Source organism: Candidatus Binatia bacterium, from assembly GCA_029248525.1.
In the GTDB taxonomy this organism is placed as follows: Bacteria; Desulfobacterota; Binatia; order UBA12015; family UBA12015; genus UBA12015.
In genome coordinates this window covers 288,358-403,700 of the sequence record JAQWJE010000008.1, presented here as the reverse complement: position 1 = coordinate 403,700, position 115,343 = coordinate 288,358, and the positions used below count along the sequence as shown (strand labels likewise).

The following is a 115,343-nucleotide window of genomic DNA, read 5'->3' as shown; positions in this document are numbered from 1 at the left end:
TTGATGCGATCATCCCATGCCGAAAAATTCGACTGGGCTTCGGCAACGTAGGTTGTCCCCTCGGTCGGAGCCGCGACATATTGATCACTCTCGGCGAGGAGTATGGCGATCACGGGCAAGTCGGTGCCATCAAGATCTTGTCTGGTTGAAAAACCGCCCGAACGCCAGGACCCTTTCACGGTGAAACTCAATTCCTCCAGAAGCCCGACCGGCCCGACGTCCCAATTCGCGGAGCCCCAAACACCGTAGTCTTCACCGGAATAGATCTGGTTCACATCCGCTGTGCTGACGCGTGGCGTTAGCTCGGCACAGGCCGCCGGCAGGTCCGGGATCAAACTCGGGCCAAAGGCTGGCTCGGCGCCTGGTTGCATGATGCAGCGAGAAGCCTGTCCTCGTTGATGGCTGTTGCCATAATTACCCATCAGATCAATCGTGATATCATCGGTGGGCAGAATCTGGACGCTACCGAGGAACCCGATGCTGTTGGTATTGAAGAGTTTTTCTTTCAGATAGGTATTGCTGACCCAGCCATCGGAGTTCTTGCTCACAAAGGTGGCTCTGGTTCTCAGCCAATCGGTTATGGGAACGTTGATCGAGGCTCGGGTATCGATAGACCCGAAGTTCGCAAACCGTATACTCGCGAACCCCTCGAGTTCCGGGGACGGCTTCACCGAAGTGATATTCAAGGCACCGCCGACGGTGTTCTTGCCGAATAATGTGCCCTGCGGGCCGCGTAAAACTTCGATCTGCGCGACATCCACCAGGTCAACGATCGAGCTAAGGTTCCGTGTCATGTACATGCCGTCGACGTAGACCCCCACGCCCGGATCAAAACTGGTTCCCACACCAGCGGTTCCGATACCGCGAAGACGAATATTCGAAGACAGCGGCGTCGAGACAGCGCTTGCCGCAAATTGCATATTGGGGACAAGGTCTCTGATATTGCGCAAATCCGTAATCCCGGCCTCCGCAAGAGCGTTGGCATCGAGCGCGGTCACGGAGACCGGAGTTTCCTCAAGTAGTTCGTTGCGCTTGCGAGCGCTGACCACAATTTCTTCGATCTGCCTCGCTCTGGGTTCGGAGAGATTCGTTTCCTCTCCCACGGCGATGGCCTCAGCCTGGGCTGGAGCGGCATCGACCTCGGTGTCCACACCGCCCACAGCAGCCTCCTCATTCAGGAGCGCGTCCAGTGATTCCGGCTGAGCGGATGCCGGCGTGAAAAACCCCATGGTCAGAAACAAAATCAGAATCGCTTTCGATACAGCTCGCATGGTCTGGATGGCTCCCCTGTCCTCAAATCACCAAGGTTTTGTCACTAAGTGTGACGGCTGTCGCGAAGCCTGCCAGATATGGTGCTGAAAGCCAAACCGAAAGGCTGAACGCTACGAGCCACTCCCGGAAATCGGCTCTGCCTGCCGATCCGTGCCGGGAACCATGAAAACGAACCAAGCGAAAGCCATACCCAGAATCCCGCCGTACAAGAGGGCGACCTTCTGGTTTTGGTAGGCCAGAGCCACTAGGCTCAGCAACGCGAGGGCCAGCGCCACACCCGGGACCAGAGGATACCAAGGTGCAAGATAGGGCCTTTCCAACTCGGGCTCTTTTCGACGCAAGGCGAAGAGCGCCAGCATCGAGACCACATAGAGAGTCAAGGCGCCGAAAACCGCCATGGTGATGATATCTCCCGTGCGCCCACTGAGCAGAGCGCCGAAGCCCACCAACATATTCAACACCAGAGCCGCCGCTGGCGTCTTGCGCGTGGGGTGAGTCCGGCCAAGAAACTTGGGCGCATACCCCACCCGGCCGAACTCGAACGTCGCACGCCCCGCAACCAGAATGATGCCGTGGAATGAGGCGATAAGCCCCAATAATCCTACGTTGATCAGCAGGGCAAAGAGAAAGGAATCCCGCCCGACCAGATGCCCCATCGCGAGGGGCAGAGGCGAGTCCGACAGCTCGCTGGACCCCGGCTCGAAGACCACTGTCTCCCAACCGTTCACGCCTACCGAGCAGAAGAAGGTCAAGAAGGCCAACATCACCAGAGTCCCCATCGCCGAGCCGAAGCCGATGCTGATATTGCGCTGCGGGTTGTGAGTTTCTTCGGCCACATTGGCCAGCCCTTCGATCGCAAGATAGAACCAGATGGCGAAGGGGATCGCGGCAAACGCCCCGCCCCAACCGTTGGGCAGAGGGTTCCTGCTGAAGGCTTCAAAGCTGAAATGCGGGCCGGTCACTCCGGCGAAAATCAGAAGCTCGATCACGGCCAGCACCGTCACGATCAATTCGAAAATCGCCGAGAGCTTCACGCCCCAGATATTCAGCCCCGTGAAAAGAACATAAGCACCCACAGCGAATATCCAGACATCCACCTCGGGGAACTTGATATTCAGATAGGCGCCGATTGCCGCTGCGATCGCCGGCGGCGCGAATACGAACTCGACAATCTGCGCCACGCCTCCCAGAAATCCCAGGTTTCGACCCAAGGCCCGGTCCGCATATACAAATACGCCACCAGCCTTGGGGATCGCACAGGCCAGCTCGGAGTAACTCAAGGTGAAGGTCACGTACATAATTGTGACCATCACCGTGGCGAGCAACATTCCATAGGGACCGGCCTCCGGCAGGCCGAGGTTCCACCCAAAGTACATCCCCGAAATAACGTATCCGACGCCCAGACCCCAGAGCATCACGGGACCCAGCTCTCGTTTCAGCTCCGTGTTGGTTGCCATGGGAGAGAGGTATATCTGCGCGCGGCGACAAACTGAAGGGTTTTGGGGTCCGCTCAAATAGACCGCATGGGAAACACCCCATTGACGTCCCGCAAAACCTGCGCGACAGTGCGCGCATCGACCCCAATTCCACATCCAAAGCGACACTCAGGACTGCCCCGACAGGCCATCTCAGATGCCTGGACGGACTCCGGGGCACCGCGGCGATGCTCGTCGTGATCACCCATTGCTGTGGTGGGCTCGTACGCACGCCCGAGATGGAATGGCTGCTCTATCAAACACCCCTGCGACTGATCATCGCCCCGTCCGGGGCAGTCCAGATTTTCTTTGTGCTGAGTGGCTGGGTTCTGGCCGCTTCGCTTTCGCGGACCTCGCTGGGAACGGGGACCCTCCCCTATCTGGTTCGTCGGATTCTCCGCATTCAACCGCCCTATATCTTCGGCCTTCTTCTCGCCTGGGGCCTGAGTTTCTTCTATCTGTCGCCCCAGGCCGCCACGGGCTTGAACGGGTGGCTCCGAAGCTTTCTTCCCGTGCACCTGGAGCCGTTCGTTCTCCTTCGAGAACTGCTGATCCCAGGGAGTGCCGACAACCAACTGCCCGTGGGTTGGTCGCTATATGTCGAGATCGTCTTCTCGTTCCTGATGCCCTTGATGTGGCTGATCACGAAAAGACTGCATTGGGTCCTGCTGCTTCCGCTGCTTGGCTATGCCTACAGTGGTGCTGCGGACTTTCGCGTCCTGCAATGGTCTTTTGATTTCGTGTTCGGCCTCGTCCTGTTCGCCGAACGCGAACGTCTTGCGAGATGGATCGAGATCCTTCCCGGCGTTCTACAGATTGGCCTGGTCCTGCTCGGACTCGCGCTCTTTGCTGCGCCGACCAGTTTGATCAAAACGCCGCCCGAGATTCTACGTGTCGCCACGGGCTGTGCCCTCTGCCTGCTGGCCGCACTCTACATCCCGTCGGTGCGACGAATCTTTGAAACGCGCCCCTTGACCAAACTCGGGCAAGTCTCTTATTCGCTCTACCTCGTCCACTTCCCGATTCTCCTTCTGATGGCACCGCATATCACCAGTGCCGCAACACCTTGGAGAAATTTACTCGCCGTGTTGATCACGGTCGTGCCGCTGAGCCTGCTCGCAAGCGAGCTGGGATATCGCCTGATCGAGAGGCCCTCGATCCAATTCGGTCGATGGTGCAGCAAACGGCTCAGCCCCGGATCATTCCAGTCGCCGCAGTAGGCAAGTAGCGATCTCTCGGGTATGAATGCCTGCAGATGGGTCCAAAGCTAGCCACAGAGCACGGCGGGTGCGCCCTCTGCGGATCGATGGAGGGAACGCTCCTCGCGCAGGGGTACGACTTCGAATACCTGACCACGCGCGAGGAGTTCTCCTTCTGGCGCTGCTCCTGTGGCGGAACCTTCCTGCATCCGCGGCCAGCACCCACGGCGCTCCCGACGATCTATCCGGAAAATTACTACAGCTATAATTTCCAGGACAAGCTCGGCCCGTTAGTCATGCGCTTCAAATCCCTCACCGAGCGGGCCAAGGTCGCTGCCTATACCCCCTACCTGCGACCGCAGGCCCGCGTCCTCGATATCGGCTGCGGGGACGGACACGTATTGCGCCAACTCGATGACAACTACTCGCCACCGCTGGATCTCGAGGGTGTCGAATTTTCCGAACATGGCGTCGCGGCAACACAATCACTTGGCTATCGCGTGCACGTTGGGCCGATCGAAGAAGTCGAACTTCCCGAGGCCGCCTTCGATCTCGTGATCATGAACCAGCTGATCGAGCACGTCCGCGACCCGAAAGCGGTGCTGCGGAAAATCGCCAGGGCACTCGCGCCCGGCGGCCATCTTTTCATCGAAACACCGAATATCGATTCTCTCGACGCGCGTCTGTTCCGGAAGCGCTACTGGGGGGGGTACCACCTCCCCAGGCACTTCCATCTTTTTGATACTGTTTCCCTCGGCCGCATCGTGGAAGAATCCGGCTTGCGGACGATCTCGCAAAAACCCCTCGTCTGCCCGCAATTCTGGATCATTTCCGTACAAAACTGGCTCAAGGACCGCGGCGCTACGAAACTCGCGGAATGGATCAGTCCCTTCAATCCCCTCTTGCTGGCACCCGCCACCGTGATCGAACTCATTCACCAGCGGGTCTCATGGACTTCCAACCAACAAGTGGTGGCTCAGGCCGCTTCCTCAGCGCAAGGTAAATCATGAAGACTTCGACCGGCCATATTGGCGTCGGCATGGGTGTCGGGCTCGTGCTGGCGAACATGATCGGTGCAGGCGTGCTTCTGAGCGCGGGATTCATGGCAGAAAGCATGGGCCCCGGTGAGATTCTTCTTTCCTGGGTGTTCGGGCTGGTCGTCGCGCTGTGCGGAACCAGGGCGTACGGATTCGTCGCTGCCGTCAGTCAGAAATCCGGTGGCGAGTACCGCTATCTGACGGACTACCTTCACCCGTTCGCGGGATTTCTGGCAGGTGCCTCCTCCCTCGTTCTCGGGTTTGCCGCCCCGATCGCCGTCGATGCCATCGCCATTGGTTCCTATGCCTCGATCCTTGGGGCACCGATGCCACCGCGATTCATCGGCGCGGTCGTCGTCGTCACCTTGGCGCTGGTACACACTTGGGGATTTCGGACCTCCGATCGGATTCAGAATCTGTTGGTCATAGGGAAGCTGCTGGCGCTATTGGCTTTTGTCGCCGTGGGCTTCGCATACGGCTCCTCCGCATGGCCCACCTGGACACCGGCCGAAACTCGAAACAGCTTTCCGGTCGAAGCGTTTTTCGCCAATCAATACTGGATCGTATTTGCTTTCGCCGGCTGGAATGCCGCAATCTACGCAGCCGCTGAATTTCGTGATCCCCTTCGAGACGTACCTCGCGCCATGTTTCTCGGCTGCGCGCTGGTTGGCTTGCTCTACCTCCTGGTGAACTGGATCTTCGTAGCCAATATGACAGCGGAAATGGGCCGAGTTGTCTACGACTACGAAACGACCCGCATCACCCTCGGTCATGCCATCATGGAGCGACTTCTGGGAACACAGGGGGCGGTATTCGCGTCGGTCCTCGTTATTCTGGCCTTTCTTGCCGCTATAAGCGCCATGACGTTTGTGGGCCCTCGCGTTTATGCCGAAATGGGCCGAGACGGGGTTCTGCCGGAGTTCTTCGCCGGCACGAGCGAAAAGCCGCCCTGGGCCGCAACAGCCTTGCAAACCGCAATCGCCCTGATTTTCCTCCTCCGCTCGGACGTCCTCAGTGCGGTAGGCGTCGTCGGAGCTCTGCTGATGCTCTCGAGTGCGGCCACGTGTCTCTGTGTATTCGCGATTCATCGCCGCGCCGATCTCCCCAACGCCTCGCGACTCGACCGCCTTGCCGCAGGAGCCTATATCTTCGCCATGAGCTGGTGTATCTGGCTGGGATGGAGCACTTTCGGCGGGGACGTCCTGTCCGTTGGCGGAGTGATTCTCGCCGCGGCTCTGCTTTTTTCGTGGAGACGAAGACGCCCGACGGTAGAGCCGAGATAACGAATCAACGCTCGTCAGGCTCGCGGATCCAACTCTGGATCGAACCCGGACTGAGCGTCTGAAAATTACGGCGTTCCTGTTTTGCCTCCTCCAAGCGTTGTCTCAGAGAAGAAAATTGCGGTGAGCGATCCCTGAAATCGATCAGGGCAACCTCGGACAAGCGCGCGCCCCGTTCCTCCGCCGCTGTGCGCAGAGCCACCTCAGCATCAAAGTTCAAGGGCCTCGGCATCCTCGAGATCAGCGCACAAAAACGCCCTGGCACGTTCTCGGGCCAGTCCACAAGAATTTCAAGTGTATAGCCACCCTTGGCGATAGCCTCGGGGGGCAAGGACATCTGAACGATATCTGGCGAGCCAGACCGCAACCGCAACTCGGCCGAACCCGGAAACAATGCGATCGCAGGCTCCCGGGGCCGAAAGAGCGGCGTCTTCGATAAATCTTCCCCCTTTGAGCCCTCGGCCGGGAAGGCAGCGATCGCATTGATCGCCACCACACCAGACGCCGCACCGACGGAGCGACTCCGGAGGCGAAGACCTCTAACCTCAGCGGCCACGTTCGCCAGCGTAATCATATAAGGGCCTGCTTCAGAAAGCTCCAGACAGCCATGATTGCTCGGGATCTCGACATTACCGCCAATCGCCTGGCCTGAAATCTCCGGAGCCTGCCATGGGTTCGCCTGCAAGGCCGCCAACTGAGACGCCTCCCATGAGGCCGAATCAGCCTCGGCCGCCGCTTTGCCGAGAGCTTCTGCCGCGAGGAAGACGCGCGCATCCATTGCCTGCAAGCGTGATAGCCCCGGCAGCATGTAGAGATTTGCAAATTGATCGCCCGACGTATGCAGGGCATCCGAACGCAAAGCTTGCGGAACGACCGCACCGAACCCCATTCCCAGATTGAAAAACCGAAAATCCATTTCCTGCAGGTTGGACAGGAAATCGGCGGGATCGGTACCCACCGCGCGCAAGGAAGAAGGTGTGTACTCCATCACCATCACCATCTTGGGATTCGCGGCAATGGTCTGGGTCATCCCCTCCAGAATGATGCCTTCTGCCCCCTGCGTATCCACTTTGATGAAGTCGACTTTTTTACCCTGGATCGGCGCATAGTCGTCGAGACGGAGAGCCTCGACGTCGAGGAAGGGCCTCGCCGCGCCCTCCTCGTCGAAAATTCGGTGGTCGCCCTTGTTCTCGTGAGCGAGAAACAGGCGCAGGCTTCCCGGTTCATTGGAAAGCGCCTTCTGCTCGAGGGTCACATTGGTCAAACCGTTGCGCTCCACGTTCGCCTTGAGGATCGCAAAGCTCGTCGGATCCGGCTCGAACGCATAAACATGGCCTTCTTCGCCCACGATTTTCGCAGCAACCACAGTGTAGTAGCCAATATTCGCTCCAACATCGACAAAGATATCCCCACGTCGAATCGTGTGGAGGATCCATCGTGTCTCCAGGTCTTCCCACACATGGTCCTGCTCAAGGACCGCCCGGATCGTGGAATCATCGGGGTTCGTATAGAGCTGCGTCGGTGGAAGTCCCGGGACTCGTAGATCTACACTGGGATAGGGATCACCGTGCGCCAAAGGAGCCGCACTTAATCCCAAAAAGAGAGCAACCGTGCGACAAATGGTCCGTAGAGCGATGTGGCGATCCATCGCATGTTGAGTATTACAGTGCGAACCGCAAGTCTAGGTCGAACCTTCAGACACGGGCTCGCCGATCCGAGATCGCTCGCATCGATGCTGGACTTTTCCCGAGGGCCGAACTAGTTTTAAACCATCGTGCCGCGTCCGCTCTCGACTGCCGCGGAGACCCGCAAGCCTCCCACTGAGGACCTGCTTTCTTCCGGCTCGTTCTTCCCGCTCCTGTTGGCGGTGTCTCTGGTGCCCTATCTCTGGATTCCCCTGTCGTGGGATTGGTTCCCGGAAGCACAAGGACGGCCGATGGCCACCATCATTCTCCTCTTCATCGCGTCGCAGGCTCATGTCGGCGCCAGTTTCTATTTCTATACCGATGGCGACATGCGGAGCTTCATGCTGCGCCAACGGCCGAAGCGATTTCTCGCAGGGGTGCTGGGGATCATCGTTGCTTACCCGGCAGCATCGCTGCTCGTCAGCCGAATCCCGGAGGGCGAACTGCAACTCTCTCTCGCCTTTCTATTGATATCTTTTTATTCGGCTTGGCAGGTTCACCACTATTCGCGGCAAAGCCGAGGAATCTTGAGCTTTCTGGGCAAGGCGGAAAGCGCACCCCTGTCACCCACAGAATCCCGCGCCCTGTCCTTGACGGCGCTGGCCGGGATCGTCGGGGTTCTCGGCTTCTCCTACCCAGCCGCCCGGCACTTACAGACGGTTGTCGGATTTCTGCCTACTGTGTCACTTGGCCTGATGGCCGCTGGTTGGCTGGTATGGTTCGCAAGCCTGATTCGAGAACGCCCGCAACATTCATGGCGGCGACACCTGGCCATGGCCCTCACCCTCGCGTTTTTCTTCCCGCTCTATTTCTTCGACGACATCTTTCCCGCATTTTTCAGCTTCGCGACAGCTCATGGACTGCAATATTTCGTTTTCATGGGAATGGTCTCGCGGCCTCGTTCGCGCGCGGCTACGAGCCTCGGACATTCGGAGGCTCCCCAGCCGGGCACACGGCTGCAAAAGTGGAGACCCGCCATCACCATGGTCGCCTGCGGGATCCTGATCGGGGCTCTGATTCTGACGGTGCCGCTGGCCGTCGGACTCGGGATCGTGATGGCCCATTTCGTACTCGACGCGGGCGTGTGGAAGCTCAGTGAACCTTTCCAGCGCAACTACATGGCCGAACGCTTTCCGTTCCTGCGCTAGCCCTCTGCGGATCCGGGAGAAGCAGCCTCAGCAGAACTGTCCGCTTCCCGGAGCGGCACAAGCTTGTCGCTCATAGGAAGGGGAATCGTCTTTGCTTGCCTTCTCGACCACCGGCATGGGGGGGGCCGCTTTGGGGGCTCCGTCTCGGCGCGGGCCACCCAGATAAGCGCCCGCCATCCCCGACGGAAGACAGGTGAAAGTGACGGCCTGCCCGGTCGCCTTCGCCAGATTCAGAATCGCGGCTTTTGTCAGGGGTGCGCCGGCAGCGGCATCTGTTGGGGTGAACTTGTCATCAGATGCGAAGATCCAAGCCTGTGAACCGGCGCCCACCCGGGCAGTCGCAACGAGGTCACACTCTCGGGCCGCGGCATTCTCGGGATTCGGGTAGAGCGCTCGCGAGCGCTGAATCATCAAGTCAAGCCGTGCCAGTTGATCAGCTTGGGCAGCTGCATCGATCGTTACCTGTTGGCCCACGATCGGAGCCATATTGGTTTCGAATGCGAGCATATAGGCAGCCAGGCTCTTTCGACTCGTCAACCTCTGCGCGTCCGTCTTGGCCTGCGGATACGTGAAGAGAATGTAGTGCGTGAAACGCCAAAGGGAATCGACCGCACCCGCGTGGTCATACCCGAAACCGCGTATCTGATCGCCTTGATGGCTGGTATCGCCCTCAATGAAAAGCAGAGTCTCCCCGCTCAGAGGGGCTTCGGTCATCCCGTACATACCGATGCGTTCGTAGAGGTTTCGCATGTGGGGGGTTTTGAAAGGTTCCAGGACTCCCTGCGTCGTGATCTTGTCTTGACCGAAGAAGCCACGAGCAGGATCGACCACATGGCAGCCTACGCAGCTGCCGTGTTCAGGAATCTCACCGAACTGAACGAGCGAGCGGAACAAATCGCTTCCGACGGCCGCCTCTCCTACTAATTGATTATCGAGAGGGCGGTTCGGGTTCGGCGGGTAGGTCACCTGCAGGACAAAATCTGCGAAGGCGTTGATCTGATCGTCGGACAAGGCACCTTCCTGCCGTCCGAGGAGCCCTTCGAACGCTGGCTGGAAGGTGAGAAATGCTCCACGCTCATCGAGTGGCCCGGTCGGGTCCGACAACATCGCACCGGATCGATCCCCGCGAAAATGCATCGGTCCTGCGTGAGCCATGCCACGAAGGCTCTGGGTCAGCATCGGCCCCTTCATCGGATGAAAATCAGGCGCCTCCGCTCCCGGAAGCGAGCGCAATGGATTCGGATTCGGAATCACATCGGCATCCGGGTTCCCGAGGTCCCAAGCCAAACCATCGAAATTTCCGGAAACGTGGCACGAGGCACAAGGCGATTCGCCGTTACTTGTTGTCAATCGAGCGTCATAAAGAACGGGGCGACCGCGGACCACGCTGGCAGGCTCCGGGTTCCACATCGAGACCCGAGACGAAACCTCCCCCGACGCCAGGTCCACCGTCACCAGAGAATTATCGAATCGGGTGAGAACGTACATCTGGTTCCGGGCCGGATCCAGAATCATTCCGGTCGGCCCTCCCCCCACTTCGATATGCGTTCCCGCGTCAGGAACGAAAGTGTCGGCCGTCAGGGCCGCGGTGTCGAGCGCAGCAATCCGCGAGGAACCGAAGGCCGCCAGATAGAGCGTCTGTCCATCCGGCGAAACGGCCATCCCCATAGGAATCGCGAGGCTTTTATCTTTGACGCCCGGAGCAACCGACGCGGCTGAATAATCAATATGCTTGTTCAGGTGGCGGGGATAGACAACGCCATCTCGGAGGACCGAGACCCTCGATTGATGGAGGTTGCCACGAACGGTTGAATGATTGCTCCCGGGGCCCTCAAAACGAACCTGATTATTCGCCTCGGTATTGCTGACATAGACATCCCCGCTCACGGGGTTGACCGCCATATTGAACAATACGGTGCCGACGCCTGCATACGAGCCGGTCTCTGATGGGACGGTTCCGTTCGCATCGATGCGGAAGACGTCCAGATCGGGCAAATTGAAGCGGACGGCTGCATTCCAGTTGCGGCCCAGTTCATCTTCCCAGGCCTGATCCTGAGGGTCGTATTTCACGATCAGGCCCACCTCCGGAGCAGGTACGCCAGCGTGGTTGGCGTTCGGCGCGGGGAGCCCACCGGGCAACATCCGTCCGTCAACCTCGCAGGGGGCCGCATCAGCGCCGCCATCGCATACCGTCAACTCGTGGACCGAGGTGGTCTGATTGCCGGACCGGAACACGGCAGCGTAGACGGTACTCCCGTCCGCAGACACCGCGAGAGCGCGGGGCGCGTCGCCGAAAAGTTCGAGAGTCGTCATCGGATTGCCAGCCAGGCCCGTACCCGGGTTCTCGGCGTCGAATACCATCACCAGCGCGCGAGGCGTCGAGGGCGTATCTGGCTTCTGCGGCACTGGACAATTCTGCCCGCGACGAGCCATCGAAATAAATGCGCGACCGCGGCCCGGCCCGGCAAAAACGATATCGGAGGGTTCGTCACAGAGGGCAATCGTCTGTTTCACCGCCGGAGGGTCGACGGTCAAGTCGACGATACTGACATTGTCCGAAACCTGGTTCACAACCCAAGCTTCAGCGGAACCGTGCAAGGCTACCGCGACGGGGTCGATCCCGACCGAGACGCTGGCTCGAAGAATGGGAGAGCCCGCCCCCAAACTGAAAACCTCGAGGCGTCCGGCAGGACTGTTCAAGGCGTAGAGACTGGTGCCGTCCGGGCTGATCGCAAGCGGACGGGACTGTGGACTCTCAAACACCCGGTAAGGGGAAGCCCCCGCCGCAGCGTGATTTGCCGTTCCGCAAACAGCAGCCGCCATGCAGAGGGCGAGCAGGAATCGAAAGCTCGAGAGCATGAGGAGATCATAGTCGATTTCCAAGCTCCGCGAAAGGACGAGAAATCACCGATCGCCCGGGATCATTCGATTCAGCCTCCCTCGGGAACACCTTGGCGCACAAGCCCCCGCCAGACGGTCAGATACGAGGTGCGGGCCTCGTCTATCTCCTCAGCCAGCGGCGTCCCCATCAGGAAATCCTCCAAATCGTCATAGCGCGTGTAGGAGACCGTTGGATCCCAATGGTGGAGGAGGTGGCGCCAGAATCCAGCACTCCCGAACGCTCGCGCTCCGACAGTGCGAGCAAACATTCGATTGATGGCGCCATGGGGCTTGCGTGCGAAATCCTCGCGGGAACCGGCGTCAAGAGATCGGTGCTCCAACTGCTGACGGAGGGCCGACAGGTAGGGAAAAACAACCCCGACCGCCAGAACCCACGCCACTGCCGACGACCAGAAACCCGAGACAATCAGAAAACCAAGAATCATGGCGTGGAAGGAGAGACCTCGCACAAGGGCGAAACGATCTCGGACCTGGCCCTCCTCCGAGGTATTCCCGACACCCCGGGCGCGGTGATTCTGAAACACTCGCCACGCGTGAACACCACAGAGTGTCTCGAGGGCAAACCGCAAATCCGGGGCATAATGGTACGACACTTCCGAATCATCGACCTCGCCCAGTTTGAGGTGATGCTTCCAATGCAACGCCCGGTAGTGGCGGATATCGTCGCCGATCAGAAGGCATACCAAACCGTTGGCGAGTCGATCGTTCCGGGCCTTGTCGCTTGCCAAATTATAATGTGCTGCCTCGTGCATGAACAGGACGATCGTCGCGAACCAAAAGCCCATGCCGACCGCCCACACCGGTGCCAGTAGAAGACCCACACCATTGCCCCACCCCGCAGCGATTCCGCAGGAAATCGCCAAAAGGCTGAACATGCAAAGATACCGGCCCGCAATATCCATCCAGATCCTCGAATAACGAGCGTCCAGAGTGCGACGAACATCACGCCACAGTCGGCCATCCGTGCTCGCGAGTGCGCTCAGATCCGGGGAGCCGGGGAACATGCGGGAGGCTCGCGTGGCTCGAGCATCTGTCGGGGCCTCGTTCTGCGAGGCTTGGGGGAGAGTTTGTTCCATGGATTTCACGGACGAACCATCAACCTTCGCCCGTCCCTATTTTACCATCAGGACCGGAGTCTGGTCAATAAACTCCTCACGCAAGCCGCAAAGCGCGGTACCGACCGATCTCTCACCCGCGCACTGCGTCCAATGACTCGTAAACGCCTCCGAGCAGGGCTCTGGGGCGCGGATCGACGAGCCAAGAACCTGTGTGCATCAGATTCATCGTATAGCCAAAGCCCATTCGATACTCCGGATCCGCCTGTCCGTAAGAACCACCCATCCCCGCGTGGCCAAAAGCCTGCAGATTTGGGCCAGTCGGTTCCTCGGCCGGCGGTAGCGCGAACCCCACCCCGAATCGAGAAACCAGAGGCAGGATGGCATCGAGACCATAACTCTCCTCGGTGCGCGCGCGAGCAATCGTTTCCGGCGAGAGCACGTGCACCCCGTCCGCCTCTCCGCCGGTCGCCAGTATCCCGTAGATCCGCGCCAGAGCTGCGGCTGTGCCATGGCCGTTTGCTGCGGGTATCTCGGCTGCGCGCCAATCCCGGTCAGCGATGGCCGTCGGATCGATTGGGGGGTTCAGAAAGGCCTTTGCCAGCATGCCTTCAGGATCAGCAAAAATCGCTTCCATCAGATTGGGGCCCTCGGATTCATGCACGGGGCCCTCGACGAGAGGAACCACCCGATGGTCCTCGGATTCCGGGAGACCGATATGGAAGTCCAACCCCAACGGCCCGGCCAATTCCTCGCGAAAATAAGTACCCACGCTGCGTCCCGTCACCCGTCGGACCAATTCGCCGACGAGGAACCCGAAACTGATCGCATGATAACCATGCTTGGTCCCCGGCACCCACCAGGGCTCCTGCGCTGCGAGAGCTCCCACCATCGCTTCCCAATCATAGAGGGACTCCGGTTCCATCAGGGGACCGATCGCCGGCAGACCGGCCTGGTGGTTCATCAGCAACCGCACTGGCAACTCTTGTTTGCCCGCAGCAGCGAACTCCGGCCAATACCGCGCCACTGGCTGCTCGAGATCCAGCAGCCCGTCTTCGACCAGGCGCAATGCACATAGCGCCGTCATCCCCTTGGTCGTCGAAAAAACGTTGACGAGAGAATCCCGCATCCACGGCCGGGTGCGCTCTTCGTCGGCAAAACCGGCCCAGAGATCAACCACGGGAGCCCCTTCCCATGTGACATTGACCGAGGCGCCCAAATCGTCGCCCGAGGCGAAAGATTGCGCAAAGATGTCAGCAACCCGCTGAAAACGGGGGTCGCAGGTTCCATGAATTTCGACGAGTTCGCTCATCCTGTCGGGATACTTGTTCGGGGCAGACGGCGCCAATCCGGACTTCAAGAAAACGTTTTCCGGAAAAGGTCGCGATCGGCTACAACCGAGAAATCAAAATGACAGCTCCAGCCAAAATCGCCTCGTGCGTTCGCCATTTGCGCGAGATGGTCGCGATCCCATCCGTAAACCCGATGAATCGCAGCGACTTGCCCGGGGATATCGTCGGCGAACACAATCTTGCCGAATACGTCGCCGAAACGCTCCGCTCGATGGGACTCGACAGCTCTCTGATCGGGCGCGACGGGCGCACAAGCGTCGTGGCCGAAGCGCACGCCCACGCGAAGGCCGAGACCGTTTTGATCGCGAGCCATCTCGATACCGTGCCCGTCGACGGAATGGAGATTCCCCCCTTCGACCCTGCCATTGAAAACGATCGCCTCTTTGGCCGCGGCTCCTGCGACACAAAAGCTGGCATGGCCGCGCTTCTCGCCGCTTTGCCATCCGTGCTCCAAGCCGGTCGCCTCAAACGCAACGTGATCATCGTAGGAGAGGCTGACGAAGAGTTGGGGAGCATCGGCGTAGCCGACGTGCTGTCGCATCTGGGCCCCCGCAAACCGGATTGGGTTTTGGCCACCGAACCCACCGACCTCCGGCTCATTCACGCTCACAAGGGAGTCGTGCACTCCCGACTGTGTGCTCGCGGGCGTGCCTGTCATAGCTCCGAGCCAGAACTCGGCAAAAACGCTATCGTCATCCTCGCACGGGCAATTCTGGCGATCGAGGAGAGCGCGAAAATCTTCACCCAGGCCCCCCACCCCCAACTCGGTGCGGCGACTCTTTCGATCGGCGTCGTGCAGGGCGGACAGGCGCCGAATATCGTGCCTGACGAGGCGCGGTTTTGGGTGGACCGGCGCACGCTCCCCCACGAGACTGTCGACTCTGTGCGCACCGAACTCGAAGCGGCCCTCCGTTCAGCCGGTCTCGCCCTCGAAGTTGTGGTGGAGTCCTGCCAGGAAGAAAAGCCGCCACTCGATGCTCCTGCCACGAGCCCGGCAATCGGAGGAACCACGGCAGTCTTGCGAGCGCTCGCTCTCGATGCGGAGCCTGCCGAAGTGGCCTTCGGGACAGACGCTGGCGTGTTCGCTCGCGCCGGTATCCCGGGGGTCGTGATGGGACCAGGTTCTATTCAGATGGCCCATACATCCCGAGAATCAGTCCCCATCTCGCAAGTCGAAACGATGGTTAGGATCTTCGAAAAACTGGTCACGAGCGAACCCGAAGGCTTTCCGGTGCACCTTTCGGGAAAAGGCAGTTCCAGCTCGAACTAGCCGTGACTGCCGTGCCCGCCCGCTCTGGCTTTCGCCGCTCGCTCTCCGTAAGCGCCTCGCCCCTTGCTCCGATGCTGCTTGGGTCGACCACTGTGCTCCGCTTCGGCATTCCCCTTGCGTCGTCGAATGCGGACGCTGGGATCTCGATCATCCGGCCGACGACATATTTTCTCGAAGGCATCCGCCCCCGCGGTGGCTATCTCGAACGTGCTGGACGATGGGCCAATGCGAATCGCGCCGACCTCAGCGCTGCTCAGATTCCCTCGCCGACAGAGGTGGGACAAAATACGACTGGCGGTGGCTCCCTTTTGCTTCCCCCAATTGATCTCGAACCCCTGGAACGACCCCGGGGCCGATCGTCGACGACGTCCGGCGCCACCGGCGCTTGAGCCCTCGGCGACTTCTTCCACGGAGTATCCCTTGAGCGCGGGCTGCGGCTCGGCCATCTGCAATAGAGCGGCGATGATCTCGGCGGGCTCGCGCTGTTCGAGCAACACGCTGGCGTAAGCCACTTGCTTCTCGGACACCAGCGAAGAATCCGCCAGAATCGCGTGTAAATCTCGGCGAAATTTTTTGGTATACCTTTTCTCGATCTGGGCCGGGCTCGGAACTGGTTGCCATTGGGCCTCCACGCCCGCGGAGGAAAGAATTCGCCGCACCCGGTTCTGCGCCTGAACCGGTACCATCAAGACACTGCGTCCCTTGTGGCCCGCACGTCCCGTCCGGCCACTGCGATGCGTATAGTTCTCCACGTCGGTCGGCACATCGGCGTGAATCACCATACCGATCTCGGGGACATCGATCCCGCGCGCCGCGACATCCGTAGCGATCAGGATATCCTGCTCGCCGTTTTTGAAGGCATTCAAGGTACGAGTCCGCTGTGTCTGGTTCAGGTCGCCACTGAAGGGTGCCGCCGCCAAGCCGTTGGCGGAAAGTCGCTCGGATAATTCTGTGGCATCGACCCGACGTCGAACAAACACCAGCACCCTTTCACCACGTGCATGCAGGAGAACATTGACCAGGGCCCGCTCCAACTCATGGGTACGAATGCGGTGCGCGACATGTTGAATATCTGCATTCGCCTCGCCTAGACGGGTACCTTCGACATGCAGTGGATCTTGCTGAAAACGATCGGCCAGCCGCTTCACAGCAGCCGGGAAAGTGGCCGAAACCAGATGGCTGCATCGATCCTCGGGCAATCCCTCAAGGATGGCCTCGAGTTCCTCGCGAAAACCCATGTCGAGCATTTGGTCCGCCTCGTCGAGCACGACCTGTCGAATCGAACCGCAGTTGAGGGTTCGCGTCCGCATATGATCCAGAAGTCGACCGGGGGTGCCCACCAGAACGCATGGCGCCTTGCGCAACGCTCGACGCTCGCGGCCGATATCGGAACCACCCGTGACCACTTCGACAGCTACCCCACGCACCTGTGCAAAGAGCCATTTCAGTTCCCCGGCGACCTGAACCGCCAGCTCACGAGTCGGCGTGATCAACAGGACGCGCGGGCCGGAGGCCGCTCCTGACTGCTCCTCGAGCAAGTCGTCGGCCAGACGCAGACCGAGAGCCAACGTCTTGCCCGAACCGGTCTGCGACGAGATTCGGAGATTCCTGCCGGCCGAGGATGCTGAAAGAACAGCCTCCTGCACCGAAGTCAGCTTTTCAAAGCCGCGAGCGAGCATTGCCGCGCGCAGAGGGGCCGGTACACCGGCGAAAGGGTCAATCGTGTCCATATGCGTCTCTCAAAAGTCCGTGGATGCGGTTCAATTCCCATCGAACTCTGTTTGAGCGACGAGGCATGCTGGAGCCGATGCCGACGCTCGTTGTCAGGAACCAGAGGGGATCTTAGCCTTTGAAAACCCATTTGTCGCGCCCGGGCCCAAACAAAGCCAAAAACCCGGCAGATGGCCTCACGGAGCCCGGGCACCGCAAGCGTCCTCGTCCGGAATCAGCGGGCTGAAAACTTGGTAAAAATGCCCGCCGCCAGAGGATTTCGGCCACCCGAGAATTCAGCCTCATCCGCAAGCTCCGCCATCCGTCGAACCAACGATACACCGAGCCAACGCAGTGGCTCGGGCTCCCAATTCGGAAACTCCTTGTGCAGAAAGGGGAATGTTTCCAATTCATTGGGTACACCGAGCAAACGGTCGGCCAACCCATGTGCGAGCAGATGAGACCCCGCGACGCCCTCGCCGACGTACCCCCCGAGGAAGGAAATACCGGTTCGCTGATCGATGCCGTAGGCCGGCCGCCAGTCACGGGGAACTCCCAAAGGCCCGCCCCAGCGATGAGCGATCGGTGTCTCCGCCAGTTGCGGCAGGAGGGAGAGCATCGCCCGATGCACTTCCGGGAACGCCGCATCATTTGCCGGGAAACGGCTTCGGGCCCTGGAGCCAAAAAAATAGAGGCCCCGTCCACCGAATGCGATTCGATCGTCCGCAGTTCGTTGACCGTAGACTGTCACCCGACGTTTGTCGGCGAAGGTTTCTCGACCTTGCAGCCCGATCTCCGCCCAGATTTCCGGCGCGATTCGGTCGGTCGCGATCATCATCGAATGAATGGGAACCAGACGCCGCTTATGGGCTGGAACCAGGGGCGTGTAGCCCTCCGTCGCGAGCACAACCTTTTCCGCACGGATCGAGCCACCCGCGGTCCTCACCTCCTGCGACGTCAGCCCCGTTGCACGTGAGTCCTCGTAGATCCGCACGCCCATTCGCTCAACCGCGCGCGCCAGGCCTCGAACCAGCTTGCCCGGGTCCAGCACCGCACTATGGGTGGAGAGAAGCGCGCCAAGAAAATCGCGACTCCGAATTCTGGTCGCGCAAGCCTCGGGACCGAGGAGCTGAAAATCGGCCTCGCTGAATCCGGCCTGATGAAACGAGTGCGCGGAATGTTTCAGTACTTCGAGATGCTCGGGCAAGCTCGCCAAACCCAGCGAACCACCCGGGACAAAATCGCAATCGATTTTCTCCCGCTCGATGGTGACACCAATCGCATCGACGGTCTCGAACAGCCGATGCTGCAGCCGAATCGCGGCGGGTCCAACTTCCGGGTCCAGCAGCAGGCCCGGCAAGCCGGACAACGCTCCCATGCACCAGCCTCCGTTGCGGCCGGAAGCCCCGGCCCCCACGATATCGGATTCACAGATGGCAACATCCAAAGCAGCATTGCGTTGCTTGAGAGCGTAGGCCGTCCAGAGTCCGCTGAAACCGGCGCCGACAATCACGACATCCGCGCGCAGCGATCCTTGCAGAGGCGGTCTCGGGGAGAGATCCATGTCCCCGCTCGCAAACCAGAAGCTTTCGTTCCGATAGTCTCGCACCCGGTCCTCATAGAGAATTCGATCCCCGGAGGAAAGATCAATGCCCAGCCTCAAGCGGACATTCAGTCAGTCCGGGGACACCCTCCCGATAGCCCCCAAGTTGCGCTATGATTACCGATGGGGGCGGTCCATGGCAGCGAACGAACGTGAATTCGACATCATTCTCTTTGGCGCAACCGGTTTTACCGGGAAACTGGTCGCCGAGTACCTGCTCCGGCAATACGGAATCAACGAAGGATTGCGCTGGGCGATTGCCGGTCGAAACCCCGGAAAGTTGAAGGAAATTGCGACCAGCCTGGGCACCGGCGGGTGCGAAGTGCCGCGACTGGAAGCGGATTCCAATTCAGCCAAGGATATGAACCGGCTTGCCGCGCAGGCCAAAGTGGTGTGCACCACGGTCGGCCCGTACGCGAAATACGGTTCGCTGCTGCTGAGCGCCTGTGTCGAGAGAGGCACGCACTATTGCGATCTGACGGCCGAGATTCCGTGGATGGTGCGGATGATGAACGAACACCAGGCTCAGGCCCTGACCACCGGTGCTCGAATCGTACATGCCTGTGGGTTCGACTCGATCCCTTCGGACCTCGGCGCATTTTTCATGCACTCCGAGATGAGCCGCCAGCACGGCGTGCCCTGCAGTCGCATTCAACTTCGAGTCGAGGACTTCTCAGGCGGGTTTAGCGGGGGAACTGTGGCAAGCTTGCTCCATATGATGGAGGAAGCCGAGACGGACGATCGACTCCGAGAGCTGCTCCAGGCTCCATACGCACTCGACCCGGAGGGATCCCCCAAGGGCGCCGACGAACCGGAATCACTAGTCCCCCGGTACGACGAGAGCTTCTCGCAGTGGTTGGCGCCGTTCCCCATGGCCGCGGTGAACACCAAGGTTGTGAGACGGAGCAACGCACTTCTGGAGCAAGCCTACGGCCCCGACTTTCGGTACGATGAAGCAATGTTGGCGGGAGGGGGCCCGACGGGTCTCCTGCGGGCGGCCGGAACCAGCGTCGGTTCCGGCTTGAGCATGGGCCTGTTGTCGATTCCCCCGCTTCGCAAGCTTCTCGCCAAAAGACTTCCCGCGCCTGGCGAAGGCCCCGGCATCGAAGAACGAGAATCCGGCTATTGGAAGGTCCGCCTTCTCGGCGTCCACCCGATCGACCCTGCCAAGAATCTGGAAGTCCGACTCACCGGAGATCGTGACCCCGGCTATGGCTCCACGAGCAAGATGCTCGGGGAAACAGCAGTATGTCTCGCAATCGACAGCCTCCCCGACCGAGCCGGATTCCTCACCACCGCCGTTGCCATGGGCGACCCCCTGATCGATCGTCTGCAGAAAAACGCAGGCATCAAATTCGAAATTTTGCACCGGTGAAGCCCATGGACTCAGAGGCGTTGCACGAGACGAGCGTCAACTTCAAAGGGGAGTCGCAAAAAAAATCTCCCGCAACGCAAACGAGCAAACAGGCGCAAGCAATCGCTGTCTATCGTGATGGTGCTACCGTCTATGACAGGCTTAATCTGCTGATGAGTGCGGGGAGCGGCAATTGGTACCGCAAGCGAGCGCTGCAGACTCTCGATCTTGCCCCTCAGGCGCGCGTCATCGACCTCGCGTGTGGCACCGGCTCTCTGGCGATCGCAGCGCAGCAGGCCTTCCCCGACTCGCCATCCATCCTCGCGATCGACCCCACCCCCGAAATGCGAACTCTGGCCTCGAGAGCCGGCGTTCGCGACGTTCGAAGCGGTTCATTTGGAGCGATACCTGCAGGCAACTCCTCCTACGATGCGGTCGTCTGTGCCTACGCGTTGCGATACGCCGAACCGCGCCATTCCGCTTTCGTCGACATCCTGCGTGTCCTCAAGCCCGGAGGGAAACTCCTTCTTCTGGAAATGATCGTGCCGGCACGAGGACCGCGCCGCATCCTCGCACGAACGCTGCTGACCACCATCGGCCCACCCTTTTGCAGCCTTCTCTGCCGAAACCCGGCCGCGGGGCGCCTGTTGGACCACCTCTGGCAGAGCATATCGACACTCGCAGGCCCCCAGACAATTGTTGCGGACCTCGAAAAGGCGGGTTTCGTATCCGTTCACTATCACCATGTCGGCGGCCTTCTCGGGGAGTTTCGTGCAAGCGCACCCGAGGCTCCGCGCGCATAAGCAGACCCGGCCGTCAGGCAAGTAATCCCAGGATCTCGGCGCGGCTCACGGCCGCTCCCTGGAGCCCACCACCCGCGAGGGCCGCGTCGGCCAGTCCGCGCTTTTGTTCCTGCAAAGCCAGAACTCTCTCCTCGACCGTGTCCTTGCTGACCAGACGGTAGACCATCACCGGACGATCCTGTCCGATGCGATGGGCCCGGTCGGCCGCCTGCCGCTCGACGGCCGGGTTCCACCATGGATCCATGAGGAAAACGTGATCCGCCGCAGTCAGATTAAGTCCCGACCCACCCGCCTGCAGGGATATCAGAAATACGGAAGTATCAGGATCGTTCTGAAATTGATCGACGACCGCCGCACGGTCACGCGTGCTGCCGTCGAGGCGGACCGAAGATAGCCCTGCACCTGCCACACTGGACTCGATTCGGTCCAGAAATTGGGTCCACTGCGAAAATACCAATGCCTTATGACCACCAGAAACCACATCCCCCAATGCCCCGACCAACGCCTCGACCTTTGAAGAGCGCTGCGATTCGGAGCCCGGAAGAAGACCCGTATGACAAGCCGCCTGCCGCAGGCGCAAGAGCACCTCGAATGCACTCAGGACATTTCCGCCGGCAGCCAGTTTTTGCGTCACCTCTCCCCGCGCAACGCTGCGGAGAGCTTCATAGAGGGCGCGCTCGTCGGCATCGAGTTCGCAAAATAAAGTTGTTTCCGTCCTTGGCGGGAGGTCAGCTGCAACGTCTTTTTTGAGTCGACGCAAAAGAAAAGGTTCGAGACGATCTCGGAGTCGCTCGATCGCGGCCCCATCCCCGGCCATAATCGGTTTTTCGTAACGGTCCGCGAAACTGCTCCGGCCACCCAGAAAACCGGGGTTGGTGAAATGCATCTGGCTCCAAAGCTCGTCGAGTCGATTCTCGACCGGTGTTCCCGAGAGGGAAAGCCGAAATTTCCCCTGCAGAGCATACGCGGCGCGAGCGGACTGGCTATCCGGGTTCTTGATGGCCTGCGCTTCGTCGAGCACAATCGAATCCCAAAAAACCTCGCCCAGAACCGCCTCGTCCCGCCGCAAGGTGGCGTAGGTGGTCAGGGTCAGATCGGCCGCGACCAGATCTCGCTGGGGACCATGGTAGAGGCAGACTGTTTTTCCCGGCACGAAAGTTTCCGCTTCGCGCACCCAATTATGAATCACACTGCGGGGACAGATCACCAGCGTCCGTCCGCGAACCGCGCACAACGCCTGCACCGTCTTGCCGAGGCCCATATCATCCGCAAGAACAGCGCCGAGTCCGGCCTCTCTCAAGCGCTCCAGCCATGCGACCCCCTCGCTCTGGTAGGTGCGCAATATGCCTCGGAATCCAGATGGCAGATCCGGACCCTCTCGCGCCGACGGCCCTGCCAGGTCGGAATCCCGTCGTAAGTAGAAGGGAGGAGGCGTGTCCAGAACTTCGCAAAGCCCACGCATCAAGGTAATCGCAGACCGGGGTGCCGCGCCGTCGTTCGCCGCCTTCGCGGCGAGAAAGTCCTCGAGCAGCAGGCCCTGCTCTCGCAGCCAGCCTGAAGGCAGCTTCCCAAAACCACCCTGCGGGAGAGGGACCACTTCCAAACCCTGCCGCCAGGCGGACAGAACAACCTCTGCATCCACCGCGTTCTCCGGGGCGCTGGTTCTGCCGGCCGACTCCTGAAAAACGACAGCGAACTCGTCGGGATCCGAGCCTTCGCCCGCCAGCACACGCGGCACCAAATCGATGGCCGGGACGGCTGCCCCACCCGCCGCGGCGCCGTTGCTCGTGCTGTCGAAGGATTGAATTTCCGACAGAAAGCGTGCCCCGTCGGCCGCAGAAAAATGCGCCCAACGCCCGTCCACGAGGTTCAGTTCGGACCGCAAGCGCAAGATGAGGCTCTTCTCGGCGGCAGCGCGCCGGGCCGGAGCAACCTTGCCGAACAATCGAAGTTTTCCGTCCTCGAGCCTCGCCACCGGAGGACGTCCGTAAACCAGCCGCGGCAAGACATCGAGGCCCTGATCCGTGTTCTCCAAAGTAAATTGAATCCAGGGCTCGAGGTGATTGTCACGAGCGGGCAGATTCTTTGCTGCGAGATGAAGATCAGACTCCTTCTCGAGTGCCGGCAGAATACGCTCGACCAGATCCCCTATTTTATCAGGACCAAATCGCCTCCGATACGGCAGCGCCTCCCAACTCTGGCCGAAACGAAGGCCCTCGGCCATTGGCCGCAAGGTGTCTCCCACACAAACTAATCCCGGTGCCAGTCGATCGGAAACCTCCGGGCTGACCTCGATCCGCAACTCCACGCTATCGCCACCGCGATCGGTGACCGTCGCACTGGGCCGAACCGGCGTCGTCGAAGCACGGACCTTCCGACCCTCGACAAAAACCTCCTCCACCCCGACGAGCGACCTCAGAATCTTTCCCAGCCGATCTCGGGGAACCCATCCGCCATCACCGCCCAGAAGAAGATCGATGCGAATATCGGACTCGCTTGGCTCAAAATCCGGATTCGCATCCGGACCGCTCAGCAGTTCTTCGAGAGAAGCCTCGATCTCGCGGGACTGCTCGCCAGCCATGAGACGGCGATCAAGACGCAAGCCCCGCTTGTCCTTGCGAAATTCGTATCGAATCGACCGCATGCGGGCGGTATCCGAAAAAAGTTCCTCGGCCGAGATCGGATCCCCGGCCATGATCGCACATGCTGCGACGTGCTCGCACGGGTCGGTGGGGCCGTCACAGTCGCAATCCCATTCCTGATCCTCGGGATAAAGAATGACCCGGGGTGCGATTGTGTCATTCGGCAAGCGAACGCGGAAAGACCACTCCGCCCCGCCTCGAGACTCCCCAGCCACAGCCTTTCGCCGCGCCAAAGAGACCCCGCGAGACCATACCGCCGGCAGGCATTCGCCCTGCACGGCGGCCACCATCTCCTTCAGGTCCGAGGCGGCCAAGGTGCTACCTCGCCACCTGGGTCAATCCTGTCCGGAAGAAGTCTGTGAAGCTCGGCTCAGATAGGCGTTCTTCGGATCGTATGCGGCGACCTCCTCCTGCGTCCAACGGGAAAGTTCCGACCGGCCAACCACGAACCAATGAACCTCATCCGGACCGTCTGCGAGGCGAAGGGTGCGCTGAGCGCCATACATCTCGGCGAGAGGCGTCCACTGGGAGACACCGGCACCACCATGGATCTGGATTGCCTCATCAATAATCTTGCAGACCCGTTCAGGCACCATCGCCTTCACCGCGCTGACCCAAACGCGGGCCTCGGAATTGCCGAGCACGTCCATGGCCTTCGCCGCCTTGAGCACCATCATCCGCATTGCTTCAATCTCGATCCGAGACTGAGCCAGAACTTCGGTGTTGCGTCCGAGATGAGCCAATTTCTTGCCAAATGCCTCGCGCGAAAGTCCTCGCTTGGCCATCATCTCGATCGCCCGCTCGGCCGCGCCGATCGACCGCATGCAATGGTGAATACGTCCCGGGCCGAGTCTCACCTGCGAGATCTCGAATCCTCGCCCCTCCCCGAGCAGAACATTCTCTCGGGGGACACGACAATCCGTAAATCGAATATGCATATGCCCGTGAGGCGCGTCATCCTTTCCGAAAACGTGCATCGGACCGAGGACTTCAAAGCCTGGAGCGTCCGTGGGAACAAGAATCTGGGATTGACGCAGATGAGGGGGCCCGTCGTCATTGGTCTGCACCATACAGATCATGATCTTGCAGCGAGGGTCTCCCGCACCCGAGATATAGAACTTCTCGCCGTTCAAAACCCAATCATCACCATCGAGTTCCGCGCGGCAAGCAATATTTTTTGCGTCTGAGGACGCGACATCCGGTTCGGTCATGGCGTACGCCGAGCGAATCTCTCCGTTCAGCAGAGGCTCGAGCCATTGCTTCTTCTGAGCCGGCGTCCCGACCCGCTCCAGCACTTCCATATTCCCCGTATCCGGAGCCGAGCAGTTCAGGCACTCGGACGCCAGAGGCGTGCGACCGAGCTCGGCTGCAATATATGCGTAATCAAGGTTGCTCAGACCCTGACCGGTCTCATCGTCCGGCAAAAAGAAGTTCCACAAGCCCGCCTTCTTCGCCTTGGCCTTCACACTATCGAGGAGCTCAAGCTGGCCCGGCGCCCAAGCCCAACGCTCGGTGCGATCGGCGCCCATCGCGAAGAATTCATCAGTGACCGGAACAACTTCGTCCTGAATGAAATTTTTCACCTTCTCAAAAAGCGGCTTGACCTCTTCCGACATTCTGAGATCGAACATTTCATCCGTATTTTTAAGTCCAGCCACATCATGCTCCTTTTCCGAATCCGGGTTTTCCAGTGCAAAAAATTGGTAATCTCACGAAAAACCGTAGCATCTAAAAAAACAATTTGCTCAGTTCGACAACGCCAGATCCGCCAACGCGAGTTCCCGCAATTGACGTTTCAGGATCTTCCCGGATGCCGTTCGCGGGAGCGGCGCAGCCACGAATCGGAGATAACGGGGTATCGCGAAACGAGAAAGTCGCGAGGAGAGGAAATCGCGGATCTCGTCCTCGGTCAGGCCGCCAGTGGCATAAATCGTCGCGCCGACCTCCTCGCCCAGGCGCGCGTCCGGTACACCGTAAACACTCGCCTCCACCACATCCGGATGCTCCAACAAGGCAGACTCGACACCGCCGCACCCAATATTCTCGCCGCCTCGAATGACCAGATCCTTGATCCGGTCGACGATCACCAGATAGCCGTCCGGATCGAGATAGGCGACATCCCCCGTGCGCATCCATTCACCATCGAACGTCTCGGCATTGGCATCGTCGCGGTTCCAATATCCGCGAAAGACCGACGCGCCCCGAACTTGCAGTTCACCGCGCTCTTCCGGGCTTGCCTCTGCACCCGAATCCAAAACGATTCGCAGGTCGAGCAAGGCTGACACCCGCCCCGAACTCTCGGGATGCTCGAGGTAGTCGCGGCCGGCAATTCCGGTCCCGATTGCATTCGTTTCGGTCATCCCCCAGCCAGTATTGGGCTTGGCACGCTTGAAAGCCTTGTCGATCCCTCGGACCTGTTCGGGCGCGCGAGGAGCGCCGCCACCACCGACCAAATCGAGAGAACTCAGATCGTGCCCCGTGGTCATGGCAGTAGCCACCAAATCACCCGTCATGGCGGCTGGCGCCACGAGGGTTGAGATTCGCTCACGCTCGATCAGGGCCGCAGCCTCTTCCACGTCCCATTTATGCATACCGACCATGCGACGTTGGGAACGATAGCTGGAGAGAAAGACCGCATGAGAGCCCGTGACATGAAACAAGGGCACCCCCAGAAGCGTCGCCGCCTGCCTGTCGGGGGGCGATATCGTCCGGCCCGCCAGATGGGCCGCCACATGAGCATCAAGTTCCCAGGACATCAGGGCGTTCACGATATTCCGATGCGACGAGACCACCCCTTTCGGCGCCCCTGTCGAACCCGAGGTATAGAAAATTGTCGCGGGGTCATTCGGCTGCATCGCAGTCTCGGGCATTTGGTCCAGCGACCCCGACATCAATACGTCCTCCAGACGAACCGTCGCCCAATCAAGCGCGGACGCGGCGCGGACACAGACAATTCGCAACTCGTCGAATTTCTCGGACTGCTTGCCCAGCCGGGCCAGTCTCTCCTCGTCGCAAAACAGAACCTTCGACCCGGAATCTCGCAATCCGTAGGCCATCTCCTCGGGCTGCCAAAGTGCGTTCATCGCAACCGCGATCGCACCAACCGAAGTTGCCGCCATAAAGGTGGTGACCCACTCCGGGTAATTCCGCATGGAAATGGCGACCCGATCACCCGGAACAATCCCGCAATCATTCACCAGATAATGCGCCAACTTGCAGGACTCCTGCCATACTTCCTCGAAGCTCGAACGCTCTTCGCCGTAGACCAGAAAGGGGAGGTCACTGCGGGCCGCCTCGTAAAGGTCTCGCAACTGCGGGGGCGCAGCCCTGAAGACTCGAATCGAGCGGCCCCAAGCCTGGGCAGGAACCAGCTCATACGCCTTGCCCTCTGCCGTCAGTTCCCGAATAGCCTGTAATCGATCCATAGGCCGGATGCCTATCGCGATGGCCCCAAGCGATTCAAGTCCACGTGCACAAGCGGACACGGAATATGCTAAGATTGCATCTGGAGGCCCCATGAAAAAAACAATCGCAGCAATCTGCAGCAGTCTGACTCTGGCCGCATGCTCATTGGTCGGCGTTCGAACCTCGCCCGAACCGCCTCATGAGGTGCTCAAAAGCGACGGCAGAATCGAGCTCCGGCAATACCAGCCGCAACTGATCGCCGAGACTTTCGTCGAAAAAGATTATGATCAGGCTGGCAGCGCAGGCTTTCGCCGGCTCGCGGGCTACATTTTCGGTGCCAACCGCGAAAAAGAACAGATCGCGATGACGGCCCCGGTCCTCCAGGAAGAGCGTTCCCGCAGCATCGCGATGACAGCGCCGGTCCTTCAGGAAGAGACCGAGAAAGGTTGGTGGATGGCCTTTATCCTGCCCGAAGAGATTACTCTCGCCAATGCGCCCGAACCAACCAACCCCGACGTCACCCTGCGCGAACTACCCGCCAAACGGCAGGTCAGTCTGCAGTATAGCGGCCTGAACTCACCAGAGCAGATGGAACGGCACGCAAAAGAGCTCTCCACGTGGATCGACAAGGAGGGCCTGCGCCCCCTCACCAAAGCGAAGATGGCCAGCTACGATCCGCCATGGACCCTCTGGTTCCTGCGCCGCAACGAGGTTCAGGTCGAAGTCGAATAGCAGGCATCAACTCCTCCTCAGCCAGAGCTTCGGCTTATGGGTCCAATACCATCGACCCGGCTGGACGCGTGGATGGACGCGAGTCCCGTCAGGAACTTGCCGGAGAGGCCTGCTGCGTTGCCGGCACCACCAGGGTTTCCGCAGCCGGCAGACGGGCGGTTTCCAATTCCAGCCGCATCCAGAGCAGGAGCCCGCGTGCGACGTGCGGGAACCCACCGAGCCCCGGTCCGAAAGAGCGGGAGATCAGATCACGGCGGCGCAAATTGTTCTTGCCGTAGGTTCCGGCCTGTAGACGCTTCCGCGCGATGCGCTCCAAACGGCGATTGTAGAAGGTCATGAACTTGGCCACGCCCGCGCCTATTTTTCCGGCGTAAGGCATATTCGCAAATTCCTCGTCCGGGAGTCGGTAGACGAGTTGGACGGGTCCGATAAAATAACAACCGATGTCCAGCAAGAAGGCCGCACGCATCAGGTCGGCATCTCCCATATATTGATATTTATTCTCGTAGACCGCATGAAACCAGCGGTCATAGGACTCCTGAAACTGCTGGTTGTGGCGGCAGAGATCCCCACTCTCCAGGTTGCCATCAAGCGCCTGGCTGAGGAGTTTATGCGTTGCGAAAACTCCGTGTGCGCAATAGTCGAGACCCTGCGAATACAGAGGATCCATGAAGCCAGCCGCATCACCTACGGATGCCCACCCCTCGCCGCAGACCTCGGTGGTGCGGTAAGCGAGATTCTTCAGGCTCCTCGCGTCCCCCTCCACAGGCACTGCGTCCTCGAACATCAGACGCCCGATCGGGTGACCAAGCAAAGTCTTCCGGACCCGTTCGGCAACGTCGGAGGCTTCCGGCGGCTCGAACAATCTCTCATCCCAGGTCACACCGGCCGAGACATCTCCATTGGCGAGCGGAATCACCCAACTCCACCAGCCATGACCCATAAGATGGTTCGTGGCGCTGCCCCGCCCGACCAGAGCCTTCTCGCGAAGAAACGGCGCCGCTCGAAAGACTTCCTCGGAATCGAGACTTCGGACATTCTGAAAGCGCACCCACATCGAATGCACGGGGTGCTCGGTTGTCGGCTCGAGAGTTCCGCGTTGTCGAGCAACCAGAGACACTCTGCCGGAACAGTCGGCAATCCACCCCGCACGCACCGTGATCACTTCGCCATCCTTGCGGTAGCACACAGTGTTCCCGGCAGATCCGCCAAGGTCAAAGTCCAGTACCTTGGATTCGCGAACAACCTCGCAACCTTCGGTCGCGGCCAGGTCGAGCAGATGCTGGTCCAATTGGCTTCGGTCGAGTTGGTAGGTGGGCAGCCGCGTTTGACTCAGAGGTCCCAGCTCGGAGCAGGAGGCAGGGTCTTGATTGTCAGCCTCGTTGAACCAAAGTCGGAGGCCGTGTTTCTGAAAATGCTCTCGGCCAAGATAATTCGAAAGGCCGAGTATCCGCGTCAGAAAGCATCCTGCGACTTCCGACGTGGATTCGCCTACCCGGCGGGCAAACTCGGCCGACTTCTCGAGGACGAGAATTCGTGCGTTCGGGTGGCTTCGCCGCAGCAGCAACGCAAGTGTGCTGCCCGAAAACGAACCTCCCAGAACGACGATATCGTAATCCTGATCTCGGCCCGTTCCAGTATCGAAATCATCCATTACCTGCAGAATGTAAGCGATTTATCCGCCTACGCAAGCCGAGAGCGGAAGACAGCCGCGAAGAGTCCGACGATCAGGATGACCGCCGGACTCCCGGAGATCAAAAAACGAGCTTGGGAACCGTGGCCGCTTCCGGCCAATCTGCCATCGATTCTCTAATCTTCGTACCAATTTCCTCGGCACTCCAGGGATCACCAGCGCGATCGGCGATCTTGAATCCTGCAGGATACAAAAGGGTTACCCGATTCCCGCTGATCACGAATTGCCGTCCGGTGATATCGGCCGCGTCCTCGGAGCACAGCCATGCGATCGCCGGCGAAACCTTCTCGGGCGCAAAATGCTCCTCGGAACCCTCGGGGAAGAGGTCCGCAGTCATCCGCGAGTAGGCGTTGGGTGCCAGAACGTTCACCGTGATCCCTGCCTTGGCTCCCTCGATCGCCAGACAACGCATGAAACCGGCGATTCCAGCCTTGGCTGCGCCGTAGTTGGTCTGGCCGAAGTTGCCGATCAGACCCGAGGTCGAGCTGGTCATGATGATCCGCCCCTTGGTGCCCGACTCGAGCATATGCTGGTAGGCCGCTCGCGTCGGTTGGTAGGTTCCCTTGAGATGAACCGCCACAACCGGATCCCAGAGCTCTTCCGTCATCTTCTTGAAGGATTTATCCCTCAGGATGCCGGCGTTATTGATGAGAATATCCAGTCGCCCAAAGCTCTGCACTGCAGTCGCGACCATCGAGTCGGCATCCTCTGCCAGCGTCACATTGCCATGATTCGCCACGGCCTTGCCGCCGGCAGCCTCGATTTCGGCGACGACCTGATCGGCCATCGTGCCGCCCGCACCCGTCCCGTCGACAGAGCCACCAAGATCGTTGACCACAATCGACGCGCCCTCTTTCGCCAGCGCCAGCGCGTGTGCGCGGCCCAGGCCGCCACCGGCACCGGTGATAATTGCTACTTTGCCGTCAAGAATTCCCATATTTCATTTACTCCGATCGCGGCGTCATTGCCGCACAGGACCGTGCTATGTGGACCTCAACCCGTCAAGTCGGGGCTGACCGTTCCCGGCGGCCCCAAAACACCCGCCCATGAAAGTGGCCAAACAGCCAAAACGCTCCCGGTCGCAGGCGGAATCACCTGTGGAGCGAGCCCGGCCCGGGCGGCCAGAGAGTGCAAAATTTTGCCGGCAATTTTGACACCCCGCGGTTGCAGCGCTTGCAACTGGAGGCAAACTAACCGTATACGGCCCCGAAAGCGGTCCTGTAAGAAACCGCGACCGGAAGGAATATGCCCAAACGACTCGTCATTGTAGAATCACCCACGAAAGCCAAGACTATCGAGAAGTATCTCGGTAAGGACTACGTGGTACTTGCCAGCGTCGGCCACATCCGAGATTTGCCCAGCAAGGCGAGTCAGGTGCCCGCCGACAAGAAAAAGCAACAGATCGTGACGGGAATCGAGGAGGGATTTCAGGCCATTTACGTTCTCGATGAGGGGAAAAAGGCCACCATGCGAGAAATTGCCCGCGAGTTGAAAAACGCCGACGAGCTTTATCTCGCCACTGACGCCGACCGTGAGGGGGAGGCAATTTCCTGGCATCTGCTCGAGGTTCTGAAGCCGAAAAAAAGCGTACCCGTGAAGCGACTACGGCTGGGACAGATCACCAAAAGCGCACTGCTGAAAGCAATCGAGGCCCCCGAGGAACTCGATACGCAGTTGGTCGAGGCGCAGGAAACGCGCCGGCTGGTGGACCGCCTCTACGGCTATCCGGTCTCCAATCTGTTATGGCGCAAAGTCGCACAAGGTCTCTCGGCCGGTCGCGTGCAGACGGTGGCTATCCGTCTTCTGGTCGACCGCGAAAAGGAACGTCTGATCTTCGTCAGCGCCTCCTTTTGGGATCTGGATGCAATTTTCCGGACACCGCAGGGGGAAACCTTCGAGTCGAAACTCCTTCGCCTCGGAGGTCAGGCAATCGCACAAAGCAAGGATTTCGGCGACGACGGCAAGCTGAGGTCCGATGCCGGCAACCTTCGCGTTCTCGACGTCGATGCCACTACCGAGCTCGAGAAACGACTTTCGGCGGCGAGCTTTCAGGTGTCTTCGCTCGAAGAGAAACCGTACTCACGAAAGCCGCCCGTTCCATTCATCACCAGTGGACTGCAGCAGGAGGCCAGTAATCGGCTGGGTTTCTCGCCCGCACGCACCATGCGCTCGGCCAATGCTCTCTTCCAAAAGGGGTTCATCACGTACGTACGAACCGACAACTACCTCCTCGCGCCAGAAGCCATGCAGGCAATCGGGAACGTCATCGCAGAAAAATTCGGCAAGGAAGAGCACGCTCCGCGAAACTTCGGGTCGATGTCAGGTGATGCCGGCGGCGAACATGAGCCGATCCGACCTGCCGATTTCACAGCCCCCGAGGTGGTAGGGCGTCAGGTCGGCGAGGATGAGAGCCGCCTCTACGATCTGATCTGGAAACGCACGATCGCTACCCAAATGAAGCCGGCCACCGGGAGAACAGTTATTCTGGAGGTGCAGGAAGACCATGCCAGCCCCGCGCTCTATCAAGCTCGTGGCACGGTCATCGACAAGCCGGGATTCCTGCGTGTCGATCCGGCCGGCACCAAGGAGACGATCCTGCCCGGCGTCGCGGTCGGAGACACGGTCACCACAGAGGAACTGAAGCCCGAGGAACACAATACCCAGCCGACTGGCCGATACACCGAAGCCGGCCTGATCAAGGAACTCGAAAAACGAGGGATCGGACGGCCCAGTACCTACGCGTCGATCATCGATAGAATCCAGCAAGCCGCCTATTCCTTCCGCCGCAACAAGGCGCTGGTACCGACTTGGACAGCATTCGCCGTCGTCCGACTGATGGAAGACCATTTCGCGAGCATGGTGGAATACAGCTTCACCAAAAAAATGGAGGACGACCTCGACGAGATCGCGCGAGGCAATCAGAATCCCCAAAAGTATCTGCAGAACTTCTGGTCAGAACAAGGAGGCAAGGGACTATCGGGCCTGATCGAAGCCGGCATGGAGAATATCGACCCGGCACAGATCTGTCGATTCCCCCTCCCCTTCGCGGGCGACACGCAATGGACCTATCGTGATGAACCGATCGCCCTGAGAGTCGGCCGTTACGGACCTTACCTCGAGGCCGGAGAGATTCGCGGAAATATTCCCACCGAGTTGCCACCCGACGAGCTTTCCGAACAGGTCGCAACCGAAATTCTTGATGCCGGGGCACGCAAGGACGAGCCTCTGGGTTATTGCGACAAGACCGGCCAGCCTCTTTTCCTGAAGAGCGGACGGTTCGGCCCTTACGTCCAGCGCGGCAGCACCGATTCGGAGGAAAAACCGGAATTCGCATCCCTTCTGAAGGAGATGAAGCCGGAAGACGTGAACGCTGAAGTCGCGCTCCAGCTTCTGACGCTGAAAGCAGGACGTCCCTGCGGCAATAGTCTCGAGGGCGAGGAGATCCTCCTCTACAACGGGAAATTCGGACTCTACCTGCGAGCCGGCAAGGAAAGCCGCAGCCTTGAACCAGGCGATGACCCCTTCCTCGTCGATGAGGCCAGAGCACGCTTCCTGCTCGCGCAGCCGCGAAAAAAGGGCCGGGGTGTCGCGAAGCCGCCGATCCAGACTTTCGAGAATGTGTTTGAACTCGAGGGAGCGACCATCCAGATCAAGGACGGTCGGTTCGGCCCCTATGCGACTGATGGCGAAACCAATGCCACACTCGCAAAGGATATGGACCCCGCCAAGATCAGTTCTTCCGAGGCAGCCCAGCGGATTCTGGACAAACGCGAGCGAGACGCGAACAATCCGAAAAAGAAAAAGGGGCGCAAGACGGCCGCCAGGAAAAAGACGGCGAAGAAAAAATCTGCCAGCAAGAAGGTCAGCGAAAAAAAGAGCACCACGAAGAAGAGCGCAGCCAAGAAAAAAGCAGCCAGCAAAAAAGCGGTCGCCAAGAAGAAGGACGTCGACTCGGAAACTCCACCTTTCTGACGGGACGACTACTTCGCGGCCGGGTCGCCCCAGAGTTCAGCGAGCCGCTGGTCTCGGCCGCAATTGAACCGGTAGTATTTATAACGCAAGGGGTTCTTCAGGTAGTAGTCTTGATGGTACTCCTCCGCCGGGTAAAACTTGGTCGCCATTTCGATCTCGGTAAAAACGGGTTTACGAAGGGTGCTGGCGGCCTTTGCCTTTCCACTCTCTGCGAGTTTCTTCTCGGTGCTGTCCGACACGAAAATTGCGGAGCGATATTGTGAACCCCGATCGCAAAACTGCCGATTCTTGACGGTCGGATCAATCGATCGCCAAAAAACTTCAAGCAATTTCTCATACGAGACACGACTGGGGTCGTAGACCACCTCGATCGCCTCGGTATGCCCCGTCGCGCCCCGGGAAACTTGCTCGTAGGTTGGATCGAGTTCAGGGCCACCCGTGTAGCCCGACCGCACATCGATCACGCCTTCGACCTTTTCAAAGTCCGCCTCGGAGCACCAAAAACACCCCCCCGCGAACACGGCTCGCGATTCCGCCGACGGAACCTCCACCTCTTTCTTGGGAGGAGCCAGCGCTTCCGGAGCCACGGCCTCTCGCACTCCGACGGGTTGCGTCTCGGCTACGGTCCCCCAGCCCGTGAGGAGCAATCCGGACAAAAGCAAAAGCCCCGCGGAACCCCACCGTTTTGCGCTTCGCCGCGAGGATCTTGGTGATTGTTTCTTCACGTGCATCGAGCACCCTGCTTTCTTCCGCCTGTGACATGAGACGAACCCTGTTGCATCCTATTCAAAGCCTCTCGCGGCGCAAGCATGCAACCTTTGGGATTCCTGAGCGATTTCGGTAAGGATCCTGGGTGTCCGCCGAAGCGAATCCATATCCGCCCTCGCCCTCGTGGATCCCGACGCAACCGCGGGACCGCAGCAGGACAAGCCCGCGGCGATCGGTAAATTGTGCAGTGCCCCCCAATCAGGAACGTGGCTGTGCCCGGAGGCGATGAGGATCACGATGGCACCAGAAACTCAAAACATTCAGGCCGCGATCTGCCGCGAATTCGGCAAACCGCTCTCGCTGGAAACAGTCTCCCTGGCACCACCGGGAGCGGACGATATTCTTGTACGCATAGAAGCCTGCGCGATCTGCCATAGCGACATTTCTTTCATCGACGGGGAATGGGGTGGCACCCTCCCCTCGATCTGGGGGCACGAGGCCGCGGGAACCATCGAGTCTGTGGGGAGCAACGTGCCGCACCTGCAATGCGGGGATCGCGTCGTGGTTACGCTTGTGCGTTCCTGTGGCAATTGTCATTACTGCGATCGCGAGGCACACGTTGCGTGTGAGAGCGAGTTCGCGCTCGACCAATCGTCGCCACTTACCGATGCTGCGGGCCAAGTTCTGGGGCATGGTCTGCGCACCGGGGCTTTTGCGGAAAAGGTGGTCGTGCATGCCTCGCAAGTGGTCCCGATCCCGGCAGATCTCCCCGCCGCTGCGGCAAGCTTGCTGGCTTGTGGCGTTCTCACGGGATGGGGTGCTGTCACCCAGACCGCAAAGATGCCGTCGGGTGCCAGCGCTTTGGTCATCGGCCTCGGTGGTGTCGGACTCAATACCTTGCAGGCGATCCGGCACGTCGGGGGTTCGCCCGCGATGGTCATCGACCCCAGCCCCGCCAAGCGCTCGACCGCCATGAAGTTCGGGGCCACCGCCGCCTCCGACATCGACCAGGCTGCTGCTCGGGCAATGGTGCAAGCCGCAACCGCCGGACGTGGTGCCGAATACGTCTTTGTCACCGCAGGCGCTCCCGGCGCCTTCCAGCAGGGTCTTTCCCTGCTGGCCCCGACCGGAACGCTGGTCATTGTCGGCATGCCGGCCAACGGCGTTGAGGCTTCGATCAGTCCGGGGAATATCGCGGCCGCCGGTCAAAAGATCCTGGGCTCCAAGATGGGCTCGACCGTAATTGCGAGAGACGTCCCACCGCTCGTCGAGGCTTATCGAGAGGGCAGACTCAAACTGGACGAACTCGTTTCCGGGCGATACCCCCTCGCCCAGATCAATGCCGCCATTGAGGACGTCAAAAGCGGCAATGCGATACGCAACGTCATCATCTTTGAACCAACGGCCACAGCCTCAAACGACCAGGGAGAAATCGACCCGTGAAGATTGTCGAACTGAAGACATGGGTGGTCGGAAACCCTCCGCCACATTTTGGCGGTCGCTATTTCATCTTCCTCCAAATCACCACGGACACCGGCCTACAGGGTCTCGGCGAGGTCTACGCTGCAACTTTCGGACCTGAGACCATCGTGCGAATGATCGAGGACGTCTTTGCTCGGCGCGTCCTTGATCGGGACCCCTTCCAGATCGAGAAGCTATGGCGAGATATCTACAGTTCCGGATACAGCCAGCGACCGGACCCCTCCCTGATAGGCGTCCTCAGCGGAATCGAGATGGCCTGCTGGGATATCGTGGGTAAAGAATTGGGCCGGCCGGTCTATGATCTACTCGGTGGCCGCGTTCGGGAGCGGCTGCGCAGCTATACCTACATCTATCCGGATGCGGGCGAAGGTGCCGAATTCTATCAGGACCCCGACCGCTCGGCCGTCAAAGCTCTGGAGTATGTCGATGCGGGATTCACCGCGCTCAAGTTCGACCCGGCGGGCCCCTACACCATATGGGATGGACGTCAGCCTGAGCTGGACGCGATCGATCGCTCGGTGGAATTCCTGCGCAAGATTCGCGAGAAGGTGGGGACTCGTGCGGATCTTCTCTTCGGCACTCACGGACAGTTCACCCCGTCCGGAGCTATCCGGCTCGCACGCCAGCTCGAGCCCTGGGATCCACTCTGGTTCGAGGAACCCACGCCACCCGAAAATCCCGACGGCATGGCCCAGGTTGCACGTCAGACCTCCATCCCCATCGCCACCGGCGAAAGACTGACAACGAAATATGAGTTCGCTCGAGTCTTGCAGGCGGGCGCTGCTTCGATTCTCCAAATGGCTCTCGGGCGGGTTGGCGGTATTCTTGAGGGCAAGAAGATCGCTTCAATGGCCGAGACCTATCACGCACAGATAGCGCCCCACCTCTATTGTGGACCGGTCGCCGGGGCCGCCGGAATTCAGCTCGCGACCTGCACACCCAACTTTCTGGTGCTCGAAGGCATCGAGCGCTGGGATGGCTTTCACGCCGAAATCCTGAAGACACCAATCCAGTGGGAGGAAGGATATGTGATCCCACCCACCGCACCGGGCCTTGGCATCGAGATCGACGAAGATGTAGCTGCCGCCCACCCGTACACCGGCGACGCCCTGCACCTCGAGATGGCTGATTAGAAACAACGGAACCCGGAACGGAACTCGGAGAGAATCAACATGGACATCGGATTTATCGGCCTCGGCAATGTCGGCGCCAAACTGGCGGGCAGTCTGCTTCGGAACGGATTTGGACTGACCGTCCGCGACCTCGACCGCGACCAAGCCCAGCCTTTGCTCGACGCTGGAGCGGATTGGGCCGAAAGCGCGCGAGAACTCGCCGCCAAGGTCGACGTGATCATTACCTGCCTACCCTCTCCCCAGGTCTCTGCGGCCGTCATGGAGGAACCCGACGGTGTGCTGGCCGGCATGCAGCCAGGAAGTATCTGGCTCGAAATGAGTACGACAGACGAAGCCGAGGTGCGGCGCCTTGCCGAAGCCGTTCGCGCCCGTGGGGCGACCCCGATGGACTGCCCGGTCTCCGGAGGCTGCCATCGCGCGGCCACCGGCAATATCGCTATTTTTGCCGGAGGCGAACGCAGCGCCTTTGAGAGAGTCCTCCCAGCCCTCACCGCAATGGGGCGGCGTATCTTGCACACGGGAGAACTGGGTTCGGCGTCGATTTTAAAAGTCGTCACAAACTATCTCGCTTCCGTGAACCTCGTATCACTCGGGGAAGCACTGACCGTCGCGCGAAAATCCGGCATGGATATGGCGACCACCTACGAAGCGATTCGGATCTCCTCCGGAAACTCTTTTGTCCACGAGACGGAGAGTCAGGTCATCTTGAACGGCAGCTATAATATCAACTTCACCATGGACCTCGTTCTGAAGGATCTGTCGCTTTTTGAGAACGTCGCCTCCCGCGCTGAAGTACCGCTGGAGATTTCGCCTCGGGTTATGGAAATATTCCGCGACGGCCAAGCTCGCTTTGGCGCACGCGCCTGGTCGTCCATGATCGTCAGGCGCCTCGAAGAAGCTTGCAAAACAGACCTGAGAGCGCCCGGATTCCCGGAGGAAATGACGGACGACGAACCCGAGGAACCGGGCTACGAAGTAAAACTCAAAGGAAGTCAGAGACAGCCATGAACACAGATAAATTCTATATCGACGGCACGTGGGTCACGCCGCATAGTCAATCGGAACTCGACGTCATCAACCCGGCCACCGAGGGTGTCATCACTCGAATCACACTCGGAGACGACGAGGATATCGACAAGGCGGTGCGCGCTGCTCGACGAGCTTTCGACAGCTTCAGCGCGACCAGCAAAGAAGACCGTATCGCACTGCTGGGACGAATCATCGAGACTTACAAGACCCGCATGGAGGATTTCTCGGATGCCATCGTGAAAGAGATGGGCGCACCGCAAGCTCTCGCCACCGAGTCGCAGACCCCTTCGGGTCTCGGACACTTCGAGGAAACTCTTCGGGTGCTGCAAGACTACAACTTCGAAGAGACGATTGGCAGCGCACAGATCTACCGCGAACCTGCAGGCGTTTGTGCCTTGATCACGCCATGGAATTGGCCGTTGAATCAGATTGCGTGCAAGGTGGCGCCGGCGCTGGCTGCGGGGTGTACCATGGTACTCAAGCCATCCGAAGTCGCCCCGTTGGACGCGCTGATCTTCGCCGAAGTCCTGCACGATGCGGGTGTACCCCCGGGGGTTTTCAATCTGGTCAACGGAAACGGACCAATCGCCGGTGCGGCGATGGCCCGGCATCCCGAAGTCGATATGGTCTCGTTTACCGGGTCCACGCGCGCCGGGGTCGACGTCGCTATCAACGCGGCGCCCACCGTCAAGCGTGTCGCACAGGAACTCGGAGGAAAATCGGCGAATATCATCCTTTCCGATGCCAACTTCGAAGAAGCCATCACCAGAGATATGGTCGGCATGTGTTCCAACTCGGGTCAGTCCTGCAACGCGCCTACGCGTATGCTCGTACCGAACGACAGGATGGTCGAGGCCGCTCGAATCGCGAAAACCGCCGCCGAATCGGTGGTCGTCGGCGACCCCCTTGCGCCCGGCACCCAGATCGGTCCTGTGGTCTCGGATGTCCAATGGGGACGGATCCAGAACCTGATCGAAGCCGGCATTGCCGAAGGCGCTACGCTCGAGACCGGAGGGCCGGGGCGCCCCGCCGGTTTGCCCACCGGGTACTATGTGCGCCCCACCGTGTTCTCTCATGTCTCAAACGATATGCGGATCGCCCGTGAGGAAGTCTTCGGGCCCGTACTCGTCCTGATCGGCTACGAAGACGACGAGGAAGCAGTAGCCATTGCCAACGACACTCCCTACGGCCTCTCCGGTTATATCTCCGGAGGAGACTCCCAGCGGGCGCTGCGGCTCGCAAAGCGCATTCGTAGCGGCAATGTCCACGTAAATGGGGCCAGCTTGGGCTACGATGCTCCGTTTGGGGGTTACGGACAGTCCGGCAACGGGCGCGAGGCCGGTCGATTCGGCCTCGAGGAATTCCTCGAGACCAAGGCTATTGTTGGCGCCTGAAGATCTTGGCTTTCCACCGCGCCACGAAACCGCTAGAAAACCAAAAGGTCCTTAAACCATAACGAGGTCATTACGATGCCTGTCTTTGAGAAAGCATTTCCCACAAGTCGACGACGTACGCTGCAACTTCTGGCCCTTCTCGGGCTGGGCGGCGGAGAACTGGCCCGCTCGACCGGCGCACTTGCGGAATCAGCAGCAAAGGCCGAGGATCTATGGCCCAAAATGACCTACCGAAAACTGGGTAAAACCGACTTCGAGGGGAGCCGATTGGTATTCGGTTGCGGGGCGGCGCTGATGTTCTTCGACAAGGAAGACCTTCTCCAATCCGCGTACGATCATGGCGTCAACGTCTTCGATGTCGGTACGAGTGCGTATTACCGGAATGCGGAGAGCAATCTGGCCTCCTTCGCCAAGCGCCATCGCGAGAAGATTTTTCTGATCTCCAAGGGGCTCGTAGGCATCGATGTCCAGCCAGGCGATGCCCTGACCCCGGCCCAGTGTCAGACGGCCGCAAAGAACTGGACGAAGGCCATGAACCAGAGCCTTGCCGACCTCGGCACCGAGCATGTCAATGCATACTACATCATGGCCGGAAACAATGTTTCGCTCATTCGAAGTGACGAAATGCGGCAGGCCTTCGAGACCGCCAAGAGCGCCGGCAAAGTCGATCATTGGGGCGTAAGCACCCATCAGAATGCAAAAGCTGTTCTCGAGGCTGCGGCGGAAACCGGCGCGTATTCCCTGGCGCAAATCGCCGTAACGCCAGCTGGCTGGTACGATTGGAGCACCAAGGCTGTCCTGCCCGGATCGCCACCGATGGATGCGCTGCAACCGACCTTCGACAAGGCACGCGCTGCCGGAATCGGTCTGATCGGGATGAAGGCTGCTCGCCATATGGCTGGCAAGTGGATGGGCTTTGGCCCCGACAAACCTGCGGCCTTCGATAATTACTATGGCAAGAAACTGATGGCAGCACCCTTCTCCGGCTTCCAGCGCAGTTACGCCTATGTGCTCGCACACGGCCTCGATGCCGTAAATGCAGATAGCCAGTCCATGGAGCATCTACGCGAGAACTTCGTCGCCGCAGCTACATCCGAGAATTACTTCACCTGAGCGCTGCGCACGGCCTCCGGAAACTTTCGCATTGGAATCCACGCCAACGCCTTTTCGAACGGGCTCTCTCGAGGAGCGCCTCACTGAGAGCTGGGATCTTCTTCAGGTCGCTGTCGACGATCCGGGCCATGAACTGCATCTACCTTCGATAGCGACCATTGACGCCGACGGGCATCCACGGAGCCGCACGGTTGTCCTCCGGGGCTTCGACCGGGAACGTTTGGCCCTGCGCATCCACACGGACCTTCGCAGTCCCAAGTGCCGTGACATCGAAAGCTCACCCGTCGCCAGTTGGCATTTCTATGATCGAAGCTGCAAGTTGCAGCTTCGGCTTAGGACCACTGCAACCATCCACACCGACAGTCCCGCAGCGAATGACGCTTGGGCCAGTGCGACCGCGACAAGCCGACGCGCCTATCTCGCGCCTCACCAACCGTCGTCACCTCTGGAACAATGGCACCCCAATATCCCCGACGAGTACCAGCGCACGGTCCCCCCTATTGCCGCCACGGAGGCTGGCCGCCCGAACTTCGCTCTGATCATCTGCGAGATTCAGGAACTCGACAGACTGGACCTCGGCTACGATGGGCACCGCCGAAGCCGGTGGCGTTGGAGGGAAGGCGAGTTCCACTCCAGTGAATGGCTGGCCGCCTGATCCCGAAAGGATCCACGATGAGCCCCGACAAGAATAAGGATCTGGTGCTGCTTTTCTGGCACACCGTCTATGAGACGCGTGAGTACGACCGCGTCGGAGAATTCTTCCATGACGAGGGGCGATACGAGGATGTGCCGATACCCGACGGCACCGGCATCGGTCCGGACGGGATCACCTACAAACTGCGCCTCGGCCACGAACCTGTCGAGGCATTCGATCACGAAATCCACCGGATCGTCGCCGAGGGAGATACCGTGATGACCGAACACACCGAGACGTGGAAGTTTCATACCGGAGAAATCATCCCGCTACCCTTTGTCTCGATTCACGTCGTGCGAGACACCCGATTCATACTCTGGCGAGACTATTCCAATATGGCGACAGTACTCGAAAACGCTCCGCAATGGTGGCTGGAGCACATCACGAAGGCCGACACTACAAAATTTCAGCCCAACAACTGAACCCCGTGTTCCTCGGTCCAGCCTTCCTCCTCGGTCCAAATTTTCTTATGGGTCCGCGTCTTCGGAAAGCACCAGAGGTAATTCGACAGAGAACTGCGAGCCGGTCCCCAACTCGGAGGTGACCGTAACCTCACCGTTGAGAGACTGTACCAGCCTGCGCACGATATAGAGCCCGAGGCCCAGCCCTCCGGGGTCGCCCCGCTCTCCTTGCCGGAACGCCCGAAAAAGTTCGGGCAGCACGTCGGGTGCAATGCCCCGGCCGGTGTCGCGAACCCGAAAAGTGATCGTGTCCGCCAATATTTCAACCTGTAAGGAGATGGCGCCCTCGTGGGTGAACTTCCTCGCATTGTCGAGCAAATTGCCCAAAATGATCCGCAACTTTACCGCATCCGTTCGAATTCTGGGCAATTCCGCAGGAAAACCTCCGACAATACGCACATTCTTCCCACGAGCCTGCAGGTTGGCCTCCTCGAGACTCTGCTCGAGAAGCGCACGCAGGTCGACATCATCGCGACGAATGACCACCGCGCCCGATTCGTCCTGGCGACTCAACTCGAGGGCTTCGTTCACCAGGCGCAGTTGGTTGCTCGCGTTCCACTTGACCTTTTCCTGAAGCTCGCGCGCTTCCACCTCCGAGACGGGGAGGTCCTGATCCAGCAGCATTTCCATATAGCCAAGTATAATGTTGAGCGGCGTGCGCAGTTCGTGGCTGAGACTCGCGAGGAAGTTTTGTTGCCAAACTTGCGTTGCCTCCAATTCTCCAAGCAACCTTCGCTGCTCCAGAGACGCGGACAGCAGGGGAGCCATTCCTTGTGCGATCGTCCGTTCCCGCTCGCCAAACGGACCCGCAGAGGCATCCCGCCACGCCGTAAGGACGACCCCGGCATCATCGGAGTTTCGCAGACGAATCAATAAGACAGAGAGTTCAGCATCATCTTCGCCTCCCCGACCCAGCCGGTTCCGGGGCACACGAATCTCGGCCACCTCGCCCCGGTATCGAGGCTCAATCAGTCCATCGAGGGATCGGTCCATCGGTACGCCTTGCAAACTTGCCCAATCTCTATCGGGAAGCCCGAATTGCGCCACCGGCAACGCAATACGACCATTGTCCTCCACGCGAGTCTCGATGGCGAGGACCCAGCGACAACCCAATTGGCGCGACAGAGTTTCGCAGAAAAAAGTCATCAAATCGCCCTGACCAAGCCCCCCGACAACAGAAGAGCTACCGGATAAGAGAATATCCGTGATCTCTCGCTGCTCGCGCTCGCGACGACGAGCGACTCGCTCGCTATCTTCAACCTGCGCGCGACGACGATTGAGGAGGTCGGCCATCAGCACCGAACAAGCCGCCCCGCTCCACACCGCCAGAAGCCCCAACGAGGGTCTCGGCTCCATCAATATTTGCTGGGCTGAAATCGCGCCAACCGCGACCAGCGCGACAATCAGCTGCGAACCTCGTGGCCACGGCACAATGCCCGCCGACGCGAACAGGATCGCGATCGCGAGAATCTGTGTCGTCTCGGTCTCCTGCGAAATATAGCCGGAGAGCGCGGTCATCGCGAGAACCGTCGAGACCAGGAGCATGCCGAGGAAATTCATCTCCGGCATTCGGGCCCCATTGCGGAGTCGGTAGCGAACCCAGAAAATCTCTAAAATCTGGACCAGCTTGCAGGCCCAGATCGCCAGCAGGTTCGAGGAGACAAGCAACAGATCTGCCCCAGCAAAGATAAGGTTCGAAAACAGGATGACTGTCGAACCGATCAGCAAACGGGAGCGAAAATTCTCGGCACGCGAAAGTGGAGAATGTGGCAGCGATTCTTCTGCCGGCGCGGAACTCATGGCCGAATCTTAACGAGACTTTGCGCGGTAAGCGACAGGCCGCGCCGCAGTCCTCCCGAATTCCGAAGAATCAGCCACCATTCGCTACTATTTGGCTCGGCCGCGACGGCTGACCGCGCAGGGAGTTCGCTGGAAAGCTCGCGGGTGGGACATCAATTTTGCGAATCCAGGGCAAAACAATACGCGAGGCATGTCGGCGTGTCCGAGCGATCTCGTTAAAGACCAAACCGCCTGTCTCCGGAGTGTCGAAAGCCCAGCGCGTTCGGTCGCCGCCCGGCGCGGAGATGCTGATCCGAATCCGAGAGCCTGCACGAACGACATGGGCAAAGGGCAACGTAGCCACGCGTACGAGATCAAATTCGCCCGAGGGGAGCGGCTCTGCGTCCGATTCGAGATGGGTCGGTGCCGGATCCAGCGATGTGCGACGCCTTCGATCCGAGAAACGATGGCTTGCACGCAAGAAACCGCTTTGGATGTAGACCTCCATGCCGTCGGAACGAATCTCACTCAAGGTCACCTGGAGGTCGGTATCCGGAGCACTCGAGCGCAGCCAAAGATCGACACTCGCGGTGCCGGCCAGGACCATCGATTCGGAAAGCACCTCCGAGCGATAGGCAACGGCCGCGTCTACGGGGAGCGGCGTCCAGTTATAATTCGGCTGGATCCGCCAGGATGCCGATTGCCCCTGTCCGGGAATTGTCTGGGCAGGACGCAAGCTCGGATCCGGCCAATAACCATCAATCCCTCCGCCGGCACGCGTTGGTCGTCGGCGCTCGAGGCGACCTCCTTCTCCAAAATACAACCGCAACCGGCGAAGCTCGCGTGGCGGCCAGAAGGAGAAACCCGCCGAGAAGGTCGTGGCCGGCAACCCCGGCAAGGAGGTTCCGGCTCCGTTCTCGAACAGAACCTGAACACGCGGCAGCCGTTCGAACTCGCGCCTCGCAACCTCCCGGTCCGTGATCCCACCCCAGACATTCGCAGGCACTGGTGGCGTCGGAGCCCCACCCCCCATGAGTTGCGCTGCAAGGACGGGAATAAAAGGCGCGAAACGATCGGGGTCCGGGACGCGGTTCCCGACATAAAGGTCCAGGAAGGCTATCCAGGGCCACAACACTTCAGGCTCGAGCGCGGAGGAATGAACGCCGTTGAGGAGGAAGAACTTCACGTCCGGACGCCGGGGAAAATCGTCCAGCATGGAAGCGAAGCCGCTCCCCGTCTGCTCGTCGTACCAGGCACCTGCGAGAAAGACCGGGACATCGATCCCGGAAACCCAATTTCTCGGCGAGCGCGCATCCATCAGGGTCGGATCATAAAAAGGGTTCTCCTCGATCACCTGAATCGGGTCCTGAGTCTGCAAACGAAGTTTCTGGTTATTCAGACAATCGGTATCACCGTCTCGAACGCGCTTGCGCGCCCAGCCCTGCCCCCCACCGGGCGCCGGCTGTGCATCTCGCCCGCGATCTCGCAGCCAACTATTTGCAAACCCACGATTGAAGATGCCGCCCGGCAACCCCGGATGCCTGTATATATCGGACATCACGGAAAGCGGGAGGATCGCGCTGAGATGAGGCGGCTTCGCACCCGCAACAGAGAGTTGGCTGATCCCGGAAAACGAGATCCCGACCATGCCGACCCCCCCACCAGAAACCCAACTTTGTCGTCCAACGATTTCCACGATGTCGAAACCGTCGGCTGTCGTCGGCAGATCGAAAAGGTCGAAAACGCCGCCGGAGCAGCCAGAACCACGCATATTCACACCAACCGTGGCGTACCCCAACGCCGAGGCGAGGAGTGAGGTCGCCTCCAACTCATCGGGGTTCGCGGGGTCATAACCCGAATACTCGATAACCGTCGGAAAAGGACCATCGGCAAAAGAACGCCCCAGCGGGGGCCGCACCATGACCGAAAGCAACGTCCCGTCGCGCATTCGGACGTATTGGTATCCGTCGACGAGAGGTTGTTCGGCATAAAAGGAATTCGGAGGGACCTCATCGAACGCCCTCACCCGCACAGAGACTCCGTCACCGGCACTCTCCGACAAGCGCACCCGATACAAACGTCCTTGCACCAGCCCTCGAAAAACGAAGCTTCCTAATGCATCTACCGTTCCGGATTGGAGCGATATGCCATTTTCGTCTTCGAGAACAGCGGCTTCGCCCGTGACCGCATCCGCGATAGCGACAAATCCAATCCCTCCCTGCACCGAGTACGCGTGCGCTGACAGAGCAGGAAGGATCGGGTACGCCGCGAGCAGGAGGAGACAAAACCTTGCTGCGCTAAAAGCCTGCCGGCATCGCAACCGCATCGGTTCAGCCCGCCACATCACACGGATAGGGTGCGACTCCAGGCACAGCCTCAACGAAGTCCCCCTCGATCACCCGAGTCTGCAAATTGTCCGGATCGAAAATGGCCCGCTCAAACCAGTCACGCATGAGTACGCCGTCCACCGGTGCATTCCAGAGCTCCGGACGGATGGTGACCACGTGGATGCTCTCGGTGGACACGCCGGTGAGATACCAATGGATTCCGTTCAACTCGTAGGTATCGCAGACCGTCCGACGCATTGTATTCACCCAGAACGGTTCGCTCTCAAAAAACGCGTCGTTCTGTTGGGTCAAATCCCGCTCGTTGCTCACCATCAGAAGCTGCTGCTGCGGGGCCTTTTTCAAGCGCGGCGCCAAAGCCTCGGCAATCACCTCGCCCAAAGCGCATGCGCCCTCGAAGCAATATGACGGCAGGTAGGGAAGCGTCCCCCAGGCAGGAATTTTGACAATCCCGAAACCCTTGACTCCGAGAATCGGTTCTCCATTATCCAGCGCCAGTCCAGCATCAGCGAATCCGGTGGTGCGCTCCCAGAGAAGTTCGTCGGGCAAATACCAGTAGTTGTAGACGGTCCCGTAGCTACCCGCCGAGAAGCCGCCAAATAGAACAAGAACTTCGTCCGATCGATAACCGGCGCCTCCCTGACCATCCATCATCCCCCAGAGCACGTTTCGCACGCCTGCAAGAGATTCTCGCAGATTAATGCCCCCGTAACGCGGTAGAGAAAAATCACCCAGCCTCTCGACCACGCCGCCCCCGGCAAAGACGTCCTGATTGCAATATGGGAGATAGACATGCGTCCAATTGGCAAAGGCACTTTCATCGGGATCAATCGAAGCGATGCCGCTGCTGATCGGTGCATCATCCATGGCGGTAAAGAGGCCCGGGTTCTGCTCGAACCTGGCTTCGCAATCACCACCAATTCCGAGACAGACACCTCCACCCTGCAACCCGATCAGAAGACGATCCAGCGGGTATCCCTCGGGAGCCATTCGAACCCAGAAGGCATAGGGCGAACCATCCCCGCAAAGGGTTCCGGTTGTCTCAGGGTCGAGGACCACCTGAACATATTCACCGCGCGGCGCGGTGAAGTTCGCCGCGTCCGGGCCGCAGGATAGCCCGAGGCCTTCGGTCGAGGGCTGAGCTGAAGCCGTCACGCAGTCGGCCTGCGCTGCTGCTCGACTCATATAGACTTGCGGGTCAACAGCCACCAGAGAAGCAAGGTCCGGACATGCCGCGCTGGCTTCCGCGACAGCCTCGACCAGAAGCATGCCACGCTCCTCGTCCACCGCAGCTGTCGCGCAATCCTCGGCAGCCAGACATCCGTTCATCAAGTCCAGGGAAGCGCCGACCATTTCGACAGCCGTGCGATGTGCGGTGGAAAGACAGAGCCGATCCTCATCCGAAACCTTGGGCCAAACGGCACCCTGGGGTCCGCCATATGTGCGCCAGGCAATCGACGAAGCCTCAGACCTGCAGGTATTTTCCAGACGCGCGGCGAGAGCTTCCTGAGACAGGTTGAGGAATTCGCCATCGGTGCAGCTCTGCGCAACGGTTTCAGCCAGTGCCGCAAGCGGATCAGACAACCCCGCCGCGTCGTCCGCGCAAGGCAGCCCCGAGGACTCGTAGCAGGTCGCCACAGCCTCGCTGAACTCCGTGATACATGAACGTACGGCCGGGGCCACGGCGGCGGTGCAGTTCAAGGGAGCGGGATCGCTGCTGCCGGAACAGGATGCGAGTGCGAGACAGCCAAGCCCAAAGCTGAAACTGCGGAGAATCGGGAAAATTTTTGCCATTGGTAGAGACTACCACATAGAAAACCCGAGAGCGCGCGGGAAATACGCCAATTGCCCGATTCGGGACCGGAAAGGCTCACCTGATGCCCCAGAGGTTTCAAAAGCTGGTGATCACCTTCCCCCTCCAAAGTTCTCCAGCTAAAGATCAGCCATACCGAGGGCACCAAAGCCCACTAGTTGACGCATCGGGTCGCGAGGGTGGGCAACACCCCAACTTGCCAGCCGACCGTCGGCGCCGAGACAAATGCCAGGCAAAGTCTCATATAATTTCCCGTCAAACGGTAAACAGGGGTAGGAAACCATATGCGATATCTTCTGAAGTTTTTGACGGGTCTTCTCCCCGTGATCTTCTTTCCTCTTCTCATCGGAACGATTGCCGGCGCCGCAGAAACGGAGTCGCCGGCCGAACCTGCCGATTCCGCTCAGTCCGCCGCGCCGTCCGAGGAGATTCGGAAAAATTTCAAAAAAGCGGATGCCGACCAGGACGGGAACTTGTCCGCTCTGGAAGCCAAGGGCACGGGCTTTTTCCGCGGAGAATCCTTCGACGAGACAGACCAGGATGAAAACGGATACGTCACTCTGTTCGAGTTGGCCCAAGCCCTGACCCAGTCCACACAAAAGTGGATGAACGAACACGATGAACATGACGAAAACGATGACGGCCATGTGGACCGGCAGGAAGCCGAATTCGGGACACGTATCTACACTGTCTTCGATCGAGCCGACAAGGACAAGGACAACCGATTGAATTCGCAGGAGATGAAGGACTGGGCTGCCAGTTCCTACTACAGCGAATCGGCGTCGTATCCCCTCGTACCCAATATCGTCGACAAGAAGTTCTAAAAAACGGATTCGAGGCCTGATCTGCGCAGTTGCAGTCGGGCAACTGATCCAACTAGGATTCAAGCATGGCAGAACAACCTTCAGACCTCCGCCTGCACGGCCACCACGGGAACCCACTTCATGCCGACTGCTTCGGCCCTCCTGATGGCGCGCCGATCGTCTTTGTCCATGGCGGTGGCCAGACTCGACACTCCTGGCATGCCACTGCTCGAACACTCGCAGATCTGGGCTGGTTCTCGATTGCCCTTGACCAACGAGGCCATGGTGACAGCGCATGGGATACAGAAGGTCGCTACCACTACACGGACTTTGCCGGCGACCTCGAGGCTGTGGTCCAATCCCTCGATCAGAAACCTGTTTTGGTCGGAGCCTCTCTCGGCGGCATCGCGTGCCTGTTGGCCGAGGGCGGCCGGCCCCAACCTTTTGCCCGAGCCCTGATTCTGGTTGACATCGCGGCGCGAATGGATCCTGCCGGCGCTCAACGAATCATGGACTTCATGCTTGCGAACCCCGAGGGTTTCCCCGACCTCGATGCGGCGGCCGACGCTGTAGCTGCCTACAACCCGCACCGCCCGCGTCCGGCCAGCAATGAAGGCCTCGCCAAGAACCTTCGCCTTGGCGACGACGGCCGATGGCGCTGGCATTGGGACCCCCGTTTCATGAGCATCAAGGGCAGACCGCAGGATTCCGAGACGGTTCTCGATGATGCGGCCCGCGCGCTCACCCTACCGACCCTCCTGATTCGCGGTCAGAAGAGCGACCTTCTCACGATGGAGCAAGTCGAGCATTTTCTGGGCCTGGCGCCCCATGCCCAGTTCACCGACGTCGGCGGTGCCGGACATATGGTTGCCGGCGACCGAAATGACGTCTTCAGCGAGGCAGTCCTCCAGTTTCTGGACTCATTGTCGACGGAAGATTCATGAACGAGAGTGCGACAGAGAGCGCAGCGATACCGTGTGCCGAGGCGACCCTGCACCATCGCGTTCAATTCTTCGAAACCGATGCGATGGGCATCGTGCATCACGCGAACTACGTCCGCTATCTCGAGATGGCGCGGATCGAATGGATGGACATTCATGACCGCCCCTACAGCGAGTACGTTGCCATGGATCGACATTTCTCGACCACCCGCGTGGAGATTGACTACAAACGGGCTGCCCGATTCGACGACCGATTGGTGACTCGCGTCCGGCTTGCCTGGGTGCGCGGAGCTTCTCTTGGCATGTCCTACGAAATTCAATTGGACGGCGAGAACGTAGCGATCGCCGAAACCCGACACGCGATGGTCAATGGCGATGGTCGTCCCGTCCGCATCCCCAAGGAACGAAGGGACAGCCTTCAAGGCCTTCTCGCCGGCCCGCCCAAGGCCGGCGCGGGAGAAAAGCCTTCCTGACCAACCCGCCCGGTTTCGATTTCCCCTGGTCCGCGGCCAGACTGGACCCTGAGCCTTTCCCGCCCTACAACAACAATCATGAGCAATGGAGCGACAGACGTAATTTACCGGGACTGCACCTTATGCGAGGCGCATTGCGGGGTCCAAATCACCGTCGATCGGGGTGTCGGCAAGGTCGTGGACATCCGTGGAGACACCGAAGATCCCTTCAGCCGCGGGTATATCTGTCCGAAATCGACGGGACTTGTGGGCTTGTCCACCGATCCGGACCGCGTCCGTCATCCGTTGCAGAGGAAGGGAAAGGATTTTCAGGAAATTTCCTGGGAAGACGCTCTGGAAACGGTGGCCGAAAGATTGGGCGAGATTCGCACCGATCACGGGGCCAACGCGATCGCAACCTACCTCGGCAACCCGAATGCGCATGATTTTGGCTCCAACCTCTCCGTTCCCGCTCTCGTAAAGGCGATCGGAACCAAATGGCGCTTCTCGGCCACCAGTGTGGACCAATTACCCAAGATGTTTGCCAATCAGTTGTTGTTTGGCTCGCCGGGCAGTTTTGCCGTTCCCGATCTCGACCGCACCGACTTTTTCCTGATCCTTGGCGCCAACCCCCTGGTGTCCAATGGCAGCATCATGACCGCTCCGGATATGCGTGGTCGGCTGCGCGCTCTCCGCGAACGCGGGGGAACTCTCGTCGTCGTCGACCCCCGCCTGACAGAAAGCGCAGCCATCGCCGATCTTCACGTGCCGATCCAACCAGGCACGGATGCGCTCTTTCTATTCGCTCTGATTCACACGATCTTCGATGATCAACTAGCCGATACGGGCCCCTTGCAGCGGTCCGTTACCGGGCACGAATCGCTTCGGGAACTTGCCAGACCTTTCAGCCCCGAGAGCGTCGCCGAAGCAACCGGGATCGCCCCCGAAACGACCCGCAAACTCGCACACCAGTTCGCGAAGGCCCGCACGGCGGCCTGCTATGGGCGGCTGGGAATTTGCACTCAGGAATTCGGGACACTGGCCAGTTGGCTGATCGATGTTCTCAATATTCTGACCGGCAATCTCGACCGAGCCGGCGGTGTGATGTTCCCGCACCCGGCACACGCTCATGCGGGCCCGGCGCGGCGTTCCTCACGGATGCCCTATGACCGCTGGCGCAGCCGAGTTCGGGGCCTGCCCGAATTTGCCGGCGAGCTTCCGGTGGCGACTCTCGCCGAAGAAATCGACACCCCCGGGGAGGGGCGCGTGCGCGCTCTGGTGACAGTCGCGGGAAACCCCGTATCCTCGACGCCAAACGCACAACGACTCGACCGAGCGCTGGCCCAACTCGACTTCATGGTCTCGGTTGATCTCTACCTCAACGAGACCACCCGCCATGCTGATATCATCCTGCCGACCAGCGCTCCGCTCGAGCGAACAAATTATCCCCTCGCCTTCCACAATTTATCGATTCGCAATTTCGCCAAATGGGCGCCCGCCGTACTGGACGCACCGCCGGGAGTGAAGCATTTATACGAGATCGTCTGCGAAATCGGCGGGCGACTCAATGGGTCTGACGGACCCGCCATGGACGAAATGCTTCGCGCCGGAACCCTGGCGAGGATTGCAGGCCCCGGCTCCGCCAACCCCGAGATTTCGCAGGAGGAAGCACGACGCCAGCTTGGCGACCAGCCCGGACCCGAGTGGATCCTCGACGGGATGCTCCGCGCCGGGTCTCGAGGGAACCAGTTCGCTGGCGAGGGAATGACACTCGACAGACTTCGCGCGGCGAGCCATGGACTCGATCTCGGCCCCATGGAGCCGCGACTGGAAAGCCAGTTGGCGACAGCAGACGGACGGGTCCAGCTCGACCAACCGCTCATGCGTGAAGACGCCCGACGGCTGGAAGACCTGCTGCAACGAGAGCACCCCGAGCTTGTTCTGATCGGACGCCGCCACCTGCGCTCGAACAATTCCTGGATGCATAATTTGAAAAATCTGGCCAAAGGCCCCAACCGCTGTACCCTCCTTATACACCCCAGAGATGCCGAGGCCCGAGGTCTCGTCTCGGGACAATTCGCCGAGATCAGCTCCGCCGCAGGCTCCGTCCGAGCCGAGGTCGAAATCTCCGACGAACTTCGCGTCGGGGTTGTGAGCCTCCCGCACGGGTACGGGACACCTGCAACGCGACCCCATATGTCGGTCGCCGGACACCTGCAGCCCGGGGCCAACTCCAACGACCTGACGGACGAAAACGCCGTCGATAAAACCTCGGGAAATGCGATTCTCAACGGCATTCCAGTAGGTATTCAGGCAGTCGCCGATTCGCGACCCAACCTTTAGAAAGAATGTAATATGGCAATTTTCGAACCGATGGAATCGACCGGCGAGAGCCGAAAATACAACGTCAAAAGTCCCGTCACGATGGAGTCTATCGGGGAGTTCACTGCAGGCACAGATGAGGAAGTTCACGAAGCCGTTGCTCGCGCGCGGGCAGCGCAACCGGCCTGGGCCGCGCTCAGCTTTGACCAACGTGCCGAGTTTCTGTGGAAATTGGTGGATGTGACCGTCCGGCGGATGGACGAGCTGATCGATATCGTCATTCAGGAGACCGGCAAGACGCGCAACGAAGCGGTGATGATGGAGGCGTTCGCCGCCTGCATGCAAATCTCCCACTACGCAAAGCGAGCCGGGAAATACCTGCGCACGGCCGAGCGTCGAGCCTCCGGCCTTCAGAGGTTCTCGAAAAAAATCACCTTGGTCTATCAACCCCTCGGGGTCGTCGGTCTGATCACGCCATGGAACGGCCCTGTCGCCCTGACAGCCAACCCCTTTGCGCAGGCCGTGATGGCCGGGAATACCGTGGTCCACAAGCCGAGCGAGGTTACGCCTTTCTCGGCAAAATTATTCGAAGAATTTACCCGGGAAGCGGGCTTCCCGGAAGGCGTCTATCAGGTCGTTCAGGGCGACGGTGCGACCGGTGCCGCGCTGCTCGACGCCGGCCTCGACAAGGTCTCGTTCACGGGCAGCGTCGCTACAGGCAGAAAAGTCGGCGAAACATGTGGTCGAAACCTGATCCCCTGCACTCTCGAACTCGGCGGCAAGGATGCGATGATCGTCTGCCGTGACGCGGATCTGGATCGTGCCGCTGACGGGGCACTGCGTGGCTCCTTTTTCAATACCGGTCATTATTGCTGCGGCACCGAGCGCGTTTACGTGCCCGAAGCGATCTATGACGATTTTGTGGCCAAGGTCGTCGACCAGGCCAGCAAACTGAAACAAAGCGCCACCGAAGAAGGCGACGTGGGAGCGGTATTCTGGGACCGGCAAATGGATATCATCGAGGCTCATATGCGCGATGCCCGGGCCAAGGGAGCGAAAGTGCTGCTCGGTGGGGACCGACGCGACGATTTGCCCGGCTATTTTTTCCCGCCAACAGTCGTTACCGAAGTCGAAAACTCCATGGATCTGATGACCAAAGAGACCTTCGGCCCCATCATCGCCATCCAGAAAGTGGCCGACGAAGAGGAGGCGATCGAGAAGGCCAACGACTCCGATTATGGGCTCTCCGGCACCGTATGGACCACAGACCTCGCCAAGGGGCTCGCGATGGGGAAACGCATCCTGACCGGAAGTGTCATTGTGAACGATATCTCGGTGACCTACGGCATCCCCGAAGCTCCTTTCGGGGGTCTGAAATCAAGCGGCGTCGGGCAGGTCAACGGCGAAACCGGCATCCGTGGATATTGCCACCCGCACCCCATCATCGTGGACAAGGCGAAGAAATCGCAGGGCGGCTATCCCTACACCGCCGAAAGCGCAGCCCAAATGGAGAAATTCGCAAAATTCCTTTACGGAAACCGCTTTCTTCGCCGGTTGATGTCCTGAGTCCTGGCGCGAAAATTTCGAGAGGCGAGAAAATGGAACGCACAGTGTTGACTTTGGTACGCCATGGCCAGACCGCCGCCAATACAGGTGGGATCTGGCATGGTTCGACGGACACCCCGCTATCGGATCACGGTCGGGAACAAGCAGCCCGCGTCGCCGAAGGGATCCGCAAGCGATTCCGGCCTGACGCCATCTACGCGAGCGATCTGCAGAGAGCGCACGATACGGCCCGCGCGATATCAGCCGCTGTCGATGTCGAAATTCAGCTCGAACCGGGCCTGCGCGAGTACGACCTGGGTTCCTGGGAGGGACGTCCCTACCGCGAGTTATGGGACAAGGAAGATCTCTGGGGCAATATGAAGAAAGATCCCGACTTTGCCCCTCATGGTGGCGAGTCGCCGCGTCAGGTCACGGACCGCCTCGTCGGGACATTGAAAGCGATCGCCGGCAAACACCCCGGCCAGCGAGTCGTTTGCGTCGCCCACGGCGGCGCAATGAGCATGGCGATGGGCCATATTCTCGACGGCGACTACTCCCAATGGAAACGAATCCTCGACAATTGCTCAGTCGCCGAAATTGCCTTCACGGAAGAGCCGGAGCTCCTTTGCTTCAATGAGGCCTGGGACTGAGCCATTGCCTCTCCCCTAGTTCCAGGCCACTTGCATCTCCACGCCCCACGTCCGTGGTGGGGGCAAGGCTCCGAAGGTGAAGAGGCCGGCGGCCGCAACCGTCTGGCCGAGAACCGACGGGTTGTTGATATTACGCCCGAATGCCTCGACCCGCAGGGTCCAATCCTCTGCCCCCGGCATGGGCAGGGTGTAGCCGACCAGCAGATTCAGTTTGGAGTTGGCTGGTACCTCGCCGATCGCGATATTCGGGAACGACGTCTGATACTGATCGATCCAACGCCAATCGAGATGCAGGTTCACGAGTCCCGGACCGAGCTCACGGATATAATCAACGAAAATCGAGTACTGGAATTTGGGAGCGCGACGCATCTGCTGGCTGGCGAAAGGCTCCTTGAACTCGCCCCCGTCGACAATATAGGTGAACTCACCATCGATATACGAGGCATCCAGATAGCCGAAGCTCTGGCGCACGGTCAGATCCGGCAAGAGGACCGCGATCAGTTCCAACTCGAAACCGCGCGTTCGTGCCTTGGCCACATTCTCGACGAACGTCTGCTGCCCGACAGGTGATTCCGGATAATAACTCAGGATCTCTTCCTGCTTGTCGTCATAGATGTTCCAGAACAGGGATGCGTTCGCGCGCAGTCGATCGTCGAACCAATCACTCTTGAGGCCGACCTCCATGCTGTCGACATATTCCGGATCGTAGGGACCCAACGACTCGATACTGCCGGCGCGGACGTTGTAGCCGCCACTTTTGAAACCACGCGAATAGAGGAAATACGTCATCGCCTCGTCGGTAATCTGCGCGTCGAGACCGGCCATCGGCGTGGGCGCATTCCAATGCGCCGTCTGACCCGCATCACCCACGATGGGGATGACCGCCTCGCCGATATGCACCGACTGATCGAATCGAGTCAAGCGCTTCTGCTCCCAGGTAAAGCGCAACCCGGCGGTCGCACTCAGCCAATCGGTAATCGCGTAATCCGCCTGAAAAAACGGCGCGATACTGAAAGTCTCCTGCCCAGTCTTCAACACCAGATCTGTGTCTATCGGCAACCCGGGATCCAACCTGCTGGTAAGGAAATAGCTGGTCTGGTCCAGAGTGAACTGGGCCCACCAGAGATAGAGGCCCGCTACGAACTGAAAACCTGCGAACTCTTCGGTTGCCAGTCGGACCTCTTCGCTTACCTGATCATAAGTCTGCTCCCGGAGGACCGAGAAATAGTCGATCGCGGAAGCATCCATGTCGGCGTTTACCGACTCGGTATGACCACGCCAACCGGTGATCGAAGTCAGCGTTCCAATATCCTCAAGTAACAGATCGGCCTGTACCGTCACCGCATCCAGATCCATATGAGAGCGATCCGAGAAGTTCTGCGTCGTGACTCGGTCGAGATTGTCCACGGAACATTCACCGTATTCGCGGCATTGCAGATCACCGCCCGGCAAATAGATCGATTCACCCGGGAACTGGCTGAGGTTGATCAAGGGGAGAGTCGGCGTGTCGTCGCGAATATGCTCGTAGGTCCCCAAAATAGTCAGGTTGTCAGTCGGAGTCGCTTCCAGTGTCAAACCGGCGGTCCAGTAGTTTTGCCCACCGACCCAACGCTTCTTGGTCTCATTATACATCGAGCCATCATCGTTCTCGCTGTAGAACCACGCCTTTGCGGCCAACTTGTCCTCGATGACCGGAGCATTGATCAGGACCCGGTAGTCATTGCGGCCGTAGGAGCCACCCGTCACACTCGATTTCAGCCCCCACTCCCCGGTGGGGCGGGTTCGGGTCACCCGGATCGCACCACCGATTGTGTTCTTGCCGAAAAGCGTTCCCTGAGGTCCTCGCAGGACTTCGATTGAACCGACGTCAAAATTGCTCACAAGAGATCCGGCCGAAACACCCAGGAACACATCGTCGATCAGAACGCCGACACCGGGGTCAAAACTTTTTTCGATATCCTGAAAACTGATCCCGCGAATTGAAATTGCCGTACCACTCGGCCCCACCCGCACGGGGTTGATGATCACGTTGGGTGCGTAGCCGGTGATGTCGGATATGTCGCGAGTAAAAGCACTTTGCAGTTGCTTCTCCCCGAGCACCGTCATCGCCACCGGAACTTGCTGCTCGAGTTCTTCTCGCCGCCGCGCGCTCACCACGATCTCTTCCACGGCAAACTCGCGCGCGAGACTGCCCGCATCCTCCCCTTGCTCGGCATCGTCGACTACGGTCGACCCGTCGGTCGCCGCTGGTTCGGCTGCCGCTGGTTCCGGCGCGCTCTCGACCAACCCGGCGACGGTATCGTCGGGCTCGAGAGCCGCGGAAGATCCAGCAACGAGGAGAAAACTCGTGATCCAAATAACTCCAAAAAGTGCTCGCATGGCGCTGATCCATATCGGCTCAAGCCCCCAAGAGTCTAACCCTCGCCCCGAGCAAGATACGGCACTCAAAGTGTCGTTAGTCGGAAAAGACCGCGGAGTACCCGAAAAAACAGCCATTTCACATCCGGAAAAGAGTAAGCGAAGACTCCGCAGAGGATCCGCCAAGGTGCTGAGTACTGTCCTCAATACTCGCAATAGCGCCTATTCGCAGGACAATTTCCGTCCGATCGACGAGGGCATCGCCCTGGACAATCCGTCCCTCGAGGGAACGATCCCCAACGCACAGGGGACCTGCATGCGGGAGGGGCCGAATCTCCGACGCGAGCCACTGATCTCACCGATGAGTTCCCGCGGGTTGTCCCCGGTCGGGTCCCCCATGCAAGATCACAAGCATCCGAGAACCGCGCTTTGACATTCCCCGTCCCAATCGCCAACATTCAGTGGTTGAACCTACAAAGAAAGTGGTGCCCCCAATGCCCGCAGCAAAAAAAACTTCCGCCAAAAAGAAAGTCCCCGCTCAGCCGAAAAAGCGCCGCCCGGGACGACCCCGCTCCTTCAGTGATCGCTCCAGTCGGGTAAATGTCCGCCTCGAGCCCGAGGAAGCCGATGCGCTCCGGGAATTCGCGGAGGAGCATTATTGGACAATCTCCACCGCCCTGCGACTGCTGGTGCGGGAGCGGCTTCTGAACGCCAAGCTCCCGACCTGAGCCGAAGGCCTCACTTCGCCGCGGAGATTGCCCGAACCTCGGCCAGAGTGGGAATCGACGGCGCAGCGCCCGACCGACTCACGCAAATCGCCGCGGCATCGATCGCAAACGATAAACTCGTCTTGACGGGTTCGCCGTCCGCAATGCGAGCGGCCATCGCTCCGACGAAGGTGTCGCCGGCCGCTGTGGTATCACAGACTTCCACCTTCCGAGCGGGATGGGTGGAGATGTGCCCGGAAAGCGAGGCGACCAGGCCCTTTCCCCCGAGCGTCGCCACGATATCTGCGCCATGGCGACGGGCCAGTTGTCCCACGAGTTCCACGACTCGATCTTCAGGCAACGCCAATTCGGTAGTTTCGCCGGCGTAAAAGCTCAATTCCGTTTCATTGACCACCAGCAGGTCCACTCGATCAAGAATTTCCGGGCGACAAACCCGGGCTGGTGCCGGGTTCAGCACCGTAAAAGCGCCACGGCTCTGCGCCTCGGTAAACGCAGGCTCGATGGCCGCATCCGGAACCTCGAATGGAGCGACCAGAACATCGCCTTTGCCCGGGCCCTTGTCGCTCCTCCGATGCGTCACGTGCTCGTTCGCCCCGGGCACAACGACAATGCAATTTTCACCATCCTGGTCGACCAGAATCATCGCAGTTCCCGTCGCTGTCCCGGAAATGGAGCGGACGCCCTCGACGGCAATCGCTTCCCGATCAAGGAACTCGCGCAGGGCTGCGCCGTTGGGGTCTTCGCCGACAGCGCCGTGCATCGAGACCCCAGCGCCCGATCGACGAGCCGCGACCGCCTGATTCAGCCCCTTCCCTCCTGGCAGGAGTTGGAAGTCGCTCCCCATCAACGTCTCGCCGGGGCGCGGAAATCTCGCCACACGCGCCACAAGGTCCATGTTGATGGAACCGAGAACATGCACCTTACCCATAGGGTCGAGGTTGCCAGATCCTGACGCGCGCGCCAAACGGCTCGCGCGGAGGTCCGCTCGCTTGCATCATACCCTGCTTCTCTGAGCATTTCGGTCTCGTGAAAAAGAGAATTCTCTGGATCTTCCTCTTGTTGGTGACCACGCTCGGCGGCCTTGGCTATTTGCTCGGGCATGGAGCCTTTGGCGAACATGAAGGTCCCGGCGAGGTCACGCCCATCGCCCGAGACCCCCATGAAATGGAGATGATTCTGGCCGAGCGCCGAGAGACCGAATCGCGTCTGAGCCCGGCGGGCACGCAAATCCTCTTTGGTGACCTCCATGTACATACGACATTCTCCTCCGACGCCTTTGTGATGAGCTTGCCTCTGGTTTCCGGAGAAGGCGCCCACCCACCTGCCGATGCCTGCGATTTTGCGCGGCATTGCGCCGCCCTCGACTTCTGGTCCATCAACGACCACGCAGAGTCGCTGACGCCGGCGCATTGGCGGGAAACCGTTGAAAGTATTCGCGCGTGCAACGCGGTGGCCGACCCGGAAAATCCGGACGTGATTGCCTTCCTGGGTTGGGAATGGACCCAAGATGGCACCAGCCCGGAGAATCACTGGGGGCACAAGAATATCATTCTCCGCGACATCGAAGAGGAGAATATTCCCACCAGACCGATCGCCGCCAGACAGCCGATGGGCGATATTGTGACAATACCTCCAGCGATTCGTGCCGGGCTCGTGCTCCTGCTCCGCGACCGCAGGACTCTGGACTTCACGACCTTCCTCGAGGAAAGTGCGTCGGTTCCCCCCTGCCCCGAGGGCGTCCCGGTGCGCCAGTTGCCCATTGACTGTCGCGAGTCGACACTTACCCCAGCCGAACTTTTCGCCAAACTCGATGACTGGAATCTGCCTGCAATGGTGATTCCGCATGGCACGACCTGGGGCAATACCGCGCCCCCGGGATCCGTATGGGACCCGCAGGTGACAGGACCAAACGCGGACCCGGAGCGACAGTTCCTGATGGAGGTCTACTCCGGGCATGGAAATTCGGAAGAATACCGGGATTGGGGAAGGAAACCCGCAATGCCGGGCTCGGCCCCCATCTGTCCGCCCCCCACTCCCGGCCCCAATGGCTTCCTCCCGAATTGCTGGCGCGCCGGAGAGATCATCGAAGAGCGCTGCCTCGCGGGCGGTGAGCCGGCCGCGGAATGCCGGCGGCGTGCTGCCGAAGCGCGCCGCAATCACGCCGCTGTCGGTCGCGCCGGCTTTCGGACGGTACCAGGTGCCACGGTGCTCGACTGGCAGGACGCTGGTCAATGCCGGGACTGCTTTCTACCTGCCTTCGATTACCGTCCGGGGATGTCGGCGCAATATATGCTCGCACGCCAATCGCCGCAGGGAGGTCCCTCTCGAGCGCGGTACGGGCTGATCGCCTCGAGCGACAACCACACCGCCCGCCCCGGAACCGGTTACAAGGAACGTGATCGGAGTGAGATGTCGGAGAGCAAGGGGCCAGCCGAGGGCGCGCCCGACCTCATCGGCACACAACAGGAACCGAAGCCTGAATCCGTGCCTCTTAATCTGGAAGATACCATCGCTTTTGGCGAGCGCGACGTCGAGCGAATGTCTTCGTTCTTCACCACGGGTGGATTGGTCGCCGTCCATGCCGCCAAACGCGATCGGGCGAGTATCTGGAATGCGCTCCAGAGCCGCCAGGTATATGGCACCAGTGGCCCGCGAATCCTGCTGCACTTCGATCTGCTGAATGGTCCTGGCGAACGGCGGGAGCAACCGATGGGCAGCGAGGCGATCCTGCAGGAAAATCCGCGTTTTCGGGTCAGCGCCGCTGGTGGTCGCACGCAAAAACCCGGCTGCTCCGACACGGCAAAGATTGCTCTCGGAACAAAACGTCTGAACGACCTTTGTCGCAATGAATGCTACCACCCCACCGATCAGCGGCATACAATCAGCCGGATCGAGGTCGTCCGAATACGTCCCCAAATCGATCCGAACGAACCGATCGGCAACCTGATCGAGGACCCGTGGAAGGTCCTCCCCTGCCCGGAGTCAACCGATGGCTGCCAGGTGGAATTCACGGACGCCGGATATCACGCCTCAAAACGCGATGCGGTCTACTACGTTCGCGCGATTCAGGAACCTACCCTCGCGGTCAACGGTGACAATCTGCGCTGCAAGCGGGACGAGTCCGGTCGCTGCCTTGAACTCCAACCGTGCTACGGAAACGACGCCCAGACGCCCTATCAGGAAGACTGTCTCGCCGAGATCGAAGAACGAGCATGGTCCTCACCTATCTGGATCGATCAGGAACCTCTGGTTGGCAGCGAGCCAGCGGGCCTGTAGGGAAAAGATATGCGAGTTTGGATCGATACCGATGTCGGCAGTGATGTCGACGACGCCCTTACAATCGCCTATGTTCTACGGCACCCGGATCTGGAATTGGCCGGGATTTCGACTGTGTTTGGCGATGTCGAACTTCGAACCGCCATCGCGGAGGCGTTGCTCGCCCTGGCGCCGGGGCAAGCCCCGCCGATCCTGAGCGGACGCGGTTTACCTCTGACCCCCGAGCGCATCGGTTTGATGTTTGGCCACGAAGGCCAAACCATCCTGCCGAATCCCGAGCCCCGCATGCGTACCGAGATCGAGCCCGAGGGTCCGGCGCGCATCGACAAGATCGCCGAAGCGCTGCATCAGACTTCCCCCGACGTTCTGGTGGCCATTGGTCCGCTTACCAACCTTGGTGCCTTGGTCCAGCATGGAGTCAAACTCCCCCAGCTTGCCATCATGGGAGGCAAGATCGAGGATGTTCTGCTCGAAGGGATGGTGCCCGAAATTCCCGAATGGAACTGGTACTGCGATCCTCTCGCCGTGCAAACCGTGCTGCAGGCACCGCATACCGAGCTCCCGACGATTGTGCCCGCGGAGGTCACCTTCCGGACCCATCTGCTCCCCAAGGATATCGAGGAGCTGCAAGGCGGAGATCCTCTGGCACAGCAGATCGGCAAGCTCTCGGAAACCTGGTTGGAGTTTCTCCGCTCCCGTTTCGGACGGCCTGACCCACGAGTCGCGCTCCATGACCCCTTGACAGCCGCCACGCTCGTGAAGCCTGAACTATGTCCGTTTGCCGATGTCTCGATCGAGGTCGACGAGCGCGCCGCTTCTCATCGGCAGAATTCGCCGGCAAATATTCGCGTGGCTACCGATGTCGATAACGATGCATTGCGAGAGCACCTGATGGAAACGTGGCTGGCATGAGCGCAGCACTCCTGAGCCCGGCGCAGGTCGAGGCCTTCCGAAAAGACGGATACCTCGTCGTGGAAAATGTCCTTCCCGACGCCGAACGAATCGCCTTCGGCGAGGCTGTCGATAACGCAGTCGCGGGGCGCTCTGCTGGCGACGATCGGCCGGTCGAGGAAAAGACAATTTACGAGCAGAGCTTCATCCAATGCATGAACCTCTGGGAAGATTCGCCCGAGGTTCGCAAGCTCACCTTCGACCAGCGCGTGGGCGGGATGGCCGCCGAACTGCTTCAGGCGGATGCTGTGCGCATCTGGCATGATCAGGCGCTCTACAAGGAACCCGGAGGGCGCGAGACGGACGCTCATCAGGACCGGCCCTTTTGGCCAATCGAACCTGCACGGCAAATCACTGCCTGGATTCCTTTCGACGGCTCCCGACGTGGCCAGGGCGCAATGGCCTACGTCCCGGGGTCGCACCGCGTCGGCCTCGAGAAATTCGTCGATATCAGTCATATTTTTCAGGAACCCTATGACGTGGTGAACGACCCGCTGGTCGCCGATACTCCGCCGGTATGGGTTGAAGCCCCCCCTGGATCGATCGTATTTCATCATTCGCTCACAGTTCATCTGGCTGACGCCAACCAGGGCGACCAAACGCGCCGCGTCTACTGCATCATTTATTTCGCCGATGGCTGCGTGCGGCGAAACCCGATTCCTCATGTCACCGTCGACCGTCAGAAAATCGCGGTCGGCGAAAAGATCGTCGGGGATGTTTCACCGATCGCCTGGCCGCGGCCCGATGGAGATTTACCTCCGCGACCCGCGGGACGACCTCCGCGGATCGGCTACGCCAATACGGCCTGAGTTTAGCTAAGCGCTTTGGTGCGCTAGACCATTCGGATGGGAGCATTGGATGGTATTCGCGTAGTGGACCTCAGCACCATGATTTCGGGCCCGATGTCCACCCGCATTCTGGGGGACCAAGGCGCGGATGTGATCAAGGTCGAGCCACCGGAAATTGGCGATCTTGTGCGCCATATGGGCGCGACGCAAAACGGTGTCTCCGCCACTTTCGCCACCGCGAACCGCAACAAGCGATCCGTTCTTGCCGACCTCAAAACCCCGGACGGGCAAGAGTTCGTTCGGCGTCTGGTCGGAACAGCTGATATTTTCGTGCAGAACTTTCGTCCCGGAGCGATTGAACGCCTACAGTTGGGTTATACCGAGGTCCGGAAGCTGAAGCCCGATATTATCTACACCTCGATCAGCGGCTTCGGAACCCGAGGACCCTTCAAGGACCAGCGAGTTTACGACCCGGTCATTCAAGCGCTCTCCGGGCTTGCCGCCATTCAAGCCGACCGCGAGACCGGGCGCCCCAGGATGATGCGGCTCGTCGTTCCCGACAAGCTCACAGCCGTCACGGCCGCACAGGCAATGACCGCAGCGCTATTCGCCCGCGAGCGCACCGGTAAAGGCCAACTGCTCGAACTTTCCATGCTGGACGCCACAATCGCTTTCCATTGGAGCGAAGGAATGGCAGGCCACACCTGGAAGGGCGAGCGCGTCCAACGACGTCACTCTCGACTGGCGCAGGATCTGGTCTTCCAGACGGCCGACGGCTTCATTACGGCCGGCGCCGTCTCCAATGCCGAGTGGGAAGGCCTATGTCGCGCCGTCGAGCGAAAGGATTGGCTCGAAGATGAGCGTTTCGCCACACCCGGCGGCCGGATCGCGCACGCGGGAGAGCGCCTCACCATGCTTGCCGAGGTCTTGCAGCATCGATCGAATATCGAGTGGCTGGTGCGCCTCGGCGCCCAGGACGTGCCGTGCGCGCCTGTTCTCGACCGCGAAACCCTTCTGACCCACCCGCAAATCGTCGAGAATGAAATCCTGGCCGAAAGTACCCATCCGGTGGGCGGGGAAATGCGGCAGCCACGGCCCGCCGAGAAATTCAGCGAAACCCCAAGCGAAATCCGTCTCCCCTCGCCGGGTTTGGGAGAGCATACCGAGGAGCTCCTTCGCGAAGTAGGACTCTGAGGCCCCGAGGATTATCGGTTCGAATCGTGGCGGATCCGCCGACAGAAGCGCTTGGGCAAAGCCCAACCGCTAGTGAAAAAGCCTCGCTCACTGTTAAGGTAAGAGCGGTTCGCGGATTGGCCCGGGGATCGGAATGCGAGACCAATGGCTCGCACAATCGCGGCAGGTGCCGAGGCGGAAAGACGAAATCATGTTGGATCTTTTGAAAATTGCGAGGACCGAGGCGGATGGCGGAGATCTTCTGGAGCTATTGGGAGGCCTCTACCAGCCCAGCGAAGTTCGGCCCGAAGGGCACCCGGAAGCGGTCATCTGGCAGGGTGGAAACTTCGATGGAGACATCAAACCCGTCGCCCATTCGCTGACGGACGCATATGCACTGCTCGGCACCATCATGGCGACCGACGTTCTCGGCTTGCCGTTTTACGGCGTTCCGATGTGGTCACAATATCGCCATGATCTCGACCTCGCCCCACTCGGATGGTTCGGGAATATGCCCTGCACGTCGATCAAATGGTCGACTGCCGGGGATGCCTATGTCAACGACGGCAGCGGCGGCCGAGTCGTCGTCAAAGGGAAGTCCGGCAACGCACCGCTGCGCACGCAGGCCGGGGTTTACTGCAACGTGCGCCCCTATGGAACGATTACCGTCGTCCGTTGCATGCCATGCCTGCCCTATTCCCAAGACCGCGCCGCTTTCGATGTCCACCCCGAAACCGGCATCATCCACTCCGAAATGAATACGCCGGGCATCCAGATGGCCTACGCCGCTCGTCGCTTCCTCCAGATGGTCAACGACACCGGCAAGCTGGGGCGTGTCGCCTTCAAGCCCACACAAGCCATGGAAGACGGTATCAACTCCGGAATTCTCTCGTGGCTGCTGGAAGGAACGAAGTTCAACGTAGGGCGCAAATATGCGGTGGATGGCTACGTCGAGCACCGAGAGCGTGTCGATCGCATCATCAAACTCCTGCCGGCAGACTTCAAGGCAGGGATGGAGAACTGGACGGGACAGGTTGAGCAACATATCGCCGACACGAACTACGGCCTGCTGCTCTGGGATCTGATCGACGCACAGGACGTGGTGGTTCTGGCCACCGACCTCGACGGCGATCGTTTGACCGACCTGCTCGCCGACGTTTCGGACCCGCTCCGTCACTTCGGTCAGAAGGTCCTCGATCGAGTCGGAGCCTCGGGCCAATCGATGAAGGAGCTCTGGTCCGAGATGGGTTATACCACCGGCAACGGTCGCGATATGACATCGGTGATGTACCGCATGTCCGGCCCCCCCATCCATGAACAGACTCTTGGTTCGGCAGATGCCATGCTGCTGCGGCTGCTTGACGGCGACGAGTCCATGGGCGGCAAGAAACAACCCTATGACCCTCGGATTCATTTTGTTCTGATCCGGGATGCCTATCTCGATGCCAATCCGGGCAATGCGGCCCTCGCGGGCTGGCTCGACGACGCACTCGCCACTTTTGATAAAGTATATGGCGAGAAACGACCGGGCTTTCTCGAGGGATATGCGCAGCTCAAAGACGCCATCAAGCCCTGGGGCGCCTGAGGGCCGGGACTCTCCGGGAAGGCGATCCGTCAGGCAACTCGCAGCGCGCGTGCTTTACAGTCAATCGGCTTGACGATAGTGAAAGATTCGCAGACGAGGAGAAACGCATGAATACAGATCCGTGGAGCTATCAGGGGAAAAAAGTTGTCATCACTGGATGTTTTTCCGGCATGGGAGAAGCCGCCGCTCGAGAGCTCGTGCGGCTGGGCGCCGAGGTGCATGGCGTCGACATCAAGGAGTCGCCGGTCAAGATGGCCTCTTTCCAGCAGGTCGACCTCCGGGACACCCTGCAGATCGATAAAGCCCTCGAAGCGATTGGGGGCGATATCGATGCTTCCTTTTACTGCGCCGGGCTGCCGGGAACCTTTCCGCCGCTGGAGGTGATGCAGGTCAACTTCGTGAACATGCGCCATTGGACCTACGAGGTCGCCAAACGCATGCCGAAGGGAGGCGCCCTGGCGGTCATCGCCTCAACGGCTGGCCACGGATGGGACGAACGACGGGATGCGATTCAGGAGCTGATGGACACGCCTGATGCAGCCTCCGGCTTTGCCTGGTGCGAAGCGCACCTTGACGTGGTTGCTGACGGATATCTCTTCTCGAAGATGTGCACCCAGTATTTTACCATGCGAACCGCCGCCGAACTGATTCGTCGAGGAATTCGCATCAACTGCGTGAACCCCGCACCCACCGAGTCGCCCATGATGAAAGACTTCGAGGCGACCGCCCCTCCAGCTCTGATCAACGCATGGGCGGAACCCATCGGCAGACGAGCGCAACCGGTCGAGATGGCGCTTCCTCTGATCTTCCTCAACAGCGATGCCGCCGGTTTCATCAGCGGTCATAACCTGCATGTCGATGGAGGTTGGGCCGGCAGTATCGACTCAGGTTCTCTCGACCTGAATGAACTCATCGGCAAAGCTCTGGAAGGCTGACGAACTCGGAGGGGCTTGCACCATCAGGGCCTGACCTCGACTAGCCCCTACCAAAAGCACGGGCTGGTCGCGTCGCTGGGCTTCTCCAGCAAGGGATCCGCCACCTGTGCGACCGTTGGGCCACACCTCGTCGCGACGGCCTTCAAGGCCTCGTAATCAAAGCCGAAAAGCTTGGCCGCATTCTGCCCAAGAATCTTGCGAGTTTCCCCCGGATCGATATCGCTGAAGGCAAGACGAAGAGATTCAAGCGTGTAGGGGTAGGTGCCTTCAAAGTGGGGATAGTCGGCGCCCCAGAGGACATGGTCGACACCCACCAGATGTCGCCCAGCCAGATCTGCCGGGCGAGGAAAGCTCGCACCGTACCAACAATTCGTCTTTGCGTAGTGACTGGGTGGTTCCCGGGTCACACCCCGGCCCTGAAAATCGACTTCGCCCGTGCTCCCGGAACCTGCAATTTGGAAGTAAAGCTTGTCCATATGCTCAATTGCGCCCTTCACCCAGGCGCAACCGGATTCGCTGATCAGGTAACGCAGTTTCGGATGGCGTTCGAACACACCCGAGAGGATCAGGTGCGCCATCCCTCGGGTGGCGAACCATGACATTTCGTACACCCAGATCATACTCGAGGCCGGGTGGTCGCCGTACTCGGGACAACCGCCGCCGGAGTGCTGGTGAATGATGAGATCGTTGGCTTCGCAGGCAGCCCAGATAGGATCGTACCGCGGGGAATAGAGCGGTTCGAGGTCCGTATCATCGGCCACCTGAGAAATCAGAACGCCCCCCTTGAGTTCGTGTTTGGCGATCCACTCGATGTCCCGGAGAGCCTCTTCCACGTCATTCAGCAGAATCACGCCGACACCCGCCCGTCGATCCGGAAAATCCTGACACCAATCGGCCAACCAGCGATTGTGCGCGCGAACACCCGCCAGACGAAGCTCATATTCCTCCGCAGTCGGCGGCCGCGCCACCACGATTCCGGCGGGTGGGAAAAAGGGCGGGACATTATTCGGAAAGAGCACCTCCGCGACAACCCCCTGAGACTCGAGATCGTCTACCCGCTCCTGCCCGCCCCACGTCAGATCTTTTTTCTTGCCCAAATGCTTCCGCGACGGGTTCCGATATTGATCCCGCCACGCGTCGAAACGTTCTCGATATTCGGGATCCAGATAATCGCGATAGCCATCGATGCGAGCTCCGGCATGGCAATCAGCGGAGATCAGCACATAGGGATCGTTCGAAATGATTTGAGACATCCAGTGGCCCTCCCGCGCATCACGGCGCAGCAAAGAAACGGTTCCGGGCGATTATCGTTCAAGCATTCGCTCCAATGCAACCCGAACGGTATAGAATAATGAAGGTTGGTCGATTCCCATGACGCTAAACACTATTTGCTGGTCCTTTCTTTTCGTCGGGGCCTTCGCCTCGATCGCACCCGCGCAAACAGCCCCCTCCTTCCAACTGGGTCAAAACGAACTTCGCGCCCGCCTCGCCGTCGAACCCGACAAAAGCGAAGCCCGGAATCTGATTCTGATGATTGGTGATGGCAACGGCGTCAACTCGGTCACTGCCACGCGAATCTTTGCCGGGCAGGAGCAAGGGCTGCCGGGCGAGGAATTTCAACTCTCCTACGATAAAATGCCGCACCTGGCTCTGCTCAAGACCTACAACACAGATGCGCAGGTCCCGGATTCTGCAGGCACCATTACCGCCATGCTCACCGGGCAGAAGACTCGGGCCGGGGTCATCGGCGTCGGTGCCGGCCTGGAGCGCGGGAATTGCGCTGCGGTAGCGGAACATCGTCTCCCCAGCCTCTTCGATCAGGCACGCGATCAAGGATGGGCGCGCGGGGTGGTCACCACCACACGAGTGACGCATGCCACGCCGGCCGGCGCGTTCGCCGCCAGCGCCGATCGTGACTACGAGAGCGACGCCCGGATGCCGGCAGAATGCACCGAGCAAAAAGATATTGCGGCCCAACTTCCCGAGGCGAGAATGGACTTCGTAGCCGGAGGCGGGTTCACTCAGTTCCTCACCGGCTCCGACACCATCGCCCCGAACGTTCGTGGCGAACGAAAAGACGGCCGCAACCTTCTCGACGAAGCCCGCCAGTCCGGGACTCAGGTCGCTGTCTCCGCCGCCGAATTCAGCCGATTACCGCTCGACGGCAAAAAGCCCGTGCTCGGACTGCTCGCCTCCGGGCACCTGGCCTTCGAGGCTGACCGCAAGGATGAGCCGTCGCTGGCCGAGATGACCACAGCAGCGATCCGTCACCTCGAGGCCACCGGCAAACGCTGGATCCTGCTGGTCGAAGCCGGTCGCATCGACCATGGTCACCATGCCACCAATCCACGTCGCGCGCTCAAAGACGGCGTCGCCTTTGCCGATGCCGTTGCCGCGGCCGAACACGCGGCCGGAAACGACACGCTGATCATCGTCACAGCCGATCACTCTCATACCCTGACCATTCAGGGATACCCCCGGCGGGGAAGCCCTATCACGGGACTCTGCGAGAAAATGGGTGGCATCGATGGCGAACCTTGCCTTGATGCCAAAGGCACGGCTTACCCCACCCTCTCCTATGCAAACGGACACCGAACGCCCTCCTCAGGGAAGCGAACAGCCCCTGATCCCCTCATGGCTGCTTCCAAGGATTTCCTCATAGAGACGTTGATTCCCCAGCCCTTTGAGACGCATGGGGGTGCGGATGTGGCAGCGTATGCGCGGGGGCCGGGCGCCTGGCTGGTGTCGGGAACGATGGAACAGAACACTCTCTACCATGTCATGGCCCACGCGACCGGGCTGGTTCGTTTCGGCCCCGAAACCATCGCAAGCGGATCCGATCCGGCGGTAAAACCATGAGCCAACTCTTCCCAGCCGACGCGGCAGGGGTGCATTTTCCGCTTGCTTATGGCAGCATCGTGGCGTTCGCATGACAGTCCAATGTCCCCATTGCAGCACCCAGTATCGGGTGCCCCAGGCCCAGCTCTCAGGGTCCAACCCGGTCTTCAAATGCACCAAATGCGAGCAGATTTTCGAGCCCGGAGAGCGCCGGCGAAGCATCCGCTCCCGCCAGAAGAAGAACGAAGACCCGCCAAACCTCTCCTTTGATTTCGACGACGAGGAAGACGATTCGACCGAACAACCGGCTTTTGTCGGAGGCCTGATCGATTCGGAGGAGGAAGAAGAAAACGACGATATCGGCGAAGACGAATTTGCCGATGACGAACTCTCTGCCGAAGATTCCGAGGAAGAACTGCCCGGCGAGGACGACGAAGCCTGGGCCGAGGAACCATTCGAGGAGGAAGAAGACGAGGAGGAAGACGAGGAGTGGGAAGACGAACCCCTGCCTCCACGACCGACAATCCGTCGAAACCCCGTCCGCGCTCGACGCGGACGCGCCGACCCTCCACAGAACCCGGGACGCTCACCGCTGCGACCGGTCGGATGGAGCGTAGCCGTAATTCTTCTGGCCTATTTGCTGGTCGCTGTCACGTTCGACAGGCGCCCCGAGATCGCACTCGACACGCTCAGCCGCATCCCCGTTCTGGGCAAACTGCTCGGTCAGGATCACCTACTTGCCTACCGCGTCAAACTCGACGGGATCACCGGCGGTCTCGACCATATCAAGGGTAACCGACTCGCTTATGTCGTCACTGGCAGAGCCATCAACGAGACGAACGAGAACCTGCGATTGATCGAGATCGAAGGCGAATTGATCGCGGGTGGCAAAGCTCGTGCTGTCCGCAAGGTCTATGCTGCCAACCAGGCGAAAGGAACCATCCGAAATCTCTCGATGAGCGAGGTCGATATGCTTCTACGCCTCGAACCCAACCGTCGCTTCGTCATTCCGCCCGGCAAATCTGCAAGCTTCCTGCTCGTCTTTCCCGATCCACCGGCGGATACCAGCGACGTCGTGTGCCGGGTGACCGAGGCGCGGACCTCCTGAGCCCGTGCCTCAGACCTTGGTGCCATCTCCGGGATCGTCCGGATCATCACGATCATCCGCTTCAGGGGTGATATCGATCGAATCCGGCTTTTGCATCGATTTCCGGAAATTCCGCATCGCATCGCCCACGCCCGACCCCAGTCCCGGAAGACGCGAAGGCCCGAATATCAGCAACACGACCGCTAAAATGATGAGAAGCTCTGTAACACCCAGTCCCATGTTGCGGAGTGTAGGCTCATGCCCGATTCGCCGCAAGGAGGCTCGATGACCGACCTCCTGAGCCCGCCCCCGCAGTCTCCGAGGGGCATTCTCCCCCTCGCCATCCTCCTGTCGATTCTGGTGCATATTCTCCTGCTGGTCGGCCTTGGCCGAGAGACCCTCTCCACCCCCGGCCCGCCGAACGAAATCGTCGTTTCTCTCCAATCCATCCCGCCCGAAGCGGCCAATGCCGGCAACGCACCTGCACCGATTGTCGCCCCTTCCGATCGCGAAAACAACGAAGTTCCTGACGGCCGCGCCTTCCGCAGCGACCGCAATAACCGCGTCGAGAAGGAAACCATCGCAAGAGGCATCCCCAACCCCGGACAGCCCGATGGGAGCCCCGAAGGACTGGCGCCGGAAGCAGTCCCACCCGCGCCGCCGCCAGCTGGCGAACCTGCTCCGAAGACGGCACCCGCCAACGCAAACGCACCCGAATCGGGCCAGCCCGAGGATGGCGCTCGGCGCGATGAAACCCAAAAGATGCTGGCCGCACCCGAGACCGGCACCCGCCCACCCAGGGAACTCCCGGGTTTGGAGAAACTTCTGGCACCGCCCGGGAAAGTCCTGGCAGAAAGCGGTCGGCCCTCGCGACCACCCCCGACGGCGCCCGCGCAGGATTCAGCAACGACGCGCGACTTGCTTCGCGCCCCGCCCCCGGCCAAAGGTCTTCTGGCCGGCCTTCGCGGCACCTACGACAATCTGCCAAGTGTCGCTGCCGGCAAGTTGACCTTCCTGAATACCAAAGCGGACCGATTTGCTCCCTTCGTCAGAAGGGTCGGGACTCGAGTCTTCGAGAACCTGCTGATCGAGCAACGGAAACGACTCAACGCACCGGAGATCCTTGCCGCACGAAACTCCACAACCGTGCGCGTGATACTGAATTCGCAGGGCAAGCTGCAGGATCTGCAGATCGTGGAAAGGTCGGGAAGCCAATCGATGGACGGAACGCTTCTCGAAGCGCTACGCGCGGCCGCCTTTGACCCGAATCCCCCGCCGGACGCAGCTACGGACGATGGGACCTACGAGTTCATCTTCCGAGCACAGGTATTGGCCTCGGTCGCTTCGGGTCGATTGCAGAGAGTCGAAAGCCGACTGCAGGTCGGCCTGAATTGACGATGGGTCGAGGACTCCTCAGTCCTCTTCGGACTCCTCGACAAAAGACTGATACTCAGCCGCCGTGAGCAAGCCCTCCTTGTCTTCCGGCTCGAGCAGAACCATCTTCACCATCCACCCATCGCCGTAAGGGTCTTCGTTCAAAAGCTCCGGGTTTTCGGGTAGGTCGTCGTTGATTTCACTCACGTCGCCGGCGAGCGGCGCATAGACATCCGAAACGGCCTTGGTCGACTCCACCACGCCAAAGGGATCGGCTCGCTCGACCCGATCGCCTACGGCGGGCAGTTCGACAAAAACGACCTCTCCCAGTTCCGCCTGTGCATGCTCGGTAATGCCGATCGTTGCGACGCTACCCTCAATCGATACCCACTCGTGATCGCGGGTGTATTTCAATTCTTCGGGGAATTCCATGTTTTCATTTCCTCTTGGATCGAGTGTCCGACCCGTCAATCTCTACTGCCGACCGTAGAACGGTAAATCAACCCGCTCAGCCGTAATTCTTCGCCCACGCACTTCCACCGTTAACGCATCCTCTACCGACTCCGAGGCGATCAGTGCAAGCGCTATCGGCTCAGCCAGAGTCGGCGAACGCGTCCCGCTGGTCACGTGACCCACCTGTTGGTCGCCGGCGAGCACCGGATAATCTGCTCTTGCGATCCCTCGCCCTGTGACTCGCAAGCCGATCAGTTGCCGCGCAGGCCCCTCGGCGCGCTGCCGTGCAAATACTTCCGCCCCTGGAAACCCACCCCGGGATTCCTTCACGGCCCATCCCAGACCGACCTCCATCGGCGAGATCTCCCGGGAAAGCTCGTGACCATAAAGCGGGAGGCCCGCTTCCATCCGAAGCGTGTCCCTGGCGCCCAACCCGATCGGCTCAACACCCTCGGCTTCGCCTGCCCCCAGCAAAGCCTCCCATACATCGGTCGCCTTCGCCGTGGGGATGAAGAACTCGAACCCGTCCTCGCCTGTATAACCCGTCCGGGCCGCCAGAACGGTGACACTCGCCAACTCCGTTTCCAGAACAGAAAAGCGTTTCAGATCCGCGAGCGCAGCTGAACCCAAACGGGAGACGACTGTTCGTGCTTCCGGCCCTTGGAGGGCAATCAAGGCCAGCTCTTCGCTTCGGTCTCGGACCGTGACGTCCACGCGCCCCTCGGCGTGCGAAATCAGCCAATCCGCACAGGCTACGCGGTTCCCCGCGTTCACGCAGAACAAAAATTTCTCGGCACCAAGGCGATACAGGATGGTATCGTCGATCGTTCCGCCATCGTCGGCGCAAAGCAACGTGTATTGCGCGCGTCCTTCCGTCAATCGGCCCGCATCGTTAGTCGCAATCGACTGACAGAAAGCCAAAGCGCCGTGTCCCTCAATCTCGATCTCCCCCATATGGGAAACATCGAAGAGGCCGGCCTTCGCCCGCACGGCTGCGTGCTCCTGCAACAAGCCCCGGTATTGGACCGGCATCTCCCAGCCGCCAAACTCGATGAATCGTGCGCCGCGCGCGCGATGCGCATCGTATAAGCAGGTACGCTTCATGCAGCACCCGCCGCGGCAGAAACGGTATTTCGCAGGAGCATGGCGATGGTCATCGGGCCGACGCCTCCGGGCACCGGCGTCAGGCAACCGGCGCGCAAACGAGCCGATTCGAATTCCACATCCCCCTTGAGGCCATCATCGGTTCGGTTAATGCCGACATCGATAACGGCGGCACCCGGCTTGATCCAGTCACCCCGAATGGCCTCCGGCCGGCCCAAAGCTGCGATGACGACATCCGCGCGCCCGATCTCCCCGGCCAGGTCCGCCGTCCTCGAATGGCAGATCGTCACCGTCGCATTCTCCTCGAGAAGCAGAAGCGCGATCGGCTTGCCGACCAGAACCGAACGACCGACGACCACCGCCCGCTTGCCACTCAACTCGACACCGGCCTCCTTGAGGAGTCGCATCGAGCCCAGCGGAGTGCAGGGCCGCAGCCCTGTCAGGCCACCCACCAGCCGCCCCTGACTTTCCGGATGAAGTCCATCCACGTCTTTCGCTGGAGAGATTCGTTCGATGATTTCTCTTTGGTCCAGCCCAGCCGGCAGGGGTAATTGAACCAGAATCCCGTGCACCGCGGGGTCAGCATTGAGTTCATCGACCACGGCCAAAAGTTCCGCCTGAGTTGTGCTCTCTGGCAAATCGCGGCCGAACGACTCAATCCCGACCTCGGCGCAAGCTCGCACCTTGTTTCGGACATAAATCGCTGAGGCGGGATCGGCCCCGACCAGCACGGTCGCCAACCCGGGATGAATGCCCCGCTCCGCCAAAAGGCTCACGTCGGCGGCTACTTCCATCCGTACCTTCGCCGCAATTCCCTTGCCGTCGATAATCGTCGCTTCCGCCCGCTTTTTCTCGCTCATACTCCCTGATGGATAAGCTGCGAAATGCCTTGAGTAAAGCGGCCGGCACCCGGGACCGATAAAAACTATGGTAACCTCACCCATGCGCATCGGCATTCCCAAGGAAATCAAACTCGAAGAGCGTCGTGTTGCTCTGACGCCGGCGGGCGCCTCGGCGCTTTGCAGCGCCGGGCACGAAGTTCTGGTTGAAACCGGCGCCGGAGAGGGTTCCGCACTCCCCGATGAGGCCTACCGACAAGCTGGAGCCAAAATCGCCGAAAATGCCGCCCGGACATGGAGCGATAGCGATCTCGTCCTCAAGGTCAAAGAACCCCTACCGGAGGAATACATGCACCTCCGGGCCGACCTCACTCTCTTCACGTATCTGCATCTCGCCGCGAATGAATCCCTCACTCAGGCGCTCGTGGACGCCGAGACGACCGCCCTCGCGTACGAAACTCTGCAAATCGAGGACCGCTCCTTACCCCTGCTGGCCCCGATGAGCGAGGTGGCCGGGCGCCTTTCCGTTCAGGTAGGTGCGTGGTGCCTGCAACACCAGAATGGAGGGCGCGGCGTGTTGCTCTCGGGAGTCGCAGGCGTCAAACCCGGAAAAGTGGTCATCATCGGCGGCGGCATCTCCGGCACCAGCGCCTGCCAGGTCGCTGTCGGGGTCGGTGCCGCTGTAACGATCCTCGATATCAACCCCACGCGCCTGCGCTATGTCCACGATATTCTGGAGGGTCACGTCACGACCGTGATGTCCAACCAGCCCAATATCGAGGAGGAAGTTCTTGCGGCTGACTTGGTGATCGGCGCTGTCCTGATCCCCGGTGCTCGTGCGCCCCGCCTGATTTCAAGGGATATCGTGGGACGCATGAAACCCGGCGCTGCCATTGTCGACGTATCGATTGACCAGGGCGGAATCTCGGAGACATCCCGGGTAACCACCCACGCGGAGCCGGTGTTTACCGAAGAAGGCGTCGTCCATTACGCTGTCTCCAATATGCCGGGGATCGTTCCCCACACGTCCACCTACGCCCTGACCAACGCGACGCTCCAATACGCCATGCTCCTTGCCGAGCGCGGTGTCTCCGGCGCTCTCGAAGAGAGCGGGCCCCTGCGAAAAGCTCTGAATGTGGACCGAGGCCGGATCGTTCACCCCGGAGTCAGCCAGGCCTTCCCGCAGATGCAGAAGAGCCCGCCATCACCGAAACGCTAGCCGAGCAGACGGACGCCAAGCTCCCGGAGTTGCGCCGCGGACGGACGTGACGGCGCGTCGCTCATTGGATCATGTGCCTTCTGCGTTTTCGGAAAAGCAATCACGTCACGGATCGACGACTCGCCCAACCAAAGCATACAAAGCCGATCCAGCCCCAAAGCGATGCCGCCGTGAGGGGGCGCGCCATAGCCCAGGGCGTCGAGCAAAAATCCGAACTGCGAACGTTGTGTTTCTTCCTCGATCCCCAGCGCCGCAAAAACGCGTTGCTGGATATCCGGGCGATGGATACGAATCGATCCGCCCCCCAATTCGGTGCCATTCAGCACCACGTCGTAGGCCCGGGATCTGACCGCGCCAGGATCCGACTCCAATTTTTCCAAATCTGCTTCATGCGGCGCAGTGAAGGGATGATGGACAGATACGTACCGTTTTTCGTCCTCGTTGTATTCAAGCAGGGGGAAATCCGTAACCCAGAGATAATTCCACTGTCCTTCGGGAATTCGGTCGAGCCGCATTGCCAGTTCGTGGCGTAGAAGTCCGAGGATCGATTGCGATTGTTTTCGAGGGCCAGCAACGAGGAAGAGGACGCCCCCTTCGCGCAAACCACTCTGCTCCTCGATCGCGGCCCGCTCGCCCTCGCTGAAGAATTTGGCCAGAGGCGATTGCCAACCGTCAGCTGTCTTGCGAATCCACGCGAGGCCCTTGGCCCCCACCGAAGGTGCCCAGGAAACCAGCTCATCAAGCTCGCGACGACTGAGCTTGTCGCCGTCCTCAGCAACGATCCCGCCGACGATTCCGCCCTTTTTGACCGCCTGAGCGAGCACGCGGGCCTCACTGCTGCCCATGATCTCCGTCAGTTCGACAAGCTCCAGAGTGTAGCGGGTATCCGGGCGGTCGGTGCCGAAACGGTGGGTCGCCTCGTCATAAGTCATTCTCGGGAAGGGCGTTTCGGGAACCTCGACCCCCATCGCCGCACCACCCTTGCGCAGAAGTCCCTCGGTCATCTGCAAAATTTCTTCTTCGCCGACAAAAGATGCTTCGATATCGATCTGCGTGAATTCAGGTTGCCGGTCCGCGCGCAGATCCTCATCACGAAAGCACTTTACGATCTGGTAATAGCGCTCAAAGCCCGCGACCATGAGGATTTGCTTGAAAATTTGGGGGGACTGCGGCAACGCGTAGACCTGCCCGGGATTCACCCGACTGGGCACGATATAATCGCGAGCGCCTTCCGGCGTGGATCGTGTCAGAATCGGTGTCTCGACATCGATATATCCGAGATCATCGAGGTAGCGACGAACCGAGGATGTGACTTGGTGCCTGCGTTGCAGATTCTCGCGCAAACGATTCCGGCGCAAGTCGAGATAACGGTGGCGGAAGCGCACGGCATCCCCGACTTCCGCACCTTCATTAATCGGAAAGGGGAGCGGATGTGCCGAGGAGAGAACCCGCAGTTCTTCGACCCGTAATTCGACTTCGCCGGTCGGCAAGGAGGGGTTCAGCGTCTCGTCCGGACGCCGGGCGATCTTGCCGCGCGCCGCGACCACATATTCGTGACGCACATGATGCGCTCGCTCGTGAGCTTCGGGGCTATCGTCCGGGTCCAGCACCAATTGCACCACACCGGTGCGGTCACGGAGATCGATGAAGACAATCCCGCCATGATCTCGACGGACATCCACCCAGCCAACAAGCGTTTGCTCTTCCCCGATCTGGTCGGAGCGCAGCGTGCCGCAACTGCGGTCGGGGCGCCAATCCCCCATATCGGCTAGTTCGATCGGCTTTGTCTCGTCCAGACTCATCAAAAAACCCCTGTCCGTGTGTAGATCCCTGCCCTGAAATGCGACAGTCCTCCCGTGACCTACAGGTGCGCTGCGACGTCGGCAACGCAAAGCCCCTTCAAATGGTCCACAGATCCCGCCAGACATTCATCCGAGCGTGGTCCGTGAGGTCGAATTGCAGCGGCGTTACCGTCACCCAGCCCTCTTCCAGAGCCCGTAAATCGGTAAGATTTCCCGTATCCGGAGCCGGGACGGCTCCGCTGAGCCAATAATAATCCCGCCCGCGCGGATCCTGGCGTCGCTGATAGGAATCCTCCCACGCCAGCAGACTCTGAGGCACCAACCGAATTCCGCGAGCTTCGACCCGACTCGCCGCAGGAACGTTGATATTGAGCATCGTGCCTTTGGGCATGCCGAGAGGCAGGACCGGGGCCACAACCCGCAGCGCCCATGCACCCGCACCCTTGAAGTCAAAGGTGTCCGCCGCCTCCAACGAAACCGCCACCGACGGGATTCCCATCAATGCGGCCTCCGCGGCAGCGGCTACCGTACCGGAGTAGAGCACATCCACGCCGCGATTCGCGCCCGCATTGATGCCGCTCACCACGAGGTCCGGGGCGCTCGGAAGTAATTCGTTGATCCCCAGCTTGACGCAGTCCGCGGGCGTCCCGGCCACGCTCCACGCTTGCCGCGACGCACCGATCGAAACACGCTCGGCGGTCAGAGGCTCCAAAAAGGTGATTCCATGGCCAGCTCCGCTCTGCCCCTCGGACGGACCGACCACCTCGACCTCGCCAAGCCTATCCAGCGCATCGGCGAGTGCCGCGATCCCGGGCGCCCGAACTCCGTCATCGTTGGTGACCAAAATCTTCATGCTCTGGTTCTTAATGATTTCCTCGGCGAAAGTCCCCTTCGTGCAGACCGCGCGCGATACGGCTAGAAAGATCTCCATGGTCGAGGACCCCAAAAGCTGGATTCCCATCCTGAGCGGCGATGCGTGGGCACTCGGACTCGATGTGCCGATTGAATTGATCGGGAATAGCGCCTCGGAAGTCCTGCACGCCGTCGATCCCGAACTGGCGAAGAGATTTGCTCGGAACGATATTCTCGTTGCCGGAACCTTCGGCACGGGAACCAGCGATGAGCGACCCGTTCAAGCCCTGATCGATCTCGGAATCGGCGCTATCGTGGCAAACCAATTTGACCCGAACTTCGAGGCCCATGCTCTCAATATCGGCCTGCGCGTCGCCCGCATCACGGAAGCCCTCGGGGTACGCACCGGCGATCAACTTCGCGTCGACTTTGAAGGGGCACGCATCGCCAACCATAGCACCGGGGATCGCTACCCAATCCGCAACGCCGACGAATCGGCGGTCCGCAATCTGCGACGCAGTATTGGCCAAGCGGATGCTTGAAGTCGAGGTCAAGATACGACTTGACGAACAAGGGCTCGAAGAACTTCGCCGGCAACTTCCCGCGCTTACCGTCGATACCCCGACCACTCTGGAGCAGGAAGATCTTTACTTCTCTCATCCGGACCGGGACCTGAAGGCCCGGGATGAAGCCCTGCGGCTGAGACTTGACTCCCGACTAGCCATCACTTGGAAAGGTCCAAAACTCGACCCTCCTCTGAAAACTCGCGAGGAAATCGAATTCGGACTGGATACCGATTGCGACACTGCCACTCGGCTGCTGGTGGCTCTCGGCTATCAGGAGGTCGCTCGGGTGACGAAGACGAGGGAGCAATGGCGGATCGCGGCTCCCTCCCCGGCACTCATCTGCCTCGATAACGTTGTCGGCCTCGGGTGGTTTGTCGAAGTCGAGGTGGAAGCGGAGCAGGCCGCAGAGGGCCGCATGCAGTTGGAGGCCGTTTTGCGCCTCCTGTCGCTGGACCAGCGGGAATTCATCGCCACAAGCTACCTCGGTCTGTTGGCCTCCTCGGCTGAGTGATCCGGGACATCGGCCAGCGAGCGGACCATCGATACCGCTACTTCGCCGGAGGGGTACACAGAGCCATCCGCGGACACCTGACGAAAACCGTGCCGCTGAAAAAACGATTGCCCAGCCAGATTCCCGGCTGCCGTATGCAGGCGGATTTCTCGAGCCCGCCAATCGACCGCAACGTCAATCGCTGCCTCGAGAAGCTGCTGGCCGACACCCAAGCGGCGATGCGTTTCCTGCATCCCGATCCCGACCAGCTCCGCCCACGGACGCCAAAGGAATCCGATGCTCCTGCCCGGTGCCATCAGGGCGAATCCGGCTCTTTCTCCGGCGATCTCGGCAATCAGCAACTTGGTCCGCGGTAGCTCCATCCAATGCCCGAGAATCTCGCGATAATCCCCCAAATGTTGAAAAAGCTCGTCACCGAGGTCGAGAATCCAGGCAATATCGGACTCCTCCCCCCCTCGAATCTGTGCGGATTGGCTCACTTTCATGCAGGATAACCCGGCAAGGGCGCTCTGACCATGTCCTCGGGACCGGAGACCGGGCAGACTGCGAAAGAGATTGGTTTCCGTTAGAGCAATCGCGGGAGACTAGAGGAATGACCGAACGAGAAGAAGAAGACCTGCTTTACGAATGTGAGTGTTTTCGGATCCTGCGCTTCATCGACGAAGAAGGCCGCGCGAACATGATGGTCTCCTTCTTTGACCACGGACTCGATCTCTATATGAGCGACGAAGAGTTCAGCCATTTCGCGGAAGCCGTCGGCGGAATCACGATCGCCCCGCAAAACGTCCTGCACCACTGAGTCCGAAGGGCCGACGACAAGCGGGCAAAAAAAAGCCCCGCCAACCAACCCTCGGGGTCGATCAGCGGGGCCAATCATCCATCGATCGAGCCTTCAGACGCCGCAGGCGCTTTTCAGTGCTTCGACCTCGTCTTCTTTTTCCCAGGGAAAGAACCCACCCTCTGGCGCCTGACCGAAGTGGCCATAGGCGGCCGTCTTTCGATAGATCGGTCGCAGCAGGTCCAGCTTGCGGATAATCGAGATCGGGCGAAGGTCCAGCACCGTATCCAGTGCGGCGGCGATCTTGGCGTCGTCGACTGTGCCCGTACCGAATGTGTCGACCAAAACCGAAAGCGGACGAGCAACCCCGATCGCATAGGCGATCTGGACTTCACATTTATCGGCCAGGCCGGCGGCCACCACATTCTTGGCCATGTAGCGACCCATATACGCGGCACTGCGGTCCACCTTGGAGGGATCCTTGCCCGAGAACGCGCCGCCACCATGACGACCGTAGCCGCCGTAAGTGTCCACGATGATCTTGCGACCGGTAAGACCGCAATCGCCCATCGGACCCCCGACGACAAAACGCCCCGTCGGGTTGATATGATATTCCACATCGGAGGCCAGCAACTCGGCCGGAATGACTTTCTTGATCACGCCTTCGATCATCGCCTCGCGTAGTGTCTCGTTGGTGACGTCCGGGTCGTGTTGCGTCGAGATCACAACGGTCTTGACTGCCTTGGGGCGACCGTTCTCATATTGAACGGTGACCTGAGATTTGGAGTCGGGACGCAAGAATTTGTATTGTCCATCCTTGCGTACCTCGGCCAGATATTTCACCAGGCGATGCGAGAGCGCGATCGGCAAGGGCATGAATTCAGGCGTGTCGTTGCAGGCAAAGCCAAACATCAAGCCCTGATCGCCGGCACCCTGATCTTCTTCGTTGTCACGATCCACGCCCTGGTTGATGTCGGGCGACTGTCGGTCGATCGCTGTCAAAACCGCACAGGTCTCGTAGTCGAAACCCATCTCGGAAGACGTGTAGCCGATATCCTTGATCGTGGCGCGCACGATTTCTGGATAGGAAAGGGTCGCGTTGGTCGTGATCTCACCAGCGACGACGGCCATTCCCGTCTTGACCATCACCTCGCAGGCAATGCGAGCTTTCGGATCCTGTTCAATGATCGCGTCAACCACGGCGTCAGAGATCTGATCGCACATTTTGTCCGGGTGTCCCTCGGACACGGATTCTGAAGTAAATAGATAATTCTCGAGGGCCATGAAGGCGCTTCCTCCTTAAGGAATCGCACCCACCGGGGTGCGAATTAGTTCCTGTGCTGTAACAGTCGGGCGGTCGAGGTTACAAGCGACCTATGGAGTCTTCGGCAGCTTCTCAAAAAGCCCTTAAACGGCGCACTCTCCGCGAACGAAGGCGCACCCTCACCGGGCCCGCGCAGAGGGCAGCCGGAAGAAACGTCGCTGAAATTCTCAATAAAAACATTGAGATAAGAGATTTCAGAACAATCGCAGCATATGTGGCACAGGACGGAGAGCTCGACCCGGCGCCGGCCCTCGAGCTCTTCCGGGACGCAGGCATCCAGATTCTGCTGCCCCGCACAGGACCAGATAGCTCTCTGGAATTTGCTCCGGAGGGCGCCTTGGAGCCCAGCGGGCCTGCAGGAATCTCCGAGCCCACCGGCTCCGCTGTTCCGATCCCCGAGATCAGCACACCGGCGATTGTTCTCGTGCCTTGCGTCGCACTCACCCCCGCAGGGGGCCGCCTCGGTCGCGGTGGCGGATTCTATGATCGCGCTCTGAGCGATCTTCGGGCAGCGGGTTGGCTGATCTTCGGCCTCTGCCATGAGGAAGCCCTGACGAATCATCTTCCGCTCGAACCACACGACCAAGCGGTCGATTGGTGCCTGACAGAGAAAAGACTGCTCAGCGTTGTGGGCGTCCGATAATGACGATGCGGCGAAACTGCACCGGTATCATTCTGGCCGGGGGCCGGTCCTCACGCATGGGACAACCCAAGATGTCCCTGAAACTCGGAGACCGAAGCGTGCTCGTCCACACAACGCAGGCCTTGCTCGCATCTTGCCGCGAAGTTTTGGTGATCGCGGCTCCGGCAGGTACTCCCGATGGAGTCGAAGAAGCACTCGCCGAACTACCGCGCACTCCCTCGCTGAGGGTTCTTCACGACGCGCAGGCCCACCGTGGTCCTCTACCGGGGATTGTGACCGGTCTCGCCGAAGCCGGCAATGCCATCGCCTTTGTGGCTGCAGGCGACTCACCATTTCTGGCCCCCGTGCTGATCGGCGGCCTGATTGACGCCCTGGGAGCCGAACCCCAAACGGATGCCATGGTGCCTCGGGTCGATAGCTGCGCACAACCGCTGACGGCCGCCTATCGAACAGCGCCGATGCTGTCCTGTTTCCGCCAAGCCCTTGACGACGGGGAGTCCAGTCCCCGTCGCAGCCTGCGCCGCGCGGCGTTTCAGGAAATCGCGGCCGAGGACCTTCGGCGCTGGGACCCTGCGCTGAACAGCTTTCTCAATATCAATGATGCAGCTGACTTCGCGAGGGCCCAGGCTTTGGAACTTCAGCTGAAAGCCGGGGACGTCGGCTGAGGGGAGAGAACGCCCCGCAATCGAGAAAGTGCTTTCGTGTGCAGCTGGGATACCCGAGACTCGGTAATCCCAAGCCGATCACCAACTTCCTTCATGGTGAGCTCGGACCGATAATACAAGGGCAGGACCAGACGCTCCTTGCCGGGCAGTTGCTCGATCGCGGCTTGCAACGCATCTCTTTTCTCTCGTGCGAGAAGCATCGCCATTGGGTCGCCGTGCTGTGCGGGCAGGAACTCTTCGAAGCTCAAGTTGTCATCGTTTCGCCCGGGCGAAACATCTTCGAGTGAAAGAAGCTTCAACTCGGAGGCCTCGCCACGCATCTGATGATATTTTTCGATCGAGACCCCGAGCGCTTCCGCGACTTCCTCCTGTCCCGCATCTCGACCCAACTTATGCTGCAAGGTCTGAACGGTTCGTCGCAGATGATTCGCCTTCTGCCGGGCAGTCCGCGAAGCCCAATCCAGGCACCGCAACTCGTCGAGGATGGCACCCCGGACGCGAATTCGAGCGTAGGTCGAGAAAGCAGTTCCCGCTTCCGGATCAAATTTTCGAATCGCATCGAGGAGGCCCTGCGTCGCCCAGCTCATCACTTCGTCATGCTCGACCGACGAAGGCAGCATGCCTGCGACTTGCTTCACAATCTGCCGTACGAGCGGGAGATTGTTTTGCACCATCTCGCCTTCGGAGAGATGGTGACGGCTGCCCCGGCCGGCGCGATAGCGATCCGCCCCCACGGACCGCCTCGCGCGTCGCACCCCCAAGGTCCCCTTTGTGTCTTTTGATTGCTGCTCTCTCGTTGCGATTTCCATAGCGAACCCTTCCAGCCTGTCCCCCCCCGGGGCGGCGTTGATTGTCTGCGCTAAGGTTTTGCAACCTCCGTGCCGTTAAACCTCATGCCGGACGTTTTTTGCTCGCCGAGATTAAAGTGCTGTAATTTCGGAGACTTGACCAAGGCACTTCTCGGGCATCCTCGGATTCTGCCAAATTAATGGCGGGATAGAAGTGACGCCCCGGCGACGCGAAAATACCTATCGTCATTAAATTGACGATCCGGAACGTTTTCCGCCCTGCGAGATTCCGTGCGGTTTCTGCTACTTCTCGACCCGTGCGCGGGGCCGAACTCAAAAAGAGAATTCTCAGCTGCGGCGAGGCTCTCGGGTTTCGAAATCCGGGCGTGGCCCGCCTCGCTCCCCTCGACCGTGATGCGTATTTCAATGACTGGCTCGCGGATGGACGGGCGGGAGATATGCGATTTCTCGAGCACCACAAGAAAGCTCGGCTCGATCCCCACTCTCGCTTCCCCTGGGCGCGAAGCGTTCTTTCGGCCTCCTACCCCTATGCTCCACCCGCGCGTTCCGCCCCCGCCCCCTGGCGAAAGGAAATGCGTGGACGCATCGCCGCATACGCGGTTGGTCGGGACTACCACCTCGAAATGGATGCGCTGCTGAAGAGGTGGGCTGCGGAAATCGCCGTTCTTCTACCGGACAGCCAGAGTCGCACCTACGTCGACACAGGCCCGATCTTCGAGCACGAGTGGGCCGAACGGGCCGGGGTTGGTTGGACGGGCAAGCATACCCTTACGCTCGATCGAGAATCCGGCTCCTGGGGATTTCTCGGCGAGATTCTGCTCGAGGTCGAACTCGAACCTGACAAGGCCTCGCCCAACCACTGTGGGACTTGCCGACGATGTATCGACAGTTGCCCGACGGACGCTATTCGAGGGCCATACGACCTCGACCCACGCCTTTGCATCTCCTACCTGACCATCGAGCATAAAGGCGTAGTCGAAAGACACCTGCGCCCAAAAATGGGGGAGTGGCTATTCGGATGCGACCTATGCCAGATCGCATGCCCCTGGAATGACGAGGGAGATTTCAACCCGGAGCTACATCCACGACTCGATGCGATTCTCGCGATGGACGAGGAAGATTTTACGCGGAGGTTTGCCGGGACTCCACTCGAACGCACGGGACCCGAGCGACTCAAGCGCAACGCCGCCATCGTTGCGGGGAATACGGCGAATCCCGAAATTCTGCATTCCCTCGGCCGCGCCCTGCAAGATCCCTCCGACTTGGTCCGAACCCATGCGACATGGGCAGTCGGGCAAATCCAGGGGGAGCCGATTCGGCGCCGATCCCTTCTGGAAAAAATGCTGCGCGATGAAGTTCCGCTGGTCGTCGAGGAAGCCGAAGCGTGCCTGCAGGAAGAAGCGTCCTAAACCAGGCCCAGGCCTTCGGTTGTTTCGACCCCGATTCGTTTGAGCAAACGCTCCTTGACTCTCAACGCTACCTTCTCACGCTCAAGGCCCACCCCGTCGATCGAAACGCGCCCGCCCGCAATCATATCATGGCCACCCGCAGATCGACTACCGAGGACCTTTTGCAAAACTTCGCCCGCATTTGCCTCTCGGTCCGTGGTTCGCAGCGACACATAGAGATTCGAGCCGAACGAACCCATCGCGACCGCCCACTCCACCTCATCGAGGCGAAGGAGAAAGTCCGCCATCTCGGCGACCATATCCGGGTAACGCACATCCCCCACGTCCGAGACCACAAGATTTCCATAGATCTGCGCTTTCGCGATGGCATCGCGAAAAGCGCGAAAATACTCTCGTGGAACTCGGGCGTTTTCAATTTTTCCCAGGCGTCGCTTGTTCGCGTAGGGGTAGAGGAAGTGACTCGCAGCAAAGTCAGCTTCGGTCGATTCCCGCCCAAGATCCTGAGTCTCGGCATTGATCCCGTAGAAGAGAGCCGTTGCGATCTTGCTCTCGACCGTGACATCCGAATCACGAAGATACTCGGTGAGGATCGTCGAGGTCGCCCCGTAGTTGTCGCGAAGGTCGACATAGCCGACGTCCGGATTCTCGGCGTAGGCCGGGTGATGGTCGATAATCGCCGCTGCCAGAACATCGTCGGGAAGAGAGTTGTTTGCCCGCCCCGGCTGGGTATCGACCAGGACAATCCTCGGCCGTCGATAAAAATCAATCTCTCGCACGGGTGTGAGCGAGATGTTCAGGTATTTCACCATCGCTCGATTCTCGGCTCGACCGATAATGCCGCCCAGTGCAATGATCGAATCGCAAATTCCGAGTTGGGAGAGAATATATTGCAATGCTGATGCGCTCGCGAGGGCATCCGGATCCGGATTGTCATGCGGGAGGATCACGAGGGGATCTGCCCCCTCGATTGCAGAGATCAGCGAAACCAGAGGACCTTTGAGTTGTGCCATAAAAAACTCCCGGTCCGACAACAGACCGCTCCTCCAGCGTAGACGATAGCCCGTCAGCTTTCCAACCCTCCGATCCGAGCCAAAACCGCCTGTCGCAGTCCTGCGGAGAATGCTACAATTCAGGCATGGCTGAGCCGCAAGAGCTGGACCGAGTTCGACAAGAACTTCTGCGCATCAGCAAAGACGCAGGCGCCGATCTTGCGGAGGGCGCCCTCTGGATTTCTGTTCTGGAAACACCTGATCTGCCAATAAATGACTATCTGGGCTGGTTGGACCGTACCGCGGCGGACGCGCAAAGGACCATTTCGCGGGTAGATGCTCCGGGCCTGCTCGGAATGGTTCGGGATCATCTTAAATTCCGGGGCGATGACCAGAACTACTACGATGCTCGAAACAGCTGTCTCGATCAGGTCATTGATCGCAGACGCGGCATTCCGATCACCCTTTCGTTGATCTATCTCGCACTCGCGATACGCCTCGGCGAAGACGCCGCAGGCGTCAATGCTCCGGGGCACTTTCTGGTGCGGCACGGTGATACCATCGTGGACCCCTTCCGCGGAGCGCTCATGAGCCGCTCCGCTTTCGCAAACCACCTCGAAGGCCTCGGCTTGCCCAAGCCCTCCGAACAGGCCGACCAGCTCCTGGCGCAACCCGCCGGTCATCGAAGCATTCTTGCGCGGATGCTGGTGAACCTGCGCGGCATCCACCTCCGATCTCAAAACTATCCGAAGTGCCTGGCCGTGGTCGACCTCCTGCATCATCTCGATCCCGAAAATCCGGGTTGGATGCGCGAGAGGGGCTTGATCTACCGGCAACTGGACTGCAACGACCAGGCGCGTTCAGATCTCGAGCGCTATCTCCTGTCATCGCCTCCCCCCAAGGAAGCCGAAACGATTCGCGAACTAATCATATCCATGGAAGAAAAGCCTCGCGTCCTTCACTAGGGCGCAGCATTAACTTTGGGCTCGATGACTCGGGCGTATGAAGGAACTTTATGAGCACCGATGATTCGAAGGACAGTATTACCGCGATCGACACACGGTTCGGCCTGGACGCCCGGCAACTCGAGCAGACCCTCGGGACAGCTCTTGCCCGAAAGTCCGACTTTGCAGACCTCTATTTCGAGCTCCGCGAATCCACCCATGTAGGACTCGAGGAGGGTCTCGTCAAAAGAGCCAACGTCAGCATCTCGCAGGGCGTGGGGGTGCGCGTGCTAGCCGAGGAAAAGACGGGCTACGCCTATTCCGATGAAATCACTCCCGAAGCCCTCGAACTGGCTGCAGCGAGCGCGCGCACCATCGCACATGGGAGCAGCGCGGAACGGCGCATCGCGGTCCGCACGGGCATCGCCAGCCCAACTCATAACCTCTACCCGATTGATGCGAAGGGCGTTTCTCGCCCCCTCCCTGATCGGATCGACCTCCTGCAGAAGATCGACAAGGAGGCCCGAAAGTTTGATAGCCGCATTTGCAACGTCATGGCGAATCTCGCCATCGAGGAAAAACAGATTCTGGTTACCAACTCGGAGGGGACCCATATCGCCGACAGCCAGCCTCTGGTTCGTGTGAACGTATCCTGCGTTGCGGAATCGGGCGGAAAGCGCGAGACCGGTAACGCCGGTGCCGGCGGCCGTTTTTCGATTGGCTTCTATCTCGACGAACCCGAACAAGCCTTCCGTCTGGCTCGTGATGCCGCTCGCCAGGCCATCGTCAATCTCGATGCAGAAGAAGCGCCTGCCGGAGAAATGAAAGTCGTTCTCGGGCCTGGCTGGCCCGGCGTCCTGCTTCACGAGGCAGTCGGCCACGGGCTCGAAGGCGATTTCAACCGCAAGAAGACTTCCGCCTTTGCCGACCGGATCGGAGACCGTGTCGCATCGGAACTCTGCACGGTGGTCGACGACGGTGCCATGGAGCGACGGCGCGGATCTCTGAATATGGACGACGAAGGCACTCCGACGGGACGGACCGTCTTGATCGAGAAAGGCCGGTTGCGCGGCTATTTACAGGACCGCCTCAATGCACGCCTGATGGGAGTTTCACCCACCGGCAACGGCCGCCGAGAGAGTTTCATGCATGCACCTCTGCCCCGTATGACGAATACCTTCATGCTCTCGGGCGAGGATGATCCGGGGGACATCCTCCGTTCGGTCGACAACGGCATCTATGCGGTCTCTTTTGGGGGTGGCCAAGTCGATATCACGAACGGGAAGTTCGTCTTTTCCGCAAGAGAGGCGTACCGCATCGAAGGGGGCAAGGTCGGCGCGCCCCTGAAGGGCGTCACCCTGATCGGAAACGGCCCTGACGCGCTCACGCGAATCTCACGTGTCGGTAATGATCTCGCTCTCGACGAAGGCATCGGAGTTTGCGGGAAGGACGGACAATCGGTTCCGGTGGGCGTAGGCCTACCCACCATCAGACTCGACGGTATGACAGTTGGAGGAACGCGCACATGAGTGCCACAAAGCCTGTGATCGAGACAGCTCGCGAGGTTCTCCAAACAGCGCATGCGGCCGGTGCAACAAGCGCCGACGTCGTTGTCGTTTCGCAGGAAGCCCACGCCGCGAGCGTCCGGCTAGGCGAGGTCGAGTCTGTCGAGTTGTCCCGCCAAAAGCGGCTCGGCTTGCGCTGCTTCCGCGGCCATTCGAGTGCGATTGCCTCAACTGCAGACTTTTCAGCAAGCGGGCTGGAGTCCTTCGTACGCGAGACCGTTGCCATGGCCAATGTCCTGCCGGAAGATCCGGACTCCGGGCTTCCCGACGCTACGCTCCTCGAGCGCAACGCGCCCGACCTGCAGCTCGAAGACCCCGGCGGCTTTCATATCGACGGCGACGGTTCGATCACGGCAGCCCGGGATTGCGAAGAGGCCGCGATGGGAGCAGATCCACGAATTCGTAATTCCGAGGGAGCCACCAGCTCTGCGTCCGCCAGTGAAATCGCCTACGCCTCCTCGATCGGATTCGAAGGGCATTATCGTACCACGAACCATTCACTTTCCGTGTCGCCGATCGCCGAAGAAAACGATGCCATGCAGGGGGATTATTGGTGGGATTCGGCGCGCAGCCGAGAAGATCTCGCCGACCCTGCCGAGATTGGACGAATCGCTGCTGCAAGGACTCTCCGACGGTTGGGAGCTCGGAAGTTGGCCACGACGCGGGCGCCGGTTATCTTCGAAGCACCCATCGCGGCTTCCCTGCTCGGCCATCTGGCCGGGGCAATTTGTGGCGGTGCCCTCTACCGGAAGCTTTCCTTCCTGCAGGAACGTCTCGGAGAAGTGATCGCTTCCCCGCTAGTCCAGATTACCGACGAGGGGAGACTCCCGGGCGGCCCCGCTTCCCGACCCTTTGATGCAGAAGGATTGCCGACGAGGTCGACCACGATCGTCAAGGACGGTCGTTTGGAGAGTTTCCTCCTCGACACGTATGCAGGCCGAAAGTTGGGCCGCCCATCGACAGGGAGCGCCAGCCGCTCGATCGGCGATGCTCCCGGGGCAAGCCCTACAAACTTCCGCTTGGCCCCGGGCCTAACGCCCGCGAGCGATTTGATCACTGGAATTTCGCGCGGATTGCTGGTCACGAGCCTGTCCGGCATGGGGGTCAATACCATCACTGGAGACTACTCCCGCGGAGCCAGCGGGTTGTGGATCGAAGGCGGCGAAATCGCCTATCCCGTGGAAGAAATCACGATTGCAGGAAATCTCATTGATATGTTCCAATCCATCGATGCCCTCGGCGATGACCTGCGACCTCGTTCAGGCATCGCAGCACCGTCTTTACGCATCGCCGAAATGACGATCGCCGGCAGCTAGAGGCGCCCTCCGTCGATCAAGGAAGCGACCAAGCCAAGGAAAGGCAGGGCACACTCACTTCATGGCTGCTTTTGCGAGATCGCGAAGACGCAGAAGGAAACGTTCCCGGAAACTGCGGAGTGCGCCATGGTCGCTCCGCGCCATGCCCCTGCCCGCCATCGCCATCCTCCTCCTCACGCCAGTCGTATATATCCTGGGACGTTGGGAAATTATTGACACGCAAACAGCTATTGCCATCGCCGCAATGGTCCTGCTGGCAGCTCTTTTGTATTTCCCACTGCGCTACCGAACCCGCCTCGACCGGCGCGGGCAATTCTTCGCCCTGGTATTTGCCGTGATCTGGTTTGGTGTTCTGGCAACGCCAGTTTTAAAACGAGTTTATCCCGCTCCAGCCATCACCAGCTTCGAGGTTCAGCGAGACGAAATTCCATATTCGCTTCCCACCTCCATTCTGGGCAAACCACTCGAGTTCAAGGTGACCGGTCACCTGCGCGAGGGCCAACCCCATGCAACGCGAAACGGGCAATGGCTCTTGCGGATTCAGCGCCCCACAGGCCGCCCCTTGTCCTTCACGGGACAACTCCAACAGAGCTGGGGAAGCCCCAGTCCGGATTCCCACCCCTTACCGCAGCTCCGACAATCTCGGATCACGACGAATATTCAAGTCCCGTCGCTCCCTCCCGGCAGTCAGATCGGCACGCTTCAGGTCACGGGCCAGGCGCAACCAAGGCTCTCGATCGTCGCCCGTCCCGACAACCGCTGGCCAATGTCGTGGCAGCTGCCCGTCGGCGCCATGCTTCTCCTCGGTGCCGCGCTCTACGACAGATCATCCGGAGCGGGACGAACCGCCTCGGCGTTGACTCTGGTCACGGGGGCCGCGCTGGTCAGCGTCCTGGTCTTTCCGGTCCTCGGGGCCGCCGATGCCACTTTCCGCGAGTTGTTTGGGGCAATTGTTGCAGGTGCATTGGTGGGCGGCCCGGTCGGAGGCCTCGCCGCTTGGATACTTGGCGCGCGAAAAGATACATCTTCCAAGGGCTCCAAGAAATGAATGAAACGCCGAAAGAAGCTTCCGACACGCCAGACCGGTCCAGCGGAGCCGCCAAGCTCGCCGTCGGCATCGCGACCGCCATCCTTGCCGCGGCGGGGATCGCGTTCTTCGCCAGCGATGGTCGAGAGCTGTTACGGGCAGCCGGCGACATCTCGTGGGTGAAAATTCTGGTGCCCGTGATCGCGACAATCCTGAGCTATGCGACCATGGCAGCGTCCTATGAGGGCATCGCCAAGGCCGCGTCGACACCGATCGGCTTCTCGGCGATGCACCGAATCACCTACGTCTCGAATACAATCAACTATATGGTTTCCACCGGGGGCCTGTCGGGCTTCGCCGTGCGCATGTACTTCTTCCGAAAAAACGGAATTCCACTCGGCCGCGCCGTGACGATCTCCTTCGTTCAGGGATTGATCACAAACCTGACACTGCTGGTTTTTCTGATCTTCGCTTTCATCTTCCTGCTGACCCACGAGTCTCTCAGCAGCGCCGCTATCGCTTCGGCTGCTGTCGCGTTGCTTGTCTTCACCTCGATCACCCTGCTGCTCGTGGGACTCTTTCTGCATGCGCCAACGAGACGCAAGTCGATTCGGTCGGTGATTGGAGCCGTCCACGTCGTGACGGCCCGCCTCCTCGGACCGAACCGCGCACCCACCAAAATCAGCCTGCTGCGTCTGGCAAAGAATATCGACGACGGACTGGCTTTCATGCAGAAGAATGGGCGCGCCATGATCACGCCCATCCTGTTTATTATAGCTGACTGGTTTTTGACACTGGCAGTTCTCTGGGGCTGCTTCTACGCGGTCGGGCTCAACGTACCTTTTGCCCTGATATCCGTCGGGTTTGCGATTGGCATCCTCTCGACGCTCGTATCCATCACACCCGCAGGCATCGGCATTATGGAAAGCGCTGTGACGACAATTTTCGTAGCGCTGGGGCAACCTCTGGAACCCACCATTATCGCCGTAATCCTCTTTCGCCTGATCTTCTACGCGCTTCCCTTCGGGATGAGCATCGGATTTTTTCACGGCATGTTCCAGGATGCCCGGGAGCATACGCAACTTTCGTGATCGGACCTACTCGCAGAGCAAGCGCGTTTCGCGTCCGGTGGTTGTGATGAAAAGCACACGAGCATGTTTGGCGGTTCTCGATTTCGGCACCGGCGGAGGTAAATGCGTCATCTTTGACCATGCCGGTCAGCGACTTTCGAGCATCCGGCATCCCTGGGATTTCATCTCGGTGCGATCCTCCCACGAGGAACTGACGCCCGGCTTCGCTTTCGATCCGGAGAGCATGTGGAACACACTCGCCCGATGTACCCGCGAGGCCATCGACCAGGCCAATCTCGCACCCGAGGAAATCGTCGCCGTCACGTCCACCTCACTCAGGCTGGGAACTGTCTTTCTCGACCGTCGCAAACAGGAAGTCTATTGCGCGCCTAACCTCGATGGGCGGGGGTTTGCCGGAGCGCTTGAACTTCTTGACGCGGTCACCCGAGAAACAATCGTGTCGACCACAGGCCATTGGCCGCCCTTTCTCTCGAGTGCGGCGCGGCTGATCACCTACCAAAAGGAGCCTACGGCCGAGCCGGTAGCGCATGTCCTCAGTCTGAGTGATTGGCTGGGCTACCGATTGACCGGAGAGATTACCTCGGAACTCTCCAACGCCGGAGAGTCCTTTCTCCTCGACATCGCCGAGCGCAGATGGAGCCAGGAACTACTCGAGGCCGCCGGAATCTCGCCGTCCGTCCTGCCCCCGATCAGCGCCAATGGTGCACGGATCGGCTCCATACACACCGCCGCCGCAGCAGCGACGTCTCTGAAATCGGGCACTCCGGTGTTCCTGGGGGGTGCGGACACGCAATGCGCCCTTCTCGGATCCGGCGTCGTCGATCCATTCGAGGCAGGAGTTGTTTTGGGCACCACTGCACCCGTGATGGCCATCAGCGATACGCCATGTGTCGACCTCACCGGTAAAGTGTGGGCTGGATGCCACGTGCTCCCCGAGCGCTGGACCCTCGAGAGCAATGCCGGCGAAACCGGATCCGCCTGGGACTGGATTCTCGACCTTCTCGGGATTCATGGAGCCGACCGTTACGAGGTTGCCGAGAACCTGATGGCCGAAGTCACGGCCGACGACGAACGGGATTCTGCAGTCGTCTCCTTCGGCCACCCTCAGGTCTTTGATCTCGACCAATACAACCCTCACCGGATGGTAGGCTTCGGCTTTCGCCAAAGCGCCTTTCGCGGACCCGTAGGGCCTGGGCGGGGGCAAGTCCTGCGATCTTTCCTGCGCAATATCGCCTTTGCGATCCGCGGGAATCTCGAGCAACTCGAGGAAAAACTTCCGGGACCTCCGAACCGCTGCACCCTCTCGGGTGGAATGTCTCGTAGTCGGAGTCTGCAGGTCGAGATCGCCCGCTCTCTCCATCTTCCACTGCACCTCTCGGCAGAACCGGAAGCCACGGCACTCGGTGCGGCCATTCTGGCAAGTGTCGGGGTGGGCCTGCATGGAGATCGCAAGGCGGCCGTTCACGAGATGGTTCAGGTGACAGTGATCCCTCCCGATCCGGAACTCAGGGACGCCTACGACCGCCAGTACGCGGCTTGGCAGGAGGTTTTCGCTGCAACGAAGCAGGTTTCCTTCCTCCCTTGACTTTTGGGGCCGCCGATTCGGGTCGCGAACGACGCGTGAACTCCCACAGGGCCAAAATTTCTTCCTGATGGAGTTCGCGCTTTTGACCAGGCGGCAAGCGCCCGAGCTTCAAGGTGCCGATCGACACGCGTGAGAGTTTGTCGACCGGGTGACCGACCGCTTCGCACATGCGGCGGATCTGTCGTTGACGCCCTTCGTGCAAGGTCATCACGAATCTGGTTTTTTTGTCCAGCCGCGCCTCCAGGGTGACCTGAGCAGGCAACGTCATTCCATCTTCGAGCCGGACGCCACTGGCAAGACGGTCGAGAGTCTTCTCCTCCATATGCCCTCGAACCTTCACCCGATAGACCTTTGCCACCCCATATTTGGGATGTGTCAGCATCTGTGCGAGTTCGCCGTCGTTGGTGAGCAAAACCAAACCGCTGGAGTCGTAGTCGAGACGCCCCACCGGAAAGAGATGCTCGCGGCTCTCGCGTACCACCTGACCAATCGACTGACGCCCCTCGGGGTCCGACATGCTCGAGATCACCCCAACCGGCTTGTGGTAGAGGTAGTATCGCAGGCGATTCAAAACTGCCGGGCGTCCGTCCACCGTAAGCTTGTCCGAGATCGGATCCGCTCGGGTGCCGAGGTGCTCAACAACTTTCCCGTTCAGCCGGACACGTCCCTCACGAATCAGGTCCTCGGCCGCTCGGCGCGAGGCCACCCCCGCTCGGCTGAGAATCTTCTGAATCCGCTCCATCCGTTCCATCTGCTTGCCCGCTCTCCGAAGCTTGATCGATTACCGACGGCTCCTCACCTGTGCCGCCAACCCCCGCGGCTGCCGCCATTGCCCTGACCTTGGGCGTTTCTTGCTCGGCATCGTCATCCGGATCATCCGAAGAGTCGCCGGCGATCTCACCTTCACCGGCTGCTGCCTGCTGGCCGCCGGGCCCGCCATCGGTCCCTCCGTCAGGAAGCGACTCTCCTTCTCCGCTCCCCGCGTCCATATTTGTAGCGAGCTCCTCGCCATCGGCCGAAGCCTCCGACTCCTCTTGCACCGCATCCTCCTTGAGGAGATTCGCAAGTGACTCTGCGTCGGGGAGAGGTGGTAATTCGGAAAGATCACGCATCGTGAACAACTCGAGAAATTCGGCGGTGGTGCCGTATTCGACGGGCCGCCCCGGAGTATCACGACGACCGGTCGCGAGAATCAAGTCGCGGTTCTGGAGAGCTGTGAGAATCGCGTCACAATTGACGCCGCGGATAGACTCGATCTCCCCACGCGTTACGGGCTGGCGGTATGCAATGATCGAAATGGTCTCGAGCAGGGCTCGAGAAAGGCGCGGCGGTTTCTCGGCGAAGAAGCGTCTCAACCAGGGCGCGTGTTCGGGTGCCGAGCGAAACTGATACCCGGACGAAACCTCCACGAGTCGAATGCCACGTTCGTTGGCCGCCAGCTCCTCCTGCAGGGCAGCCAGCGCCTTCTTGACCGCACCGCGGCCCTGCCCCTGAAAAAGACGGGACAGGCGCTGCAGGGGAAGCGGCTCGGCCGCCGCAAAAAGAAGGGCTTCCAAAGCAGATCGGAGCTCGGCCTCGGGAATCGCGTCTTCTTCCTCGCTCGCGTCCGTATCGCTTGCCTCCAACTCCGGGGCTTCGTCCGAAGGCTCGCCCGCCGTTTCCTCGTCGACTGGTTCCTCGGCGAGTTCGAGAATACCGTCCTCGGCCGTCCTTGGTTCCTCAGTCGTCGGTTCCTCAGTCGTCGGGACTTCCTCTGTGCCAGCCGTCGTCATGCCTGCATCTCCTCCACATCTTCGATTGCGAGTACATCATCCGGATTCACCTCACGAAGAAGGAGAATGTCGATCTCGGCGTGCGTCTCTGTCTGCGTTGCCGTCACGGCACCCGATTTTACCAATTCGAGAATCGCGAGAAACGTGACAATAATGCGCACGCGCGAGGCCGACTCCGGGAAAAGGTCTTCGAAACGACAGCGCTGCCGCGCGCGCAATTGTTCGACGACACTTTCGATCCCATCACGCAGGGACAACCTTTCGATCGAGACCTGATGGGCGAGATTTTTTGCGCGACGAGCCAACAGTCGCTCGAGAGCTCCGAGGAGATCCTGCACGGCCATGGGGCGCGTTGGCTCAATGAAATTCCCGGGCTGCGTCTCGATCACGGAGCGCTCGAAAATATCTCGTCCGAGCACATGGCGCTCGGCCAGCGCCTGACCGGCTTTCTGAAAGCGCTCATGCTCGAGCAATTGTTCGATCAGCTGGGCCTCGGGATCCAGCGGTTCCTCATCCTCCAGGTCTTCGCGCTCGTCGGCTGGAAGGAGAGCACGCGATTTGAGGTAAATCAGGGTTGCGGCCATGACCAGGAATTCTCCGGCCAAATCCAGGTTCAAGTCCTCGGCTTCCGTCATATAGGCGAGGTATTGGTCCGTGATCTCGGAGACCGAGAGCTGGTAGAGATCCACCTCGTGTTTTTTGATCAAATGAAGGAGCAGATCGAGGGGACCCTCGAACTGCTCGAGCTTGACGCTGTAGGCCTCGGACATGGGTGCAGGTTCTCTAGCACAGCGACCCAAACGCGCGAAGCTCGGGAGGCTAAAAAAGCCTGATTTGCTTCAACTTTCGGGCCTCGGGCGCGTGGAATCGAGCACCGCAGCGCGGATTTCGAGATCTGAGCGCTCAGGGGCCTCCAAGTTTGCCTGCCGGGACGGAAGTCGAGCTGAGCGAAAGAGCAGTTCCGGGACGGATTAGCGGACCAACCCAGTGGCCTGTCGGGCCCTCTCCAGCACAGCTCCTGATTTGGCGCGGGCCTGCCGGGCGCCCGCATCCAGAACATCTCGCACGTACCCGGAATCCTTCTCCAGTGTTTCACGACGGTTCCAGGCATCGCGAAAATAGTCAGCCGAGGCCTCGGCGATTCTGAGTTTCACATGACCGTAAGCAAACCCGCCCTCACGATACGTGGCCGCCAACTCGTTGCGCTGCTCCTCGGAAGCAAACAAACTGTAGAGTTGATAGAGATGGTCTTCGTCAGGCTCCTTGGGCTCCTCCATCGGACGCGAATCCGTGACGATGCGCATGATCTTCTTCTTGATCGCCTTCTCGGAACCGAAGATCTCGATGGTGTTGTCGTAGCTCTTCGACATTTTCTCGCCGTCGCTACCCGGCACCTTCGCCGATGCGTCCAGAAGTTTCGCCTTGGGGAGGACAAAGCACTCGCCAAAATGGTGGTTGAAACTCTTCGCGATATCGCGAGCCACCTCAATATGTTGCACCTGATCCTGTCCCACGGGCACGATATTCGAGTCGTAGCCCAGAATGTCTGCCGCCATGAGCACCGGATAGGTGAAAAGACCGGCATCGGCATTGATCCCCTTCTCTCGCTTCTCCTTGTACGCATGGCACCGCTCGAGAAGTCCCATTGGGGTTCCCGTCATCAGAATCCATGTCAGCTCGGAAATTTCGGGCACATCCGATTGCACAAACAACGAAGCCTGGTCCGGATCCAGACCCAGAGCGAGCAAGTCCAGCGCAGATTCGTAAGTCAGAGTTTCGAGACGCTCCCTGTCGCGAATCGTGGTGAGGGCATGCAGGTTCGCGATAAAATAGTAGGCCTCATCCTCGGTCTGCAGATTGATATACTGCTGGATCGCTCCGAAATAGTTTCCCCAATGAAATCGACCGGTCGGCTGAATTCCCGAAAGTACTCGCATCGCTTCCCTCTCAACTCTCAGTGCAGCAGGGGCCTTGGTCCCGGATCTCGGGCTGGTCGACACCTCGACCTGAGCCATCCTTCGTCATGGATTTCATTCTTTCTTTCCGCGTCCCGCACCAAAATTCTCTCGTTCGCGTGGATGGTGCGCCTCATGCATGCGGCTGAGATGACTCCGGCTCACGTGCGTATAGACCTCGGTGGTTGAGATGTTGGCATGTCCGAGCAAGGTCTGCACGGCGCGCAGGTCCGCACCATGTTCGACCAGATGCGTCGCGAAGGCATGGCGCAAATCATGGGGCGACGGGGCCTCATCGAGGCCGGCACGGGCCGCCAGTCGGCGGATCAACGCGAATACCGCCTGCCGCGTCAGGCCGGATCCCCGTGGAGACAGAAAAACCTCGTCGCGCCGACCCTTCCGCAAGAGTTTCGATCGCTCCCCCTCCAGATACCGCTCCATCGCCTGGCAGGCTGGTTGCCCCAAGGGCACCATGCGCTCTCGGTCCCCCTTCCCCACGACCCGCAAGGCTTTCTGGGGTAAATGCAAACGATCCAGAGTCAGGGAAATTGCCTCGCTGACCCGCAAGCCGCCACCGTAAAGAACTTCCAGTATTGCCAAATCGCGAAACGGAGTCGGCGTGCGCGCGCAGGCCTCCAACATCGCCTCGACATCTTCAGTGGAAAGAATGCGCGGCAACTTTCTCGGCTGGCGAGGCTGACGGATATCCGCAAGAGGGTTCTGGTCCAGCCATTTCTCCTCCAAGGCATGGCGGAAGAGCCCACGCAGCGAAGAGAGCCGCCTTGCCTGAGTTCGGGCGCCTACCCCGCGCGTCGCCTCGGCCTGCTGAAAGCTGATCATCAACTCGCGACTGACTCGCTCCAGGTCCTCGATTGCATACGTCTCGCTCGCGAAGGCAAGGAACCGCGAGAAGTCCGTGGCATAAGCAGAAATCGTGTGAGGGGATGCACCCTTCTCCGCGCGAAGAAAAGCGAGATGCCGTGCTGTCGCGTCCTCCAGAGTCATGACGGAATCAGCTCCCGCTGCCGCCCGAACTACTCTTCAAGGCTTCGCTATCCTGATACTCCGCTTCGAAACTTTCCAGAGACTGCATCAAGGATTCGCGAATTTCTGCCTCGCGCGTCGGTTTGGATCCGTCCAACTCGCGCACGAAGAAGATATCCACCGCCTGTCCCACGTTGGTCGCAATCTTCGCCAGATGAACTTTCAAGCCAAGGTCGTGTATTGCTTCGGCTACCCGATGCAAGAGACCCACCCGATCCGGCGCATATACGTCGAGCAGGAGATTTTCCTCAGAGGAATCGGCGTCCGCGACGATCGTTGTGATCGCCCGGCTGGGTCGCTTGCGCCGCAGCAGGCCCGATTCGCGAACCTTGCGAAGGCGGGCGCCAATATCGGCCTCCCCCGCCAGAACTTCCCGCAGGAAGACAACCAAACGGGACCAGCGTTCGTCGTCCATAGCCAGTTCCGGCCCATCCGCGTGCGAAATGCGAAAAGAATCCAAAGCAAGCCGGCCGCGTGTCGTGGAAATTCGCGCCGTCAGAACGCTCATGCCAAACGCCGCCAGAGCCCCGGTCAGAACAGCAAATAATCCAGCCCGATCCGGAAGAGCTACGGAGAACTCGGTAAAACCCCGCTCGGGAACGTGACGAACCTGCGAGGCAAAACCCTGCGCCTCCGCCGCGACCACCAAGTCGGCGTGATCGGCAAAAGAAGTCTCCGGCGTGGCCACCACGTAAGCGTCATCCATTTGGTCCAGAAACGACGCCAAAGCCTTTTCGGCGGCGGCGCCCCCTTCCCCGTGCGCGTCAGCCAACGCGCGGGTTCGGATGCGCTCCACACGCAGGTTCCGGTCCTCGGGCTCAAAACCGCGCGTGAAGACCTCCGAGGATCGAAGATACGCCTCACTGAGCAGCAGGTCTTTCCACTGATTCCACATCTTGGGATTGGTCGCCCGCATATCCCCGTAGGTGAGCAGAAAGAGTCGACGCAATGTCTCGGGAGACCCGACCATTCGCGCCAATTCAAGGACCGTTTTCTCATCGTTCATATCTCGTTGCTGGGCAAAGAGCGCCAGTACGAGATGATGGCGCACAAGGAATTGGATCTCGGCACATGAGTCGTCATCCAGCCCGAGACGCTTGCCGATTTCACCGGCCATCTTCTCACCGATTTCAGAATGGTCGCCGCGCAATCCCTTTCCGGCATCATGCAACATCATCGCGAGGAAAAGCAGGCCGGGGTCTTCCACCTCGCGCATGACCTCCGTGAGCAATGGTAATTCTTCCGCCAGATCACCTCGACGCAGTCGCTCAAGCTCACGAATGCCCATCAGCGAATGTTCGTCGACGGTATAAATATGGAAATGGTTCCGGCGCACGAGGCAGACAAGATGCTCCCATTCCGGAAGAACTCGCTCCAGCAACCGGAGCCTGTGCAGTTGGTGGACGGTCTCGTAAACACGCCATGGGGAACGAAGAATTGCCAGAAAGTTTTCGGCGGTGCGGGGATCGGCGCGCTCGTCTTCCCCAAAGAGGTGGGCGTTCTCGCGAAGCGCCGACTGCAGACTCGCCGCCAATTTGACGCCATGCCGCTGCGCATCGCGCACGACACGCAACATTTCCAGCGGATCCTCCCGGAAAATAGAAACAGATGACACTTCCAACGCATTGTTCACGATCTGCACACCTGGCCGGATCGTTCGGGCCATGACCTTCCCGATCAAACGATAGGGAGGTGCCGGGTTCATGACGTTCTCGACGATGCGCTCAGCAAATCGCGTGATGACCGAGGCATTACGGTAGTAATCTCCGAGGAAGTTTTCGACAGGCTCGAAAAAACTTGGCGTCACCTCGCCATACCCCAGGTCGGCGGCCACTCGATCCTGAAGCTCGAAGGTCAATTGATCTGCATGAGAGGCAGTCAGGAAATGCAGAGAGTTTCGCGTCCTGAACAAATAATCCCGCGCCGCCAGAATCTCGAGGAGTTCCCCGGCGGTCAGGACGTCCTTGCTGACCAGATCTTCAATTGCCCGAATACCGAAGTGCACCTTCGATAGCCAAAGCGCGGTATGGTAGTCTCGCAGCCCCCCACGCCCCTCCTTGATCTGAGGCTCCAATAGATAAATGGAATCTCCAAACTCCTCGTGGCGCTGGGTACTTTCATCCAGCTTGTCCCGAAAAAATCGCGAGGGGGCCTTGCCTACAATATCACGCTGCAACGCTTGCTCGAATTGCTCCGTGAGACTCTCCGAGCCGCATAGATATCGAGCATCCAATAACGAGGTTTTGATCTTCAGGTCGGTCGCCGCCAACCGCACGCAATCTTTCGAGTTTCGCACCGCATGACCGACCTGCACCCGCGCGTCCCAAAGCGCGTAGAGGATGCTCTCAGTCGTCGCTTCCGCAAATGGAGTGATCTTGTGCGGCAGGAGAATCAGAAGGTCGATATCCGAGTAAGGATTCAGTTCCGCCCGTCCATACCCACCCTGCGCCAGAACGGCCAACTCCTCCCCACCCTGCACATAGCGCTTGCGCCAGGTGCAGGCGGCAGCGTCAAAAAGGAAACAGATCAGCAAGTCGAAGTTTTTCGTGTAATACTCGACGACCGCGCTGCCCCCGGCACCCGCTCGATGCCACTCCTCCGCCTTCTCGCGCAGTTCCTGAATGTAGGCCAGCGCGATCCCCCCCAACTCCCCCGCCGATTCCGGTGGTGGCAGCGAGACCCCCTCAGGTGCCTCGCTCGGAGCCGTTCCGGAAGTCGCCATCAGAGGTTCTCCAGAGACGATACGCCGGCCGAGGAACGGAGGAATCGTTTGATGCCGCGCGCAAGTCCTTCGGCGAGATCATTCTGGTAGCGCCGGGTCGAAAGGCGTTGCCCTTCGACCGGATGTGTCAAAAATCCCACTTCTACGAGAATACACGGCATATAGGCGCCGACCAGCACGTAAAAAGGTCCCTTTTTTACGCCCAGATTCTCTACAGACTTCCAGCGGGAGGATAAATAGCTGGTGGTCTCCTCCTGTACCGCCTCCGCGAGACTCCAGGACTCCTTGGCCTTTCCGGTCTGCAGCATATCGCTGAGAATGAACGCCAGATCGCCTTTCTTCCCCTTGGCTCCTGTCAACGCCAGACCATTCTCCAGAGCGGCAAGGCGGTTGGTGGCCTGATCATCCGTATTGTTCAGAGTGTAGGTCTCGATCCCGCGCGCCAGTCCATCGGCCGTCGCGTTCGCGTGGAGAGAAATAAAGAGATCTGCACTCCGCGCATTTGCTATCCCCGCGCGATCCTCGAGCGAAACCGAGCGATCACTGTCTCGCGTCAGGGTCACATTGATCTGCGGATCGGCGCCCAGTCGTTGCGCCAACAACTCCGCGATCCGCAGAGTCACTTTCTTCTCGGACTCTCCCGAAACACCGACGGCACCAGGGTCCCGACCGCCATGACCCGGATCGAGAACGACACGAAATGGACGTGTCGCTACCACCTCAGCCGACTTCGAGGCTTCCGGTTTCGACGGCGACTTTTGCTCGGCTTTCGATACCCTGGCCCCCGAGGCCTTTGGCGGGGGTTGGCGCAGCGAAAGAATCAAACGTGGGGGGTTTGCGGCTGTCCGCACATCAAAGAGCGCAGGTTGGCGCAGGTCGACGACGATACGCACAGTGGTCTTGTCGAATTGACCGATCCGAATTCTCTCGACGAGTCCGTCCTCGACCTTGATTGGCTGCCGCGCGATCGCCGAACCCAGACGTGCCGGCTTCAAGTCGACATAGGCACGAGGAGGCAGACCCCGAGCCTTGTCCGGCGGCGCGGTATGGGAACTGAAATCGACCGCCCCCTTCACGCTGACCACGATCTGGGCGGATCCGCCACTGACCTCCCAGCCCACACGTTCGACAATTGCCTGATGGCGGATTTTAGCCGCACGAACATCCCCACCGAGCAAGGTCGTCAGGGTTATTCCCACCCAAAACAAGAAAGACCGGCTAGAAATCTTCACGACGAGCCTCCGTCACGAGAGCGTGCAGTCGGTTCAAGGCCTCCAGCGGTGTCATGGCATCCACTTCGATCGAAGCAACCGACTGACGAAGGGTTTCTTCGGGACCGCTGAACAGCTCGATCTGCGCGGTGGGCGCACTCGTGGCCGAAGCGAGGCCTTCGGCTCCACCTGGTCCTTCTCCCGATTCCAATTTCCGCAACAAGTCGCGGGCTCTCGCCACCACGGGGTCAGGCACCCCGGCCAGACGAGCCACCGCGATCCCGTAGCTCCGACTCGCGGGACCATCCACAACCTTGCGGAGAAAAAGCACATCGTCTTTCCATTCACGCACCGTGACCGATGCATTCACGACCCGGGGATGGCTCTGTGCGAGGGCCACCAGTTCATGAAAATGCGTCGCGAAGAGCGTCTTTGCATGCGCCCCCGGTGCCGGCTCGAAATCATGCAGGAATTCAGCCACAGCCCATGCGATAGCGATCCCGTCGTAGGTACTCGTCCCCCGGCCAATCTCATCGAGAATCACCAGCGTTCGCGAAGTGAGATTGGACAGAATTGCGGCGGTTTCCTTCATTTCCACCATGAAGGTCGAGTCCCCTGCGACCAGATCATCGCCCGCGCCGACGCGGGTCCAAATTCGATCGGTCAGAGAGATCCGTGCCGAGGCGGCAGGGACAAAACTGCCGGCATGCGCCATCAGGGTAATCAGGGCGACTTGGCGGAGGTATGTACTCTTACCGGCCATATTGGGGCCCGTAATGATCATCAGCTGTCGATCGGTCTCGTCCAACTGCGTGTCATTCGAGACAAACGACCCGGCCGCCGAGGTGCGCTCCACGACAGGATGCCGCCCCTCCCGAACGTCGAGCGAAGTCCCGCGATGCAGTTCGGGTCGGACATAGTTGCGTTGATGTGCGACATCGGCCAAGCCGAGGAGAACATCCACAACCGCCAGGGCCGCCGCCTGTGCGGTCAGGTGCACCTCCTGACCACGAACCAGCTCGAGGACTTCCTGAAAAATTTCGGCCTCGCGTTCGCGACAGCGTGCGTCCGCCGTGCTCAGTTGCTGCTCGAGATCCTGTAGCTCCGGGGTTGAGAATCTCTCGCTCGAGGCAAGCGATTGCCTGCGAACAAAATGATCAGGAACCAGCGAAAGGTTCGGCTTGGTGACGTCGAAAAAATAACCCAGAACGCGATGGTGACGGATCTTGAGCGAGCTGATCCCGGTCGACGACCGCTCTCGGGATTCAAGCTCCGCCAGCAATTGCTCGGCGTCACGACCCAACCCGCGCAATCGATCGACCTCGGCATCCGCCCCCGGACGAACAACCCCGCCATCGGTCGCGTGCACGGGCAATTCATCTGCGAGCATAGCTGCAAGGTGCGCACCGAGCCCTGCCGGGCTCTGTGCCGAATCGGCGAGAGAGACCAGCAGGGATGTCTTGCCCGATTCGATCAGAAGCTCAGGAACCGACGCCGCCGCGTCCAGAGCCCGCCCCAAACGCGCGGCCTCGCGCGGACCGGCGCGACCAACACCAAAGCGCGCCACCAGGCGTTCGAAATCGCCGATGGCTTTCAGCTGGGTGCCCAGTTCGCGCCGCAGCCCCGGAGACTCGATCAGGCTCTCGATGGCATCCAGACGCTCGCTGATTCGGCCGAGGTCCTGCAGCGGGTAAAGGAGCCAATCGCGCAAATGCCGCGAACCCATCGAGGTGCAGGTCTCATCAAGAACCCACCACAGCGAGCCATGGGCGGTACCCGAACCTCCCTCGACCACCGCCAGATTCCGGCGCGAGCGCTCGTCGAGAAGAAGATGATCGGACATCTCATAACGAATCGGCGCGCGCAGATGCTCGAAGCCGCAACGCAAGGTCTCGGCGATATAGGCCAATGCTCTTCGCAAGGCTTCCCGCTCGGCCGGAGAGAACTCGTCCCTGCGCCCTTCCAGATGCCTGTCGATCTCGTCGTCAACGCGTGGCGCCCATCGCGCATCCGGCGCCCCTCGCGGCGAGACTGCTGGCGTCACGCTGCTGGCGAGTCCTTCCAGATCCGTATCGTCCGGCGGGAAGAGAACTTCGCGAGGAGCGATCCGTCCGAGTTCTTCGCGGGCAGCTTCCAGGCCGGGCGCCAGACAGACCCGCAACTCCCCCGTCGAGATCTCCACAGTCGCGATACCGACAGCATTTCCGTCGCTGTGACGAACCATTGCAGTCAGGTGGTTCTGGCGCGTCTGAACGAGTCCTTCGCCCTCCTCGAGAACCGTTGCGGGCGTAATGATTCGAACGAGATCTCTCTCCACCAGCCCGGGCGCAGCCGCAGGGTCGCTCACTTGATCACAAATCGCCACATTCAAATCGGCCGCAAGCAGCTTGGAAATATAGCCTTCGACAGCATGATAGGGGACGCCACACATCGGGATCGGATTGGGATCGCCCTTGTTGCGGGAGGTCAGTGTTACCTCGAGGATCGGAGCGGCCCGTTCGGCGTCTTCGAAGAATAATTCGTAGAAATCACCAAGGCGGAAAAACAGGATCGCATCGCCGGCCTGCTCCTTGATGCTCAGGTATTGGGCGAGCATCGGAGTGAGCTTCTTTTTACGTCGGCCCCCGTCTTTTTCGGCCTTGCTTGTCTGTGCGCCTGCTCCCACCAAATCAACCTGCTTCTGTTTGCCTTGCAGAGATACTATCCGCAAACGCCGGGGGCAATTTGGTTTGGTACTCGACTTTTCACCGGCCCGTGCATCGACCGCCGCGCCCTGCCAGAGGGATTCTACCCACCTTGATCCCGCAAAAACCCCGGCCCCCGAGCGAAATCCGCTATGGCGATTAGTGAGAATCGTATACGGATACAGTATATGACAATGAGTTTGCGCTTGCTCGCGGGTTTGTTGGCAATTTCCGTGACATCAACATCCGCCGATGCCACCGACTTCCACCTCTATCTCCTGTCGGGACAATCCAACATGGAAGGGTTCGGGCTGATCGATAAACTCCCTCCCACGCTTGCCCAGCCACAAAATGAAGTTCTGATCTTTCACGGCAATGCTGCCGCAGACGGTTCCCCCGCCGGAGGAAACGGCATTTGGGCAACACTGAGACCCGGACACGGTCATCGATTTCGATCCGACGGCACCAGCAACAAATACTCTGATCGCTTCGGGATGGAATTAACTTTTGCCCAAACGATCGCTGGACGCTTCCCCGACAGACGGATCGCCATCCTGAAATATGCCAACGGCGGGACCTCCATCGACCCCGCCGCCGCCAAGAAGTTCGGCTGCTGGGACCCGTCCTTCGAACCAACGAACCAGTTTGATCATTTTCTCAAAGCCCTCCACCCAGCAAGCGCAGACAAGGATATTGACGGCGATGGGGAACCGGACAAATTGATCCCGACAGGAATCGCCTGGATGCAAGGGGAAAGCGACGCCAACCATACGCCGGAAATCGCCGACCGCTATCATGCCAACCTGAGCCACTTACTTGGAGAGGTCCGGCGGACTCTCGGCAAGGACGACTTGGACGTTGCAATCGGGCGTGTCTCTCCGTCTCAACTCCCCGAACATTTCTGGAAGCATCTCGATCGAATCAGGGCGGCTCAAACTCACTTTGCCCGCGAAGACGAAAACACCGTCCTGATCACCAGCAGCGACGGATACGGGTTCTCGGACTTCTGGCACTTCAACGCAGCCGGCTATATCGACCTCGGTAAAGCATTCGGCAACGGCTTGGCCGACCTTGAACTGCGCGAGACGAAGCCCGACGATCGGCTCCTCGATTAAAGCCTTTTGGTCTTTCGGCCCAGATAATCGACCATCAGGTAGGATCCCAGCTGGTCGGGCCGGGTATAGAGCGCGCGGCCCCGATTAATTCTTGTCATCTCGTCCACGAAGGCCCGCAACCCGGCAGAATCGTCCAGCATGAAGGTATTGATGGTGACGCCGCGTCGCGTGAGGCGCGCGACCTCTCCCAAGGTGGCCTCGGCGGCCCGTCGCGATACGCCGCCCATGGACATCGGCCACTCGCAGTGGAGTTGCCCGCCCACATAATATGCCGTGGGCTGCCCATCGGTGATGACAATAATTTGCTGGTTCCGGCCGGCGTGACGCTGCAAGAGGCGCCCCGCCATCCTCAGACCATCCTGCAGATTGGTAAAGGGGTCGCCCATGCTCCAGGTCGCCTCAGGCAGCGTCAACGGCGTCAGCTCGACGGCCTTTGTATAGAACCCGACCATTCCAAAATAATCATTGGGAAACCGAGTCCGCACCAATGTTTCGAGCGCCAGCGCGACCTTCTTCGCTGCCACAAAGCGGCCCTCCCAGCTCATCGACCAGCTCATGTCCAGAAGCAGGACCGTCGCGACCGATGTCTCCTGCTCTGTTTCCCGAATCACAAAATCCGAGGGTTCGAGGTTGAGCGGACTTCCGCCCCCTCGTCGCACCGCCCCCATCAATGTCGGCACGAGTGCCAATCGCAAGGGGTCGCCAAAGTCCCACGGCCTCACACGCTCGAGAGACGGCGCGCCGGCTCCTGTCTGTCGCGACTCGTGTCCACCCGATCGATCGCGCATCAAGTCCTCGTAAATATCGCGCAATGCCAACTGACCAAGCTTTCGCACCGCCTGCGGGGTCAACTCAACACGCCCTTCTCTCTCCCGCAGGTGCCCAGACTCCTGAAGCATCAGAACCATACCCTGCAGAGCCTCGAGCCCCGCCTGCGCCTCGGCTCCGAGCAGGCTTCCCAGGTCGGCCGGATCGACAGACGATAGATCGCCGTTGGCCAACGCCTCCTCCAGCCGCTCAAGGGCCTCGAGACGGTCGAGAAACTCCAGCGTCTGTTCGAAATCCAGGGACTCGGGCCCGCGCAATCGTCGCGAGAGGCGCCGCTGGGCCTCCTCTACCCGCCGAATCGAGTCCAGATCCGACGCCATTCTTTCCAACTCCCGTTGGGCTTCCGCTTCGGCAAACTCATGCCTCGCAAGGATCCGCTCCAACGCGGTCGAAAGCTTACCGCCCAGGTCATCGAGAAAGGCTTGTTCCTCTCGGCGACGCGCCTCATCTCCCGCCGAGGTTTCACGAGCTTGTCTCTCGCTGCGCACTGCCTCGTCGAAGCGCTCGCGAAGCTCGTCCAGCGCACGGTCCAGATTCACGGATTCTTCGAGTCGGCGCCGTTCCTCAGCCAACTCTTCGCGAAGTTCATCGAGGCCGATGAGCCGCGCCTCGGCCCCGTCAAAACCGTCACGGAGCAGCATCTCCAGAGCGGCCGTCGCATCGTCGGTCCGGGACAAGGCATCGGCAAACGCCTGAAAAATCTCGTCCGGATCGAGCCGTAATTCCTGTCGCCCGTCCCAGGCAATATATCGTGCAACCCGCATGATCAGGCCGTAACCGTTTCACCGTAGCGGACCTTGTCAGCGCGCGTCCCGAAAGATTCCTTGTTGAGTTTCTCGTTCAGATGAAGACCTTCGAGGAGAAACTCGACCCAGGACGCCAGTATCGCCGGCTCTTCGGTAACGGCAAGGTGACGAACCGCATCGCCCAGCCCCTCGATTCCCTCGAGAGCCTCACCATATTCATCCGAAGGCATTGCATCCGAAACCTCAACCCCGCCACCCGCAGCAAACCATTCCTGGACTGCCGCCAACCCCTCCATCGGCGGGAGTTTCTCGAACTCGTCGCGCACAGCACAACCCAAAAGCCTCTCCAGCAGGCGCACATCATCGCCCAAACCCTCGGCCCCGTACTCCAGCTCCACCTTTCCGAGCATTGAAGCCGCCACGGCAGGAAGGTCGGAGACACGCGGGACGATCACCGACTCGCTGTTTCGGACGGATCGTCGCTCTGCGTTTGCGAGCAATGTCTCGAAGTTGTTGATGGTCACCCGGACACTCACGCCGGAGCTCTGGTTGATCTCGGGAGCTTCACGCGCCGCGAACGTGAGCCGAGCGATAATCGACTTCATGAAATCCGGCACAAGCACGGTGCGGTCGCCGCGAGACTCCAGATCAACCTCCTGATTGAGGATGGCGATCTCTGTCGCAAGATCTCTCGGGTAGTGGGTCCGAATCTGTGCGTCAAAACGGTCCTTGAGCGGGGTGATGATACGACCCCTGCTGGTGTAGTCCTCCGGGTTCGCAGTCGCGAGCACGAGCACATCGACCGGGAGTCGCACCGAAAATCCACGAATCTGCACATCGCGCTCCTCCATCAGGTTAAACAAACCCACCTGAATTTTCTCCATCAGGTCCGGCAGTTCATTGATCGCAAAGATGCCGCGATGAGCTCTGGGGACCAGCCCGAAATGGATCGCCTCCTCATCATCGAGATGTCGTCCCTCGGCTATCTTGATCGGATCAACTTCACCGATCAAATCGGCCATCGTCACGTCCGGGGTCGCCAATTTCTCGTTATAACGATCCTCCCGCGAAACCCAGGCGACTTCTGTTGCGTCGCCCAGAGCCGCGATTTTTTCTCGACACGCTCTGCAAATCGGGGCGAGCGGGTCGCAATGAAGATCGCAACCCGCCACGATCGGTGCTTCGGCATCCAAAAGAGAGACCAAGGCACGTATCAGTCGTGATTTCCCCTGCCCACGCTCCCCTAGAAGCACCATATGGTGACCGGAGAGAATTGCGTTTTCAATCTCGGGAAAAACACTCTCCTCGTACCCCAACAAGCCACCCGCCAGACCAACTCCCGATTCCATCCGACGAATCAGATTCTCACGGAGTTCCTGACGGATCGGGCGAGATTGGTAGTCCGAGCTCCGGAGGGCTCCGAGGGACACAGGTCGGGCGGAATTCGACGGGTTGGAATCATCCATGCACCATCATGCCGCGAGCGGCGGGGTCAGAGCAAGACGATCAGAAGTGGGGGCGAAACATATCGTAGCTGGCTTCGAGATGCTGCGGCATCACACGCGTCTCCCCCAGCACCGGCATGAAGTTGGTGTCGCCGTTCCAACGCGGGACGATATGCCAATGGAGGTGATCCGCAATTCCTGCTCCAGCGACCGCTCCGAGATTGATACCCACGTTCATCCCATCGGGCGAAAGCACCGCGCGAACCACGTCGCAGGCTCGACGCAGACCTGACATCAGAGCCTGATAGCTGTCCACGGAGATCGCCGTGAGGTCGGCCGTATGTTGGCGGGGAGCCACCATCAGATGCCCATTATTGTAGGGAAACCGGTTAAGCATCACCACGAAGTCTTCTTCGACAGAGAGCACCAGCGCGGAGCGCAAATCCGAAGAGTGCGGCAACTCGCAAAAGATACAAGCCGGCTTTGGACCATCGTCGCCAACGTACTCCATGCGCCAAGGCGCCCAGAGCGGAGACTCCGGCACTCTAGATCGCCTCTTCCCCGGAAGAATCCAGCGGACTGGAGGGCTCTATGCTGGGAGCCTCGGTTTCGGCATCCACTCGTTCCCGGAGTTCCTTGCCTGCCTTGAAGAAAGGTACCCGCTTGGCCGGAACTTCGACTGAAGCGCCCGTCTTCGGGTTCAGACCAGTTCGAGCATCGCGATTCTTCACGATAAAACTACCGAAGCCGCGAATCTCGATTCTTTCGCCGCGCACCATGGAGCCGGAGAGCGTCTCGAAAACGGCATTTACCAAACCTTCGACTTCCACCCGAGGGAGATCTGCCTGTGCGGCAATGACTTGCTCGATCAGTTCGCGCTTGGTCATCGCTCAAGCTCCGAGGCCGACAGGAACCCATCGGAAAGAATCGGCATCCGCCACAGCAAAGTTGTCGTGTTGGTAGCTGGTGCTCCATCCAGAGCGGTGAGAAAGCCCATCAAGCCCTTGGGGAGCAGAGCGTTCTGCGCGGATCCCTCCATAATGGCCTGCAACCACCAGGGCCCTTTTGCCTCACGGAAATGGACGATATTGGGAACGCCCTCAATCCCGCTTTCCTGCGCGGCAAGAGCGATCGCATCCTCGTATCCACCGAGCACGTCCACCAGGCCCACTCGTTGAGCTTCGGCACCGGTGAAGATCCTGCCTGTGCTGACGATCTCGATCTGATCAGGGGTCAGAGGCCGGACGGTCTTTACATCGTCAATAAACTGCTGATGGATCTCGTCAGCCATCGCCTGAAAGATTTCGCGTTCGGCATCGGTCGATCGGCGAAAAGGAGAGCCCATATCCTTGAGTCGGCCGGCCGTGATCACTTCGGACTGGACGCCGACTTTTTCCATCAGACCAGTCACATTAGTGAGAGAGAGGATGACCCCGATCGAACCCGTCAAGGAACCCGGGTTGGCAACCACAGTGTTCGCGGCGGCAGCCACGTAATACCCGCCCGAAGCAGCCACCGAGCCGAGACTGGCGATTGTCGGTTTCAGGTCACTGAGTTCGCGCAGGGCCTGATACATCTCCTGCGACGGGGCCACCTGCCCACCAGGTGAATCAACGCGAACGATGACCGCCTTTACGGAAGCATCGTCCCGGGCACTCTGGATCGAGCTGACGAAATCATCAGACGATGCAATCTCGCCGGTAAGGTGCACAACCCCAATCGACGGGCCGGCAGACCACGACGAGTCTCCGCCTTTTCCCACTCGGCCTACAAGATAGGCCGAGAGGAAAAAGAGAAGGACAAAACCAAAGAGCAGGCCAAAGGCCCTTCTCGAGGGAGTACCTGCCACGGTCCCTTCGCTCAGCCGTCCGACTCGGGCTCGCCCTCGGTTTTCCTTGGCGTCACGCTTTGCAGCTGTTCACCAAGAGAATCCCCGAGCGTAAAGCGTCCGCCCTCGCCCTCGCGATCCATATAAGCGGCCATCTCGGCCCGCTCTTCGGTCCGGCGCAATGCCCGCACCGACAACCCGATCTTGCGTTCCCGCAGATCGATATTGAGGATCTCGCATTCGATGACTTCGCCGACCTGAAAATGCTCTGCTGGTCGATCGATGCGCTCGTTGGCGATCTGCGAAACGTGCACCAGACCCTCGATGCCTTCTTCGATTTGAACGAAGACACCAAAATCCGTCACGCTCGTGACCGGACCGGTAATCTTGGAGCCATTCGGGAAACGACTCTCGAGACCCTCCCAAGGGTCGTTCGACAATTGCTTCACACCGAGAGAGACGCGCTCGTTCTCGACGTCCACTCCCAGCACGATCGCATCGATCTCGTCGCCCTTGTTGAAGAGTTCCGACGGGTGGCGGATCTTCTTGGTCCACTGCAGATCCGAGATATGCACCAGACCGTCGATGCCGTCCTCGACTCCGACGAAAACACCGAAGTCCGTAATGCTCTTGACCACACCCTTGATCTGGCTCCCAATCGGGTGGTTGAGACGAACCGTCTCCCAGGGGTTGGGCTCGACCTGCTTGAGACCGAGCGAAATCCTGCGGTTCGCGGGGTCCACATCGAGGACCTGAACTTCGACCTCGGCCTGGAGTTCCAGAAGCTTGGACGGGTGCGTGACCCGCTTGGTCCAGGACATCTCCGAAACGTGGATCAATCCCTCGACACCCTTTTCCAACTCGATGAAGGCACCGTAGTCGGTGAGGCTGACGACCTTGCCGGTGGCGCGGCCACCGATCGGATAGCGGCCTGCGGCCTCCACCCAGGGATCCGGCTGAATCTGCTTCATCCCCAGAGAAACACGCTCTCGCTCGGGATCGTATTTCAGTACAACGACTTTGACCTGATCACCCGCCTCGATCACCTCGGAGGGGTGCGAGATCCGGCCCCACGACATATCCGTGATATGCAGCAGACCATCGATGCCACCGAGATCAACGAAGGCGCCGTAATCGGTGATATTCTTGACCGTGCCCTCGAGGATAATCCCCTCTTCGAGCACGCGCAGGGTCTCTTCCTTGAGGGAAGCTCTTTCCGTCTCGAGCACGCTACGTCGAGACACAACGACATTACCCCGTTGACGGTTGAACTTCAGGATCGCGAACCGGCCACGCTGACCAATAAATCGATCCAGGTTTCGGGTCGGGCGCAGGTCGGCATGCGACCCGGGCAGGAAGGCTCCAACGCCGATATCGACCTTGAGTCCACCCTTGACCTTACCGACGATCAGACCCTCGACGGGCCGACCTTCGTTGTAGGCTATTTCCACTTCGCCCCAGACCTTGGCCTGCTCAGCCTTGATCCGGGAAAGCTTCACAATCCCCGTTTCGCCGTCACTGCCTTCAAAGAAGACCTCGATCTGGCTGCCTACTTCAACCTCGGCGTTACCTTCCCGGTCCCGGAACTCCGCAATGGGAACCTGACCTTCAGATTTATAACCGATATCAACTGTCACGAAGCCGTTCAAAACCTGAACCACTTCTCCAGTGACAACCTCGCCCGGCTTCACGGACTTCAGGCTCTCCTCGAAGAGCTTGCTGAAATCGTCGTCAAGCATCGACGGATCGTCGTTTTCACTCATCATTCCAGTTACTGCCTCCTAAACGGGGATACACGAATGCCATACGCAGGCAGATGTGCTGACGCTAGGCTTACTCGTGAAGATAGCGCTTTTCAAGAGGCCTCAAGGCCTCGAACTCTGGCCGCCATTTCTGCGACAACTTCATCGACCCCCATATTTGACGAGTCGACCTCCATGGAACCCTCCGGACGAACCAATGGCGCCACCGATCGACCGGCGTCGCGGGCATCCCGAGCCGAAATTTCCCTTGCAACATCAGCTTCTTCCGCCGCGAGGCCACGCGAACGAAGCTCCGCCGTGCGCCGACCTGCCCGGCAGGCCACCGATGCGGTCAGAAAGAATTTCGCTTCGGCCTGCGGGAAAATAATGCTGCCTGTATCGCGCCCTTCGACAACAACGCCACCGCTGGCACCCAGCGCACGCTGCAATTCGAGAAGAGCCGCTCGCACCTCCGGGACAGCCGAAACGCGCGACGCACGCTCGCCCGCAGCCGGCGTACGAATCGCCGATGTGACCTCATCCCCATGCAGAAAAACTCGGGTTCCGGCATCCTCGAAGGTAATTTCGAGAGACCTTGCAATGCCGGCGAGCCGTTCGCGGTCCTCAGGCGGTAGAGCCTCCGGATCGGCGCAAGCGTCGAGTCTTGCGGCGAGCGCCTCGAACGCCCCGACCGAGAGCCCCAATGTGCGGTAGATGGCTCCCGTATCGAGATAGGTATAGCCCAGAAGTGCAGCCAGGCTTCGACTGACCGTGCTTTTTCCGGCTCCGGCCGGGCCATCGATGGTCACGACCAGACGCGCCATTACCGGAGCTCCGCGCGCAGAGTCTCGAGCACGGCCAGAAATCGTGGATCCGATACCGCAATCGAGTCGGCATCCTCGATCCGGACCGGACCGCTCGCCCCGAGGGCGGCCACCGCGAAGGCCATCGCGATTCGGTGGTCGCCAAAAGTTTCGACGGTCGCACCCGCAAGGCGGCCGCCGCCCTCAACCACAAGCCCATCTGGCTGCTCCCGCACAGCCACCCCCATTCGCTGGAGCCCTGCCGCCATCGTCGCCAGACGATCGCTTTCCTTGTGACGCAACTCGGCACCATCTGCGAAAACCGTTTCGCCATCCGCGAACGCTGCCGCCACCGCAAGAATCGGGAATTCATCGATCGCCCGGACCATGGTCTCGCCGGCCACCTCGACGCCCCGCAGCGCTGCGTAACGGACGGTTAGATCGGCTACCGGCTCAGCTCCCACGGACGGCTTGTCGGTTCGGGTCAAATCGGCGCCCATCGCGACGAGAACATCGAGAGCTCCGATGCGGGTCGGGTTCATGGCCACGTCCGGGATGTGGACTTCGGAGCCGGGCACAATCGACGCTGCGACCGCCCAGAAGGCCGCCGCGCTCGGATCGCCAGGGACGTCGACGTCCGCCGCACGTAAAGTCACGGGCCCCTGAACTGCGATTCCCCCGTCGTTGGCCACTTCGACCAAAACACCAAAATGCGGCAGCAGGCGCTCGGTGTGATCGCGGCTACGCAAGGGTTCGCGAACCACGGTTCGCCCCTCTGCCTGCAAGCCCGCCAGAAGCACGGATGTCTTGAGTTGGGCGCTCGCCACGGAAAGCGTAACGTCGGCCCCTTTGAGTGAGCGTCCGCGGACCACCAGCGGCGCATGCCCATCCTCGGTTTCGATCACCGCCCCCAACGCGGCCAACGGGCCCTGCACACGGGCCATCGGCCGCGAGCGGAGGGATGCGTCGCCATCGAGTCGTGAAGAAAAAGGACGGCCCGCCAACAACCCGGCACAGAGCCGCATCGTCGTTCCCGAATTTCCGCAGTCCAGTGTCGCCGCGGGCATGCGGAGGCCCTCGAATCCCCCGCCGTGCACCAGCGCCTCGTCACCATTGCGATCCACCTGAATCCCGAGACCCCGGAGGACCTCGACCGTGCTCGCATTATCCGCACCGGGCGAGAGCCCGCGGACCCGGGTCACACCCTGGGCAATTCCTCCGAACAAAAGAGCCCGGTGGCCGATTGATTTATCTCCCGGCACGCGAACATTGCCCTGCAGGGGCGTCGAGGAGGGCTGGATTTCAGCAGTGGTTTCGGTTCCTCCGGTGGTCTGACGCTTCCAGTCCCCGGCTCGGCGAATCCGACTCTCCAGCGCCGCCCCGTCCCCCCGCGTCGCGGCCAGCCGAAGCGCTTCGAGTTCTTCGGCAAAGCGTCCGGCAACGTCACTGAGCGTGCTGGCATTCGCCAGAAGAATATCCCGCCACATTTCGGGCGAACTCGCGGCGATCCGGGTCATGTCTCGAAACGACGGACCCAGCAATTCTCCGATTGCGGTGCGCTCACCCGCGGCAACGCCAGCCAGCGCAAAAGCCAAAAGGTGCGGCAGATGGCTGGTGACTCCCAACGCTCGGTCGTGCGACGGCGGGTCCATGGAGACCACCCGCATTCCCAGAGCTTCCCAAAATTGTCGGACCAGTACCGTTGCGGCGGGATCCGTTTCCGAACTGGGCGTCACGACGCATACCGCGTCGAGAAAAAGCGACTCATCCGCCGCTGCTGCACCGGAATCTTCGGTGCCGGCAATCGGATGGCTACCGACAAACCGGGAGCCCAGAATCGCTTCGCAATCGCGCACGACCTCGACCTTTACACTGCCACCATCGGTGACGACCGTGTCCGGACGCAACTGGCCGACAATCTGTTCGGCATTCAATGCGAGAGTCCGGACAGGGGTCGCCAGCAGAACCAGATCGCAGTCGGCCAAAATCTCCGGATCTCGGCTCGCTGCATCCACAATGCCGCGGGAAAGTGCGGTATCAAGATTCTCCTGCGTCCGTCCGAGACCGACAACCTCCGCCGCAAAACCCGCTCGCCGGGCGGCCATGGCCGCAGATCCGCCGATCAAACCGACGCCGACGATCCCCAACTTTCGAATCATGAGGTCTCTTCCTGACGCAGCAAGGGTGCGCCAGGCCCGCTGAAACCCAGCAGAGCCGCCAAAGTTTGCGCGAATGCGGTATTTTCCTCGGGCAGTCCGATCGATACGCGGATATGGGCCGGCATGCCATAGCCCCCGAGAGGCCGCACAATGATACCGGCCCGCTGGAGAGAATCTGCGACGTCACCCCCGTAGCCGACTTCGATCGTGAGAAAGTTTGTCTCACTCGGCAAGGCCGCGAGCCCCAGAATCTTGACGGCCCGACGCAGGAACTTCCGACCTTCGGCATTCACCCGACGACTCGATATGACATGCGCCTCGTCGCGCAGAGCCGCGACAGCAGCCTTTTCCGCTGCCAGATTCACGTTAAAGGGATCGCGCAGGCGATGGTAGAAATCACCGAGCCAATCAGGTCCGACCCCATAGCCGATCCGCAGACCGCCCATCCCATAG

94 protein-coding genes (2 of these 94 only partly in view) are annotated in these 115,343 nt (G+C 60.1%); 47 read left to right on the top strand and 47 right to left on the bottom strand.

Translation table 11 applies throughout. The features are described 5' to 3' along the window. Both P8K07_02455 and eat read right to left on the bottom strand, forming a co-directional pair. Positions 1–1,271: the 5' portion of a TonB-dependent receptor gene (locus P8K07_02455; GenBank protein ID MDG1957385.1), read on the bottom strand. It extends 1,168 nt beyond the left edge of the window; the window shows 1,271 of its 2,439 coding nt (coding positions 1–1,271); its start codon is at positions 1,269–1,271; its stop codon lies off the left edge, out of view. Between the two features lie 111 nt (positions 1,272–1,382). Beyond that, positions 1,383–2,729, bottom strand: coding sequence for an ethanolamine permease (gene eat, locus P8K07_02450; protein ID MDG1957384.1), 1,347 nt, complete (start codon positions 2,727–2,729; stop codon positions 1,383–1,385). Here eat and P8K07_02445 point away from each other — a divergent pair. From P8K07_02445 to P8K07_02435, 3 genes are read left to right on the top strand one after another with little or no spacing between them, the layout of a single operon-like run. Beyond that, entirely contained in the window at positions 2,723–3,967 is a 1,245-nt protein-coding gene (locus P8K07_02445) for an acyltransferase (protein MDG1957383.1), read from the top strand. The genes eat and P8K07_02445 overlap by 7 nt on opposite strands. Before the next feature lie 35 nt (positions 3,968–4,002). Continuing rightward, a complete protein-coding gene (locus P8K07_02440) occupies positions 4,003–4,956 on the top strand; it encodes a class I SAM-dependent methyltransferase (protein MDG1957382.1) in 954 nt (317 codons plus the stop codon). Further along, positions 4,953–6,266 (top strand): APC family permease, encoded by a 1,314-nt coding sequence (locus tag P8K07_02435; GenBank protein MDG1957381.1) that lies wholly within the window; start codon positions 4,953–4,955, stop codon positions 6,264–6,266. Before P8K07_02440 ends, P8K07_02435 begins: the two co-directional genes overlap by 4 nt. A 4-nt stretch (positions 6,267–6,270) precedes the next feature. Here P8K07_02435 and P8K07_02430 read toward each other — a convergent pair whose 3' ends face one another. Then, positions 6,271–7,911 (bottom strand): FkbM family methyltransferase, encoded by a 1,641-nt coding sequence (locus tag P8K07_02430; GenBank protein ID MDG1957380.1) that lies wholly within the window; start codon positions 7,909–7,911, stop codon positions 6,271–6,273. Positions 7,912–8,037: 126 nt separating this feature from the next. On the opposite strand from P8K07_02430, the gene P8K07_02425 reads away from it, so the two are divergent. Next, complete coding sequence (locus tag P8K07_02425; protein ID MDG1957379.1) at positions 8,038–9,096, top strand: hypothetical protein; 1,059 nt, start codon at positions 8,038–8,040, stop codon at positions 9,094–9,096. A 27-nt stretch (positions 9,097–9,123) separates the two neighbouring features. Here P8K07_02425 and P8K07_02420 read toward each other — a convergent pair whose 3' ends face one another. The 3 genes from P8K07_02420 to P8K07_02410 form a co-directional block, all read right to left on the bottom strand. Beyond that, positions 9,124–11,979 (bottom strand): hypothetical protein, encoded by a 2,856-nt coding sequence (locus P8K07_02420; protein ID MDG1957378.1) that lies wholly within the window; start codon positions 11,977–11,979, stop codon positions 9,124–9,126. A gap of 47 nt (positions 11,980–12,026) precedes the next feature. Next, positions 12,027–13,073 (bottom strand): fatty acid desaturase, encoded by a 1,047-nt coding sequence (locus P8K07_02415; GenBank protein ID MDG1957377.1) that lies wholly within the window; start codon positions 13,071–13,073, stop codon positions 12,027–12,029. A gap of 112 nt (positions 13,074–13,185) precedes the next feature. Continuing rightward, positions 13,186–14,364 carry a serine hydrolase gene (locus P8K07_02410; GenBank protein ID MDG1957376.1) on the bottom strand — a complete coding sequence of 393 codons (1,179 nt, stop codon included), beginning with the start codon at positions 14,362–14,364 and terminating at the stop codon, positions 13,186–13,188. Between the two features lie 98 nt (positions 14,365–14,462). Here P8K07_02410 and P8K07_02405 point away from each other — a divergent pair, with 98 nt between their 5' ends. Beyond that, positions 14,463–15,674, top strand: coding sequence for a M20/M25/M40 family metallo-hydrolase (locus P8K07_02405; protein MDG1957375.1), 1,212 nt, complete (start codon positions 14,463–14,465; stop codon positions 15,672–15,674). Here P8K07_02405 and P8K07_02400 read toward each other — a convergent pair. Both P8K07_02400 and P8K07_02395 read right to left on the bottom strand, forming a co-directional pair. Then, positions 15,671–17,404 carry a DEAD/DEAH box helicase gene (locus P8K07_02400; protein MDG1957374.1) on the bottom strand — a complete coding sequence of 578 codons (1,734 nt, stop codon included), beginning with the start codon at positions 17,402–17,404 and terminating at the stop codon, positions 15,671–15,673. The two genes, P8K07_02405 and P8K07_02400, sit on opposite strands and share 4 nt — an antisense overlap. 215 nt (positions 17,405–17,619) lie before the next feature. Further along, positions 17,620–19,047 (bottom strand): FAD-binding oxidoreductase, encoded by a 1,428-nt coding sequence (locus P8K07_02395; protein MDG1957373.1) that lies wholly within the window; start codon positions 19,045–19,047, stop codon positions 17,620–17,622. Between P8K07_02395 and P8K07_02390 the strand changes: the two genes are divergently transcribed. Together P8K07_02390 and P8K07_02385 are read left to right on the top strand one after the other, a co-directional pair. Further along, entirely contained in the window at positions 19,034–20,362 is a 1,329-nt protein-coding gene (locus P8K07_02390; GenBank protein MDG1957372.1) for a saccharopine dehydrogenase NADP-binding domain-containing protein, read from the top strand. The genes P8K07_02395 and P8K07_02390 overlap by 14 nt on opposite strands. Positions 20,363–20,367: 5 nt before the next feature. Continuing rightward, positions 20,368–21,144 carry a class I SAM-dependent methyltransferase gene (locus P8K07_02385; protein MDG1957371.1) on the top strand — a complete coding sequence of 259 codons (777 nt, stop codon included), beginning with the start codon at positions 20,368–20,370 and terminating at the stop codon, positions 21,142–21,144. Positions 21,145–21,157: 13 nt separating this feature from the next. Here P8K07_02385 and P8K07_02380 read toward each other — a convergent pair whose 3' ends face one another. The 3 genes from P8K07_02380 to P8K07_02370 all read right to left on the bottom strand — a co-directional run bounded on the left by P8K07_02380 (position 21,158) and on the right by P8K07_02370 (position 27,211). Then, complete coding sequence (locus P8K07_02380) at positions 21,158–24,100, bottom strand: DEAD/DEAH box helicase (protein MDG1957370.1); 2,943 nt, start codon at positions 24,098–24,100, stop codon at positions 21,158–21,160. A 21-nt stretch (positions 24,101–24,121) separates the two neighbouring features. Next, positions 24,122–25,417 carry an acyl-CoA dehydrogenase family protein gene (locus P8K07_02375; GenBank protein ID MDG1957369.1) on the bottom strand — a complete coding sequence of 432 codons (1,296 nt, stop codon included), beginning with the start codon at positions 25,415–25,417 and terminating at the stop codon, positions 24,122–24,124. A 114-nt stretch (positions 25,418–25,531) separates the two neighbouring features. After that, a complete protein-coding gene (locus tag P8K07_02370; GenBank protein ID MDG1957368.1) occupies positions 25,532–27,211 on the bottom strand; it encodes a class I adenylate-forming enzyme family protein in 1,680 nt (559 codons plus the stop codon). A 91-nt stretch (positions 27,212–27,302) separates the two neighbouring features. Here P8K07_02370 and P8K07_02365 point away from each other — a divergent pair, with 91 nt between their 5' ends. Then, a complete protein-coding gene (locus P8K07_02365) occupies positions 27,303–27,923 on the top strand; it encodes a heme-binding protein (protein MDG1957367.1) in 621 nt (206 codons plus the stop codon). An 88-nt stretch (positions 27,924–28,011) separates the two neighbouring features. Here P8K07_02365 and P8K07_02360 read toward each other — a convergent pair whose 3' ends face one another. After that, a complete protein-coding gene (locus tag P8K07_02360; GenBank protein MDG1957366.1) occupies positions 28,012–29,577 on the bottom strand; it encodes an NAD(P)/FAD-dependent oxidoreductase in 1,566 nt (521 codons plus the stop codon). Positions 29,578–29,677: 100 nt separating this feature from the next. Beyond that, on the bottom strand, positions 29,678–30,553 hold the full coding sequence (locus tag P8K07_02355; protein MDG1957365.1) for an SDR family oxidoreductase: 876 nt from the start codon (positions 30,551–30,553) through the stop codon (positions 29,678–29,680). A gap of 308 nt (positions 30,554–30,861) precedes the next feature. Between P8K07_02355 and topA the strand changes: the two genes are divergently transcribed. Then, on the top strand, positions 30,862–33,588 hold the full coding sequence (gene topA / locus P8K07_02350) for a type I DNA topoisomerase (protein ID MDG1957364.1): 2,727 nt from the start codon (positions 30,862–30,864) through the stop codon (positions 33,586–33,588). Between the two features lie 8 nt (positions 33,589–33,596). Here the strand turns inward: topA and msrA are convergent, their stop codons facing one another. Continuing rightward, positions 33,597–34,244: a peptide-methionine (S)-S-oxide reductase MsrA gene (msrA, locus tag P8K07_02345; protein ID MDG1957363.1), complete on the bottom strand. Its 648-nt coding sequence runs from the start codon at positions 34,242–34,244 to the stop codon at positions 33,597–33,599. A 349-nt stretch (positions 34,245–34,593) separates the two neighbouring features. On the opposite strand from msrA, the gene P8K07_02340 reads away from it, so the two are divergent. The 7 genes from P8K07_02340 to P8K07_02310 all read left to right on the top strand — a co-directional run bounded on the left by P8K07_02340 (position 34,594) and on the right by P8K07_02310 (position 41,563). Beyond that, positions 34,594–35,739: an alcohol dehydrogenase catalytic domain-containing protein gene (locus P8K07_02340; GenBank protein MDG1957362.1), complete on the top strand. Its 1,146-nt coding sequence runs from the start codon at positions 34,594–34,596 to the stop codon at positions 35,737–35,739. Then, the gene (locus tag P8K07_02335; GenBank protein MDG1957361.1) at positions 35,736–36,911 is read left to right on the top strand and encodes a mandelate racemase/muconate lactonizing enzyme family protein; all 1,176 of its coding nucleotides are present in this window, start codon (positions 35,736–35,738) and stop codon (positions 36,909–36,911) included. The genes P8K07_02340 and P8K07_02335 overlap by 4 nt, the downstream gene beginning before the upstream one ends. Before the next feature lie 39 nt (positions 36,912–36,950). Further along, positions 36,951–37,919, top strand: coding sequence for an NAD(P)-dependent oxidoreductase (locus P8K07_02330; protein ID MDG1957360.1), 969 nt, complete (start codon positions 36,951–36,953; stop codon positions 37,917–37,919). Next, positions 37,916–39,334 carry an aldehyde dehydrogenase family protein gene (locus P8K07_02325; GenBank protein MDG1957359.1) on the top strand — a complete coding sequence of 473 codons (1,419 nt, stop codon included), beginning with the start codon at positions 37,916–37,918 and terminating at the stop codon, positions 39,332–39,334. Before P8K07_02330 ends, P8K07_02325 begins: the two co-directional genes overlap by 4 nt. 75 nt (positions 39,335–39,409) lie before the next feature. Further along, positions 39,410–40,447, top strand: coding sequence for an aldo/keto reductase (locus P8K07_02320; protein MDG1957358.1), 1,038 nt, complete (start codon positions 39,410–39,412; stop codon positions 40,445–40,447). Positions 40,448–40,478: 31 nt separating this feature from the next. After that, complete coding sequence (locus P8K07_02315; GenBank protein MDG1957357.1) at positions 40,479–41,102, top strand: pyridoxamine 5'-phosphate oxidase family protein; 624 nt, start codon at positions 40,479–40,481, stop codon at positions 41,100–41,102. Between the two features lie 17 nt (positions 41,103–41,119). Next, entirely contained in the window at positions 41,120–41,563 is a 444-nt protein-coding gene (locus P8K07_02310; protein ID MDG1957356.1) for a nuclear transport factor 2 family protein, read from the top strand. Positions 41,564–41,608: 45 nt separating this feature from the next. On the opposite strand, the gene P8K07_02305 is transcribed toward P8K07_02310, so the two are convergent. The 3 genes from P8K07_02305 to P8K07_02295 all read right to left on the bottom strand — a co-directional run bounded on the left by P8K07_02305 (position 41,609) and on the right by P8K07_02295 (position 47,520). Continuing rightward, entirely contained in the window at positions 41,609–43,402 is a 1,794-nt protein-coding gene (locus tag P8K07_02305; protein ID MDG1957355.1) for a HAMP domain-containing sensor histidine kinase, read from the bottom strand. 70 nt (positions 43,403–43,472) lie between these two features. Beyond that, positions 43,473–45,605: a CocE/NonD family hydrolase gene (locus P8K07_02300; GenBank protein MDG1957354.1), complete on the bottom strand. Its 2,133-nt coding sequence runs from the start codon at positions 45,603–45,605 to the stop codon at positions 43,473–43,475. Between the two features lie 106 nt (positions 45,606–45,711). Then, the gene (locus tag P8K07_02295) at positions 45,712–47,520 is read right to left on the bottom strand and encodes a pectin acetylesterase-family hydrolase (GenBank protein MDG1957353.1); all 1,809 of its coding nucleotides are present in this window, start codon (positions 47,518–47,520) and stop codon (positions 45,712–45,714) included. Positions 47,521–47,823: 303 nt separating this feature from the next. Between P8K07_02295 and P8K07_02290 the strand changes: the two genes are divergently transcribed. The 6 genes from P8K07_02290 (at position 47,824) to P8K07_02265 (ending at position 54,252) form a co-directional block, all read left to right on the top strand. Then, the gene (locus P8K07_02290; protein ID MDG1957352.1) at positions 47,824–48,363 is read left to right on the top strand and encodes a hypothetical protein; all 540 of its coding nucleotides are present in this window, start codon (positions 47,824–47,826) and stop codon (positions 48,361–48,363) included. Between the two features lie 65 nt (positions 48,364–48,428). Further along, entirely contained in the window at positions 48,429–49,286 is an 858-nt protein-coding gene (locus P8K07_02285; GenBank protein ID MDG1957351.1) for an alpha/beta hydrolase, read from the top strand. Beyond that, the gene (locus P8K07_02280) at positions 49,283–49,756 is read left to right on the top strand and encodes a thioesterase family protein (GenBank protein ID MDG1957350.1); all 474 of its coding nucleotides are present in this window, start codon (positions 49,283–49,285) and stop codon (positions 49,754–49,756) included. The genes P8K07_02285 and P8K07_02280 overlap by 4 nt, the downstream gene beginning before the upstream one ends. A gap of 78 nt (positions 49,757–49,834) precedes the next feature. Then, positions 49,835–52,078 carry a molybdopterin-dependent oxidoreductase gene (locus P8K07_02275; GenBank protein ID MDG1957349.1) on the top strand — a complete coding sequence of 748 codons (2,244 nt, stop codon included), beginning with the start codon at positions 49,835–49,837 and terminating at the stop codon, positions 52,076–52,078. Between the two features lie 12 nt (positions 52,079–52,090). Next, entirely contained in the window at positions 52,091–53,623 is a 1,533-nt protein-coding gene (locus P8K07_02270) for an aldehyde dehydrogenase family protein (GenBank protein MDG1957348.1), read from the top strand. Between the two features lie 32 nt (positions 53,624–53,655). Next, on the top strand, positions 53,656–54,252 hold the full coding sequence (locus P8K07_02265; GenBank protein ID MDG1957347.1) for a histidine phosphatase family protein: 597 nt from the start codon (positions 53,656–53,658) through the stop codon (positions 54,250–54,252). 15 nt (positions 54,253–54,267) lie between these two features. On the opposite strand, the gene P8K07_02260 is transcribed toward P8K07_02265, so the two are convergent. Next, entirely contained in the window at positions 54,268–56,631 is a 2,364-nt protein-coding gene (locus P8K07_02260; GenBank protein MDG1957346.1) for a TonB-dependent receptor, read from the bottom strand. 166 nt (positions 56,632–56,797) lie between these two features. Here P8K07_02260 and P8K07_02255 point away from each other — a divergent pair, with 166 nt between their 5' ends. Both P8K07_02255 and P8K07_02250 read left to right on the top strand, forming a co-directional pair. Next, positions 56,798–57,043: a hypothetical protein gene (locus P8K07_02255; protein MDG1957345.1), complete on the top strand. Its 246-nt coding sequence runs from the start codon at positions 56,798–56,800 to the stop codon at positions 57,041–57,043. 61 nt (positions 57,044–57,104) lie between these two features. Next, on the top strand, positions 57,105–57,338 hold the full coding sequence (locus P8K07_02250; protein ID MDG1957344.1) for a hypothetical protein: 234 nt from the start codon (positions 57,105–57,107) through the stop codon (positions 57,336–57,338). Between the two features lie 10 nt (positions 57,339–57,348). Here the strand turns inward: P8K07_02250 and P8K07_02245 are convergent, their stop codons facing one another. Beyond that, positions 57,349–58,266: a ribokinase gene (locus tag P8K07_02245; protein ID MDG1957343.1), complete on the bottom strand. Its 918-nt coding sequence runs from the start codon at positions 58,264–58,266 to the stop codon at positions 57,349–57,351. 98 nt (positions 58,267–58,364) lie between these two features. On the opposite strand from P8K07_02245, the gene P8K07_02240 reads away from it, so the two are divergent. From P8K07_02240 to P8K07_02215, 6 genes are all read left to right on the top strand, one after another. Next, a complete protein-coding gene (locus tag P8K07_02240) occupies positions 58,365–60,614 on the top strand; it encodes a DUF3604 domain-containing protein (protein ID MDG1957342.1) in 2,250 nt (749 codons plus the stop codon). Positions 60,615–60,623: 9 nt separating this feature from the next. Beyond that, positions 60,624–61,526, top strand: coding sequence for a nucleoside hydrolase (locus tag P8K07_02235; GenBank protein ID MDG1957341.1), 903 nt, complete (start codon positions 60,624–60,626; stop codon positions 61,524–61,526). Continuing rightward, a complete protein-coding gene (locus P8K07_02230; protein ID MDG1957340.1) occupies positions 61,523–62,374 on the top strand; it encodes a phytanoyl-CoA dioxygenase family protein in 852 nt (283 codons plus the stop codon). Before P8K07_02235 ends, P8K07_02230 begins: the two co-directional genes overlap by 4 nt. Before the next feature lie 36 nt (positions 62,375–62,410). Continuing rightward, the gene (locus tag P8K07_02225) at positions 62,411–63,547 is read left to right on the top strand and encodes a CoA transferase (GenBank protein MDG1957339.1); all 1,137 of its coding nucleotides are present in this window, start codon (positions 62,411–62,413) and stop codon (positions 63,545–63,547) included. 190 nt (positions 63,548–63,737) lie between these two features. Then, on the top strand, positions 63,738–65,111 hold the full coding sequence (locus tag P8K07_02220; protein MDG1957338.1) for a hypothetical protein: 1,374 nt from the start codon (positions 63,738–63,740) through the stop codon (positions 65,109–65,111). Between the two features lie 107 nt (positions 65,112–65,218). Next, positions 65,219–66,046: a coniferyl-alcohol dehydrogenase gene (locus tag P8K07_02215; GenBank protein MDG1957337.1), complete on the top strand. Its 828-nt coding sequence runs from the start codon at positions 65,219–65,221 to the stop codon at positions 66,044–66,046. 47 nt (positions 66,047–66,093) lie between these two features. Here P8K07_02215 and P8K07_02210 read toward each other — a convergent pair whose 3' ends face one another. Next, complete coding sequence (locus P8K07_02210; GenBank protein MDG1957336.1) at positions 66,094–67,299, bottom strand: amidohydrolase family protein; 1,206 nt, start codon at positions 67,297–67,299, stop codon at positions 66,094–66,096. Between the two features lie 118 nt (positions 67,300–67,417). Here P8K07_02210 and P8K07_02205 point away from each other — a divergent pair, with 118 nt between their 5' ends. Together P8K07_02205 and P8K07_02200 are read left to right on the top strand one after the other, a co-directional pair. Further along, a complete protein-coding gene (locus tag P8K07_02205) occupies positions 67,418–68,905 on the top strand; it encodes an alkaline phosphatase (GenBank protein ID MDG1957335.1) in 1,488 nt (495 codons plus the stop codon). A gap of 70 nt (positions 68,906–68,975) precedes the next feature. Further along, positions 68,976–69,992 (top strand): zinc-ribbon domain-containing protein, encoded by a 1,017-nt coding sequence (locus P8K07_02200; GenBank protein MDG1957334.1) that lies wholly within the window; start codon positions 68,976–68,978, stop codon positions 69,990–69,992. A gap of 9 nt (positions 69,993–70,001) precedes the next feature. On the opposite strand, the gene tatA is transcribed toward P8K07_02200, so the two are convergent. After that, complete coding sequence (tatA, locus tag P8K07_02195; GenBank protein MDG1957333.1) at positions 70,002–70,211, bottom strand: twin-arginine translocase TatA/TatE family subunit; 210 nt, start codon at positions 70,209–70,211, stop codon at positions 70,002–70,004. A 45-nt stretch (positions 70,212–70,256) separates the two neighbouring features. On the opposite strand from tatA, the gene P8K07_02190 reads away from it, so the two are divergent. Then, on the top strand, positions 70,257–71,366 hold the full coding sequence (locus P8K07_02190) for an energy transducer TonB (GenBank protein MDG1957332.1): 1,110 nt from the start codon (positions 70,257–70,259) through the stop codon (positions 71,364–71,366). Positions 71,367–71,384: 18 nt separating this feature from the next. On the opposite strand, the gene gcvH is transcribed toward P8K07_02190, so the two are convergent. Genes gcvH through folD form a run of 3 tightly spaced genes read right to left on the bottom strand, consistent with a single transcriptional unit; the run spans position 71,385 to position 73,762 of the window. After that, positions 71,385–71,777, bottom strand: coding sequence for a glycine cleavage system protein GcvH (gcvH, locus tag P8K07_02185; protein ID MDG1957331.1), 393 nt, complete (start codon positions 71,775–71,777; stop codon positions 71,385–71,387). A 42-nt stretch (positions 71,778–71,819) separates the two neighbouring features. Beyond that, entirely contained in the window at positions 71,820–72,902 is a 1,083-nt protein-coding gene (gene gcvT, locus P8K07_02180) for a glycine cleavage system aminomethyltransferase GcvT (protein ID MDG1957330.1), read from the bottom strand. Continuing rightward, positions 72,899–73,762: a bifunctional methylenetetrahydrofolate dehydrogenase/methenyltetrahydrofolate cyclohydrolase FolD gene (gene folD / locus P8K07_02175; protein ID MDG1957329.1), complete on the bottom strand. Its 864-nt coding sequence runs from the start codon at positions 73,760–73,762 to the stop codon at positions 72,899–72,901. Before folD ends, gcvT begins: the two co-directional genes overlap by 4 nt. An 82-nt stretch (positions 73,763–73,844) precedes the next feature. On the opposite strand from folD, the gene ald reads away from it, so the two are divergent. Continuing rightward, positions 73,845–74,960: an alanine dehydrogenase gene (gene ald / locus P8K07_02170; GenBank protein ID MDG1957328.1), complete on the top strand. Its 1,116-nt coding sequence runs from the start codon at positions 73,845–73,847 to the stop codon at positions 74,958–74,960. Here ald and aspS read toward each other — a convergent pair. Beyond that, positions 74,957–76,723: an aspartate--tRNA ligase gene (gene aspS / locus P8K07_02165; GenBank protein MDG1957327.1), complete on the bottom strand. Its 1,767-nt coding sequence runs from the start codon at positions 76,721–76,723 to the stop codon at positions 74,957–74,959. The two genes, ald and aspS, sit on opposite strands and share 4 nt — an antisense overlap. A gap of 136 nt (positions 76,724–76,859) precedes the next feature. After that, positions 76,860–77,615 (bottom strand): 5'/3'-nucleotidase SurE, encoded by a 756-nt coding sequence (gene surE / locus P8K07_02160; protein MDG1957326.1) that lies wholly within the window; start codon positions 77,613–77,615, stop codon positions 76,860–76,862. 76 nt (positions 77,616–77,691) lie between these two features. Between surE and P8K07_02155 the strand changes: the two genes are divergently transcribed. Then, positions 77,692–78,156, top strand: coding sequence for a hypothetical protein (locus P8K07_02155; GenBank protein ID MDG1957325.1), 465 nt, complete (start codon positions 77,692–77,694; stop codon positions 78,154–78,156). Further along, a complete protein-coding gene (cyaB, locus tag P8K07_02150) occupies positions 78,149–78,691 on the top strand; it encodes a class IV adenylate cyclase (protein ID MDG1957324.1) in 543 nt (180 codons plus the stop codon). Before P8K07_02155 ends, cyaB begins: the two co-directional genes overlap by 8 nt. Here the strand turns inward: cyaB and P8K07_02145 are convergent. Then, positions 78,658–79,176, bottom strand: coding sequence for a GNAT family N-acetyltransferase (locus P8K07_02145; GenBank protein ID MDG1957323.1), 519 nt, complete (start codon positions 79,174–79,176; stop codon positions 78,658–78,660). The two genes, cyaB and P8K07_02145, sit on opposite strands and share 34 nt — an antisense overlap. 107 nt (positions 79,177–79,283) lie before the next feature. On the opposite strand from P8K07_02145, the gene P8K07_02140 reads away from it, so the two are divergent. Next, complete coding sequence (locus tag P8K07_02140; protein ID MDG1957322.1) at positions 79,284–79,490, top strand: hypothetical protein; 207 nt, start codon at positions 79,284–79,286, stop codon at positions 79,488–79,490. Between the two features lie 93 nt (positions 79,491–79,583). Here the strand turns inward: P8K07_02140 and metK are convergent, their stop codons facing one another. Continuing rightward, entirely contained in the window at positions 79,584–80,753 is a 1,170-nt protein-coding gene (gene metK, locus P8K07_02135; protein ID MDG1957321.1) for a methionine adenosyltransferase, read from the bottom strand. A 92-nt stretch (positions 80,754–80,845) separates the two neighbouring features. On the opposite strand from metK, the gene P8K07_02130 reads away from it, so the two are divergent. Together P8K07_02130 and P8K07_02125 are read left to right on the top strand one after the other, a co-directional pair. Continuing rightward, a complete protein-coding gene (locus tag P8K07_02130; GenBank protein ID MDG1957320.1) occupies positions 80,846–81,436 on the top strand; it encodes a 5-formyltetrahydrofolate cyclo-ligase in 591 nt (196 codons plus the stop codon). Further along, the gene (locus P8K07_02125; GenBank protein MDG1957319.1) at positions 81,436–82,101 is read left to right on the top strand and encodes a molybdenum cofactor guanylyltransferase; all 666 of its coding nucleotides are present in this window, start codon (positions 81,436–81,438) and stop codon (positions 82,099–82,101) included. The genes P8K07_02130 and P8K07_02125 overlap by 1 nt, the downstream gene beginning before the upstream one ends. On the opposite strand, the gene P8K07_02120 is transcribed toward P8K07_02125, so the two are convergent. Further along, the gene (locus tag P8K07_02120) at positions 82,074–82,910 is read right to left on the bottom strand and encodes a FliA/WhiG family RNA polymerase sigma factor (GenBank protein MDG1957318.1); all 837 of its coding nucleotides are present in this window, start codon (positions 82,908–82,910) and stop codon (positions 82,074–82,076) included. The two genes, P8K07_02125 and P8K07_02120, sit on opposite strands and share 28 nt — an antisense overlap. 296 nt (positions 82,911–83,206) lie before the next feature. Here P8K07_02120 and queG point away from each other — a divergent pair, with 296 nt between their 5' ends. Further along, positions 83,207–84,319, top strand: a complete 1,113-nt coding sequence (gene queG / locus P8K07_02115) for a tRNA epoxyqueuosine(34) reductase QueG (protein MDG1957317.1) — start codon at positions 83,207–83,209, stop codon at positions 84,317–84,319. Here the strand turns inward: queG and P8K07_02110 are convergent. Next, the gene (locus P8K07_02110; GenBank protein ID MDG1957316.1) at positions 84,316–85,329 is read right to left on the bottom strand and encodes a bifunctional oligoribonuclease/PAP phosphatase NrnA; all 1,014 of its coding nucleotides are present in this window, start codon (positions 85,327–85,329) and stop codon (positions 84,316–84,318) included. The genes queG and P8K07_02110 overlap by 4 nt on opposite strands. A 125-nt stretch (positions 85,330–85,454) precedes the next feature. On the opposite strand from P8K07_02110, the gene P8K07_02105 reads away from it, so the two are divergent. The 6 genes from P8K07_02105 (at position 85,455) to P8K07_02080 (ending at position 92,836) form a co-directional block, all read left to right on the top strand. After that, positions 85,455–86,273, top strand: coding sequence for a tetratricopeptide repeat protein (locus P8K07_02105; GenBank protein MDG1957315.1), 819 nt, complete (start codon positions 85,455–85,457; stop codon positions 86,271–86,273). Between the two features lie 50 nt (positions 86,274–86,323). Then, a complete protein-coding gene (gene tldD, locus P8K07_02100; protein ID MDG1957314.1) occupies positions 86,324–87,781 on the top strand; it encodes a metalloprotease TldD in 1,458 nt (485 codons plus the stop codon). After that, complete coding sequence (locus P8K07_02095) at positions 87,778–89,133, top strand: metallopeptidase TldD-related protein (protein ID MDG1957313.1); 1,356 nt, start codon at positions 87,778–87,780, stop codon at positions 89,131–89,133. The genes tldD and P8K07_02095 overlap by 4 nt, the downstream gene beginning before the upstream one ends. Positions 89,134–89,275: 142 nt before the next feature. Next, the gene (locus P8K07_02090; protein ID MDG1957312.1) at positions 89,276–90,181 is read left to right on the top strand and encodes a hypothetical protein; all 906 of its coding nucleotides are present in this window, start codon (positions 89,276–89,278) and stop codon (positions 90,179–90,181) included. Then, entirely contained in the window at positions 90,178–91,251 is a 1,074-nt protein-coding gene (locus P8K07_02085; protein MDG1957311.1) for a lysylphosphatidylglycerol synthase transmembrane domain-containing protein, read from the top strand. The genes P8K07_02090 and P8K07_02085 overlap by 4 nt, the downstream gene beginning before the upstream one ends. 46 nt (positions 91,252–91,297) lie before the next feature. Next, positions 91,298–92,836, top strand: coding sequence for an FGGY-family carbohydrate kinase (locus P8K07_02080; GenBank protein MDG1957310.1), 1,539 nt, complete (start codon positions 91,298–91,300; stop codon positions 92,834–92,836). On the opposite strand, the gene P8K07_02075 is transcribed toward P8K07_02080, so the two are convergent. The 8 genes from P8K07_02075 to mutS all read right to left on the bottom strand — a co-directional run bounded on the left by P8K07_02075 (position 92,757) and on the right by mutS (position 104,205). Next, positions 92,757–93,578 (bottom strand): pseudouridine synthase, encoded by an 822-nt coding sequence (locus P8K07_02075; GenBank protein ID MDG1957309.1) that lies wholly within the window; start codon positions 93,576–93,578, stop codon positions 92,757–92,759. The two genes, P8K07_02080 and P8K07_02075, sit on opposite strands and share 80 nt — an antisense overlap. Further along, positions 93,505–94,608: an SMC-Scp complex subunit ScpB gene (scpB, locus tag P8K07_02070; GenBank protein ID MDG1957308.1), complete on the bottom strand. Its 1,104-nt coding sequence runs from the start codon at positions 94,606–94,608 to the stop codon at positions 93,505–93,507. Before scpB ends, P8K07_02075 begins: the two co-directional genes overlap by 74 nt. Next, positions 94,605–95,378 carry a segregation/condensation protein A gene (locus tag P8K07_02065; GenBank protein MDG1957307.1) on the bottom strand — a complete coding sequence of 258 codons (774 nt, stop codon included), beginning with the start codon at positions 95,376–95,378 and terminating at the stop codon, positions 94,605–94,607. Before P8K07_02065 ends, scpB begins: the two co-directional genes overlap by 4 nt. 201 nt (positions 95,379–95,579) lie before the next feature. Next, positions 95,580–96,545: a tryptophan--tRNA ligase gene (gene trpS / locus P8K07_02060; protein ID MDG1957306.1), complete on the bottom strand. Its 966-nt coding sequence runs from the start codon at positions 96,543–96,545 to the stop codon at positions 95,580–95,582. Between the two features lie 93 nt (positions 96,546–96,638). After that, positions 96,639–97,568: a tyrosine recombinase gene (locus P8K07_02055; GenBank protein ID MDG1957305.1), complete on the bottom strand. Its 930-nt coding sequence runs from the start codon at positions 97,566–97,568 to the stop codon at positions 96,639–96,641. 7 nt (positions 97,569–97,575) lie between these two features. Beyond that, positions 97,576–100,329 carry a [protein-PII] uridylyltransferase gene (gene glnD, locus P8K07_02050; GenBank protein ID MDG1957304.1) on the bottom strand — a complete coding sequence of 918 codons (2,754 nt, stop codon included), beginning with the start codon at positions 100,327–100,329 and terminating at the stop codon, positions 97,576–97,578. Continuing rightward, the gene (locus tag P8K07_02045; GenBank protein ID MDG1957303.1) at positions 100,329–101,561 is read right to left on the bottom strand and encodes an N-acetylmuramoyl-L-alanine amidase; all 1,233 of its coding nucleotides are present in this window, start codon (positions 101,559–101,561) and stop codon (positions 100,329–100,331) included. Before P8K07_02045 ends, glnD begins: the two co-directional genes overlap by 1 nt. Continuing rightward, positions 101,548–104,205, bottom strand: coding sequence for a DNA mismatch repair protein MutS (gene mutS / locus P8K07_02040; protein ID MDG1957302.1), 2,658 nt, complete (start codon positions 104,203–104,205; stop codon positions 101,548–101,550). Before mutS ends, P8K07_02045 begins: the two co-directional genes overlap by 14 nt. A gap of 207 nt (positions 104,206–104,412) precedes the next feature. Between mutS and P8K07_02035 the strand changes: the two genes are divergently transcribed. After that, complete coding sequence (locus P8K07_02035; protein ID MDG1957301.1) at positions 104,413–105,339, top strand: sialate O-acetylesterase; 927 nt, start codon at positions 104,413–104,415, stop codon at positions 105,337–105,339. On the opposite strand, the gene P8K07_02030 is transcribed toward P8K07_02035, so the two are convergent. The 9 genes from P8K07_02030 to hisC all read right to left on the bottom strand — a co-directional run. Then, positions 105,336–106,931: a VWA domain-containing protein gene (locus tag P8K07_02030; protein ID MDG1957300.1), complete on the bottom strand. Its 1,596-nt coding sequence runs from the start codon at positions 106,929–106,931 to the stop codon at positions 105,336–105,338. The genes P8K07_02035 and P8K07_02030 overlap by 4 nt on opposite strands. Positions 106,932–106,933: 2 nt before the next feature. Beyond that, positions 106,934–108,379, bottom strand: coding sequence for a sigma 54-interacting transcriptional regulator (locus P8K07_02025; protein ID MDG1957299.1), 1,446 nt, complete (start codon positions 108,377–108,379; stop codon positions 106,934–106,936). Positions 108,380–108,419: 40 nt separating this feature from the next. Then, the gene (locus tag P8K07_02020; protein MDG1957298.1) at positions 108,420–108,902 is read right to left on the bottom strand and encodes an HIT domain-containing protein; all 483 of its coding nucleotides are present in this window, start codon (positions 108,900–108,902) and stop codon (positions 108,420–108,422) included. Between the two features lies 1 nt (position 108,903). Then, positions 108,904–109,245: an integration host factor subunit beta gene (locus P8K07_02015; protein ID MDG1957297.1), complete on the bottom strand. Its 342-nt coding sequence runs from the start codon at positions 109,243–109,245 to the stop codon at positions 108,904–108,906. Further along, on the bottom strand, positions 109,242–110,120 hold the full coding sequence (sppA, locus tag P8K07_02010; protein ID MDG1957296.1) for a signal peptide peptidase SppA: 879 nt from the start codon (positions 110,118–110,120) through the stop codon (positions 109,242–109,244). The genes P8K07_02015 and sppA overlap by 4 nt, the downstream gene beginning before the upstream one ends. 98 nt (positions 110,121–110,218) lie before the next feature. Continuing rightward, positions 110,219–111,952, bottom strand: a complete 1,734-nt coding sequence (locus P8K07_02005; protein MDG1957295.1) for a 30S ribosomal protein S1 — start codon at positions 111,950–111,952, stop codon at positions 110,219–110,221. 89 nt (positions 111,953–112,041) lie between these two features. After that, positions 112,042–112,752, bottom strand: a complete 711-nt coding sequence (gene cmk, locus P8K07_02000; GenBank protein MDG1957294.1) for a (d)CMP kinase — start codon at positions 112,750–112,752, stop codon at positions 112,042–112,044. Then, positions 112,752–114,890 carry a 3-phosphoshikimate 1-carboxyvinyltransferase gene (aroA, locus tag P8K07_01995; protein ID MDG1957293.1) on the bottom strand — a complete coding sequence of 713 codons (2,139 nt, stop codon included), beginning with the start codon at positions 114,888–114,890 and terminating at the stop codon, positions 112,752–112,754. The genes cmk and aroA overlap by 1 nt, the downstream gene beginning before the upstream one ends. Beyond that, positions 114,887–115,343 carry the 3' end of a histidinol-phosphate transaminase gene (hisC, locus tag P8K07_01990; protein ID MDG1957292.1) on the bottom strand. 719 nt of this gene lie beyond the right edge of the window, so the window shows 457 of its 1,176 coding nt (coding positions 720–1,176); its start codon lies beyond the right edge, outside the window; its stop codon occupies positions 114,887–114,889. Before hisC ends, aroA begins: the two co-directional genes overlap by 4 nt.

Bases quoted from the DNA above. Each gene is read 5' to 3' on its own strand.
- P8K07_02190 (MDG1957332.1), top strand. From the start codon at position 70,257: ATGACCGACCTCCTGAGCCCGCCCCCGCAGTCTCCGAGGGGCATTCTC.
- P8K07_02125 (MDG1957319.1), top strand. From the start codon at position 81,436: ATGACGATGCGGCGAAACTGCACCGGTATCATTCTGGCCGGGGGCCGG.
- P8K07_02270 (MDG1957348.1), top strand. From the start codon at position 52,091: ATGGCAATTTTCGAACCGATGGAATCGACCGGCGAGAGCCGAAAATAC.
- gcvT (MDG1957330.1), bottom strand. From the start codon at position 72,902: ATGAAGCGTACCTGCTTATACGATGCGCATCGCGCGCGCGGCGCACGA.
- P8K07_02220 (MDG1957338.1), top strand. From the start codon at position 63,738: ATGTTGGATCTTTTGAAAATTGCGAGGACCGAGGCGGATGGCGGAGAT.
- P8K07_02405 (MDG1957375.1), top strand. From the start codon at position 14,463: ATGACAGCTCCAGCCAAAATCGCCTCGTGCGTTCGCCATTTGCGCGAG.
- P8K07_02145 (MDG1957323.1), bottom strand. From the start codon at position 79,176: ATGAAAGTGAGCCAATCCGCACAGATTCGAGGGGGGGAGGAGTCCGAT.
- P8K07_02015 (MDG1957297.1), bottom strand. From the start codon at position 109,245: ATGACCAAGCGCGAACTGATCGAGCAAGTCATTGCCGCACAGGCAGAT.
- P8K07_02265 (MDG1957347.1), top strand. From the start codon at position 53,656: ATGGAACGCACAGTGTTGACTTTGGTACGCCATGGCCAGACCGCCGCC.
- P8K07_02340 (MDG1957362.1), top strand. From the start codon at position 34,594: ATGGCACCAGAAACTCAAAACATTCAGGCCGCGATCTGCCGCGAATTC.
- folD (MDG1957329.1), bottom strand. From the start codon at position 73,762: ATGAGCGAGAAAAAGCGGGCGGAAGCGACGATTATCGACGGCAAGGGA.
- P8K07_02275 (MDG1957349.1), top strand. From the start codon at position 49,835: ATGAGCAATGGAGCGACAGACGTAATTTACCGGGACTGCACCTTATGC.
- glnD (MDG1957304.1), bottom strand. From the start codon at position 100,329: ATGGCGACTTCCGGAACGGCTCCGAGCGAGGCACCTGAGGGGGTCTCG.
- P8K07_02430 (MDG1957380.1), bottom strand. From the start codon at position 7,911: ATGGATCGCCACATCGCTCTACGGACCATTTGTCGCACGGTTGCTCTC.
- P8K07_02305 (MDG1957355.1), bottom strand. From the start codon at position 43,402: ATGAGTTCCGCGCCGGCAGAAGAATCGCTGCCACATTCTCCACTTTCG.
- metK (MDG1957321.1), bottom strand. From the start codon at position 80,753: ATGGCCCTCGAGAATTATCTATTTACTTCAGAATCCGTGTCCGAGGGA.
- P8K07_02155 (MDG1957325.1), top strand. From the start codon at position 77,692: ATGGTCGAGGACCCCAAAAGCTGGATTCCCATCCTGAGCGGCGATGCG.
- P8K07_02435 (MDG1957381.1), top strand. From the start codon at position 4,953: ATGAAGACTTCGACCGGCCATATTGGCGTCGGCATGGGTGTCGGGCTC.
- P8K07_02110 (MDG1957316.1), bottom strand. From the start codon at position 85,329: ATGGCACAACTCAAAGGTCCTCTGGTTTCGCTGATCTCTGCAATCGAG.
- P8K07_02385 (MDG1957371.1), top strand. From the start codon at position 20,368: ATGGACTCAGAGGCGTTGCACGAGACGAGCGTCAACTTCAAAGGGGAG.
- trpS (MDG1957306.1), bottom strand. From the start codon at position 96,545: ATGCGAGTACTTTCGGGAATTCAGCCGACCGGTCGATTTCATTGGGGA.
- P8K07_02355 (MDG1957365.1), bottom strand. From the start codon at position 30,553: ATGGGAATTCTTGACGGCAAAGTAGCAATTATCACCGGTGCCGGTGGC.
- P8K07_02285 (MDG1957351.1), top strand. From the start codon at position 48,429: ATGGCAGAACAACCTTCAGACCTCCGCCTGCACGGCCACCACGGGAAC.
- topA (MDG1957364.1), top strand. From the start codon at position 30,862: ATGCCCAAACGACTCGTCATTGTAGAATCACCCACGAAAGCCAAGACT.
- ald (MDG1957328.1), top strand. From the start codon at position 73,845: ATGCGCATCGGCATTCCCAAGGAAATCAAACTCGAAGAGCGTCGTGTT.
- P8K07_02390 (MDG1957372.1), top strand. From the start codon at position 19,034: ATGCCCAGCCTCAAGCGGACATTCAGTCAGTCCGGGGACACCCTCCCG.
- P8K07_02415 (MDG1957377.1), bottom strand. From the start codon at position 13,073: ATGGAACAAACTCTCCCCCAAGCCTCGCAGAACGAGGCCCCGACAGAT.
- P8K07_02030 (MDG1957300.1), bottom strand. From the start codon at position 106,931: ATGCGGGTTGCACGATATATTGCCTGGGACGGGCGACAGGAATTACGG.
- P8K07_02360 (MDG1957366.1), bottom strand. From the start codon at position 29,577: ATGGATGATTTCGATACTGGAACGGGCCGAGATCAGGATTACGATATC.
- P8K07_02250 (MDG1957344.1), top strand. From the start codon at position 57,105: ATGCCCGCAGCAAAAAAAACTTCCGCCAAAAAGAAAGTCCCCGCTCAG.
- P8K07_02120 (MDG1957318.1), bottom strand. From the start codon at position 82,910: ATGGAAATCGCAACGAGAGAGCAGCAATCAAAAGACACAAAGGGGACC.
- tldD (MDG1957314.1), top strand. From the start codon at position 86,324: ATGAGCACCGATGATTCGAAGGACAGTATTACCGCGATCGACACACGG.
- P8K07_02105 (MDG1957315.1), top strand. From the start codon at position 85,455: ATGGCTGAGCCGCAAGAGCTGGACCGAGTTCGACAAGAACTTCTGCGC.
- P8K07_02075 (MDG1957309.1), bottom strand. From the start codon at position 93,578: ATGGAGCGGATTCAGAAGATTCTCAGCCGAGCGGGGGTGGCCTCGCGC.
- gcvH (MDG1957331.1), bottom strand. From the start codon at position 71,777: ATGGAATTCCCCGAAGAATTGAAATACACCCGCGATCACGAGTGGGTA.
- P8K07_02375 (MDG1957369.1), bottom strand. From the start codon at position 25,417: ATGTTCGATCTCAGAATGTCGGAAGAGGTCAAGCCGCTTTTTGAGAAG.
- P8K07_02260 (MDG1957346.1), bottom strand. From the start codon at position 56,631: ATGCGAGCACTTTTTGGAGTTATTTGGATCACGAGTTTTCTCCTCGTT.
- P8K07_02235 (MDG1957341.1), top strand. From the start codon at position 60,624: ATGCGAGTTTGGATCGATACCGATGTCGGCAGTGATGTCGACGACGCC.
- P8K07_02400 (MDG1957374.1), bottom strand. From the start codon at position 17,404: ATGGACACGATTGACCCTTTCGCCGGTGTACCGGCCCCTCTGCGCGCG.
- P8K07_02365 (MDG1957367.1), top strand. From the start codon at position 27,303: ATGAAAAAAACAATCGCAGCAATCTGCAGCAGTCTGACTCTGGCCGCA.
- P8K07_02295 (MDG1957353.1), bottom strand. From the start codon at position 47,520: ATGGCAAAAATTTTCCCGATTCTCCGCAGTTTCAGCTTTGGGCTTGGC.
- aspS (MDG1957327.1), bottom strand. From the start codon at position 76,723: ATGGGGGATTGGCGCCCCGACCGCAGTTGCGGCACGCTGCGCTCCGAC.
- P8K07_02370 (MDG1957368.1), bottom strand. From the start codon at position 27,211: ATGGATCGATTACAGGCTATTCGGGAACTGACGGCAGAGGGCAAGGCG.
- P8K07_02440 (MDG1957382.1), top strand. From the start codon at position 4,003: ATGGGTCCAAAGCTAGCCACAGAGCACGGCGGGTGCGCCCTCTGCGGA.
- scpB (MDG1957308.1), bottom strand. From the start codon at position 94,608: ATGACGACGGCTGGCACAGAGGAAGTCCCGACGACTGAGGAACCGACG.
- P8K07_02025 (MDG1957299.1), bottom strand. From the start codon at position 108,379: ATGGATGATTCCAACCCGTCGAATTCCGCCCGACCTGTGTCCCTCGGA.
- P8K07_02245 (MDG1957343.1), bottom strand. From the start codon at position 58,266: ATGGGTAAGGTGCATGTTCTCGGTTCCATCAACATGGACCTTGTGGCG.
- P8K07_02200 (MDG1957334.1), top strand. From the start codon at position 68,976: ATGACAGTCCAATGTCCCCATTGCAGCACCCAGTATCGGGTGCCCCAG.
- cmk (MDG1957294.1), bottom strand. From the start codon at position 112,752: ATGGCGCGTCTGGTCGTGACCATCGATGGCCCGGCCGGAGCCGGAAAA.
- P8K07_02130 (MDG1957320.1), top strand. From the start codon at position 80,846: ATGGAGTCTTCGGCAGCTTCTCAAAAAGCCCTTAAACGGCGCACTCTC.
- P8K07_02205 (MDG1957335.1), top strand. From the start codon at position 67,418: ATGACGCTAAACACTATTTGCTGGTCCTTTCTTTTCGTCGGGGCCTTC.
- tatA (MDG1957333.1), bottom strand. From the start codon at position 70,211: ATGGGACTGGGTGTTACAGAGCTTCTCATCATTTTAGCGGTCGTGTTG.
- P8K07_02080 (MDG1957310.1), top strand. From the start codon at position 91,298: ATGAAAAGCACACGAGCATGTTTGGCGGTTCTCGATTTCGGCACCGGC.
- P8K07_02055 (MDG1957305.1), bottom strand. From the start codon at position 97,568: ATGACTCTGGAGGACGCGACAGCACGGCATCTCGCTTTTCTTCGCGCG.
- P8K07_02410 (MDG1957376.1), bottom strand. From the start codon at position 14,364: ATGAGCGAACTCGTCGAAATTCATGGAACCTGCGACCCCCGTTTTCAG.
- P8K07_02310 (MDG1957356.1), top strand. From the start codon at position 41,120: ATGAGCCCCGACAAGAATAAGGATCTGGTGCTGCTTTTCTGGCACACC.
- P8K07_02140 (MDG1957322.1), top strand. From the start codon at position 79,284: ATGACCGAACGAGAAGAAGAAGACCTGCTTTACGAATGTGAGTGTTTT.
- eat (MDG1957384.1), bottom strand. From the start codon at position 2,729: ATGGCAACCAACACGGAGCTGAAACGAGAGCTGGGTCCCGTGATGCTC.
- aroA (MDG1957293.1), bottom strand. From the start codon at position 114,890: ATGATTCGAAAGTTGGGGATCGTCGGCGTCGGTTTGATCGGCGGATCT.
- P8K07_02210 (MDG1957336.1), bottom strand. From the start codon at position 67,299: ATGTCTCAAATCATTTCGAACGATCCCTATGTGCTGATCTCCGCTGAT.
- surE (MDG1957326.1), bottom strand. From the start codon at position 77,615: ATGAAGATTTTGGTCACCAACGATGACGGAGTTCGGGCGCCCGGGATC.
- P8K07_02085 (MDG1957311.1), top strand. From the start codon at position 90,178: ATGAATGAAACGCCGAAAGAAGCTTCCGACACGCCAGACCGGTCCAGC.
- P8K07_02230 (MDG1957340.1), top strand. From the start codon at position 61,523: ATGAGCGCAGCACTCCTGAGCCCGGCGCAGGTCGAGGCCTTCCGAAAA.
- P8K07_02290 (MDG1957352.1), top strand. From the start codon at position 47,824: ATGCGATATCTTCTGAAGTTTTTGACGGGTCTTCTCCCCGTGATCTTC.
- P8K07_02280 (MDG1957350.1), top strand. From the start codon at position 49,283: ATGAACGAGAGTGCGACAGAGAGCGCAGCGATACCGTGTGCCGAGGCG.
- P8K07_02330 (MDG1957360.1), top strand. From the start codon at position 36,951: ATGGACATCGGATTTATCGGCCTCGGCAATGTCGGCGCCAAACTGGCG.
- P8K07_02095 (MDG1957313.1), top strand. From the start codon at position 87,778: ATGAGTGCCACAAAGCCTGTGATCGAGACAGCTCGCGAGGTTCTCCAA.
- P8K07_02090 (MDG1957312.1), top strand. From the start codon at position 89,276: ATGCCCCTGCCCGCCATCGCCATCCTCCTCCTCACGCCAGTCGTATAT.
- P8K07_02225 (MDG1957339.1), top strand. From the start codon at position 62,411: ATGGGAGCATTGGATGGTATTCGCGTAGTGGACCTCAGCACCATGATT.
- P8K07_02065 (MDG1957307.1), bottom strand. From the start codon at position 95,378: ATGTCCGAGGCCTACAGCGTCAAGCTCGAGCAGTTCGAGGGTCCCCTC.
- P8K07_02035 (MDG1957301.1), top strand. From the start codon at position 104,413: ATGACAATGAGTTTGCGCTTGCTCGCGGGTTTGTTGGCAATTTCCGTG.
- P8K07_02320 (MDG1957358.1), top strand. From the start codon at position 39,410: ATGCCTGTCTTTGAGAAAGCATTTCCCACAAGTCGACGACGTACGCTG.
- P8K07_02005 (MDG1957295.1), bottom strand. From the start codon at position 111,952: ATGATGAGTGAAAACGACGATCCGTCGATGCTTGACGACGATTTCAGC.
- cyaB (MDG1957324.1), top strand. From the start codon at position 78,149: ATGCTTGAAGTCGAGGTCAAGATACGACTTGACGAACAAGGGCTCGAA.
- P8K07_02325 (MDG1957359.1), top strand. From the start codon at position 37,916: ATGAACACAGATAAATTCTATATCGACGGCACGTGGGTCACGCCGCAT.
- P8K07_02215 (MDG1957337.1), top strand. From the start codon at position 65,219: ATGAATACAGATCCGTGGAGCTATCAGGGGAAAAAAGTTGTCATCACT.